Raw genomic sequence first — 115,343 nt, 5'->3', positions numbered from 1 at the left:
GGCAGGCGTTCAATAAGCTGCACTCGTCCCCAACCTTCAACTCGCTTAGCCATTTTTATCCACATTACTTCATATTCTTCAGGTGACTCAATGATGGTGTGAATGGGAAAGATAGCATAAAGGGTAAATTCATCGTGTGCTGCAAGGGTATACAGCGTGTTTAGCCGCTCGTGGCTAGGAAAAAATACACAAAAGGCAATCGCCAGTTTCACTGTATTTTTATCGGGGCTATTGTGTAACAGCCAGTCGGTAAATTCGGCTAATTTAGCGGCAGGCAAGTCTTGTTTCTTGACGATAAGCTCAATTAAATCATCAATATAAGAAATTGGCGTGTTTTGAGCCACATATTGATAAAATTGATTAACAGAAGGTTTATCCCCTTTTTCAACGGCTGCCTTTAATAGCGAATAGAGTTCATGTATATCGGTTTCACTGTTACCGAAGCCGCCATGATGCCCTAATACCCCATCTTCTGCTCCATTTGCCCAGCGAACTTGGTTATCATCCACACTTGGTGTATTAGGAAGCTCAGAGAGGGATTCAGGTAAGGGAGAAAGTTGCTCTTGCCACGGGAGTAATTGTTGGTAAATCGACGGCTTATTTGTATCCCATACACATGGGTAACCAGATTGTTTTTGGCCAAAAATTGAGGACAACCATTTTTTCATAATATCAACCATTTCATTGATTATATTCATAATATATTGTTGAAATAGTGCAAAACTTGCAAAAAAATAATTGGCTAAGTTTACGCTACTAAGAAAGATAGCTCGGAACAGTGTCTTGTAATATTTGAACCAATTCAGGGTCCATATATTGATAATTGTCAGGGATATCAAGAATATGAAGTGGCTTGTATTCAAGTAAGCGTGAAAAATCAGCTTGTAAGCGGTTTTTATGTTTTTGTTCCATGACAAAAATCACATCTGCCCAGCGGATCAAATCCGCATTTACAGGGCACCTTGCATTACGGCTTGTTCCCGCTGAACGGGTGACCCAACTCTCATGGTTGCGCCAGATCTGTTCAGCGGTTGGACTACGCCATTGATTTTTACTGCAAATGAATAGAATATTCACTGGTTATTTTGTATCTCTTCAAGGCTGTTACGTACAAGTTGGCTACGACTAACTTGCGGGTAAGCCATGCCTAGTTGAGCTGCACGGACCATTTTTTCACTTCGACCGTACATTTGTTTCCAGTTTTTTTCTGGGGTATAACAGTCAACTAAGCGTGCGTTAAGTTGATCACGTGATTTATTGATGCGAGCTTTGGCTCTGCGCCATGCTCTATCTCGGGTATTATCCATATCTTCCTCATTATTTATCGTGGTTCAGCAGCCGCGATAATACGGGTCAGAGTATGACTAACAGGGGGATAATACGTGGCATTCGGCACGCTATCAATAGCAAGGAAGGGACTTTCAGACTATTGCTTAATTTCCCCTAGCTATAAGGTAGGCTAGGGGAAAAGGGGTTAAGAAATTTCAGATTGCTCTTTCAAATATTGAAATATTTGGCGAAACGCTTTTGGTGGTTTATTGGTTTCGCGTTCTTTTTTAGCATTACGGACTAATGCACGCAGTTGTTGCCTATCAGTACTCGGGAAAAGCGCAACAACATCTTCAATCACTTCATCACCGCCTTCTAACAAGCGGGTGCGTAGATCTTCTATTTTATGTAAGATCACGATCTGCTGGTTATGACGATTTTTAAGTTTATCTAGCGCCTCGGTAATCGGCTCAACTTCTCGTGAACGCAGTAATTTGCCAATAAGTTGTAATTGACGGCGGCGTCCCTCACGCTTAATTTTTTGAGCAAGCTCAATTGCTTCAAGGAGTTGAGTATCTAATGGGATGCGCTCTAATTCGCTTTTACTTAAATCGACTAGCTCAGCACCCAGTTTTTTGAGGATCTCAGCATCGCGTTTGATTTCGCTTTTACTGACCCAAATGATCTCCTCTTCTTCTTCGTCTTGCGGCGCTGGGATATCATCCAGCCAGTCATCAGGCTGTTTGGCCATATCAATTTTCCTTTTTACCAAACACAGTAATGTAATTACGAGTAATTAGCATGATTTACTGCGTTGTGAGTGTTAACATTTGACTATTATCTATTGTAACTGGGAAAACCCCTTTATGACTACCTAGCATTTGCTTGTTAGGGTAGAAAATCACTTTTCCCCACATTATTGGATTAATTGCATGAGTATAACTGAACAAGTCACTGAACAACGTAAAAAACTCGAAGAAGCGGTCGCACGCGCATTAGAATTTGCACAAACACGTTGCGATGCTGCTGAAGTGGCAGTGAATAAAAGTACAGGGATCAGTGTAAGCACTCGTCAAGGTGAAGTTGAAAATGTTGAATTTAACAGTGATGGCGCATTAGGGATCACCGTTTATCATCAACAACGCAAAGGGAGCGCGTCTTCAACCGATTTAAGCCCTGAAGCGATTGAGCGTACCGTACAGGCAGCAATTGATATCGCAAGTTTTACCTCGGAAGATTTATGTGCGGGGCCTGCTGAAAAGTCATTATTGGCCTTTGATGCACCTGATCTCAAGCTATTTCAAGCTACTGAATTATCACCTGAAGAAGCTATTCGCTTAGCCTCTGTGGCAGAAATGTCAGCGCTAAATGCAGACTCACGCATTGTAAATACCGAAGGTGGAAGTTTTAATGGTCACTACGGTGTCCGTGTATTTGGTAATTCCCATGGTATGCTGCAAAGCTATTGTTCGAGCCGTTATTCGATGTCTAGCTGTGTAATTGCGGAACAAAATGGTCAGATGGAACGGGATTACGCTTATACGATTGGCCGTAGCATAGATGCACTGCAATCCCCTGAATGGGTAGGTCAAGAATGCGCCCGTCGCACATTGTCACGTTTATCACCAAGAAAATTACCAACAATGAAGGCTCCCGTGATTTTTGCTGCAGAAGTCGCCACAGGGTTATTTGGTCACCTCGTTGGGGCGATTAGTGGCAGTAGCATTTATCGTAAGTCGTCATTTTTGTTAGACAGCCTAGGAAAGCAGATTCTGCCTAGTTGGTTAACCATTAATGAGCAGCCGCATTTAATTGGTGGGTTAGCCTCTTCGCCATTTGATAGTGAAGGGGTACGCACCGTTGAGCGCAATATTGTGGAAGATGGCGTTCTGCAAACTTGGTTGCTGACTAGCTATTCAGCAAGAAAACTGGGCTTACAAAGTACCGGGCATGCGGGGGGAATTCATAACTGGCGCATAGCAGGGCAAGGTCTTTCTTTTGATGGGCTACTCAAGCAAATGGGGACAGGCTTAATCGTGACCGAGTTAATGGGGCAAGGTGTGAGCGGCATTACCGGTGATTATTCGCGCGGTGCTTCAGGTTTTTGGGTAGAAAATGGGGAAATCCAATATCCTGTAAGCGAGATCACTATCGCCGGTAATCTAAAAGATATGTGGGCAAATATGGTGACTATTGCGGATGATATCGAAACTCGTAGCAATATTCAGTGTGGTTCAGTCTTGATCCCCGAAATGAGCATTGCTGGGGAGTAACACGCCTCTTATTACTAACGGTTTGACAATAAAACGCCTAATATATTTTATTAGGCGTTTTATTTTAGTATAAAGAATTCTGTTAATTAGTTGATTTTAAATTTATTATTTGAATAGCATCAGCGTGTCATATTGCAGTCGCTATTCTCAGCGCCTATTTTTATCACTGTTTAGCTATATAGGTTTAGTGGTTAAAGTAGGAAAGGGGGGTTACAAGTGTAACTTGCTCTGCAAAGTAGTCAGTACAAAAAAAGCACTCAGATGAGTGCTTGAATAGGTCAGAGGCTTTAGCCAACAGTGTGTCCCGCTAAACTCCCCTTAATTCTATTGCCATAAACATTAACGATGAAATTCACCGGCTGCTTCTGGCTGATAAACGATTTCTAGTACTCGAACTCGGGTTTGCACGCCGTTAGGTAATTCCCAGCTGATTTCATCATTAACATGTAAACCTAACAGTGCAGCACCGATAGGCGCCATTACTGATAATTGTTCAGCGCTATCTTTTAAGGAAGCCGGGTAAACGAGTGTACGCGTATGCTCTTCATTACTGATTAAATCTAAAAAGCGAACGGTACTGTTCATTGTGACGACATCTGCTGGGATTTCTTGTGGGCTAAGAATATCCGCACGGTCAAGTTCATCATTGAGTGCTTCTGCAACAGGTGTGCCCGCATAAGCCGGCTGTTCCATCAGTGCATCCAAGCGTTCAGCATCTAAATCATTGATAATAATTGTTGGCTTTGTCATACCACACTCCAATAGAGACGTACAAAGCAAACACCCCCCACCCAAAAGGTAGGGGGTGTCGCTGTAAATAAATTTGTTTAAAATATTAGGCGCTATACGCTTTAAAGGGAAGAGATCGCGATCACGATCTCTAAGCCTGCCTTTGTAAAAATACGCAGATTGAAATTTTATTGTTACAGCTTAGCTTGACTATTGTTTCTCAAATTTCATCAAACCCGCTTTCGAACAGGTTAATAATTGCGGATAAAGCCTGATTTTCATCGGGGCCGCTAACCTCAATATCAATCTTACTACCTTGTTCCGAGTCTAACATCAACATCGCAATAACGCTATCGGCCTCAGCCTCAATTTGGCTATTATTACGCAAAATAACCTTTGAGTTAAATTGTTTAACTAAATCATAGAGTAACATAGCCGGCCTTGCATGCATACCGAGCCGATTTTTTAGTGTAATAGTGGCTTTTACTGCCATTTATTTACGTTTTTCCAGTGTTCTGTGGCGAGATTGTACATTTTTGCCACGGGAACGGAAATAATCGGCAAGTTGCTCTGCAACATAAACAGAACGGTGCTTACCGCCCGTACAGCCAATCGCCACGGTCAAATAACTGCGGTTATTGGTTTCGAGCATAGGTAACCATAACTCCAAGTAGCTACGAGTCTGATAAATAAAGTTATGCACTTCAGTATGCCTATCTAAAAATGCGGCAACAGGGCGGTCAAGACCTGTCATTGGGCGCAATTTGGGGTCCCAGTGTGGGTTTGGTAAAAAGCGCACGTCAAACACATAGTCAGCATCGATAGGAATACCGTGCTTGAAGCCAAAAGACTCAAACACCATGGTTAGCTCACGCTCACGTTTGCCCATTAAACGTGTTCTTAGCATCTCAGCTAACTCATGAACTGACATCTCAGAGGTATCAATAACTAAGTCTGCACGAGAGCGCAGTGGCTCTAGCAATTCATTTTCTTCATCTATCGCGCTTTCAAGAGAAAGGTTTTTACTCGAAAGAGGATGCAACCTGCGAGTATCACTGTAACGGCGAATAAGGGTGTTGCGATCGGCATCCAGAAACAATAGCTGAGGAGAGAAGCTTGATGGTAGTTTATCAATAGCCTCTTCGAAGATTTCTGGATTGTCGGGCATATTACGCACGTCAATGCTCACTGCTGCTGAAATATTACGATCAGCCAATGAATTAGCTAGCTCCGGTAGTAATACAACCGGTAGGTTATCCACACAATAGAAACCCATATCTTCCAGCGCACGTAAGGCAACGGATTTTCCCGAACCGGAACGGCCGCTGACAATCATCAGCACCATGAGCTTACTCCCTTTTGTTTCCTAATGATGTGTTTCTTGATAAGCGGTATCTTGCCATTTCTACATTAGAAATCATAATAATATCATTTAGCTATGACAAGAAACATAATTTATCATTTACTCTATAATTATACTGTATAGCTCATCATCGCTTTGTGCGCTGCGTAAGCGCTTGCACAATGTTTTATCTGCTAGTTTTTTAGCGATAAGTGACAATGTATGTAGGTGCGTTTTACATTGGTCAGATGGCACCAGTAACGCGAAAAGCAGGTCTACAGGCTGATTATCAATTGCATCAAAAGCAATTGGTTCCTCTAAGTGTAAAAATACACCGACAGCGCGTGCGCTATCACCTTCGCTTAGCTTTCCATGAGGAATGGCAATTCCACCGCCAATACCTGTCGTTCCTACTTTTTCTCTGGTTAATAATGCTTCAAATACCGTATTTTCAGGTAATTCCAATTCAACGGCAGCCAGCTCACTAATAATTTCTAAGGCTCTTTTTTTACTCGTGCACACAACATTATTACGTGTACAGGCTGATGATAAAACAACGCTTAACTGGATTTCTATATCACTATTCATTTTATTGTTCACTTAGGACTACAAAACCAGATGGTGTATGCCACCATCTGGTTCGAAACATTCATCGGCTCAGTTGCTAGCCGGATAAATGTATTAGTGTTGTCTCAGTTTTTCTTTGTGCTTAGTTAATTGGCGCGACAGTTTATCGACAAGTAAGTCGATAGCTGCGTACATGTCGTTTTCTTCCGCTGATGCATGGAGATCCGCTCCATTGACTTGCACGGTTGCTTCAGCAATTTGCTGAACCTTTTCAACTTTCAAGACAACTTGGATACTATTAATACGATCAAACAATTGCTCTAATTTTTTGAGTTTTTTCTCAACAGTTTCGCGCAATGCTGGAGTAACTTCAATATTGTGTCCAGTAATCTGAAATTCCATACAACCTTCCTTATTTTATCAATTAAACCAGTTGTTTACGCTGGTTTGAGGGCGGAATAGATAACGATTCACGATACTTAGCGACAGTTCTGCGAGCCACTTGAATGCCTTGTTCGGCCAGCATACTCGTCAATTTACTGTCACTCAATGGTTTTGCAGGGTTTTCTGCAGCAACCAATTTTTTCACCAACGCTCGAATTGCGGTTGAGGAGGCTTCGCCACCTGTATCCGTACTGACATGGCTGGAGAAAAAATATTTCAACTCAAAAATGCCTCGCGGGCTATGGAGAAACTTTTGAGTTGTCACTCGAGAGATGGTTGATTCGTGCATATCGACCTGATAGGCAATATCAGCCAATATCATTGGTTTCATATACTCTTCACCCAGCTCAAAGAATTCTTGTTGCTGTTCCACAATACAAGTCGCCACTTTTAATAGTGTTTCATGACGGCTTTCTAGGCTTTTTATTAACCATTTTGCTTCTTGAAGATGGCTACGAATATATTGTGTGTCACCCTCATTCGCTGAATTATTAGCCATAGAAGCATAATGATTATTAATACTCAGTTTAGGGATGCTATCTGTATTTAGCTCAACTTGCCAGTGTCCTGCTATTTTTTTCACTAAAACATCAGGAATTACGTATTCTGATTCCCCAGTATTAATGGATTGGCCTGGTTTAGGGTTAAGCGTTAAGATCAAATCGATGGCGGTTTTTAACGCATCTTCTTTTAGACGCGTTAATTTACTGAGTTGCCTAAAGTCACGATTTGCAAGCAAATCAATGTGGTTGCTAATAATTAGTTTGGCTTCTTGTAGCCCGTTGGTTTCTTTGGGGTATAACGAAAGCTGAATCAGTAAACATTCTTTTAAATCTTGAGCGGCGACGCCTAATGGGTCGAAATGTTGAATTCGTTTTAAAACAGCGACAACTTCTTCTAAGCTAATTTCAGGGTTAGCAATTCCTTCATGTATATCAGAAATTGTAGTGGTGAGATAACCTGAATCATCAATTGAATCAATAATTGAGGTGGCTATCGCACGGTCTGTATCAGTAAAGGGCGTCAGCTCAGACTGCCATATTAGGTAATCTTGTAAAGTCTGTGTGGTTTCACCTTGATAAACGGGTAATTCATCATAACTGTAATCATTAGTGGTGCCTGAAGGCGTACCCGCTGTGTAGATTTCATCCCAATCAGCATCCAAAGGAAGCTCATTAGGCATGTCTTGGTTTTCAAGTGCGTCTTTGGTATCAAGTTCACTGCTGTCAGTATTATCACTCAGAGATTCAATAGATTCGGTTTCAGAATTTAATTCTTCTTGTTCAAGAAGCGGGTTAGTTTCTAACGCTAGTTGGATTTCTTGTTGCAGCTCAAGTGTAGACAGTTGCAACAGGCGAATAGCCTGCTGCAATTGGGGTGTCATTGCAAGTTGTTGACTAACTCTAAGCTGCAAACTTTGCTTCATGAAAGTGTTTTATTCTCCTTGAAAAAGAAAGCTGACACGTAATTTATAACCGGAAACCTTCACCTAAGTATACCCGTTTCACTTGTTCATTTTCTAAGATCATGGTTGGCGTACCATGAGCAATCAGGTGCCCTTGGCTCACAATGTAAGCTCTTTCGCAGACATCTAATGTTTCGCGTACGTTATGGTCTGTAATTAGAACGCCAAGGCCATAATCCCTTAAGTGCTGAATAATCTTTTTGATATCGAGCACTGAAATTGGGTCAACCCCAGCGAAGGGCTCATCTAATAAAATAAATTTGGGGTTCGCTGCCAGTGCACGCGCTATTTCTACACGACGGCGCTCACCTCCTGATAGAGACTGCCCTAGGCTGTCACGAAGATGGGTGATACTGAATTCTTCCATCAGTTCTTCAGCACGCTGTTTGCGTTGCTGTGAATTCAAATCTTCGCGGATCTCTAATACAGCCATCAGGTTATCATAAACGCTTAGGCGACGGAAAATAGAGGCTTCCTGAGGAAGGTAGCCAATACCGCGACGCGCACGTTCATGTAGCGGTAGGAGGCTGATGTCTTCGCCATCAATCAAAATTTTGCCTGCATCCCGCTGAACAATGCCGACCACCATATAAAAGGTTGTTGTTTTACCAGCACCATTTGGCCCTAGTAAGCCAACAATTTCGCCTGATTTAACTTCAAGGCTTACATCTTCAACAACCTTGCGTTTTTTATAGGCTTTTGCCAGATTTTCCGCGGTTAGTGTCGCCATAACGATTATTTACTCTTACTCGTAGTTGCTGATGAATTTTTCGCCGCTGGGCCTTTTTCTTGCAATTGTGCTGGGAGTAACACAGTTGTTACGCGTTTGCCCTTATCACTAAATGCTTCCATTTGTTGCGTCGGCACCAAATAGGTGATTTTATCACCTTGGATATTGCTATCTAACTGCTCGAGGTATGCATTACCCGTTAGTGTAACGAGCTGCTTATCAACCTCATAGCGTGCCTTACTTGCATGCCCTTTAATTGGTTTACCATCATCTTGTAATTGATAAAACGTGACTGGGCTACCAAACGCTTCAACAATTATTTTATCAGAGTCACTGCTTGGACGAGTCACAACCACTTTATTGGCTCGAATATCAATTGAGCCTTGTTTAATGATCACGTCATCTGTAAAGGTGGTGACGTTTTTTTCTAAATCAAGAGATTGTTTGACCGAATTAATCGTCATTGGCTGCTGTGTATCGCTTTTCAGTGCTACCGCAGGTAGGCTAAGAGCTAACATTGCACTGGCAACAGCCCCTTGAATAAAACGCTTCTTAGTTACTTGATTCATTTTAATGCTCTTCTGGTTGTAACACATAATGAGTTTTTACATCTTCGATTAATTCAGCCGTTCTTGTACGGAGGTTCCCCTTCATTTTCAAGCCCGTTGAATTTAGACCATGTCCAATAATGGTCACTTTATCGTCAGATGAAACGTCTTGTGTTGTCAAATTGACAACTGCACTTTCAGTTGTAATTCGTTGGATCTGTGACTCTTTAGTTAAGCTATCGACCTGAACATCACTATATAGATAGAGAATTCTATCGTTTGTTAATCTGGCTTTGAAGGCTTTGACCGTCCATGTAGGCTGACCTGCCTCGTTATAAGTGGTTAAAACAGGTTTTGAAAACCAAGTGATTTTCCCTTCAGTGTAGTTATCTATTTTATCTGATACGAGCTTATAAGCTAAATTTCCCGCTGGATTATAGACAAAAGTCACCGAATCATCAGTTTGATAATTAGGTTGCCCATCATTAATTACTTTATCCTCTGGGTTAATAGCATCATTACCGGCTAAGTTCCAGCCAATAAGCCCTAATGCAATCAAGGATAAAATAATGATTAACCACTTCTTCGCATTGCTCATGAATTTAATCTATTCGTTATATTGATAAACCTTTCGCTTCTTCTAATTTACCTTGAGAAAGAAGAATAAGGTCACAAAGTTCGCGGACTGCACCTTTGCCACCACCAAGTCGGGTGATGTAATCAGCTTTTGGCAGTAACAACGGATGTGCATCCGCTACGGCGACAGATAAGCCTACTTTTGCCATAACTGGCCAGTCGATCAGATCGTCCCCAATATAAGCTATTTGTTCATCTGATAGTTGTAGTGTATCTAACAGTTGCTGATACGCCAAAAGCTTATCGCTTTGCCCTTGGTAAAGATATGTAATGCCTAGTGTTTGTGCTCTATCTTCAAGGAGTTTGGCTTTTCTACCTGTGATAATGGCAACTTCAATATTTGATGTTAATAGGCAGCGGATACCATAGCCATCACGAACATTAAAAGCTTTAAGCTCTTCGCCATTATTTCCCATATAAATCAAACCATCAGACATTACACCATCCACATCGCAGATCAGTAATTTCACTTTTGCTGCTTTTGTGAGTATGGCGCTGGCAACAGGGCCATAGCAGGTTTCTATATTTCCCGAATTCATTGTATTTCCTTATGTTATACAACACCCGCTTGAAGCAAATCATGCATATGTAGCACACCCACTAATTGATTACCATCGGCAACTAATAAAGATGTAACATGTTTAGATTGCATTAAATTAAGGGCTTCAACAGCCAACAGATTTGGAGAAACGCGGATACCTCCAGGGGTCATCAAGTCGGCAATTTTAGCATTATTTAAGTCAATACCCATATCAAATATACGGCGTAAATCCCCATCAGTGAAAATGCCTTCAATATTCATGTTGTCATCACAAATAACGGTCATTCCAAGTTTTTTGCGTGTAATTTCGACTAAAGCCTCACGCAAAGACGCGCTTTTAGGAATATGGGGGATATCATCACCCGTATTCATTAAATCACGAACTAAGAGTAAAAGTTTGCGCCCTAGTGCGCCGCCTGGGTGAGAAAGTGCAAAGTCATTAGCTGTAAAACCTCGAGCGGTTAACAAGGCTATCGCGAGTGCATCACCCATGACCAGTGTTGCAGTCGTACTCGTGGTTGGTGCAAGTCCTAGAGGGCACGCTTCTTGTGGCACTTTTATACACAAATGGACATCAGCATATTTCCCCATATTACTATCAGGGTTGTTGGTCATACAGATTAAGGGAACCTTAATTCTTTTTAAAACAGGAAGTAAAGCTAAAATCTCCCCTGATTCACCGGAGTTGGAAATAGCTAACACGACATCTTTATGGGTAATCATCCCGAGGTCACCATGGCTGGCCTCTCCGGGGTGAACAAAAAACGAAGGTGTCCCTGTACTTGCGAGTGTAGCGGCAATTTTACGGCCAATATGCCCCGATTTTCCCATCCCCATAACGACGACTTTCCCTTCACAGCCAAAAATAAGCTGGCAAGCGCGGTCAAAGTCTGTATTGATGTATTGCTCAAGGTTTTTTATACCTTCGTGTTCGATATGGAGAACTTCTTTACCTACTTTCTGAAAATCGAAGTTTGACATTTCTAGTTCCATGCGTAGCTTTTAAGTTAATCGGATAAGCGGAATTAAATTGTATAACGAATACTTAGTATCAGTAAGTATTTTGTCTGTTAAGCTATCTTTAAGGATAGTTTTGCGTCTAATTGTTATTTCATTGCGAGACGATGTTTAATTGGTATGTAAAGTGAGATCCCATAGCATCTTGGACCAAAAAAACATGGGTAAATTCGCGTATTCTTAAGTACAATAAATTACGGAATTCTAAGAGCTGTCTGCTGTTTTTACTGATAATTTTTACTGATTATAAGTAAATACTATTGTTTATAGCCTGTTTCATTTATATAAATATACAGTTGTAACACTAAAAGTCACATTTTCGACGCTATAATACTATAAATTCTATTTGGTTGTGATATTTGACGATTTTCAGTTTATCTTTCGGTAACATCTGAACGGATAAAAAATATTCAAGCACGATGTATAACGAGTTATTTAACAATGCAAGCACAGACAGACAACTTAATTGAAGTTCGGAACATGTCCTTTACTCGAGGAAGTCGGAAAATATTTGAAAATATTAACCTAACAGTTCCTCGTGGGAAAATTACGGCGATTATGGGGCCATCAGGGATCGGTAAAACCACACTGCTGCGCTTGATTGGTGGTCAATTAAGACCAAATGAAGGTGAAATTTGGTTTGATGGTGATAACATTCCTAGTTTGTCACGTTCAAAGCTGTACCAATCACGTAAAAAAATGAGCATGTTATTCCAGTCAGGTGCTTTATTTACGGATATGGACGTATTTAATAACGTCGCTTTTCCACTGCGTGAACATACTAATTTATCGGAATCTTTGATTCATACTACAGTAATGATGAAATTAGAAGCCGTCGGGTTACGTGGCGCAGCAAAGCTAATGCCGTCTGAGTTATCTGGTGGTATGGCGCGACGTGCGGCTTTAGCTCGGGCAATTGCTCTTGATCCTGATTTAATTATGTTTGATGAACCTTTTGTGGGGCAAGACCCGATAACAATGGGGGTTTTAGTCAAACTGATCGATGAGCTTAATCAAGCACTTGGGGTAACATGTGTCGTTGTATCCCATGATGTTCCAGAAGTGTTGAGCATCGCTGATAAAGCATATATTGTTGCGCAGCAGCATGTTATTGCACATGGCTCAGGGGATGAATTACGTGAAAATCGAGATCCCCGTGTGCGGCAATTCCTTGATGGTATTGCCGATGGTCCGGTACCATTCCGTTTTCCCGCCAATGATTATCTGGCTGATTTATTAGGGTAAAATAAGATGATAATAAAGGCGATCGCAGCCTTCGGACGCCGATGGATTGATATTTTTTCTGCGTTTGGTCGAGCTGGTTATATGCTGTTTCGCGCTTTACTTGGCAAACCAGAGTTTCGTAAACAGTGGCCATTATTGATGAAACAATTGTATGCCATTGGCGTACAGTCTTTACTGATAGTTGCTGTTTCAGGTTTGTTTATTGGAATGGTTCTTGGGTTACAAGGTTACCTTGTCCTGACAACATTTAGTGCAGAGGCAAGCTTAGGGATGATGGTGGCGCTTTCCCTATTACGTGAACTTGGTCCTGTTGTGACAGCTCTATTATTTGCTGGGCGGGCAGGGTCAGCATTAACAGCCGAAATTGGTCTAATGAAAGCAACTGAACAAATCTCTAGCCTTGAAATGATGGCAGTTGACCCTTTAAGGCGAGTCATTGCTCCGCGTTTTTGGGCTGGTTTTATTAGTATGCCATTGTTATCACTGATTTTTGTTGCTGTCGGTATCTTAGGCGGCGCATTGGTTGGTGTTGATTGGAAGGGTATCGATGAAGGTTTTTTCTGGGCGTCAATGCAATCCTCAATTGATTGGCGGCTAGATTTGGTTAACTGTGTGATTAAAAGCTTAGTTTTTGCTTTAACAGTAACTTGGATAGCGCTATTTAATGGCTATGATGCAATCCCCACTTCTGAAGGGATAAGTCAAGCAACAACACGAACCGTTGTGCATGCATCATTGTCTGTTTTAGGACTGGATTTCGTACTTACCGCACTGATGTTTGGGAACTAAGTCATGCAAAGTAAAAAAAGTGAAATATGGGTGGGTTGTTTTATGTTGCTGGCGATAGCCGCAATCATTTTTTTGTGTTTAAAAGTTGCTGATTTGAAGTCGATTGGGAGCCAATCTACCTACCAAATCTCTGCCTCTTTTGAAAACATTGGAGGTTTAAAAGAAGGCTCACCAATTAAAGTCGGTGGGGTGGTTATTGGTCGAGTTGCCAGTATCACTTTAGACAAAAAAAACTATATTCCCGAAGTTAAAATTGATTTATTGAGCGAGTACGACAATATTCCTGACTCTAGCTCACTTTCAATTCGTACTTCTGGGTTACTAGGGGAGCAATATATCGCAATGAATATTGGCCCAGACGATGAAGAGTTAGGTATTGCAATATTGAAAAATGGCGGGCGTCTAGAAGACACTAAGCCTGCCATGGTGCTAGAGGATCTCATCGGACAGTTCTTGTATAAGAGTGGTGATAGTCAAGGTACAGAGCCAGCGACAGAGTAATTTGAAGCTCTCTTTGAATAGTAAAGGAATTAATTATGTTTAAACGTTTAATGATGGTTGCCATGCTTGTTATTGCTCCATTTGCTATGGCGGTAGACCAAACCAACCCTTATAAATTAATGGATGAAGCGGCAGCGAAAACTTTTAATCGATTAAAAGCAGAACAGCCGAAAATTAAGCAAGATCCTGAGTATTTAAGAACGATTGTTCGTGAAGAGCTTTTGCCTTATGTTCAAATTAAATATGCGGGCGCTTTAGTGTTAGGCACCTACTATAAAGGTGCAACCCCAGCGCAGCGTGAAGCTTACTTCAAAGCATTCGAAGCTTATCTAGAACAGGTTTATGGCCAGGCATTAGCGATGTATCATGGGCAAACTTATCAGATTGCACCAGAGCAACCTATCGGGGATAAAAACATTGTTGCTATCCGTGTAACAATCGTTGACACCAATGGTCGCCCACCTGTACGTCTAGATTTCCAATGGCGTAAAAATAGTAAAACAGGTTACTGGCAAGCGTACGACATGATTGCAGAAGGTGTGAGCATGATCACCACCAAACAAAACGAATGGGGTGATATTTTACGTAAGCAAGGCGTTGATGGCCTAACAAAACAGTTAGAAGCTAGCGCAAAAGCCCCGATTACTTTAGAAGAGAAAAAGTAATATGAGCCACCCGTTAGCATGGGAACAAACAGAAATGACATTGCATCTAACGGGGACGTTAGACCGCGATTCTTTAATGGTGTTTTGGGATAAAAAGACGGTATTACTAGAAAGCATAGGTAATATCAATGTATCCGGTTTAACACATGTTGACTCTGCAGGTCTTGCGATGCTAGTTCGTTTAAAAGGCGAGTTCCAAGCTAAGAACCGCTCGCTGAGTATTACTGGTATTAGTGAGAACTTGAAAACATTGATTGAACTATATGGGGTTCAAACGGTGATTGCGAGTTAGGTTAAATGTCCTAAACTAAGTCAAGTTATGTAAAAATAAGCGCCTCTATGTGCTTTTCAGCTCGAGAGGCGTTTTCTTTGGTTTAAGTGTTAAGCTTAATCCTTTAGGATAGGGTCTTGCCTTGACTGCTCCGATTACGATGTTTTGATATAGGCAACGAAACATGGTGAGTTAGGGTAATATTATAAATCACAAATAATTAATAAAATTGAGTCATTATGGATACCAACGAAATTAAGCAAGTATTGATGGATAAGCTGTCTCTGGATGAGGCTATTGTTACTGGTGATGGCAGCCACTTTCAGGTTATTGCCGTCGGTGACATGTTTGACGGCATGAGTCGTGTTAAGCAACAGCAAGCAATTTATGCGCCTTTGATGGAGTATATTGCGGATAACCGCATTCATGCTTTATCAATTAAAGCGTACACCCCTGCGCAATGGGAGCGCGATCGTAAACTTAGTGGTCTTTGATTTCAAAGCCTAAGCGAACAGCCTGTAAAATTCGACATACGAGAACACTTGAATGGATAAGTTTTTAGTTAAAGGGCCAACCCGGTTAGAGGGTGAGGTGACTATATCTGGCGCAAAAAATGCGGCATTACCAATCTTGTTCGCTGCTTTATTGGCTGAAGAGCCAGTAGAAATTCAGAATGTCCCTCATTTAAGGGACATTGATACCACCATTAAATTACTGAATCAGCTTGGTACGAAAGTTAAGCGTAATGGTTCTGTGTATGTCGATGCCAGCACTGTGACAACTTATTGTGCACCTTATGATTTGGTTAAAACGATGCGTGCTTCTATTTGGGCATTGGCACCATTAGTCGCGCGTTTTGGTCATGGTGAAGTTTCTTTACCAGGTGGTTGTGCTATCGGTGCGCGCCCTGTTGATTTACATATCTCTGGTTTAGAACAATTAGGCGCAAATATTGTTCTAGAAGATGGTTATGTAAAAGCAACAGTAGACGGCCGTTTGAAAGGCGCATGCATTGTGATGGACAAAGTCAGTGTGGGTGCGACTGTTTCTATTATGACAGCAGCAACGTTGGCTGAAGGTACGACAACGATTGAAAATGCGGCTCGTGAGCCAGAAATTGAAGATACTGCTAATTTCCTTAATACCCTTGGTGCCAAAATTACAGGTGCAGGTACTGACCGTATTGTGATTGAGGGGGTTAAGCGCTTAGGTGGCGGTGTCTACCAAGTTCTACCTGATCGTATCGAAACAGGGACATTTTTAATCGCCGCCGCAGTTTCTCGTGGGAAAGTGATTTGTCGTAATGCACGCCCAGATACACTTGATGCTGTATTAGCTAAATTACGTGAAGCTGGTGCGAAAATCGAATTAGGGGATGACTGGATTAGCTTAGATATGGAAGGTAAACGCCCGAAAGCAGTTACTTTACGTACAGCACCACACCCAGGTTTCCCAACGGATATGCAGGCACAATTTAGTTTGCTCAACCTTGTTGCTGATGGTGCAGGGATGATCACCGAAACGATTTTTGAAAACCGTTTCATGCATATTCCAGAGTTGATCCGAATGGGCGCTCATGCTGAAATTGAAAGTAATACTGTGTTGTGTCATGGCGTTGAAAAACTGACCAGCGCCCAAGTGATGGCAACAGATTTACGCGCTTCAGCAAGTTTAGTTATTGCGGGTTGTATAGCCGAGGGGACTACGACGGTTGACCGTATCTACCATATTGACCGCGGCTATGAGCACATTGAAGATAAATTACGTGGTTTAGGTGCCGATATTCAGCGAGTACATTCTGACGATTAGTCATATTGTTAGCACAGGTCGGTAGTAAACCTATTGACTTAGTTAAACCCAAAAAAAGGTTGTTCTTCGAATGGAACAACCTTTTTTATTACAAAGAGAATGAATAAATTAACCCGCTTGGCCTTCAGGGATTTCCTCAATAATAACATCAATATTTTTGACTTCGCCATCCCGTAATATTTGTACTGCGGCTTTACTTCCGGGGCGAATTTCAGCCACTAAATCCATGGTTTCTGCCGCAGAAATGGCAGGCTTACCATCAACGGATAAAACAATATCACCTTGCAAAATCCCCGCTTTGGCGGCAGGCCCATTCGGAGCCACTTGGAAAACACGTAAACCTTGTATTTGATTGATATTATTATTGTTTGACCTAATTTGTGGTAGTTCGCGGGCGGTGATCCCAATGTAACCACGGATCACCCGACCATCACGGATTAGTTTATCCATGATTTTAGTCGCTAGTGCCGTTGGAATAGCAAAACTTAGCCCTTCAGAGCTAATACCTTGGCCTGCGGTAAATGAAAGCGTGTTAATACCAACTAATTCCCCTTCAGTATTGATTAATGCACCACCTGAGTTACCTGAATTAATTGAAGCATCAGTTTGTAGGAAGTTTTGTCGGCGTGTTGAGCTTAGCCCTACACGGCCAGTTGCGCTAATAATACCTTGGGTGACGGTTTGACCAATATTATAGGGGTTACCAATAGCAAGAACGACGTCACCAACATGGGTAACACGCTTGGTGTTAATGGGGATTACAGGCAGGTTGTCTGCGTCTATCTTAAGCACAGCGAGGTCAGTTAATGAATCCGAACCGACTAACAAGGCATCAAAGATAGCGCCATCTTGTAAGGCTACAAGGATTTGGTCTGGGTTATCAACAACATGTTTATTCGTAATGATATAGCCATTTGGGCTCATGATTACGCCAGAACCGAGAGATTTTAGTTCACGACCAGATTGGGAAAAACTGCCCTTGGAACTACTATACACATACACTACAGCTGGAGCCGCACGGCGCACAGCTTTATTATAACTGACGGGTTCGCTATTTGTTTTACCATACAGTAAGTCAGCTAAGCCTTGAGGACGCAACGAAGGAACCGCAACGATAATAATCAATGCAGTTAACAGGCCAAGCATGACGGATAAAGTTAGCTTCTTAACCATAAAATATCGAACATTCAGTTATTTTTTCAACGTACCCTTGAGCATAACATAAAAAAACAGGCACAGCAGAGTGATACTGTACCTGTTTTATTGATTTTAAGATGGAGTTTAATAAATTAATTTTTCATTAATAGATACAAGGTTTCCCCATCACGCAATACTTTCATTGCCAGCACTGGTGGCTTACCGTCAATAATTTTACGGAATTGGTCAATGGTCTCCACACGTGAGTCATTGACACCAAAGATTAAGTCACCTTTCATTAGGCCAATTGCAGCCGCAGGTGATTTTGGAGCCACGCTATCTACTTGGACACCTTTGGTATTACTGATAATTGCATTAGAAATAGTTGCACCTAATAAGGATTCACTTAGTTTTTCTGCTTTAGTTGCCGTACCTTCATCGTTCTCTAATACAACTTTGACATCAATTGGTTTACCAGAGCGGATTAAGCCAATGGTAATTTCTTTACCTATTTGGCTAGTACCAATTTTAGCTCTCAACTCAGCGAAACTGTTAATACGTTTACCATCAACTGAGACTAAGACGTCACCAGATTTAATACCCGCTTTAGCCGCAGATGATTTAGGAATAACTTCACTTACAAAGGCACCGCGTTGTGCATCAATGTTAAATGCTTTTGCGATATCGGAGTTCATCTCCGTACCTTTAATTCCTAAAATACCGCGTTTAACTTCCCCATGTTTAATCAGTTGTTCACTTAGGTTTTTAGCCATATTACTTGGGATAGCAAAACCGATACCGATATTACCGCCACCAGGGGCTAATATTGCAGTATTAATACCGATTAGCTCACCATTTAGGTTAACTAATGCACCACCTGAGTTACCACGGTTAATTGAGGCATCTGTTTGGATAAAGTTTTCCAAACCTTCAAGATTTAATCCACTACGACCTAATGCTGAGATAATCCCTGAAGTTGCCGTTTGGCCTAACCCAAATGGGTTACCAACTGCGACAGCAAAATCACCAACACGTAGTTTATCTGAATCTGCAATGCTAACAGCCGTTAAGTTTTTAATATCTTTGTTATTCGTGATTTTCAGTAATGCGATATCTGTTTGTGGGTCTTTACCAATCAATTTTACCGCGATTTCACGGCCATCATTTAATTGGATTTGAATTTTGTCCGCACCATCAATTACATGGTTATTAGTTAAAATATACCCTTGTTCTGCATCAATAATTACACCGGAACCAAGCCCTTCAAATGGGCGCACGCTTTGTTGTTGTGATGGAACATTTGGGCCAAAAAAGAATTTTAGCTCTTCAGGGATTTGTTGATTTTGTACACGAGTCCCTGATACATGAATATTAACCACTGCGGGTAATACTTTTTCAAGCATTGGGGCTAGGCTTGGTAAATTTTGACTTTGTGCTGTTACGGGTAATGAAGCGGGTAATGCTGCACTGCTAACGGCAGGAATAGCGGCTAATGATAACCCTAGGCTCATTGCTACAGCGGTAAGAAAAAAGTTTTTTCTTTTCATAATTTAGTCGATTCTCTCAAAAATAATTATCAATTCACTGTGGATACATTTTTGGGGGTAACACAATGAGTTGAGATATTGGTTGGTATCAGATTCAATTTTACTGAAGACTATGACTATAGATTATGCGCAAAAGTTCCCTTTACGGGTAGCGAATATCCATTCTTTTACATCTATTTACATGCAACTTAAGTGAAACTTTAACTTCTATACAGTTGCTAAATAAATCATTAAGTTACATTTAGATGGAAATTTTGTTCAGATTTATTAAATGAGTATTTAAAAGCAGAAGATACAGGTGGAATAATAAAATTCAGTGAATGTTATAAGGAATCACCAGTAAGTGGCACTTACTGGTGATAAACGAAGAAAATTACTTTTCTTTCTCTTCAAGAGGGCGGAACAAGCCTGATGCGCCATCAGAGTAATCTCTTGGTGGCATTTTAACTGGTGCTTGGTCGTTATCTGCCTCAGATTCCGTTAAGCGATAGTTAAATGGGTTATCTTGTGCAGGCATATCAGGCATCAATTCAGACGAACTTTGTGCCATGTGTTGATACAGTTGACGGTAGTCACGCGCCATTTTATCCAATAGTTCTGCGCTGCGAGCAAAATGGCTAACAAGCTCTTTACGGTACTCTTCAAGTTCAGTGCTTTTTTTGTCTAACTCAGCTTGCGCTGTTTTTTGTTGGCGAAGTTTTGGGTTACCATAACGGACAACTAGTGCGCCGATGATAAAACCAACAATTAATCCTATTAATGCATACTCCCAGGTCATGCTGACTCCTTCATTACTTCAATGTTCACAGATTCAATGTTCGCAGAAATTAAGTGTCGTTACCGTTACTATACCTTAAATAATTCAAGTTGCATGTAAGCGTCAAGTAAAGCATTTCAACATATTGTAATTTGACAATTAAGTGATGAGAAAACCCACAAAACTTGAACTAGCTAAACTAAAGTTATTCAGAACTTAAAGGTAGAATCTTAAGTTGAATTTCCTTACTCTATATCGATTCGTTAACCGAAAGTTAAATGATAACTGAATCTGGTTATAATAAAGGCAGTGTATATCAAATAACGGTAAAAAAACCGAAATTTTTAAGGATTATTCAGTTAATGTCACCAATGAGCCCTACAATGCGTTATCAACAAGCGTTAGCTGATGGGAATTATCAGCCTGATGACGTACAAAAGCTTGCTGTCGAACGCCTAGATAAAATTTATCAGAACCTCGTTAATGCACCTTCAATTGTTCCTAGTGAAAAACCTTCTGGTTTAAAGCAACGTTTTAGCCGCTTATTAGGCAAAACTCCGACTACATCGATAGTGCCTGTACAAGGGTTATATATGTGGGGGGGAGTGGGTCGTGGAAAAACATGGCTAATGGATATGTTTTACGAAAGTTTACCAGGAACACGTAAACTTCGTTTGCATTTTCATCGTTTTATGAAAAAAGTACAAGAAGATTTAATGGCGTTACAGGGGCAAGAAAACCCGTTAGATATTATTGCCGATGAATTTAAAAAACACACTGACGTGTTGTGCTTTGATGAGTTTTTTGTCTCTGATATTACTGATGCAATGATTTTAGGTACTTTACTTGAGGGGTTATTTGCTCGGGGTATAACGTTAGTGGCTACCTCGAATATTATTCCTGATGATTTGTATCGTAATGGTTTGCAGCGTGCTCGTTTTTTACCTGCGATCGAGCAAATTAAAAAGTATTGCGATGTAATGAACGTCGATGCAGGGATTGACTATCGCTTACGGACTCTAACTCAAGCTCACCTATTCTTGTCGCCAATTAATAGTGAAAATCGTCAACATTTGGATGACGTTTTTGTTAAATTGGCCGGGAAGCAAGGTGAACAATCACCGGTGTTAGAAGTTAATCACCGCAAAATGCAGGCGATCCGTACCGCGGAAGGGGTTTTAGCAATAGAGTTTAAGGTGCTTTGCGAAGAGCCTCGTAGCCAAAACGACTATATCTATTTATCGAACTGTTACCATACTATCTTGTTATATAATGTACCTGCCATGGGTACGAACGATGAAAACTCCGCTCGCAGGTTTTTGGCCTTAATTGATGAGTTTTATGAGCGTAAAGTTAAATTAATTATTAATGCAGCAGTACCGATGGAATCGCTTTATCAAGGGCAATTACTGGCGTTTGAATACCAACGTTGTTTGTCCCGTTTACAAGAAATGCAAAGTGAAGAATACCTTAAAATCCCACATTTGGCTTAAGTGGATAAACCCTTAAGTCGATAAACCATTGGTATTTTATCGAGCAAACGCCTTGGAATGCACAATTTAAGTACAAATTAGGGTGTTTATTCGAATAAACGTAAAAAAAATGCATTTGGGGTCGATTTTTGTTGCTGACTTCTCTATAATCTTGCGACCCCACGTTACAGCATTGTTTTTTATTTCCCAAAAAATAATGCATTAATGCCAGTTAGGCTGCTCGAAGGGGTAGGTTTACTGGACAAAGAGTCGTGTGAACCTCAGAAAGCTTATGAACATGAGTGTTCACCAACGTGTAACTTCAATATTGGGTAAGTTTTAATGAAAACTTTTACAGCTAAACCAGAGACCGTAAAACGCGACTGGTATGTTGTTGATGCAGATGGCAAAACTTTAGGCCGTCTTGCAACTGAAATTGCTAGCCGTTTACGCGGTAAGCATAAAGCGGAATACACTCCGCACGTGGATACTGGTGATTACATCATCGTTCTGAATGCAGAGAAAATTGCTGTTACCGGCAATAAACGCGAAGACAAAATCTACTATCGCCACACTGGCCATGTAGGTGGAATCAAGCAAGCAACTTTCGAAGAAATGATTGCTCGCAGTCCTGAGCGTGTGCTTGAAATCGCGGTTAAAGGCATGTTGCCAAAAGGACCTCTGGGTCGTGCAATGTACCGTAAACTGAAAGTTTACGCAGGTAATGAGCACAACCACGCGGCTCAACAACCGCAAGTTCTTGACATTTAATCGGGATTATAGCAATGGCTGAAAATCAATACTACGGCACTGGTCGCCGCAAAAGCTCATCTGCTCGTGTCTTTATTAAGCCGGGTAGCGGTAACATCACAATCAATCAACGTACACTGGAACAATACTTTGGTCGCGAAACTGCGCGCATGGTTGTTCGTCAGCCGTTAGAGCTGGTTGAAATGTTAGAAAAACTGGATCTGTACATCACTGTTAAAGGTGGTGGTATTTCAGGTCAAGCAGGCGCAATCCGTCACGGTATTACACGTGCACTGATGGCTTACGACGAGACTCTTCGTTCTGATCTGCGTAAAGCTGGTTTTGTTACCCGTGATGCGCGTTCTGTTGAACGTAAAAAAGTGGGTCTGCGCAAAGCACGTCGTCGTCCGCAGTTCTCCAAACGTTAATTTATTGCCCTTTGGGCATGAAATTAATGAAAAAACCCGCCTTTATGGCGGGTTTTTTATTGTCTGTTGTTTTTGATTAATTAATATTGGTAATACTTGATTAAATATAGCGATTAAAAAGAAATTGATATAATTTGTAGAAAAAAGAATTATTTAGTTTAGAATTTAAAATTATTATTAGTTGGGTGTTATTTAGTTCATTTATTTATTATTAAATAACCAAAGTATGGATTCAACTCCAAGGATTTAAATCCATATATAAGTATATTTTTAGTTAATAAAACTATTTTTTTTGTGATTTAACCTGTCATTGAAATATACTTATGATTTTTTCGATGCTTCCCCCCTAAGCTGTACAAAATCTGTTAGAATATGTGCCTGTTTTTTATTTCGGATTTCTCGCCTTTATTGTGCGGGAGGGTTGTGTTGGCTTTCAGTATGGATAAATGAAAGACGGACACTGGGGATTTTAAAATGGGTAATCGGTAATTAAATACTTAATTACATTTCGTCCATTTTGTATTTTGGAGGTTTTAATGGCTGTCGCTCCTAATAAACGTTCGGTAATGACATTGTTCTCTAGCCCAACTGACATTTTTAGCCATCAGGTACGTATTGTTCTGGCTGAAAAAGGAGTTAGTGTTCAAATTGAATATGTTGAACCTGGTCAGCAACATAAAGATTTGATTGACCTCAACCCATACCATAGCGTTCCAACGTTGGTTGATCGTGATCTAACGCTTTATGACCCACATATTATCATGGAATACCTTGATGAGCGTTTTCCTCATCCACCATTAATGCCTGTTTATCCAGTTGCACGTGGTACAAGCCGTCAATTAATGTATCGCATTAAAAATGACTGGTATTCATTGATGGACAAAATTGAGAAAGGCACGGCACAAGAAGCTGCAAATGCCCGCCGTCAATTATCTGAAGAGCTGATCGCAGTTTCTCCTGTTTTTGCTGAAATGGACTTCTTCATGAGCGAAGAATTTAGCATCGTCGATTGCTATTTGGCTCCATTGCTGTGGCGCTTACCTGTACTCGGTATTGAAATTAACCCATCAATCAGCAAATACTTACATTTTTATATGGATCGCGTTTTTGACCGTGACGGATTCAGCGCGTCATTGACGGATGCTGAAAAAGAAATGCGCGAGTCTAGACAGCCTATTAGAAGAGGCTAAAAATGATGGAAATGACACCAATGTCACCACGTCGTCCTTATTTGTTACGTGCCCACTACGAGTGGTTACTTGATAACGATATGACTCCGCATTTGGTGGTTGATGTCACCGTTCCCGATGTAAACGTTCCTATGGAGTTTGCTCGGGATGGGCAAATTGTTTTGAATGTAGCGCCTCGAGCCGTCGGTAATTTCGAAATCACCAACGAAGAAGTGCGTTTCAATGCCCGTTTTGGTGGTGTGCCGCGTCAAGTGTATGTTCCAATGTCAGCAATTATGGCGGTATATGCACGTGAAAATGGGGCTGGTATGATGTTTGAACCTGAGACTGCTTATGATGCAGAGTTATCCTCAGGGGTCGAAGATATTGAAGAACCAGAAGATAATATTACTTTAGTTCATGAAGCTGACCTTCCTGATGAAAGTTCGCAAGAACCATCAGGTGATGAGCCACCTAGGCCTCCGAAAGGTAGACCTGCACTAAGAGTTGTCAAATAACAGGCTTATCAGTTTTCATTACTTTAGAAATCAAGTAATAACGATCAACAGAGGGGATAATCCCTCTGTTTTTCTTTTTTTAAAGTATTATTCGGTAATTAAACACCGAGAAAAAGCAAAATTCCTTCAGCTGCTCCGCGGCCATCAGCAATCGCAGTGACTACAAGGTCAGAACCCCTAATGGCATCTCCCCCTGCAAATATCTTTTGATTGGATGTTTGGTATGGAAAACCCGTATGATGACTAGCTAAGATATGACCGTGCTGATTATGCTCAACATCTTGCTCTGCTAACCAAGATTGAGTGTATGGGTGAAAACCAAAAGCAACAATAACCACATCAGCTTCGATAAAAGTATTTGAATTTTCAATGAGTTCTACTTGATAACGCCCATCTTTGAGTTCACCTTTTTGGGTTCGAGAAGCATAAATGCCAGTAATCTGACCATTTTCATTGGTGGCTACTTTGGTCGCTTGGGTATTAAAATAAAATTGAACACCTTCGTCTAATGCATTCGTTATTTCTTTTTGCGACCCGGGCATGCTTGCTTTATCTCTACGATAGACACAATTAACCTGTGCAGCGCCTTGACGAATAGCACTCCGAGTGCAATCCATCGCGGTATCCCCCCCACCTAAAACAACCACGCGTTTTTTATGTAAATCAATGTAGGGTTGGTCTGTAGATGCAGGTAGTGCCATTAAATGACGGGTATTCGCGATTAAATAGGGCAGAGCCTCATACACGCCTTGAATTGATTCAGTTGAGAGGTTCCCTTTAATTGACTGATAGGCACCTGTAGCAATAAAAATAGCGTCATAGGTGCTAAGAAGCGCATCTAACGAGAGGTCAACACCTATTTCAGTATTAAGCTGAAACTGTACCCCCATTTCTGCCAAAATTTCATGTCGCTGCATCATAACGTGTTTTTCTAACTTAAATGCTGGGATACCAAATGTCAGTAGTCCCCCAATCTCGGGATGTTTATCAAAAACGATAGCCTCGACACCATTACGAACAAGAACATCGGCACAAGCTAGCCCAGCGGGGCCAGCCCCAATAATAGCAACACGCTTATTGACTGGAGAAACATGAGAAAGGTCGGGGCGCCAGCCTAATGCAAAGGCAGTATCATTAATATAGCGTTCAATGTGGCCAATAGTCACTGCACCATGGTCGTCATGTAGTACACAAGCGACTTCGCATAACTTATCTTGGGGGCAAACACGGCCACATATTTCGGGTAAACTATTGGTGTGATGGGATAATTCAGCGGCTTCAATGATACGCCCTTCAGCTGCAAGTTTAAGCCAACTAGAGATTGGGTTATGTAAAGGGCACTTCCATTCACAAAAAGGGCTACCACAAGACAGACAACGACTTGATTGTTGTTGAATATCAGAAACGTTATCAGGCTCATAAATTTCAACAAACTCTATTTTACGGGTTGCCAGTGCTTTTTTGTGTGGCTCGCGGCGTTGGAGGTTGAAACTGTTAGAATTCATGGTGTTCCTTAATGAACTTTGTCTGATTTCACTTGGTAAAACTTGGCGTTTTCTTTTAAGTTTATCGCCCATATTTAAAGATAAACAGCATTAATATTTTGTTTTTCAATTGATTGTGATTAAGATTTACTCAGAATGAGTTTTTACCCGAGTAGAAGCAAAGAAAATTCCTGATTGTTATTTATCATTAATAATAAAAAATGGCTATTGAATGAGCAGGATCGACATTTTGTATTAATAAACATCCGAAACTGTCCTGTTTGATATATGATTCAAAGAGAATTTAACTAAGGGGTGGTTATGAAAGTACTTCGCGGCCTTGCGCAATACTATGTCGATTTGATGATGAAACTAGGGCTGGTGCGGTTTTCACTATTACTAGCATCCGCGCTGGTTGTTCTTGCCATGATAATGCAGATGGCCGTGACAATCTTTTTGCGAGGGCATGTTGATAGCCTCGATATGGTCGGGTCGATTTTCTTTGGCTTAATCATTACCCCTTTAGCGGTTTATTTTCTTTCGGTTGTCGTTGAGCAGTTAGAAGAGTCGCGGCAACGTTTGTCGCGCATGGTCGATAAACTTGAAGTCATGCGTAAGCGCGATGCGGAATTAAACATTCAATTACATGGCAATATTGAGCAACTAAATCTTGAAATACAAGAGCGCGAAAAAGCTGAAAGAGCGCACTTGGAACTGCTTGAACAACTCAAACAAGAAATGAAATATCGAGAGCAAACACAGGTTGAACTTGAACAACAATCGGTGTTGCTGCGCTCATTCCTTGATGCATCACCGGATTTAGTTTATTACCGCAACGAAAATAACGAGTTTTCAGGTTGTAACAGAGCAATGGAACTGTTGACTGGTAAAAGTGAAAAACACTTAGTTGGGTTAACACCTCTAGATATTTATGATGTCGAAATTGCGTCTAAAGTAATGGAGACCGATGAAAAAGTTTTCCGCCATAATGTTTCCCTCACTTATGAACAGTGGCTGGTTTACCCTGATGGCAGAAAAGCCTGTTTTGAGTTACGAAAAGTCCCATTTTATGACCGAGTAGGTAAACGACATGGCCTTATGGGCTTTGGTCGCGATATAACAGAGCGTAAACGCTACCAGGAGGCGTTAGAGAACGCGAGCAGGGAAAAGACTACCTTTATCTCAACGATAAGCCACGAGCTTCGTACGCCGCTTAATGGCATCGTTGGTCTTAGTCGTATTTTACTCGATACGAATTTAACTTCAGAACAATCTAGCTATTTAAAAACGATTCATGTCAGTGCAGTGACATTAGGGAATATTTTTAATGATGTCATTGAGATGGATAAAATTGAGCGTCGTAAAGTCCAACTAGATAACCAACCCGTCGCATTACCTGAGTTTGTGAATGATTTAGAGAATCTAAGTGGGTTATTAGTTCAGCCTAAAGGGCTTAAATTTGTTATGGATGTGGCACCTACTTTGCCAAAAACGGTGTTAACTGATGGGACGCGTTTACGGCAGGTATTATGGAATTTAATTGGGAATGCGGTTAAGTTCACGCAACAAGGTGAGGTCAAAGTAAGTATTTGGCAAGAGCCTGAAAACAAAATCTTTTTTAGGGTAAAAGACAGTGGTATTGGCATACCTCAGGATGAGTTAGATAAAATCTTTGCGATGTACTATCAAGTAACAGATTCTGCTGGTGGTAAACCTGCAACAGGGACGGGGATTGGTCTTTCTGTATCACGTCGGTTAGCACAAAATATGGGGGGCGACATACAGGTTGAGAGTGAAATAGGCCAAGGTTCTACTTTTACTTTATCAATTACAGCGCCTGTGGTTGAAGAAGAAGTCGCTGAACATCAAGACAGTGATGATGATTACCCACTACCAGCCTTGCATATTTTATTAGTGGAAGACATTGAACTCAATGTTGTTGTTGCGTGTTCTGTATTAGAAAACCTTGGCAATACAGTTGATGTAGCGATGAATGGTAAAGATGCATTAGCAATGTTTGCTCCCGGTGAATATGATTTAGTGTTATTAGACATTCAATTACCAGATATGACAGGTTTAGATATTTCTAGGCAGCTTAAACAACAGTATGACAAAGAAGATTTACCACCATTAATAGCCTTAACGGCAAATGTCCTTAAGGATAAAAAAGAATATTTTGATGCGGGAATGGATGGCGTATTGAGTAAACCGTTGTCGGTTCCTGCTTTAACTCAAGTTATAGAACAATTTTGGGGGGAGCATACTTCCCAAAATGAGGAAGTTGAAAACCGCGATGTCACATCACAAGTTGATGAGTCTATATTAGATTGTGACATGTTAGAGCAGTACATTGAATTAGTCGGCCCCAAACTGATTTATGATGGGTTAGATGTTTTTGAAAAAATGTTGCCGGGTTATTTAGCTATTCTTGATTCGAATATGGTGGCTAAGGACCAAAAAGGTATTGTTGAAGAGGCCCATAAAATTAAAGGTGCCGCTGGCTCTGTTGGTTTAAAGAATTTACAGAAAATCGCACAGCAAATTCAATCTCCTGATTTACCAGCATGGTGGGATAATGTTCAGGAATGGGTTGATGAATTAAAACAAGACTGGAAAGCAGATATAGAAACTTTAAGAAACTGGGTTGATGAGCGTACAAAAAAATAACCCCAACCGAAGTTGGGGTGCGCGAATACTGCGCCAACACCAGGGAAATCGTTGATCTGCATGTATTTTTTGTTCTTGGCAAATCATTAAATTAGGTATATCACCGTAAAGGGCAACATCAAGATACCAAAATTTAGCGAATCTGTTACAAGATTCATTAAAATCTGTGATGAAGATTGATGTTTCTACCCTTTAGCGCTTGAGAGATAATTTACTACAAATGGAGGAAGATATGAAATCAATTGCGGTTATTTTAAGTGGCTGTGGTGTTTTTGATGGAAGCGAGATCCATGAGTCTGTATTAACTATGTTGGCTTTGAGTCAAAATAATGCTGAAGTTCATTTTTTCGCTCCTGATGATAATCAACCTACTGTTATTAATCATATAACTGGTGAAGAAAAATCAGAGAAACGTAACCAATTAGAAGAATCTTCTCGTATTACACGTGGGAAAATATCGCCTTTGTCGTCAGCTGATGCATCAAAGCTAGATGCCCTCATAATTCCTGGTGGTTTTGGTGCTGCAAAAAACTTATGTAATTTCGCAGTTAAAGGAAGTGAGTGTGAAATTAATAAAGAACTATTAAGTTTAGTACGAGAAATGCATCAGCAGAAAAAGCCACTAGGGCTGATGTGTATTGCTCCTGTCATGCTTCCTAAAATGTTAAATACATCAGTAGAACTAACTATTGGTGATGATAGTGAAACGATTGCTCAGATAGAGAGCATGGGAGGGAAGCACGTCAAATGTACTGTAGATGACATTGTAGTTGATGAGGTTAATCGAGTTGTTACAACACCTGCTTATATGCTGGCTCAATCAATTTCTGAAGCAAATATAGGTATTAACAAGCTCGTTAAGAAAGTATTAGAAATGGCGTGATTATTTAAATGCTAACTTTTGTTTCTAGATTGTGGCACTGGTTAAAGAAGATCACAATTTCATTACTTGTGGTGTGGCTTTTTTCCGTCATTCTTTTTAAATATGTACCAGTGCCATTTTCAGCAGTAATGGCAGAAAGACAAATTACCGCATGGTTAAACTTAAACTTTTCTTATGTATCTCATTCTAAATGGGTAGATGAAAATCGTATTTCTCCGTATGTTTATTTGGCTGTAATTGCCGCTGAAGATCAAAATTTCCCTCATCACTGGGGTTTTGATCTTGATGCAATTGAGAGGGCTTATCAACATAATATGATCAATAAACAGTCAGTCAGAGGGGCATCTACCATTTCTCAACAAACTGTAAAAAACGTATGGTTATGGGATGGAAGAAGCTGGATAAGAAAGGGGTTTGAAACAGCAATGACTCCAGTTATGGAGCTCTTCTGGTCTAAAAAAAGAATACTCACTGTTTATTTGAATGTTGCTGAGTTCGGAGAGGGGGTTTTTGGGGTAGAAGAGGCTGCAAATAAATTCTTTAATAAGCCTGCTAGCAAGCTTACAATGAATGAAGCTGCATTATTAGCAGCAGTTTTACCTAATCCTCATAGGTATAGCGTAAAATCACCCTCTTCTTATGTTTTAAAAAGGCAAGCGTGGATCTTGAATCAGATGCGCTTATTAGGCGGTAAGAATTTTCTGAAAATAAACCAATTGGCTTCGGAATAAGATAAAAGCCATGGTTTTTAACTCATGGCTTTTATTTTTATACCAATATATTATTGTTTATGATTAATTGAGATAAGTGAATGCTGTGGTTACTCGGCGAACACCGTCTGTTTCGCTCGCAATTTTTGCTGCTGCATCACCTTCTTGCCTTGTTAATACCCCCAATAAAAAGACTTCACCATTTTCTGTGATGACTTTTACACTGCCCGATTTAACACTGTCACTGGCAAGAATTTTGGATTTTACTTTGGTTGTTAACCAAGTGTCTTTTGAGGCTGTGCCTAAATCAACAGGTTCACCACTACGAACCTCATTATAAACAGCAGTAGTTCCTTCAACATTCGAGGCGATTTGTTTCGCACGCTCAGCCCAAGCCATGTCAGGGCTTTGCCCCGTTAATAACACATTTCCTTTATACGCAGTCGCGATAATGCGTGCTTTACCTGTTATTTCCTTATCTTTATTAAGTTGTCCACTAACACGTGCTTCTAAGGTGCCATCGTCAACTTGCTGACCAACTGTGCGAGGATCTGTAGCGCTTTTCGTTGCAACAGCAGCAGAGCCGACAACAGCAGCACCAATACAACCTTGTAAAAGAATAGTACTCATGATTATGGCAAAAACTGGTATTAATCGCATTTTGTCTCCTTAATCGTCCTGATGAGGGAAAAGGGTATTATCTATGAGGTCGCACAGACAATTTACAGTAAGTAAATGAACTTCTTGGATACGAACACTTCTTTGAGATGGGATCCTAATTTCAACATCTTGTGGGCCAAGTAACCCTGCGAGCTCTCCACCGTCATAGCCAGTGAGAGCGACAATGGTCATATCTCGCGTTACCGCCGCTTCAACAGCTTTAATTATATCACTGCTATTACCATGAGTAGATATTGCCATTAGAACATCACCATGCTGCCCCAATGCCCTAACTTGTTTAGCATAAATTTCGGACGGTTGTTTGCTGCCTGAGATAGCGGTTAATACAGCATTATCGGTATTAAGTGCCAATGCAGGCAGGCTAGGACGTTCAGTTTCGAAACGGTGGATCATACTCGCGGCGAAACGTTGTGCTGTGGCAGCAGAAGCACCATTACCACAACATAAAATTTTGTTACCATTTAGCAATGATTGAACCATCATCATTGCAGCTCTGGATATAGCATCCGGCAGCGCTTCAGCAGCTGCTATTTGAGTTTGAATACTTTCAGTGAAACAAACTTTTATACGGTCTAGCACTGGTTTTTTCCTATCAAAATTTACCCGTCATACTTCGTGCTGTAGCGGTGTTGGCTACGCTCGCTAACCCTAATCACATACTTATGTATGCTCATAGGGATTAGCTTACTTGCCGCCTTGCTACAACACGAATTATTTAGGGTAATCCCGTCATATCCCATGCTGTAGCGGCGTTGACTACGCTCGCTAACCCTAATCACATACTTATGTATGCTCATAGGGATTAGCTTACTTGCCGCCTTGCTACAACACGAATTATTTAGGGTAATCCCGTCATATCCCATGCTGTAGCGGCGTTGACTACGCTCGCTAACCCTAATCACATACTTATGTATGTTCATAGGGATTAGCTTACTTGCGGCCTTGCTACAACACGAATTATTTAGGGTAATTCCGTCATATCCCATGCTGTAGCGGCGTTGACTACGCTCGCTAACCCTAATCACATACTTATGTATGTTCATAGGGATTAGCTTACTTGCGGCCTTGCTACAACACGAATTATTTAGGGTAATTCCGTCATATCCCATGCTGTAGCGGCGTTGACTACGCTCGCTAACCCTAATCACATACTTATGTATGCTCATAGGGATTAGCTTACTTGCCGCCTTGCTACAACACGAATTATTTAGGGTAATCCCGTCATATCCCATGCTGTAGCGGCGTTGGCTACACTCTTGCAGCCTTGCTACAACGAAAAGTAATATTTGTAGCGTTGTTGATTATACTCGCTAATTTATTCAGGTAGCTTATTTGTCATTCAGATTACGAATACTAGCCATCTTCGTTAAATGCGTTTTGTATCCATTCAAATTGGTTACCCGTTATTGCGCAGATATCAAAACGGCACGAGCTGGTATCGAAACTTTCTTGCCTTTGCGCAAGCCATAATTTTGCAGCGGCTAATAATTTTCTACGTTTATGCCAGTTTACTGATAAAAGTGCATTACCGTAATCACCATTTTTACGAAAACGTACCTCGATAAATACCCAACCAGTATTATCGCGCATTATTAAATCGATCTCACCGGCTCGATTTCTTGCATTACGTTCGACAAACGTTAGCCCTTGTTGTTTCAGGAAAGTGAGTACTTGGTGTTCATAGTACCGACCTGTTAACCATTTTAAGGGTTTCTGGATTGTTTTCATGACGTCCTTGTCTGAAAAGTCACCTTCTCGATGACTTGTTTATACCCTATTGAGCAGGAAGGATCTTCCCTTGCTTGAACTGTAACCAAGGTAATTCGCGGAAAACAACACAATTAGGTGTTGTTGTGAGTACTCCGGATGCACCATTAATACGTAATTGTTCTGGTTGCTGTAATTTATCGAAATTATTAGCTAATGACCATGCATCAATACCCATTGCATATAAGCGAAATAGTGAGTAGTCATTATTTAACTTTTGTTGAGCCTGTTTGCGTAAACTATTGTTTGCACCAGCTAATAAAGGGACCTCGCTGAACTTAACACCGTCCATTTCGAAGCGGTAATCAGCCCCTGAACCTGCTTGGTTACTACGTGAGCTCGTATAAAGTGCTGGACGTGAACGGGTGCTAATTGCCATTTCTATCATCGGTTTGATAAGCGTCAGCTCGTCACGTGTCGCCACAATATAAACACCATCAATAGCACCTGTTGAATCTTCAATTTGAGGGCTTAATTGTGGGCTAACTGTTTCCCCTGTATTAACAGGTGTTCCAGTCATGCGGATACCAGCACCGCGGTTAATGGATTCTTTTAGCGAAGGTACTGAACCAAAGGTTTGCATTAACACGGTCGAGCCGCCTTTCTCTTGCCAACCTTTAGCGAAGGCTTTGGCAATTCTATCGCCAAAGGCATTTGCTGGCACTAATACGAGAGGCATTTGTTTGCCTTCAGACCTCATATAAGCGGCTGCATTTTGCGCTTCATCTTCTGGAGATAACGAAAAATAACAGAGGTTTGGACGAGGTTGTAATTGGTTGCTATCGAGTTCGTTAAGCGCAAGAACGCTAACAGGAGCACCCATTTGTGCTATCACATTTACATCTGTTTTCAGCAGCGGCCCGACAACAAGGTTAAAGCCTTCATTTTTAGCTTGTTCAAGCAGTTGAGGCATTTGTTGATTGGTGGTATCAAAGACTTTGATCGTTTGTGTATTTGTCGGAGTAGCATCAATACGTAAAGCGGAGGTTACCAAGTCATTATCGGTGGTGGCAGGCGCTTCACCCGTGGTCGCTGCGACTTCTGCATAAATTTGGTCGAGTATATCATTACCGCTACTTTGAGCGTTCGCTGTGTTAGCCGGAAGAGATGTGGTTTGCGGGAGCCCTTTTTGAGCATCCATAAACCCTTGCATGATGGCTTGACCGAAAACCTGACCTTGCCCACTCATCGGTAAAAATAGGGCTATTTTCGGGGTTGTGCCAACACGCGGTAACATTGCTTGGAGCAACTGGGTCGGGGGAATTGTGGCCCCTGGGTTATTTGAATAACGCATTTTCCAGTCGTTGAAACCGGTGCGTAGCGCATCAGGGTCATCTTGGTTGTTTTGATAAATATCTAAAAGATCGACCCAACCTTGGAGAATATATTCATCAGCCTCAATTCCGTGGACTTGTTCTGGCGTTAACTGTGTTAACATCTTCCAGAGGCCATCAATATTGGCTTGGCGCTCAGCAGCTGTTTTTAATAAAGGCTCTTGGCTAATATAAGCTCGCAGGGCTTCCATTGAGGGCTTGCCTTGAGCAGCATCAATGATGGCTTGGTAGCTGCTGACATCAGACGTACTTTGCTCAGGTGTTTTTTGGGTGGGCGGGAAGTAATCCGATACCATTTGGCACCCTGACAATGCAAATATAGATAGCATTGCTGTGCAGATTAACCCTTTTTTCAAATGCAAAAAAATTGAAGGACGCATACTGTATCCAATGGTGTATTTTTCAATTGCTTAATTTTAAACCGGCTATTCGGATGAAACAATGAACCAACCTAATCAAGCTGTGGTTATGGCATCCACGCTGTATATCGTCCCAACCCCAATTGGTAATATGGGTGATATCACGCAACGTGCGTTGGATGTTCTTAAACATGTTGACCTTATTGCGGCAGAGGACACTCGGCATTCAGGCATTCTTTTACAGAATTTTGCGATTAATGCACGACTGTTCGCTCTACATGATCATAATGAACAGCAAAAGGCAGATCAATTAATTAGCAAACTTCAACAAGGCGATAGTATCGCATTAGTCTCTGATGCAGGTACACCTTTAATTAATGATCCAGGTTATCATTTAGTCAATCGTTGTCGTGAGGCTGGTATCCGTGTTGTGCCTTTACCCGGCGCCTGTGCAGCGATTACTGCGCTGTCTGCTGCCGGTTTGCCTTCAGACCGTTTTTGTTATGAAGGTTTTTTACCTGCTAAAACAAAAGGCCGTAAAGACGTTTTACAATCACTTGAACAAGAAACTCGGACACTGATTTTCTATGAGTCAACCCACCGTTTGTTAGATAGTTTAGCAGATATGGTAGAAGTCTGGGGACCAGAACGTCATGTTGTTTTAGCTCGGGAATTGACTAAAACGTGGGAGTCAATTGAAGGCCGTCCAGTAGGTGAATTGTTGGCGTGGGTAAAAGAGGATGAAAACCGCCATCGCGGCGAAATGGTGTTAATTGTTGAAGGCTATAAGAAGCCAGAGGATGATTCGGCTATTTCCCCTGATGTGGTTCGCACGTTAAATTTATTACAAAAAGAGCTTCCCCCTAAAAAAGCGGCAGCGATTACAGCCGAAATTTATGGGTTAAAGAAAAATATGTTGTATAAATTGATGCTTGATAATCAAAGCAATGAATGATTTTTAGGCAAATAAAACGGTTACATTAATATAAGTGGTAAATTGCAGGTGCTAGAGTCTGTACAAGCTACAACAAAGTGCCTATAATTCGCCGCGGAGTTGGCCAGACAACCGCTGCTTTATCGTTGTCCCTTCGGGAGACGGGTAAAGGGGAGGAAAGTCCGGGCTCCATAGGGCAGGGTGCCAGATAACGTCTGGGAGGCGCAAGCCTACGACTAGTGCAACAGAGAGCAAACCGCCGATGGCCTGTTTACAGGATCAGGTAAGGGTGAAAGGGTGCGGTAAGAGCGCACCGCGCGACTGGCAACAGTTCGTGGCACGGTAAACTCCACCCGGAGCAAGACCAAATAGGGGTTCATATGGTGCGGCCCGCATTGAACTCGGGTAGGTTGCTGGAGCCAGTGCGCAAGTGCTGGCCTAGATGAATGGTTGTCCACGACAGAACCCGGCTTATCGGCCAACTCCCATTTTTTCGTCATACTTAGCGCTGTCACGGCGTTAGCTTCATTCAGCCACACGGGTCACATACTTTTGTATGCTCCCCGTGCTGTCTTCACATCGCTGCCTTGTTACAGCACTAACTATTTAGAAAAAATCTCAGTTTGTAGTGCTTTAAGCTGTCCTATGTTGGCGTTGCTCGTCAACTCGAGTCACATACTTTTGTATGCTCCTTTTTTTCGTCATACTTCAAGTTGTGCCTGTGTTGGCGTCACTCGTCAACCCTAGTCACATACTTTTGTATGCTCCTAGGGATTTCCTCATTTTGCCGCCTTGGCACAACTCGAATTATTTAGCAAAAACCAACGATAATATTTTTCTATTTCTATTTTTCTGGTCAACCTTCACCATTTTGTTGTATCAAACCATCAACGTCACAACCCCCTGATGCAAATCAATATGTTTTCTGAATATGTAAATACAATAATGGTATTTAAAATGCATGTTAAAGAGATGGGCGTATATGACCAAAAAACCACGTATAAGGTATCAACGCCGCCCCGGTACGACAGGGGGAAAGCTTCCTTGGAATGATTGGCGGAACGCATCAACTTGGCGGAAAGTTGTACAATTCACACTCTTGGCGATAAACCTTTATATCGGTATTACTTTCTATTACTGGGTTCGTTACTACGAAACTGGTGGGGCAACGCTTTATCTTCCTCGTCCGGGTGGGATTGAGGGTTGGCTACCTATTGCTGGGTTAATGAATTTAAAATACACATTAGAAACAGGCAGTTTTCCGGTAATCCATGCGGCCTCAATGTTTCTTTTGGTTTCTTTCATAATTATTAGCTTATTATTGAAAAAAGCCTTTTGTTCGTGGATGTGCCCAATAGGGACAATTTCTGAATACACGGGGAAAATAGGGCAAAAACTGTTTCGTTATCAAAACCAAATCGATTTACCTAAATGGTTAGATATTCCTCTAAAAGGCTTAAAATATTTACTATTAGCTTTTTTTCTCTATATAGCATTATCCATGCCTGCACAGATGATCCAGTATTTTATGATGTCGCCTTATGGGATCATCATTGATGTTAAAATGCTCGATTTCTTTCGCTACATTAGCGGTGTTACCTTGGTGAGTGTTATTGTTCTTGTGGTGATTAGTTTGTTTATTCGCAATGCTTGGTGCCGTTATTTGTGCCCTTATGGTGCATTGTTGGGGCTATTTTCGTTATTTTCCCCCGTAAAAATTCGTCGAGATGTGGAAAGCTGCATTGATTGCGGAAAATGTGCCAAGAACTGCCCGTCGCGTATTCCAGTCGACAAGCTCATTAAGGTAAGAACGGTGGAATGTACAGGGTGTATGACGTGCGTGGAGTCCTGCCCTGTTTCTTCAACCCTAAATTTTTCATTACAAGTGCCAAGAAAAAAACGCCAAGTCCCATTGTCTGGGGTAATTATGTTAGTTTTAACTCTGGGAATGTTATTTAGTGCCATCGGGGTTGCTGCTTACTTTGGTGTGTGGGATAGCCCTGTCCCCGATAATTATTGGTTTCATATTATACCAAATGCATGAATGATAGGTCATTAATATATAATGAAAAAAGCCCCACTACATACTAGATGAGTGGGGCATTTGTTGTTTTGTCATTTGTCACAATGACTGTTTTTTATAACATCTCGCTTATATTTATTTTCCGACTTCTTTTTACTGCTTTAACGCATCAATTAACCGCTTGCTTAACCATCTGCAATAATTGACGAACTTCTTCTGGGCGAGTATTGCCCGTATTTTTATCAATGATTGAGCTATAAATATGAGGAATGATTTTCTTCACGCCTGCATCAAGGGCTATTTGCAAAATTTCCGCAAAGTTATCTAAATCAATACCGCCAGTAGGCTCTAAAGAAAAATCAAATTCAGCACAAGCTTTAGCAATGGCTTTATATTCTTCAATATATTTTAACCCTTTCATATTAAAGAACTTAACAGAGTCAGCGCCCATATCTTTAAGCATCATGATTGCGGTTTCAATGGGGACAATGCCATCTGGGGCTTGTGAGCTTAATGGGCCTGTAGAGATTTTTACCATGCCAACCGTACCTGTCGGTGAGATTAATGCGTTAACGAAGGTCTCGGTTTGGCCTAATAAGGCTCGGCTGATGGGAGCACCTGTAAATACTTGATTTACATGCTGTGGTTGAATTTCCTGTGAAATTAAAGACACCATGGTTGATTGGTTTGGATCGCCAGCCCCAAGACCAACCGATAACGCATTATCCGTCTCTTGCGCGTAGATGCGCATATCAGCTATGGCACTTTCTAAGTCAGGGTAATTTTTGGATAATACACCGACAACGACAAAGGTTTCCGCTGCGACATAAATGTCTTTAGCATTTTGGTGGCTACCAGCCAACACATTTAAACAGACACGGTCACGGTAAAAATTCGGTGACAATTTCATTTTAAAATCCTTCTACTAGCAAACGAATATTCTTTGAAATGACATCAAGTTGTTCATTGCTTACACTACGGATATCCGCTTCAACTTTTCCTTCATTAGCTTTGTATTCACGGAAATAAATGGCGGTATTCCCCTGTTTCAACTCAGCCATAATCTGATAGGTCGTTTTGCCAATAACATTTTCATCGAAGCTAATTTCAGTACGTGCAATATCGCGTCCTGCGCCATCCCATACCACTTGTGCAGAGATGCCGTTGATATCATTTAGGTCACTGATAAATTTACTCATTCGATTAACCATTTCAGCGCCAGTTTCTTTTGTGGCACTCAGATATTGTTCGATAGCAAGTGTGAGCCCTAAAATACCTTCTTTACCGACTTTCATTGCTCGGCCGATACCTTGGCTTTGGCGTTTAACCCACTCGATATATTGTTTTTTACCAATAACGAGACCGCTGGTTGGGCCTTCAATAGCTTTGGCACCACTGTAAATAACAATATCGCCACCAGTGTGATAATAAGCCGTTAATTCCTCTTCTGCCGCAGCATCAACAATCAGCGGTAGCTGGTGGTCATGAGCGACTTTGGCCGCTTGCTCCACAGTTAACATGCTTTTTTGTACGGTATGATGTGATTTGATATATAAGATGGCTGCGGTTTGAGGGGTGATTTTTGCCGCGAGTTGTGCAGCACTGCATTCATTAGCAAAACCAGCTTCAATGACTTTACCTCCGCCGAGTGTCACCATGGTGTCGACGGGGGCGCCAAAGTTAACATTATGGCCTTTAGGTAAAATAATTTCGCGAGGAACCACTTTGTCGGATGAATGCAGGTTGAGTAGTAAATCATCGTCGTCTTGCACGATCACCGCGGCAACAGCTTGGGCAATACCGGCAGATGCACAAGACACCACAACAGCAGCTTCAACATCTAATAAACTTGCAATGTATTCGCCTGTTTTATTGACTAAATCTTTAATTTCAAAATAGTGATTTAACCCATAAGCCACTCGCTCAACCACTTCAGGTGTTGGGGTCGATACACCAAGGGCGGTCATACGGCCAGAAGCATTAATAACGTGTTTTAACTGATATTTATCATAGATTGATTGCATGTTCAGATTCGCCTTCTGCATGAATAATATGTTTTCCACCGACAATTGCGGCAATAGGAACAAAGCGGTGAGTCCCTATGCGATGTTCACCTTCTGCATCAGTGAGTTCAGTCGGTTCTTCTTTTAAATCAAATAGCGTAATATCTGCATCGAAGCCCGGTTTTAGATAGCCTTTCGCTGGAAGTGACAGCAAGTCAGCAGCTTTTTCTGTGACACAACGTAAAACTTGCTCAGCACTAAAGCCCATGCAGAGGAATTTCGTCATTACAAAAGCAAGGCTATACACTGGCCCATTTACGCGGTTTCGGTGATAGATATCTGAACTGATGATGTCTGGATAAGTCCCAATACGCATGGCTTGCTCTGCAACTTTAAAGCTAAAGCTTTCGCCGCCATGACCAACGTCTAAAATAACACCACGCGCCAGTGCTCTGGCAATTGAGGGTTTTAGGTAGCCATCATCACCTAAAATTTTATTTGGCTTGCCATTAAAGCAGTGAGTAATGATATCCCCACGGGTGAGTAAATCGGCAACTTCATCAATATTTGGGGGGTTATTACCAATATGCACCATTAGCGGGAGATGATGTTTTTTCTGCATTTCTTTTGCTTTGATTAAAGGGGTAATTCCGTTTTCACCCACCACGCTTTTGCTCATACGCGCTTTCATACCAACAATGAAGCCATTATGGCGCTCAATGGCCTCTTGGAAGCAAGTTTCATTGATATTGTTCATATCTGACAGTTCATTTTGTGCAATGATGCCAATACGAGAGATATTCAATAAAGAAAAGACATTGGTTTTCGATTTTTGGGTGAGTTGATAAAATTTATCAACATCATCAGCGCCTACACTACCTGCATCAACCAGTGAGGTGACTCCACCCGCAGCACCTGCTAAGTCGGGGTCATCGAAGTAGATAGGCGATTCAACAAAACAATGTGCGTGAGAGTCGATCCACCCCGCACTTACATAGCATTTTCCTTTCAGGTCAATAACTTTGTCTGCTTGTTGATTGTTGGCCAGCTCTGGGCCTGCGGCGTCGATTTTTCCATCTTTGATAAGAATATCGATAATTGCACCATCGATACGTTTAGCTTGTTTGATGATTAGAGTGTACATAAGTTGCCTTCTTCATACTCGATGCTTGTCATACTCGTCATACTTCAAACCGCAGCGTTGTTGCCTGTTGTTTCACTACCCTAGTCACATACTGGTGTATGCTCCTAGGGATATCGTCGTTTGCTGCAATTTGAATTATTTAGAGTATGTCTAACTGTTTGTTCTAAATGATATAAACCGTAGCGTTTTCGTTAACCTATATTCCGAGAGAATGCGGATTAAGCGGCGATTGGGAAGAAATAACCGAATAACATCGCACCTAAAATTGCACCGCCTGCAACAGGTTTTTGCCATACATAGAAAACCAATGCGCCGATTAAAGAACCAATACCAATTGGGATGGATGCAGCCATTGCAGCAAGGATAATCAATGGCCCAAGGAATCGACCTGATGTGTTACCTGCACCCATCATGACATCAGCCCCGAAGGTTGAGTTGGCTTGGGCAATTGTGAATTTACGTGCAAATACGATTAACAGACCGATTAACACGCCAAGGAGTAAACCCGTAAGCAGTGACATCCAGAAGTTGGTCACTAAAATATCCCAGCCCGCGGCTAAGAATAGAGCAGGAACACCTAGACCAATCCCCGTTTGTAATGCGCCACCGATATCTAAGATACCGACTAATGAGCCTTCAATGATCCGAGCGAATAGGAAGCTAGCACCGAAAGCCGCTACTGCACCGTAAACACCAGTATCTAACCCTGCACGCAGCATGGCTACGAAGGCCACTTCGTTAAACGCTCCGAAGCCATAGACGACATACATGTGAGTACCTGCAAAGATCCCTGCGGATAACAGCCCAACAAAGATTGGGAAGGACCATTCAGCGTACCAAAAATCTTGTTTGTTAATTTCAGTTGTCATGATTATTTCCCGCTTAGCAGTCCGTGGACGTATTCAAGCCATAATGGTTTATCTAGGTTGAAGGAGGTGATCATCTTCAGGTCAAACTCACGGAAGAAACCACTTAATACAAACAACAACACGACAGTGATCATCATAGTACGAGTGATACGGTTCCAACCGTTGTCATCAACACCTTTACCAATCAAGATACCTAAAACTAAACCAGGGATAGCGTTACCCATAATTAACTGTGCGCAGCCTCCAAATAGGGTGGCCCAGAAACCGGAACGACGGCCCGCATCCATCGCAGCTAACCAGAAAATGACTGGCATTACGGTGTTGACGAGTAAGTTAGCGGCGGGGACTAATACATTGACCGCCGTGGTTTGTAATGCCGCTGGAACAGCAGAGGCGGTGGTATTTAAGAACGCAACCACGACCGCACCGATAATGGCACAAGCAATCGCCATTTTTTTCGGGTTATGCAGTGTGTCTGCTACGCTGCGGTTTTTGGTTAACAATGCGGCCGCGCCCCAGTTTGGGATGATGCGGTGGTCGACATCTTGGGTAAATGCACCAGCTGCAACAGATGAAGCCCATGCGTTAAAGAAGAACCCTAAGCCGAAAGAAAAGTGTGAAGCTGGGTCGCCTTCACAGGCGTTAAGTTCACCCAAAGTACGAAATGCCCCCATACCTTGTACGGTTGGTGCGTGGAACATCCGCGCTGCCCCGGCTCCTAAACCGAAGCCGCAGAGCCCACCGATAATTAGGGACATGCCCAATATTTCTAAAAAAGATGCAGTTTCACTCATGGAATTAACTCCAGACCTGATTGCTATTATTGTTCTGTAAATGGTATTTCGTTGACAGAAAGTAAGGTGACATCCAGCGAAACGTCGAGTACAACACGAAAATGTTCACGCTTGCGTGGCAAAAAGATAAAAAGAAACTTTTCTGTTCGCGATTGTGAGTGAGCACTAACAACCTCAACATCCTTTGGTTCTATCCGCAGGATGATATCTGTATTGTTTTTCAGTACGGTTTTTTGAATTGAATTTAAGGCGTCAGCAATGGCTTTTTGTTTGGTATCGCCTTGCCCTGTTACCCGTACAACCGTTTCGATAGATTTTTTCATTAAGCGTTGCCGTATTTTTTATTAAAAGCTTTAACTAAGCGCTCACCTAACTCTTCCTTGTCCATAAAACCAAAACCTAGCACGTTGCAACCATCCGCAATGGCGGTCTCTCCCTCTTCGATAGAACGCATCCCATAACGAGCTTTGTAACCATATTTAGTTTGAGCGGTAATAGCGCCTGCGCCGCCGCTACCACAAAAAGAGATACCTAAATCGGCTTGCTCTGCATTCATAACATCACCGAGTTTCATATCCGCAGCAACACCAGGAACGACAATGGCTTTACCACCCGCAGCTTCCACACCTGCAGCCACTTTTTGGCCTTTACCTAAGCGATCTCCGATAACAACAACCATCTGTTTCATAAAATATTCTCCAAATTCTACAATGTTAAAAATTAATCATTCGCGCGAGCGACTTCAAAGTGAACAGAGAGTAAATAGGTCTCTTCTTGTGCCAAGCCGGGTAACGTGTCGACAACGCGTTGTGCTAGTGCAATTGAATGTGCTGATATTTCGTCAAACAGGCTGATATCGATTTCTGGTAAGGCTTCACCCGTTTTTGCTCTTGCCACCATGGCTCGTAAGTGAGATTGCAACATTTGTTGTTGTACATCTGTAGTGTAGCAGTCCTCCTGCTTGAGCCAGTCAGTAATCACTGCCAGCAGTTTTTGTGTCACCTCATCGATATCGAGGTTATGTTCTAACATCTTAAAAACTACAACTGATTCACTCATAACTATTTAAAATCCAAAGTAATATTGCAAGTTAGACCACTCTGTTCCTTCATGCTTAATACCTTAATACGTCCATACTCATTTTTGCAGGCAATGAATTTCCACTTATAAGTGGAAATTATTTGGAAGTTAGAACTTACAAGAATGGTTCGTTTTTTAGACCATTTGGAAAATAAGTGGAAAAAAACGGATGTTTATCAACTATTGTTGAATAATTAAATTATGGGGTTTTCTTTAAAATTTTATATCTATCAAATAGATATGATTTTTTATAAACAAGTGGAAATGGAAAATAGAATCGGAGGGTAAAGTGGAAACTCTAAATGGAAGCCATCTAATGTATCTGATAATGACTTCCACTTAGCCATTTAGCGTGTAAAATCACCAGTTTTGGATAGGAAAACATTTGGTGGAGTTGTGGTTAGGATCACGTAAAAACCATCAATCATCATTTTTCCATTACTAAGTGGAAGTTGCTCTTAACCTAAAGAATTCGCGCTAGGCTATCTTTAGCGATCACTTGGAATTCATTAAAGTTTTTGACGCCTATTAGGCGGCGAGTGGTTTTTTCCTTCACAAAGGTGACGAATAAATCATAGATTGCCATGGCTTCTTCATAATCCGCTTTGCTGATAGCCAATAGAAAAATGACATAAGCGTTTTCTTTCGTTTCTTTATTCCATTCAATACCTTGTGGAGCAACGACAGTGGCAACGACGGTTTTATTCGCCAATAACCCTAATGAATGCGGCAGTGCAATCCCTTCCCCAAGTAACGTGGAAACAATGGATTCGCGTTCTTGCAAAGAAGGATAGAAATCTGAAGTGACATAACCTTCCCGTTGTAATTTATGGCACACGGTTTGAAATAACTCTGCTTGGCTAATTTTTTCGTTAACGACCATAAAAAAGCGTTCATCAAAGAAGCGTTCAATGATGTAGGGGCGTGTTTGGTCTACCATGGCAAGGCGGCCCACTTGCTCTAGCTGGTAAGGTGTAGGAAAAGGCGCGATTTTGATGACGGGTTTATTTTTTTCCGAAACACGAACTGTAGTAATGACAAAATCTTCCGTAACTTCATTTAGCGATTCATATTCTTGCAGTGTTAAGCCCCGACTAAATTTAAGTTGTGGAAATTCACGCATAATTTTTGATTCAACGACTCGGAAGGTTGAGTTCCCTGCATCAGTGACTACGAGTACCTCGGTCTGGCGAATTGAACCTGCACCGTAATTTCGCTCAAGGCTAACCCCAATATGTACGGCTAAATAACCTAATTCGTCTTCGTTAATAGGGTGGGGAAGTAATTGCTTACTTGCACTCGTTAAAGCACTTAAGGTGACATCGTAAGCAAAAGGATAATATTGTTTAATATCAGAGAGTAATGGATTTGGCGTAGAAATATGGTATTGCAGGCGGGTGATTAGCGCAGCAAGATGAGTGTTGAGGTCTTTTTTAAGTTTTTCATCATTACGCAAATCGTAGTTATATAACTCGTTGATATAGCTTAAAATATATTCGGATAATTCATTGTGGCTCCCTACTTTTTGGCTGCTCGGGTCTTGATTGCTAATGCGTTGAGCTATGATTTGATCGTGTAGGTAACTGAGCTCAGCCCCTGAAAGGTCATTGCCAAGAAAGTAAATTAGGCCTTTCGATATTTCATCACATGCCTTGCGGATCACTTCTTCGCTATCATCATTTTTTACCGTTGTCGTTAGTTCATGGCCGCGAGTAATACGCAAAATAGTTACAGCACAATTAAAAACAAGGTACAAATGGCCTTCATTGCTAATACGAATATCGAACCGATTCATACTGTTATGTAGGACTTTGTCAATATATGTTAGGTCTAAATTATCAAGGCAATCAGGGCGGAAAGACGTTAAGTCTGGGGTTAACTGTGCGGAATATCGGCGCCATAACGTTTCGGTCATGCAAGCACGAACGGCCCATTCACTACCATTTAACCGAATACCTTGATGGGGAATACTTTCTAATGAAATTTGATATTTATGTAATTGTTCCCTGACCGCTCCCATGTCTTGCTGTAAAGTACCTCGACTGATAAACCATTCTTCAGCGATATCATCAAGCTTTACTGGCAGGGATTGCATTAGTAATTTGAGAAGCAAGGCGTCAATGCGTTCTTTGCTCGTACGAGGAATGCTATTTTCCTCTTCAGTTTGCTTGGTGAAAGTGGCAAACAGGGCTTCATCCTCAATTTTTAACCGATAACCATGACCACGTTCATACACAATGTGTGCGCTATATTCCTGAATCAATTCATTGATTTCATTGATATCTGAACGAATGGTTCGTGTTGAAACTGAGCAAAGTTTTGCTAGCTCATCTTGAGGAACGACCTCATTGAGTATTTGTGCAAAAATTTGGTTGTGTCGCTGTTGCGTAAATAGGGCCACTAAAACACCTTTAAAATCAAAATCAAAAAGTATTTGAGTTAGAAAAGAACGTATTTTCTTTCTCTCTAATGGCAGGACTCTATCATAAGGGTGTCAATATGTAGGACATGTAAATGATTAAATTTGCGAATCCGTTCGCAAATTTAATCATGATATTGAAAAAAATTGAGTCTTAAAGGAAAGAATATGATGTTGAGATAGCTATAAAAAACGGTTTAGCTTTGGTCGCCGAGGTCAATCAATAACCCTCGAAAATATTTATCTGCTGTAATAACGATTTCATTATCATTTTGGATAAAAACGCCATCATTACAGCCCATAATTAAACTCTCACCTTGCTGACTGCGTATAGTTGCGCCGCCATGTATGGATTGCAGGAATGCATTGTTACCTTTTAATGTCATGGAAGCTGATTCTTGGGGCTCCAGATGGATATGGTTTATCCAAATTTGTTGACGTAATTGAATGCTTTGATTTTGACCATCAGGTGACGCAATGAGCTTGTTTTCATCCTGTTGAATCGCTATTTTTTGTAACGGAAGCGATTCTTGTTGCGGGCAAGCATTTAACCAAAGCTGTAAGCGAGTTAATGGTGTTTGTGGGCAAATGTTTTGCTCGCTATAGCTGAGGTCTGAACGGGGTGAGAAACGCACACATTCCCCTTCACTGGCTTGTATTGTATTACCTTGACTATCACGGTATTGCGCATGCCCTTTAAGAATAATGTTTAATATATCAACATGAGGGTACATTCTAGGTTGTAAGGCGTTTTGTGGCGCAATAACTTCTTGATTTAACACTCGTAGGGTTTTAAAACCCATAAAGTCAGGGTCAAAGTAGTGGCCAAATGAGAAGGCGTAACGCGCTTGTAGCCAACCATAGTCTGCTTTTCCACAATGGTTAGCGGGTCTAAGTGTCATCATAATGGTTACCCCTCAGCTAAAATTAATAAATTAATACTATATTGTTATAATAAATAGCTGGACGTTGAATTGTTAGCCAGTTAATCTGTTTCCTTTATTCAAATTTCCTGAAAGAGATACGTCATGAGTAAAGAGAGAGCATTAACGCTTGAATCATTAAGGGTGATGGATGCAATCGACCGGCGTGGTAGCTTTGCAGCAGCGGCAGAAGAGTTAGGTCGAGTACCTTCCGCGCTTAGTTATACCATGCAAAAATTAGAAGAAGAGCTCGATGTCATTTTATTCGACCGTTCAGGACATAGAACCAAATTTACCAATGTCGGTAGAATGTTGCTGGATAGAGGACGGATTCTACTTGAGGCGGCCGATAAATTGACTTCGGATGCTGAGGCCTTAGCAAAAGGGTGGGAAACACACCTGACAATAGTGTGTGAAGCATTAATTCCAGCTCAGTCATTATTTCCTCTGGTTGAACGTTTGGCTGAGAAATCAGAAACACAATTATCATTAATTACTGAGGTGTTAGCAGGGGCATGGGAACGCCTTGAAAGTGGTAAAGCGGATATTGTGATTGCCCCTGATATGCATTTTCGTTCTTCATCTGAAATTAACTCGAAATCGTTATATACCATTAACCATATTTATGTTGCGAGCCCTGACCATCCTATTCATCAAGAACCCGAGCCGCTTTCAGATGCGGTACGAGTGAAATATCGAGGGATCGCGGTTGCAGATACTGCGCGAGAACGCCCAGTGATCACCGTACAATTATTGGATAAACAGCAGCGATTAACAGTATCGACAATTGAAGATAAACGAAATGCATTGTTGGCAGGGTTAGGGGTGGCAACTATGCCATATCCAATGGTTGAACAAGATATTCGAGAAGGGCGCTTAAAAGTTGTCGGGGCTGAATTTAGTCATGAGACGAATATTATTATGGCGTGGCGCAGAGATAGTATGGGGGAGGCTAAGTCGTGGTGTCTCCGAGAAATCCCCAAATTATTTAGGGTGTAAACTCGTTATATTTTGAGCCGTAGGGGTGTTGGTTTCATTGAGTCACCCGAGTCACATACTTATGTATGCTCACGGGATGACTCAATTTGCTGCCTACCGAGGACACCTCACTAAGTGATTTTCTCTTCACTGATTCAATACCTTTATTTTAGATAAAAAAATACCTCCCGAAGGAGGTATAAATTGGACAAAAAAATCAAATAAATTCACAAGGGTGATAATGAAATCGGAGTTACCATTTTTTATTTAATAAATGGTCGATACTAAATTTACCCGGACCAGTGACTGCTAACAGTAAGAAGCCGCCCGCAATCGTGAAGTTCTTCATAAACATTAGGCTGTTTGGTGCAACACTAAAGTCAATGTGGAACAGCAATGCTGTTAGTACAGTAAAGCCTGCTGTAAACAAGGCAACAGTTCTGGTTAAGAAACCAAATAGGATTGCTAAGCCGCCGCCAAATTCTAATAAAATGGTTAAAGGTAATAAAAACCCAGGGACGCCCATTGCTTGCATATATTGTTGTGTTCCTGCATAAGCATCACCTAGTTTCCCGTACCCAGCGACAATAAATAGGATTGGCATCATGATACGAGCCAATAATATCGCACCATTTTCTAAATTTTTCATCGAGACTCTCCAGACTAATAAGCTATTAAATTTTATTAAATTGCGATATATGTCGCTTTGTAGTGTTGTTTTCAGCACTAATAGGTAAGAAAACATTTGATGCACTTATAGTAGTGATTTATTTATTCAATAAAAAGCAAAGCTTATTAACAAACAAGTACAAAAAAATTGAATGATAAATAAATTGTTGGAGTTGATTTCAGGAAAGGGGGTTTTTATTAACCTATAGCGATTAATTGATTTCAAAATAGAGGATTATTTTTTACTTGCGTTGAGGGTGCTTTGTACTGTTCGAGCCAAACTCCAAATTGTGAGTGCTTTTTTACCTAACCGTAAAAGTTTTTGAGGCTTTTTCAATGAGTAGATTGACAGTATTCCTGTTGCGGCAATAAACAGAGGGCGGAAGGTAATAAAAAATTTCCATGTGCGGTCGTAGCGTTCAGTGGTTTGTAGCCAATCTTTAGAAGAAGCAGCAAGGTCACTCCGTTGCTGCTCAATCCTTTTGATTAACATTTGTTTTTTGGTGGCTAATAATTGGCGCTTATTTCTGCTCATTATCCTTTCCCGCTAAAGCATTAGCATCTTGGCTTAACTGCTCTCGAGTAGAACCCAATAACGTTGATTGCTTCGCTTTTTTTAATGCCCAAAGGGCAAAAATAATAGCGAGTATGATCAGACTCCCTGTTGTCATTGCCAGTGCTTGATAGCGATAGACGGGGTCGACTGACCAAAAGATTAAACCGATTAAACACATCAAACCAAAAGCAGTAAATAGGAGAGCTAGCCCAACTAACAGTAATAGTTGAATAAAGTTGATTTTCTCCTCTTCAAGCTCAACGGCAATAAGCTGAAGACGAGTTTCAACAACATTCACAGTGATACTTGCGATACGTTGCAATATTTCAAGGACCCCTTTCCCGGGGCCCTGACGTTGTTGGTTTTGTTCCATATACGATTAACGTTTAGCGAGTAATACGCCAAGAACAACCCCGACGGCTGCACCAATACCGATGCCTGTCCACGGGTTTTCCTTCACATAGTTATCCGCTCGTCCCGCGATTTCCTTGGTTTGTTCTGTGATCCGCTCAGTGGTTTGGCTGAGTTTAGCGCGTGATGAACACAATGCATCTTTTGCCTTGGATTTTAGGCTTTCAATCTCTTCTTTCGATTTTTCACCGGTATCATTGAGTACCGCTTCCAGAGAATCTGCTAAAGCCCGTAATTCCGCACGTAAGTCTTCTGATGAATGGTTAGCTGACATGTACAACCTCCTGTTAATAGAAAAATCGTAATTGCTGTATTAACAATAGCTTTTTTTGTACTAAGTGCAATGGATTATTTAGGCCAAGTGTATGTAACAAAGGAAAATTTACATAATGAAATGATTAAGAATAGTTTTTTATCAAGGAGTTAAGGAGGTAACTCTTTGATAAATTAACAGAGGGTAAATAAAAGTAAAACTAAAAATATGGGGGCTAATAGACCCCCATCGTAGATTTAGTTTGCTTTTTTGCTTGAGAGTTTTTTCTTTACAACAACAGCAATACTACCGATTAAACCTATAATCAGCAGACCCACAGGGATTAACATCAACACATTCATAATATGATGTTCATACTGCAGGAAAATAGGGCTTTTACCAAACCCATAGCCAATAGCGGTTAAAATCAGAACCCATAGTAGACCACTTAGCCAGTTAAAGACTTGGAAACGGCCATTCTGCAAACCTGCAAGGCCCGCGATGGTGGGTAATAATGTTCTGACGAAGGCTAAAAAACGGCCAACTAATAATGCAGCGAGGCCATGGCGATGGAAAAGCCCATATGCGCGCTGGTGGTAGTGTTCTGGTAAATGTGCAAGCCACCCTTTAACTAAGCGTGTATTCCCTAACCATCGCCCTTGTATATAACCAACCCAGCAGCCTAAGCTTGCCCCGGCAGTTAAAATTGCGATCGTCAGTGGATAACTTAGCGTACCTTTAGCGATGAGCACACCGACTAGAATCAATAAGCTATCGCCAGGTAAAAAAGCCGCAGGCAAAACCCCGTTTTCAAGAAACAAGATAGCGAACAGCATGAAGTAAATCGACCAGACTAACGCGGGGTTAGACAGGGTGACATAATCTTGGTGCCAAAGGGCAAAAAAAAGTTCTTTAACTAATTCCATTAATGTTTCCTAAACGGCAATAACAGCAACAAACTTGTTGTTGGGCAGGGAGAAATGGATTAAGTGAATGCCAAAGTGAAAGTGTTGTTTCCTCAGGCTGTTAGTGTAAAGCACGCTCACTTTAACAAAACAGAAAATAACTAAACAGTAAATTTTAAGCTTATTTTTAGAATTCATTTAAGTTTTGGCTTATTTTTACAATTTATCGCTCATTGTATACAGGTTTAAAGTGCTTAAAACCCGCTTTTAACCTATTATTTAGATGATAAATGTGAAATATGATTGTTCTTTCATTTTTTAATGTGAAAAAAGAGTGATAAAACCCTCGTTGCTAATTATTGCATTTTAAGATTATTTACCGTATCTTATCGCCATAGCAAAGGGGAGTAACTTCTTCTTGTCGGTTTATCGTCATTACGGTGTACAAATTACACCCGGTAGCCGAGCACCACAGTTTCCTAATCTCAGGTAATTTGTGTTGTAAGTGAGACCTTGCCAGAAGGCGAGGTTTGCTCATAATTTACAACCAATAGATAACTCCTTGAGGTTAAACAATTTTAAGCGGCTGATGTCTTCTGGATATCAGCCGTTTTTTGTTTTTTAAGGGATAGGAAAATGCATTCAGTCGGTAACCCTGTTTTATGGGGTAGTTTTGCAGTTATTATTTTACTCATGTTACTTATCGATTTGTTTTGGCAGGGAAAACATAAAGGCCAAGCCATGTCGATGAAGCAAGCGGCTGCTTGGAGTATTGTATGGGTGACACTTTCATTACTCTTTGCCGCAGGGTTTTGGTGGTATCTTAATGATAACGTGGGGCGTGAGTTTGCTGATAACCAAACTATCGCATTTTTAACCGGTTATTTATTAGAAAAAGCATTAGCGATAGATAATGTATTTGTCTGGTTAATGCTCTTTAGTTATTTTGCTATTCCAGCAAATTTACAACGTCGTGTCCTTGTGTACGGTGTACTGGGTGCCATCGTATTGCGTACGATTATGATTTTTGCTGGTAGTTGGTTAGTTACGCAATTTAGCTGGATTTTATATGTATTTGGCCTGTTTTTATTATTTACCGGGCTTAAAATGGCATTTGCTAAAGAGGACGATTCCCCTATTACGGATAAACCTCTGGTCAAATGGGTGCGCTCACATTTACGTATGACCGATGAATTACATGGGGAAAAATTCTTTATTAAAAAGAATGGGATATTGTTCGCAACCCCATTAATTTTAGTGCTAATTTTAGTTGAAATTAGTGATGTGATATTTGCGGTTGATAGCATACCCGCTATTTTTGCGGTAACAACTGACCCGTTCATTGTCTTAACATCGAACCTATTTGCTATTTTAGGGCTACGTGCGATGTACTTTTTATTAGCTGGTGTGGCAGAAAAGTTCTCAATGCTCAAATACGGTTTAGCGGTCATTTTAAGCTTTATCGGTATAAAAATGCTGTTAATTGATATTTTTCATATTCCAACGGCTATTTCTCTTGGGGTTATTGCGTCCATACTAGTTATAACGTTAATTATTAATACAATTGTTAATAAACGAAACGAAGCCAAAAGTTAATTTAGTGGTTTTAGTTGAAGCCTCCGCTGGAAAGTCGGGGGCTTTTTTTGTTTTAACCTTCTGAAAGTATTCACTCATTTTAAAATTCTCTATTCTACTTTAAGAAACAAAACTCTATTGAGATCACAGATGTGTAAAATGTTTGTTAAATAAAGTCAATCATTGTGTATATTTTGAATAATTGCCTTTTCAGGCGACTATTATTCCTTATACTTGCTGTGCAAACACATTTAATTCCTAATAAAGATAACTAATATAGGTCTACTATGGATACAAATAAAACAGGGTTATGGCGAGTAATTAGCCAAGGTAGTCTAGTCAAGCAGATACTGGTTGGTTTGATCGCAGGTATCTTACTGGCATGGTTATGGCCTTCAGCGGCGAAAAATGTTGCCCTACTAGGCGACCTATTTGTTAGCGCGTTGAAAGCAGTCGCTCCCGTGTTGGTCTGGGTATTAGTCATGTCGTCAATTGCGAATCATCGTCAAGGGCAAAAAACCAATATAAAACCGATACTGGTTCTGTATATCTTGGGGACTTTTTTTGCCGCGGTTGTCGCAGTCATTGGTTCTTTCATTTTCCCATCTAACTTAGTTTTAGTGGTGGGAGACTCTCAATTAAACCCCCCAAGTAATATTGCTGAAGTTTTAAAAGGCTTACTGATCAATATCTTTGCTAACCCTATCGATGCATTAATTAAAGGTAACTATGTTGGTATTTTGGCATGGGCGATTGGGCTTGGTATTGCATTGCGTCATGCCAACGATACAACAAAGAATTTAGTGCATGATTTCTCTAATGCGGTGACTCAGTTAGTACGCGTTGTGATCCGTTTAGCACCAGTGGGGATTTTTGGTTTGGTCGCTTCTACCATCGCAACAACTGGTTTTGAAACCTTAAAAGGTTATATCCATGTCCTAGCGGTATTAGTTGGTTGTATGTTAGTTGTGGCACTTGTTGTTAACCCATTGATTGTTTATTGGAAAATTAGGCGTAATCCATTCCCCTTGGTATTTGCCTGCCTGCGTGAAAGTGGTGTAACTGCCTTCTTTACGCGTAGTTCTGCGGCCAATATACCTGTTAATATGGCAATGTGTCGCCGTATGAACCTTCACGAAGATACCTATTCTGTTTCGATCCCATTAGGTGCAACCATTAATATGGCGGGTGCTGCAGTGACAATCACTGTATTGACTTTAGCCGCTGTACATACACTCGGTATCCCTGTTGATATTCCAACAGCTCTGTTGCTAAGTGTTGTTGCTGCTGTCTGTGCTTGCGGTGCTTCTGGGGTTGCTGGCGGGTCGTTATTGCTTATCCCATTAGCATGTAACATGTTTGGGATTTCGAATGAAGTTGCCATGCAAGTCGTTGCTGTTGGTGTGATGATTGGGGTATTGCAAGACTCAGTGGAAACGGGGCTTAACTCTTCAACTGATGTCCTTTTCACAGCTGCAGTCTGCTTAGCCGAAGATGATAGACTGGCAAATTCAGAAGCGCAGTTATCTCATCGTGATTAAGTGTTCCTGAATTTAGATAAATAGGGTAGAGGCTGCGAAAGCAAACTCTACCCTTATTGTTTTAACAGCTTATAGATTTAAAACTCATTACGTAGACGACGGTAGCCTTCAACAAGTTGAATGTTCGTAGTTGCGACCTCTTCAGAGAATTGCAATGAAGCGTGATCAACTTGGTTGAATGCCGATAAATCACTGTATGCGTTCACATGTATGCATGACGGAATATATAAACCATCCGGCAGTGTTAAGCCATCGACGACTGCGTTATAGCGGATCACACTGTTTTTACCAATTTTGCAGTTAAATAAAACGCTATTAAAGCCAATAAACACGCGCTCAGCAATTTCACAAGGGCCATGGACAATTGCTCGGTGCGCAATCGATGTGTGTGAGCCAATTTGTACACCCGCGCCACTTTTTGAGTGAATTACCACCCCATCTTGAATATTTGAGTGTGAGCCGATCACGATGGGGGACATATCTGCATTTTCATTGAGTTCATCAGCACGGATCACGGCATATGGACCAACGTAAACATAATCTTCAATAATCACTTTACCGCAGATAATGGCGGTAGGGTCAATATATGCTTTTTCCGATACAACAGGCGAGTGCCCCGATGGGTTTTTACGCAACATACAGACTCCGTTTCCATTGTGTGTGGGCAATCGCATTATGGGCATGTAAGCTTTCTTGGTGATCAATGTGGATCGTCGCTTCGTCAAATTGGCATTGATGGCGAAAGGCATTCACTAGTTTACGAGCGGCATCTTCACAAAACATCAAGTTCTGCCCATTAACAATAGCAAAAGCTTGTTCATCTTTACGTTTCACCACCGTTTGTACTGGGGTGGAAAGAATATTTTCGATTTGGTTGATTAACTCAATAATAGGAAGCTCTTTATAAGTTGTTTTTAGCTTGATGGTTACCCATGCCCAACTGCGTTGACTGTGTGGTATTGCTGGGACCCCTTGTTTAATCAACCAATCAAGGACTTGAGATTGAGTTAATGTTTGTTCTGTATCATCAAAATCAATCGCAAACTGTTGTTGCATAACTTGGCTGCTGAGTGCGGCAGAGCTTGGGCAAGTTGATGAATAGGGGACTCCGACTTTCAAATAAAGGGATAGTGACTTATCAAATGATGCTGAAATTTCAAACGGATAGGCTTTCCAACCAAATTGAGCTGATACTAACGAACGGCGCGATAATAAAATATCACCATAAAATCGGATATGAGCCTTCGATGAAATAGTTTGATGCGACAATAATACTTGTTCTAATGTTTGCTTTATTAAATCTGGCGTCAGTTCATTTTGTGTTAGGCCATCCAATATTTGATAGAGACGAGACATGTGGACCCCTTTTTGCCCTTGTAGATCAACGCCAATATCGATAGTCGCATTAACTGGGCGGCTTTCAATTTCAATGGGCAAAGCAATCCCTGTCATTCCAACCCAGTCAAGCTTGATATTACTGTGAGTGTCATTTTGTGCTTGTGCGTCAGGCAAAACAGAAGAGAGTAATTCAGTTGAAAGTGTCATAAAGCCTCAAATTATCCATGAAATAATGAGATGTTATAACATAACAGTTTGAATTATTAAAGTCAGATAAGAGTAGATAGTCAGGTTGAGCTTAAAGTTGGGGCACAGAAAAGCCCCTTAAGCTAATGGCTTAGCACAAGGGGGAAGAAGTTAAAGTTGGTAAGCTATTTTCATGCCTTGCTCGATGGCTCGGCGTGCATCGAGTTCTGCTGCTATATCTGCACCACCAATAACATGCGCATTAATGCCGAGTTTTGCTAACTGTATTTTCAACGGGCGATAAGGTTCTTGCCCTGCGCAAAGAATGACATTATCAACGGGAAGGCACTGTATTTTATCTTGATAACGAATATGTAGCCCGTTGTCATCAACTCGCATGTATTCAACGCCATTCAACATTTTTACACCGCGCTTCATAAGAGACAAACGATGTACCCAACCAGTTGTTTTCCCTAAATTAGCGCCAACTTTACTATTTTTACGTTGCAATAAATAGAGGTGACGAGCAGGCTCTATTGGCCGTTTTTGTGGAGGGTATATACCACCTTTAGAGTGAATTGAAGTATCAATATTCCATTCTTCGTTAAATAACGAAGTATCTAAACTGCTACTTTTTCCTGTTTGGGTTAATAGCTCTGCGACATCAAAACCAATCCCCCCAGCACCAATGATAGCGACATTTTTCCCTACAGGGCGTTGTTGGGTAATAACATCTATATAGGAAATGACCTTATGATGGTCTATCCCCTCAAGCTGAATTTGGCGTGGTACAACACCCGTTGCAATAATCACATCATCAAAGCCTGACAAGTTGTCTACATCGGCTTGCTGTTCAAGGCGTACATCCACATTCAATAATTGTAGCTGTCGGCAAAAATAACGGATCGTTTCATGGAATTCTTCTTTACCGGGAATTTGCTTTGCGAGGTTAAATTGCCCACCAATATGATTAGATTTTTCAAATAGGGTGACTCGATGCCCACGTTTAGCGGCATAAATAGCACAAGAAAGCCCTGCGGGGCCTGCACCGACTATTGCCACTGATTTGCTAATCGTGGCTTTTTCGTTAGGATAATCAAACTCCCTGACGGCTTGAGGGTTAACTAGGCAACTGGCTAATTTTCCGCTAAAAATGAGGTCTAGACAGGCTTGATTACAGCCAATGCAGGTGTTTATTTCATCTGCTCGGTTTTCCGCAGCTTTGCGAACAAATGACTCGTCAGCAAGAAAAGGGCGAGCCATGGAAACCATATCCGCTTGTTGATTAGCGATAATTTGCTCAGCTACATATGGGTCATTGATACGGTTAGTTGTGATCAATGGAATATTAACTTTACCCATTAACTTTTGAGTAACCCAGCTAAATGCACTGCGAGGGACTTGAGTTGCAATTGTGGGAACTCTGGCCTCATGCCAACCAATCCCTGTATTAATTAAGCTCGCGCCGGCAAGCTCAATTTGTTTTGCTAGTAACTCTATTTCTTCCCAAGTGGAGCCATCCTCGACGAGATCAAGCATGGAAAGCCGGTAAATAATAATAAAATTATCCCCAACGGCTTCTCGTACTTGACGAACAATTTCAATGGGAAAACGAATGCGGTTTGCATAGCTTCCTCCCCACTCATCGTCCCTATGGTTAGTGCGCTTGGTAATAAACTGGTTGATTAAGTAACCTTCAGAACCCATGATTTCAACACCATCATATCCCGCTCGTTGGGCTAATTTTGCAGTAGTGACAAAATCTTGTATGGTTTTTTTTACTTCATCAGATGTCAGTGCTTTAGGGGGAAATGGAATAATTTCAGCTTGAATAGCACTGGGGGCAACTAATGCGGGGTGCAAGCCATAACGGCCTGCATGTAGGATTTGTAAAGCAATTTTTCCGCCTGCTTGATGAACTTCGTTTGTAATATGCTGATGGAAGGGGAGCTGCTCTTGGTTATTGAGTACAGCCCCATGAGCAGTTAGTGCCCCTTCTGGGCTTGGCGCTATTCCCCCAGTAATAATAAGACTGACCCCATTTTCTGCACGTAAACGATAAAAATGTGCGAGTCTTTCACTTCCTTCAGGATGCTCTTCGAGCCCAGTATGCATTGAGCCCATTAATATTCTATTTTTTAGAACGGTATGGCCTAAATCTAGAGGGGTAAAAAGGTGTGGAAAATTGCTCATTATTATACTCCCATTTCGGGCTCTATTAACAGGTCAGATGAGTTAACTGTAGCCTAATGGGATGATGAATTGGTAATAATGTTAATTTTTTGTGATTTTTATCATGACTTTTAATTAAAAGTGCGGAGTTAATCTAAATATAGCGGAGAAATTTATTATTTTGTCATAAAAATAAATTATCAATAACATTCAAATTAATATTCACGCACAATCAACATTTACTTGTCAGGAACTCACAGCCTATGAAAGAAATTTGCCAAACTATCACTTTAGAAGGTTCACACGTTCGCTTGGAGTTTTTATCTCATCAATACGATCAAGCGTTGTCTGCTATGATCCAAAAGGATGGGCTACATAAGTTATGGTATACCTCTGTCCCTGAACCTGAAAATGTCGCTAAAGATGTGGATAACCGTCTTAAGCGGTTTCAACAAAAAGAAATGTTGCCTTTTGTTGTTATTGATAAAAAAACAGGTAATGCAGTTGGTATGACTTCCTATCTGCGTATTGATAGTGTGGTTAGGCGAGTTGAAATTGGCGCGACATGGTACGGTAAAGAAGTGCAGCGTACAGCGATTAATACTGAGGCTAAATACCTGTTATTACAGTATGCTTTTGAACAATTAAATTGTGTTGCTGTGGAGTTAAGAACGCACTTTTTAAATCAACAAAGTCGCAGAGCGATTGAACGTCTGGGAGCAAAACTTGATGGGGTCCTCAGAAACCATATGCTCACTCGTACAGGGGAACTGCGTGATAGCTGTATTTACAGCATTATTGAGTCAGAATGGCCCGCGATAAAACGGCATTTAGAGTGGCAAATGGTCAAGCCCCGTTAACGATTGCCATTAAATCGGCCAAAAAGCCCACCACTGTGTTTTGGGGTGGGCTAAATAGGCTTATAAATATTCGTGCATTGGTTTGGTCATATAGACGTTATTTGGCATTTTTTCCGTCGTAGTATATCCCGCAGGGCTATTAATCAGTGCAGGGATGCGGTTGACTAAATTGGCACAAGTTAACTCAACTGTCGCTGGGTTATTTACTTCAATAGACGTATCTGGCTCACCAATTAATTGCCAGCTATTTTTATCACATTCATCAGCGGTCAAAATTTTACCAATACATTCTGTTTCGAGGGTAACGCCTTCTGCTGTTTCGGTGATCACAACAGCTGATAAACCGAGTACATCCCCTTTTTTGACAGTCATTTTTAAGGTGTCTGAATAGGTATCTTGTTTGGCGATTTGTGGAACACAGCGCTGAATTTGGCTTGTAATGGTTAACCCTAGGCGGCTACATAACCAACCATTTTGCGTCCACATGTACGGAGGTGCATATTCACCGCTTTCAATTTTTTGTGAGATAACGTCGTATGGTAAATCATTGTAGTTACCGATTTGTTGATTAAATTCATTAACAGTTAACCCTGCGCCATGACCAACAGCTAAGGCAATACCGTAATCTTCAACGTTATAGCAACTAGAGCCTTTAACTTTTACTAATTTATGCATTGAACCTGCTAAGGTGTCGATCAACACTCCCCAATACATATCTGGGTAGCCACTCCCTGCTAAGGTACAATTATTTTCTTTGGCCAATGTATCAAGCTTTTGGGTTATTTCTGGTGATGAATTCCAAGGGTAAAGCGCTTCCTCTCCAGTTGAAATTGCATTAACACCGTGGCGGGCAAATAAGGAAAATGCATCTTCTAAATCAGCCATCGTGCTCAGTGTGGCAATGATCCCAACATCAGGTTTTAAGGTTTCGAGTGTTTTATCTGCTTCATGGAGTGCTTGGACTTTGACTCCAGTTAGTGTGGTTCCTGCAATTTCGCCTATATCTTTGCCGATTACAGCTTCATTGATATCAAAAGCTGCCACAACTTCAGCGCCATGTTCTTGTAAGTAACGGATTAGGTATTTACCCATTTTTCCGCAACCATATTGAACTGCACGTACTTTTTTCATCATTTTTGTCCTATCAGCGAATTATCTATAAATCATATTGTGAGATCTTGATGAGAAAATTGTTGTTCTATATCAAATGATTGGGGGAAGAATGTTTAATAAGCCTGATTGTGTTTATGCTGTGGTTTATATTTTTAATTTGATATAGATTGATTTTTAATGTCATGGATACTATGAGCATTGGTTGAATTAAAAATGACAAAAATAAACGAGGCTTTATGGCAAGTATGAAAGAATGATAGTTTTTGGTGATGCTATCACTTTGAATTATAAGTGATGCGATTGATTTGAACACAATTTCGCCATACAGTTTTGAAACACTAGACCTAAGAGAAAACTGCACGTATAATCCTTTCCACTTTGGCCCCTTAGCTCAGTTGGTTAGAGCAGTCGACTCATAATCGATTGGTCACTGGTTCAAGTCCAGTAGGGGCCACCAAATTTATTAAGGAGTTAGGTGTTAATCATCTAACTCCTTTTTGTTTTTACTTGATTTTGGGTCAGAATGACTCAAGTTATCTAATTCAATACATCCACGCTGACTTCTTCAGTAGACATAATCCGATCCGTTTCGTCTTCCCTAGAAATTACCAGAACGCCAGTCTTATTTTTGGATAGGTTGACTATACCTGTATTATGATCCAAATAAATGTATTGGCTTTTATTTGTTTTTGTATTGGCATCCAATAGGGTGGGAACTAAACCATGTAGGGTGGTTAGCCTAGCACTCAATGGCATGAATAATTTTATCACTCATAACAGGCACCTCTTATTCATTTATTAACATATTACTTGTTGTAACAATAAGTTATCGTTTTCTTGGCATACAATTAGTTGGTTTTCGTGATTATCGCTGACCAATGACAAGATTGTGCTATGCCGAGCAATCCCACTCGTACCGAAAAAGGCATCGGCATCATAAAATTGGTTTAAGAGACAATGAATATCTTGTTGTACATAGCTTTCAATACATTGGCTTTTGTTTTTATCTGTGACCCCGCTATGCCACACTGAATTTAATTGGTGACCCGGTAATTGAAATTCACATTGTGCTTTCAATGCATCATCGAAGGATTTTACCTCGGTGGATATCGGGCGTAATAGCTTCGCTTTGATAGGTGCTCTTAGACTCTCGTAGAATCCTTGAGGGGCGAGTAATAGACTCGCGGCTTCTTCACTCGCCGTTGAGTCTAATTGAAATGCTAAAATAGCGTATAACTTAGGTTCAAAGGAGTTTTCATACATTGCCAATAGCCATTCACTGAGAGACATGTATGGTAATATTTCAACAGATTCAAGTGGCAATGATAGGCGAGCAGCTTCCTGCTCAATCAGTTCCTGCCAATTAGGCTCATTATCTTCAGCTTGCCAATATAGGGTAATAGGTTGGGAGAGAGAATGTTGATGGTAATATTCAGCAATGGGTGCAAGCAATTTTTGTATTATTATTTCTTGCTTTTTCCATGAAGAAAGCGATTTCAAGGCGTTTAGTGTCAATATATTATCTTTATTGATTGGTAATGAAGATAAAGGAACACTTTCTTTTTTCTCTTCATCGATTTGAGTTAATCGTGAATGCGTTAATAATCCAATGTGCTGACCCGCCCAATAACGCCACTCATTGTGGGCGTCATCTAACATATTCGTAAAAAGTTGATGACGATAAGCCGTGATTGAATAAACAAGTAATCGGACGAACAGGATAATGATCACCGGAAGAACAACAAATAAAGCAATTATTTGGTTGTTACTGACTTCACTAGACAATACCCCAATTGAAGATAAATAAGCACCTATGCCAAATCCGATAACACCAATAATCACGACTAAAAACAACCAAAGCATCAAGCGAGGTAATTTAGGCTTAGGTGGGTGCTCTAAAGAGGGAATTTTCCAGCTTATCATGACTGTTCACCTGACGAGGAAAGGCTCGCAATGAGGGTACAGCCACATTCGGTTTGAAAGCCGTTCAATGCCGCTTGGCGACCGGATATTAAAATGCGCGTTGAGCCGGGTAAAATGGCATTGACACCATGTCCTTTTTTAGGACAACTGACTTTATCTCCCACTAAGGCAATGGGCTTACCGTACATCATCGAGCCAGAAGCGGAAATCACTTCGCCGCAATGAGTAGTTTTGTCACCTAATCGAACAAGTGCGCGCATGTTAAGATCCTTTTATTGGTTATCCTGTTGTTTTTTATATTCAAACGTACCATCCCATTCAGGGAGTTCGGCAGGGGGAAGTGGAACGATTTTATCGATATCGGGGAACTTGGCGGTTTCGTCAGAAGCATCCATTTCTTTGACAATTGCTTCATAACGGGCTGAGCGTTCTGGGTCTGGTTTAACCGCTAGGTAATAATAGTCTTTTGGTGTTGTGTCTATTTTAAATGTATCAATGAGTATTGAAGCTGAGATTCTATGTCCATTTTCCGATGCTAATTGAAAAAACTCTAATGCTATGTCAAAGTTTTTTTCCACACTCTTATAAAACATCGCTGCTGTAAATGCAGCTTCTTTATTACCTTGTTGAGCAGCACAAGCAAGCATTTTTTTTCCAATTTCAGGTTGATAAGCAGGATTGTCTTTATCTGATAAACGTTGAGCGAGAAAAATATCACCAATAACATATTGCCCTTCTGGGCTGCCTAAATCGGCAGCCTGCCTAAAATAAGCTAACGCTTTCGTTCTATCAGCAGGTACACCATAACCCGTATCGAGATAATGTCCCATTTGGTAATAACCATAGCTGATATTCAGTTTAGCCATTTTTTGGATAATATCCCACACTTCTTGCGCTGGGCCTTTCCCGCCAATCGGGGGCACTTTGCCATAACTGATTAAATTACTGAGATTCAACATGGCCTTGGGGTGATTACGCTCCGCGGCTTTACGGTATAGAACACCAATTTGCTTATAATCTCGTTGATGTTTATTGACTTTTTCAAGTTCACGGGCTTGTTTAAACCAAACATCCGCTTCAGGGTCAACGGGAGGAAGAGTGTCTTTTTCATACACGCAGGTGAAGGTTAAATCAGGTTCTGTTTTTTGAGTCACAGTGACGTCCTTTTTATCGATGGGTTTACACCCCATCAATAGCAAGCCTAATACGACAACAGCATATTGACTGGCTAGATGGTTAGAGGATAAAAAGGAAAAGGTCATGATTACTGCCCCTCTGCCTGTTTTTTATATTCAAAGGTGCCATCCCACTCAGGGAGTTCAGCTGGTGGAAGAGGAACAATTTTATCGATATCAGGAAAGCGTGCCTCGGGGTTATTTCTAATTTCATCAGCAATAGCTTCATAACGAGCAGAACGTTCAGGATCTGGTTTTACACCTAGGTAGTAATAATTTTTGGGAGTTGTATTTGGGGCAAAAACTTGATTTAACCTAGATGCAGCACTACGCAAACCATTTTTAACTGCTAGTTGATAGTATATTAAGGTAGTATCAACATTATTTTCCACATTAAAAGAGTATGTAGCAAATCGACGCGCAGCTTCCCCATTGCCTTGTTTAGCTGCGCAATCCAACATACTTTTTCCTATTTCGGGTTGATAGGCAGGGTTATCTCTGTCCGATAAGCGTTGAGAAACAAGTATATCTCCAATCACATATTGAGCCTCAGGATTACCTAAATCTGCCGCTTGACGAAAATAGGCTAACGCTTTTGTACGATCAGCAGCTACGCCATAACCCGTATCGAGATAATGCCCCATTTGGTAATAACCATAACTGATGTTTAATTTAGCCATTTTTCGGATAATATCCCACACTTCTTGTGCTGGGCCTTTACCTTCAACCGGGGGGACTTTTCCATAACTGATTAAGTTACTGAGATTCAACATGGCCTTGGGGTGATTACGTTCTGCGGCTTTACGGTATAGCTCACCAATCTTGACATAATCGCGTTGAGATTTATTGACCTTTTCAAGTTCTCGCGCCTGTTTGAACCAAACATCGGCTTCAGGATCAACGGGGGGCAAAGTGTCTTTTTCATACACACAGGTGAAGGTTAAATCGGGTTCAGTTTTTTGAATCGGCAACTTTTCCTTTTTATCCATCGGGTTGCAAGCGCTCAGCACCAACATGCTACAAATCAATGCACTGCATTTAAATATGCGACGAGCAACAGATTGATGATGAAATAAAAAAGAGAGATTCATCTTGGTTATTGCCCCTCTGCCTGTTTTTTATATTCAAACGTGCCATCCCATTCAGGGAGTTCAGCAGGTGGAAGAGGAACGATTTTATCAATATCGGGGAATTTGGCTCTAGGATTAAGTGAAAGCTCTTTTTCTATCAATTTATAACGACGAACCCTTTCAGGATCAACATGTTGTTCCATATAGTATATTTCATTCTTAGGGTCTGATGTGTTAAAACTTTCAGATAACTTATAAGCTGATTGATCGCTACCATATCGGATAGCTAATTGATAGTATTTCAGTGCCTGACTATAATTTTTATCACGAACTTCATAATTCATCGCAAGAGAATAAGCTGCGTCTGTATTACCTTGTTTAGCCGCACAATCGAGTAGTTTTCTGCCTAAGTCCAAACGATACAACGGAGTTCTTGCATTAAGGAATTGCTCCGAAATGGCAAGTTGTCCTTCTGGATTCCCCATTATTGCGGCTTTTAAAAAATAACGCATCGCTGCATCTGAGTCTTGTTTTACTCCGAAACCTCTTTGGAGATAAGTCCCCATAATGTAATAACCAAAGGGAATATCCATTTGTATCAGTTGCTCAACTAAATCAATCACCTCTTCAGAGCGTTTTTTACCTATCATAGGTTCAGCTTGACCTGTTGCTATCATATTCTGTAAGTTACCTATAGCTTTGTAATGTTTTTTTTCAGCCGCTTGACGATACAATGTAGCAATATGACCAAAATCTTTAGGACCTTTTTTAATTTCTAAGCGACGTGCTTCTTTAAACCAAGCATCAGCTTCGGGATCTAATGGTGGAAAACTGTCTTTTTCTTGTACACAGGTAAATTGAAAATTTTTTAAGGTATCATTCATTTTATTTACTTCCTTTTGTTCACATCCTGCCAACAATGGAAAAAAAATCACCATTAAACTTAAAAGTATTTTTTTAAATTCCATAACTAGTCCTTGTTATCCCATTTTTTATTTCCATCAAAAAACTCAATTAACGATGCAGAAGGTGTGGTTGGTATTTCACTATTTCTAAGCTCTTTATTTCTTTTAATGATTTCTTTCCAATGTTTAAATTCTTTTTTAAAATCATCACTAGCCCGTTTTGTATGCATTTTCCATAAATGCTGCCGGATAGGCGGTATAATATTTGTCACATCAGTATCTTGAATGGCGATATTAAATTCGCTGTCAAATAACATACTGCGTAAATTCACATTACTAGAGCCTAATGTCATAAAAGTGTCATCAATCATTAGCACTTTGCTATGAACATAAACAGATTTCCAATGCGGTGTTGTTGAATCAGGTGAAACTAATGTGCAAATATGCGATTTTATTCCGGGAATCGAACCTGCGGCTATTGGTTCCTCATCACCCAATTTATGCTCTTTACGATGATAATTAGGCACCATGTCTGGTCGTTGTAACGCTTCAATCATTTTATACGTTTGATAACTTCCGGAATGTATCGCTGCATCATTAGAGCTATTAGTGACAACAAAGAGATAGAGTGGGTTTTGTTCTATATCATAGCCTTTTTTAACTCGCTCATTGACCGCTTCTTGTAATAGCTTTACAAAAGGAGGATAACGAAAATATTGGTTTTCAATGTAAATATATTTCCTTGCCCTTACTAACGTATGCTTATATAAGCGTAAAACATCAAATTCATTATACTGAGGTTGAGTACGACAAATTTGAGCCATCACTTTTTTTAGTGGGATCATTCCACCTACAGTAACTGAATGAATCAATCTGTTATTAATTTTATCCATTCGCTGTTGGGTGAATTGATGGTCTTCCTCGGTAAAAGATGACCGTCGACTCAGTTCAGCATCTTCCCCAACATTTTTTTCCCATGCTTCGACAAAATTGTGATTGATATGCGCCAAAACGGCACCACAAACACATGATGAGTTATCTTGCCATGCGGTATCAGCATCTCGACCAATAGCTGCTGAAAACTGGTGTTCAGAATGAGAATCCTTATCCCAATAGGTGGAGAGGGAATTGTGCCCCATGACAAATCCGACAGCATCATCTGGCACTTCATAATCAACCAGAATCACTTTTTGATGGTGAGTTGGGTATAAAGCAAGTAGCCGCCCTTGAATATAACCAATATCGCCATATTCTTTTACGTGATGGCTTGTTTGTCGTTCAGTCGCTTCTTGAATATCATTGGTCCAATTTAATTCTCGATGTCTGACAAGGATATTCCCTTTTCCTCTTTTCTTGATTGAAATCTCCCAATGCCACTGACAGTCATATTCATAATCTTCAGGTGTTTGGTATGGTAACTGGTTACCGGAAGCACTGTAAACAGCAGGCGTAGCTGGTGTATAAACAGCAAAATTACCATAACCAAAGTTTTTAGGAGTAGCTTTCCATCCCGGAAAGTTAGGATCTTGACTATCCCCCCTAATGTATACCAGACTAATATACGCACCTTAACACCGCGATCTGCCGCTTCAACAAGTAGATCTCCCACTCTTTTGGCTTCGTCTTTACTCCCCCGAGTAAAATACATGGATGATTGAAATCCCCATGTAATAATATCAATACTTTTTTGTGCCTGTTCAATCGCTTTAGCTATTGTGGCAAAAGCACGTTCACCATTAATTAAAGGGGCAAAACCTGCAGCAACAGGTGCATATTTACCACTGATAAACCATTGAGGTGTCAGTATTGCACTATCATTTTCCCCTAACACGAGATTGATGGTTTGTTCCGTTGCATCGCTCATGACTATTTTTCCTCTTGGTTATCTTTCAGTGATTCACTCATCAATAATTTTTTGAAAATATCTCTATGTGTCATACCTGAAAGTTTTTTGCCTTCCATGCCCGGCATTGGTTTGAGAGCACGAAATCCTTCCCTTGAAGCCTCATCTTCTTGAGTGTTTTCTGAGTCTGCTTTTAAAAGATTGATGGTGAATTTTTCACCGTCCAATAACTCTACTCGATATTTTTCTATGGACGTATCATGTTCAATCTGAATATTTCCATTTTCATCGGTGAATCCTTTCGCTAATAGCGCTCCATTACCATATAAAGTATACGGCTCAAACGCACGCGCCTTCATCGGACTCTGCGGAGAGGAGCTCAGTTGAAAGCGCAAGGTTTGTTTTGGCATTGATTGCGGAAACTGTGGATGAGTGACATCCATTGAAGCCGCTCCTTCAACCACCCAGTTAGTTGCTTTGACGGTTTGGTTGCTGGGGCTGCCGTACTCAATCTGCCCGCCTTTCAAGCGAATATAAGCACCACCGCAGGTCAGCAATAACTCATCTTTAGCGGCGACGACAGTTTTACCGCCCGTGCTGGTGATGGTCATGTCTTTGAGTGAGGTGAGGTGCATTTCATCGCTTTGCGCTTGGATTTCCACCTTGCCTTTAGCCGCGAAGGCTTTTATACCCAAAGTATGGGCAAACAAACTAATCGCTTGACCTGCCGCTAAGGTGATTTTTTTACCTACCGAGATATCAGTCTGTTTATTGGCCGTCAGGGTAATGTTTTCACCGCTGTGAGCCTGCACCGTTTTCGGGGAGGTGAGAGCAATACCTGCAGGGGCGCTGAGTAATAACGCCGCTTGCTGCAATTTATCAATAGATTGAGTCAGTAACGTTTGTTGCGCTTTTAAATCTGCTAGTTCGGCTTTTGCCACCTCTGCCGCTTCGCGTAGCGAACTGACTAAATTCAGCGCATCATCAAGCTGTTGCTTGGCTTCGCGCATATCCAGTTGTTCAGACGAGGCTTTCGTGCGTAAATCTGTGCTGATAAACAGCCCTTTTCCTGCTCGAATAGCGCCCCAGCTGTCGGTTCGCAGCTCAAAGCCATCACCGCGCTTTTCACGCCCTTGATTAACCAGATGCCCTAAATTGAGTTGCGATTTCCCCCCGTATTCGGTGCTGAATTTGATGTGTTCTTCCCCGCGTTTGTCTTCCATACGTAGCTTATTATTTGCCGGAGTACGAATGACATTGCGGGTATTATTTTTGTCGGTGATGTGGTCGGGACGATGCGAGTCATGCAACGCATGGGCGATATACGGCCTATCCGGGTCGCCCTGATGGAACCCAATGGCAACTTCTGTCCCTTGGATTAAGGGGAAGTGCATGCCGTAGGTATCGCCTGCGTAGGGTTTCGCCAGCCGCACAGGCATGCTTTCATACCCAGTGGGCTTTTCATCACGGTCGGCATCGAATTTAACCCAATAAAATCCATGTTCATTTTGATGGGCATAGATATCATGTGGCTTGGCGCTAGTAATCCGCGCCATTAACGTACCTGCAATCACGGGGTGAGGTTTAAGAGCTGGTCGCCAGCACAAAGCTTCGGTGTACGACGTTGCTTCAAACTGCACGACTAAGGCACTGCTGCGGCTACCTGAAAATCGCAGGCGGCTCAGGAGGATTTCAGATTGAAAGTCAGACGGTAATGTTGAAGGCAGTTGGTTATCGGTAATTTTGAGCACCAATAGCGGCGTTAGCATCGGTGAATTACTTTTACCGTGCAGTTGAGTTTGACGAACCAGAAAACGCTCATGGTCAAGGCGTGACCAAAAGTGAGCGGTTTCCGTTTCAGGTTGGTACTTCTCACCGCGCTCAAGGTGACGAGGTTTATAATGGTAGACATCGCCGTAGTGGATGTCCTCTCCCTCACCTCGAGTCATATCCGTTTCAATCGATTGCAGAGTTTGCATCGCTTGGTGGTGATTGTAATCTTTGGTGGTGACACTGCGCTCAACCACTTGATGACGTAGTGATAACCCCCAGACACTTTCTACACCCTCGTCATTCATCCCTGATGGGCTATTGAGAGGTAGCTTGAGGTCATACACATAGGCTCGTTGGCTATCCCCAAAATGAATAACTTCGGTTTTGGTATCCGGTTGCAAACTGAACGAATAGAAAATCCCCACTTCACTTAGCAGGCGTTCAATAAACTGCCAATCACTCTCATTGATTTGGTTAATTTGCTCCCGCTTTGGGTATTGACGCTGCAAATGAAACTCAAATTCCCAGCCTTTCATGTCATGCTCACGTAAGATGAGGTCAATGACGTCTGGCACGGATTTATTTAAGAAGAAGCGGTGAGTGCGCATTTGGTGGCGTAATAAGGAGACAAACGGTTCTATCACAATTTGGTATTGTGTTTCATCAGCGGAGCCAGACAGCCGCTTGAAGTGGGTGATCACGCCATGAACACGTTTTTGCGGCTCATTCAATGTGTTCAGCATAGCCAATGGCAGGGTAGGCGATGAAAAGGTAAAATCAGCACTGCGGCGTAGAAATTGTTGCGCTTGCAGGTTTTTGTTTGGGGAGGTAAAGGTAATCTGATAACGATAAGTTTCGCTAATGGCTTCACGTCCAGTGAAGTGTTCAACATCTAAGTGGGTCTGGCAACCTTGTACAGCAAGCTGGTAGCGATTATGGGATTGAAACGGCTTAATGACAATGTCGAACAAGCTCATGACGTATTCCTTTCAGATGCTTTGTGGCAACCGAAAATGAAATGCTAGAGTAAGGTTATCCACGCTAATGCCAATTTATTTACCTTAAGCTAACCGATTGTTATAAATAAAAACAAATTTATTATTTAAAAATTTTGACGCATTTAGCATAAAATAGATTTATCTGAATGGTTTTACACGCATAATAAGTTTTTTTGGCAGTTAAATTATATGCATGTGGCAGGTTTAACTAACCGTTTGCTTTAATGCTTTACTTTTGGCTGTGGCTTATACTTGGGGTATTAGCGCTAGGTGTTCAGAGTCGTTTAGAAAAGACATATTGTTCCGATAACCGAGTCCAGAAGAAACTCTAAGGTAAGCTGGTGTCCTTTTAACCGTGAGAGCCCTGTCGGAAAAATTTTATAGATATTGCGTGGAAACATTTAATAATGATCTTAATACGTTTCATCATTACTCTTTGATTAATCGTGGGGCCTTCTCATGGCAGGGCGATCCATCATCATGGCTATTAAGTATAACATTTACTATGGTTGAGCGAGTATTTGTGAAACGTAGTGATTATCAAATCAACCAACATGGTGCTGATGATTGAAAGCCTTGCTTGTATGATGGAAGCATTCTGAGTTGGATTTTTATTATTTAAGGCTTGTTATGCTGTAGAAGCACCAAGGCAGGCAACGTGAGACCCATATTGCTTTATTTTGCCTTTTTAGTTTTAGCCAGTTAATTTTTACAACTAATAAAACGCCTCATTACCTATTTTCAGCTTTGAATTGGCATACTCCATTTTTTAGAGGTAGATTCAATTGCTAAATAAATCACTTTCGGCACAGAGTCATCGCTGGGGAAGACCTTACGTTTCTTTATAGCATGACGGATAACGCTGTTTAATGACTCGATGGTATTAATATAACTATCTAATTCGACTATATGAATTAAACTTTTAGGGGGGAATATATACCGATGATATATAAATTGATGTGGTCGACTTTCGTTTTAATAAAGTTTTAAAGTTAATTTTTGGAGCGGTTATTTTTGATTGTCATAATAAGACAGTCTAATTGTTACCTGAAATAGGCCAAGAGTAAAATTGTTTTAAATTTCTAGTGTTAAATCATATCGAGATAGTTAAATTAGTTCATATTTCCGTTTAATAGGCTTAGTTAATCAGTTTAAGCGGTTAATTTGATATTGAACTTTGCATAATATTGTACTTGTTCAACATTATAACCAGTATGGTCTTATACTGATTTGATTAATGTATATGCTTATTAATCAATGTATTGGGTTGTTATTGAGCTTTTTTTTGACGGGTGGGGAGTCGGTGAAACTCAGTTAATAAAAAATAAAACCAATGTTTATCTAGTTGAAATTTATTTATTTTATAATCATAAAAAAAACGCTATAGTAATAAGTAATCAATTAATAATCATATAATGATAGGTAATATTGATGTGAACTTGCTTAAAAAATATTGTCATCATTTTAGCATTAGCTTGCTAGCTTTTTTATTAGTAGGCTGTACACAGGGAAACTCTCCACTATTTCCCATGCTAGGTGCTTATTTTCCTTATTGGATGTTGTGTGTCTTAATTGGACTAATAGGCGCAGTGTTATTACGTGTTCTTCTGGTCCGCTTAGAAATCGATGATAAGTTACCGTTGCCCTTGCTGTTTTACTTTGGTGTCTTGCTATCGATTGCCATTACAATATCTTTACTTTATTTCTCTCATTAAATTATGAATACAGAAAATAAAAAAAAGCTCGCAATCATTATCACAATCGGTGTGTTTGTGGCTCTATTGCTTTTGCTATGGAAAAGCCTGCAATCATCAGTTTTGAACCCATTAAGTGAAGATGCGGTGATTGAGGCAAATAAAATCAATATATCTTCTGTGGTACCTGGGCGGATCAGCCAATTTCATGTTAAAGAAAACATGGAGGTCAAGGAAGGTGACCTATTATTTACGATCGACCCTACCATGTACCAGTTGCGAGTGGATCAAGCTCGAGCTGAATTACTTGTTGCAGAAGCAGCCCTCAGTAATAAAAAGAGGATCATCGTTGCTGAAACTTCAAATTCTGAAGTAGCAGAAGAACAAATCAAACGTGCACAAGTTAATCTTGCTCTTGCCACACAGTCATTAAAACGTTTAGAGCCTTTATTAGCTAAAGGTTTCGTGACTGCTCAACAGGTTGATGATGCACGTACTTTAAAACGTGATGCAGAAGTCAGCTTAAAACAAGCCCAAAAACAAAATGTAGCTTCTGAAGCATTAATTAATAATACCAAATCCGAAGAGGCTCTCGTTCAGTCATTAAAAATGTCATTGGCTATGGCGGAGTGGGAATTAAGTAATACGGAAATCAAAGCACCGAGTAATGGTTATATCGTCGGGTTAACCATGTCTGCTGGTGAGTTTGTGTTATCAGGCCAGTCTATATTTACATTAATAGATACTGATACATGGTTTGCATCTGCTTACTTTAAAGAAACGGAGTTAGGCAATATTCAGATGGGGAGCTGTGCAGTAGTTTACTCTATGATCAATAATAAGCAGCCAATTAAAGGTAAAGTGCAAGGTACAGGTTGGGGGGTTATGTCTACTGATTTACTCAATATTCCTAGGGATTTGCCTTATGTGCCTAAATCACTAAATTGGGTACGAGTCGAACAACGTTTTCCTGTCAGGGTGATTTTAAATAATCCACCTAAGGAATTAATGCGAATAGGTGCCACAGCTACTGTTAATATAGTATCTAAAGATGATGACTGCTAAAACTTCACTAGTTTTTCAACAAATAAAGCAGGATTTGTTGCCATTCGAGTTTCGGTTTTCGACGGCGTGGCGTATTTCTCTACTCTGCGCATTAATGGCAGGTATTGCCATGTTATACGAAATACCAGAGTCGGCGATCAGTTGTTACCTGATCATTTACCTTGTTAAGTCTGACGCAGTTGAAAACATACTATTGTGTATCGGTGTCATAGTCTTATGCAGTATTGCTGTTTGTGTGATTTTTATATTATTTAACTTAACCATTCAAAATGTGATGTTACGCTTTTTCTTTATGGCGTTATTTTCTGGCTTATTTATGTATTTATCTTCTGCCAGTAGTTTGGGCGATATTGGTAATTTAATCGCGCTTGTGATCGCATTTTTAATGACATTAATTGATGATATTCCTTTTGGCGATGCTGCAACTAGGGGGCTGCTGTATGCTCTCTTAATGGCAGTATCACCTATGTTACTGGTTATTATCTTTAATTATTTTTTTGGTATTAGCCCAAGAAAATTATTACTCAATAAATTGTCAGAGCGCTTTTTAAGTGCGCATCAATTTTTTTTAGGGGATAAGCTCCAGCCAATTAAAATAACCGAAGCTTTAGCTACTCAGTCTGAATGCAAACGTTATTTAATGTTTATTAAGCTTTTTTTCCTAAAAGGGAAAAAAGAAATACAATGGCTAGATAGCATGATTGATAATTCCTATGAAATACTGATCATGTCTTTGAATTTACCGGATGATACATCATCAGCAGTGCGTATTGAGCTATCAGAAAAATGCCAATTTATTGCACAGTGTTTATCTACAAATCAACTTGAACAGTTAGAAAACCTTAAAGATAGCAAACCAACTAATAAGAGCAATCAACAGTTATTGGATGATTTCCTAAATATTTTATTTAAGAATAAAACATTCAGTGACCCAAAAACGAAAATGCCGTTTTTTGTTGAGGATGCTTTTACTAATCCTAATCATAAATATTTTGCAATAAAAACCACTTGCGCAGCACTGATATGTTACGTTCTTTATGACTTTTTTGAATGGCAAGGCATCCATACGGCGATGATCACTTGCTATGTTGTCGCATTAACATCAGTTGGTGAAACTGTGCATAAACTGACACTGCGTATCACGGGGTGTTTAATTGGTGCACTGATTGGGATTATTTCGTTACTTTATATTATTCCTCATTTATCCGATATTTTTAGCTTAATGGTATTGATTTTCTTCTGTATTTTACCCGCAGCATGGGTGGCTGCCGGTAATGAGCGTATTTCCTATGCAGGAGTCCAAGTTGGACTTGCATTTTTGCTAACGGTATTACATGGGTTTAAACCTAGTTTTGATATGGATGTCGCTTCCGATAGGATTTTAGGCATCTTATTAGGCAATATAGTGATGTATATTATGTTCACTAAAGTGTGGCCCGTATCCATCATGACCACGATTAATAAGCAAATTAAGAATATCTTAGATAGTTATGCGGCACTTAAATTAGGCAATTATGAGAATAATGTGCAAGCGCTCAGTTTAGTCTCAACAATTAATGAAGGCGTAATAAAAGCAAAAGATGATATAGACTTGTTAATCTTTGAAACTCACTCTAAAGATAAAGGTGATGCTTTAACTCGCTTCTTTAAACAGCTGTTAGCTGAAGCCTCAGTGGACAGTTATCAAAATTATGCTTCTAAATTTATCTATTTTAATCATAAAGATAATTTAGCTCCCCATGCATGCGCTAAATCAATTAGTGACTTTAAACGTGATGTATTAAATTCGCTACCGATAATATTATCAGCTCAAGAAAAAGAGCAAGTCATGCAAGAACTCATTAGTGAGAAGTAATAATGACGGCACAATTAACAAAAAGTAAAAACAAACAGTATTTGCTCACTACTTTTCTGAGCGTATTTCTTGTCGGATGTGTCGATACCAGCCGCTCATTTATGGAAAAAGCCCAGCAGCCGCTACGATATGAATCCGAAAAATACCTTTCTTCTCCTGAAGAGAATTTGTATGCCGAACATAATGAAACACTTAAAGAGCAGTATGACTTGGCTGATCTTATCGATGTTGCGCAAAAAAATAACCCTGAAACACGTATTGCTTGGGAATTAGCCAAAAAGGCGGCGGTTGATGTTGGAATGGTTGAAAGCACCTATTTGCCTGTTATTACAGCAACAGCATTAAGTGGTTATCAACGAGGGACTGTAAAGCTTCCGCATAATGATCTTGTTGATAAAATCGATGTTTCTAACCATGTTTTTATCCCAGCGGTGACGTTTCAGTGGTTGTTGTTTGATTTCGGTAAGCGTGAATCTCTCGCGAATGCAGCAAAACATGCGGCTCTAGCTTCCGATTTGAACTTTAATTTACTTCATCAAAAGGTCATTCATGATGTTACTACGGCTTACTATACTTACGGAGCCGCACAGAAAAAAAACAAAATTACTGCTGAATCCTTAGCACGCAGTAAAAATGCCCTTTATGCGGTGGAACAGAAAAAGGCGCGAGGTCTTGCGACCGTGCTTGATGTTGCATTAGCTAAGCAACAGGTTGCTCAATTAGAATTCCAAAGCGTATTAGCCGCAGGGAAAGAAAAAGACCAGTACCAATTATTGCTATCATCCATTGGTATGTCTCCACTTCAGTCTATCAACATCCAATATAGCGACAAAGATGTTCTCCCTGATGATATCGCGCCATTGACCCATGAAAGGATCAGGAATGCATTAGCTCAACGCCCTGATGTACTTTCTAATTATGAGCTTATGCAAGCAGCGATGAAAACGACTCAATCCGTTGAGTCTGATTATTTTCCTAAAGTCTATTTGGCCGGTGCTGTTGCTGGGGGAAATAGTAGCTTAGATGTACAGGGGTTACCCGGTATCAATCAAAGTACTTCCTCTTCAAATATTTTACTTGGGGTGAGTATTCCGCTTTATGAAGGGGGGATCAGGCAAGCCCGTATGAAGAATGCACAATCAGATATTCTGATTGCTCAAGAAAATTTACGAAAAAGCCAAGAGTTAGCGATCCGAGAAATGAGCTTAACTGAGAACGCGTTAAAATCAGCATTGGAAGCGCATAAAGCGGCAAAAAATTTAGTTGAAACAACTCAGTTAAGTTATACCGCAAGCGTTGATTTTTATCATAATGGGCTAGGCACGGTGACTGAAATTAATGCGGCAGAAATAGCATTATTTACAGCAGAACTTGCCCGTATTGATGCTTATACTGGCTCAGTTATTGCTGCTGTTGATTTAGCTTTTTCATTAGGGGAAATAGAAAAAGCATTACCTCGTTATGAACAGGCTAAAGCTAAATAAATAGTTTTAAACTGTAGAAGATAGGGATTACTATCTTCTACAATTGGTGATTAAATTAATAAATATCGAGTTGTTTAAAAATAGCTTTACCTTCATGGCTAAATTGGTCAATCGAATATTGAGTATAATTCATTTCACCATACCCTCTAATATAGATAGTTCCATTAGATAAATCAGATAAGCAAGTCCAGACAGTATATTCAGACAGTAAAATATCACCTTTCCCTTCACCTTCTCCGATATTATCAACAGTGATATTTTTAGTGCGATCAAAGTTATTCATTATATGGGCAAGGGTATTTATTGCCTCTTTTGCATTATCAGCTTGCGGTGCGTAAGTACTATAAAAAACGGCACGAACAAAACGCCCAACCGAGGTATCTGAAGAAGGGAGGTTTGCAGTTGCAATTCCGCTATCTGGCTGAGTCACTCGGATATTACCTAATAGATTGGTTGACTTATCAAGGTTAGATAATTGGCTATAATTATTGAGGTTTTTTAAATGCCATTGAAAATCAGGCCCATTAGTCATTACACGAGTTGGGTTATCAAAGACTTGTAATTTGCCGTTAACAGCTTCAACGACGATACTGCCACCTTGTTTATCATAAAAAGCATAATGGAATGGTGATTTTAAATTCCTAAAGTTGACGAGGATTGGGGACCAAAAGAAGCCACTTTCAATAGCTTTTTTCACTTCGTTAACATTGCTAAAACTAGATAAAGCCCATTCACCTATCGAGGTGACAGGTAATGACTTGGAATAATTTTCAGGTTCAATCGGTGAGAGTTCTGCTTCTGTGATCATATTGGCACTAAAAGTTAACCCCTCACTATTTAAACCTTGAAACATATTATGGTTATCACCATCAAAATAAATTTCAGTTGTTATAGCAAGAATGTCGAATTTAGATGTATAACTAATACCATTTTGACCATCAGGTGATTTTTTCTGAAAGAAGGTATTTACTGGGTAATATGTTATCCAAGAAGGTAAGTTTTCAGTTAATTCTAGTGTTCGTCCTTGGTAAATATGATTTTGACTATCTACTATTGATAAGCTTGTGCACATTTTATTAGTCTCTTATTGATAACATGTCAGTAAATTAGTAAATAATAATGACGTATACTATAAACTTATATTAGCTTCACTGAATAAACAATAATAATCATTAAAATATCTGACTTAGGCTTAATCTAATAAAATAGGTGAGTTTATAGGTAGGGGAATTATTAAATAATTGAACTGGACTTATTTCTAGATTAATGTCAGTAAAAAATGATTGAGAACACTCAGAATATTAAATAATAAAGTCATTGTATGGCATGAAGATCTAGTACAGAGAATAGGGGAGAATGTCAGTATTTTTGTAACCCCCTACATACTTTTCAATAACTTATATTACTATGAAGGGGGATGGTTTTGGCTAAATTGTCTATTTTGACTAATTAATAATATATTAAAGCGTTAGTGTTATTAGCTTCGTTTACCATAATTAGCGAAGTCTTCAGGCTTAGGAAATCCATAACTAGGGTCACTATTACGAGTCGGAAGGCGCTTTTTCATACTCGCTACTATTTCTGGTTGCTGGCTTGCTATATTATTACTTTCATTCGGATCTTCTTGAAGATCAAATAGGACAATGGGGCGCTTGGTACCTTTAGGCACGCTACCATAGCTTTTCATTAAGGATGGGTCAAAGCCCTCAATGAGTTTATAACGTTTATCTCGTACCATACGCCAATTAAGTAGGCCAGAAGTTACATATTCTCGGTGATCATTGGTTCTGCCTTCCAATAAAGGCCTAAAAGAGAGGGCTGTCATGCCGTCAGGGATCTCTGCCTTAGCATAATCTAAAAATGTTGCGGCAATATCAATAAGGCTAACTAATGCATCACTAGTGCGGTGTTGAATATTAGGCCCTGCAACGACTAATGGAACACCAACAGATGCATCATAAGGGACGTTTTTACCCCATCGGTTATGATCACCGAGCATTTCTCCATGATCACTTGAAAATACAATGATTGTATTTTCAAGTTCCCCCCTTTGTTTTAACTCATCAAGGTAGATCCCTAACCAGCGATCAATATTTTCTACCATTGCAGTGTAATTTTGTCGAATAGCTTCATGTTGTTCTGGATCGAGTTGGGTTGAATTAAAGGGTTGAGGAAATTTACGTCCGCGAACAGTTTTTTCCATTCTTTGAGTGATATCCTCAGGGTCATGAGGGCCTGCAAAATTTACTACCATATGCCATGGCCGATCTTTAGGAAAACGGCGTATCATTTCAATTCCAGTACGTCCAATCCAGTTATCAGCATAGTCTTCATCGTCAATAGGTGTCGGGTAAGTTTTTGCGTACGCTTCTGGACCTTTTGCTCGTCCACCTCCTCGAGAGGTGATATCTGCAGCATGAATATCTGCAACACCACGCTTAAGCATGTAAGCCATGTAAGGTTCAAATGGTGTTTTAAATTTATCCCATTCTAATACGGCATCACCTTTACCTGCACAGTTCACCATGTCTGAAAAGCCCCACTCGGACATATGGTTGCGGCCATCAATACCGTTATCAAATGTCGGTTTCGCGAGATCTAATTTCCCACAAGCCCCTACGTAATAGCCGGCATCGCGTAGTTTTTCATAATAGGTCGCTTGTGTTGTTGGATAAACAGTAAAGTTATCACCTACGCCACACCGGTCGTACTCACGACCAGAGGCAAGGCAAGCACGAGAAGGGCCACACACAGGGGAAGGAACAAACGCTTGCTGAAAGCGTGTTCCCCGAGCAATTAATGAATCTAAATTGGGGGTTTTAACTTCGAGGTTAGGGTTTGCGCCTATCCAGTCAAAGCGGTGTTGGTCTGGTAGAATAAATAAAAAATTAGGACGTTTATTGTTCGACGTGGTCCCTTGCGCTTGAGCTGAAGTAATTGACCCCATTACTGCAGGAGCTATCATGGGCGTTAAGACAGTCGCTAATAGGAAATCTCGGCGTGTCAATTCATTAATTTTACTCATAGACATGCTTCCTCATTGATCGAAAATAGTTCACTTATAATAAGAATGTAAAATCGATCTCACCTTGTGGAGACAGAGAAACTGATCAATTGGCAACATTCTTGATTCGCTTTCTTAATAGGCAACTACCTGAAAAATAAATGCGTATAACTTGAATTCTTATGATTTTTAAAACTCATGGCTTATAAAAGTAAGAGTGCACCTTAATTGTTATCACTAATGATTTAAGGTGCATTTATATTTCAATTTATTGATTAATCAAGATTTTCTCCATTTGAAGCGATCACGCGTTGATACCAATAGAATGATTCTTTCGGAATACGTTTTAGCGAACCATGACCTTCATCGTCTTGTTCTACATAGATGAAACCGTAACGCTTGGTCATTTGTGATGTTCCACAACTAATCAGGTCAATACAGCCCCATGTGGTGTATCCGATTAAATCAACGCCATCACGAATTGCTTCTTTCATCGCTATAACGTGCTCTTTAATATAGTCAATACGGTATGGGTCAGAAATCGTACCGTCTGGATTGAGCGTATCACGAGCTCCTAAACCATTTTCTACAACAAACAGGGGGATACCATAGCGATCCCACAGCTTATTCAGTGTGATGCGTAATCCCGTTGGGTCAATTGGCCAGCCCCACTCAGATTGTTTTAAGTATGGGTTTTTGATTTTACTCACTAAGTGACCTGATAATTCTTTTGCATCAGGTCCGCCTTTGGTGACATAAGTCATGTAATAGCTTAGCGAGATAAAATCTGCTACACCTTCTTTAAGCACTTTGAAATCTTCCGGTTCTACCTGAATATGAATATTATTTTCTTCAAAATAACGCAGCATATAAGTCGGATATACACCTCGGACGCTGACATCTGGATAGAACAGATTGATTTGGTCTTCTTTCAATGCTTGTAATTGGTCTTCTGGATTACAACTTTCTGCATAAGTTTCTAGTCGGCAAATCATGCAACCAATTTTTGCGTTAGGCATCATTTGTTTGCCTAGCTTAATAGAAATTGCACTGGCGACGAACTGGTTATGAGAGGCTTGGTATGCCGCTTGTTCGACATTTTTGACTGTGTCTGGTAGCGTACCTGCACCGGTATATAAACTATTGAGGTTCATGTTCATTTCGTTGAACGTGATCCAATATTTAACCTTCGATTTGTAGCGTTTATAGCAAGTTGTGGCAAATTTAACGAATAAGTCGATTAATCTGCGATCTTGCCAACCGTTGAATTTTTGCGTTAGCGTTAATGGCATTTCATAGTGAGATAGCGTAACAAGTGGTTCGATACCATATTTTGCTAACTCATCAAAAACGCGATCATAAAATGCTAAGCCTTCTTCATTGGCTTGCTCATCAATACCATTTGGAAATATACGCGCCCAAGAGATAGATAAGCGAAATACTTTAAAGCCCATTTCAGCAAATAATGCGATATCTTCTTCATAACGATGATAAAAATCGATACCCCAACGTTTAGGGAATAACGCTTTACATTCAGGTTTTAAATACTCTTCAAGTTCTTTTGATGTGACGTTAAAAGTAAAGTTATTGACTCCGCCATCTGCATAAGGGTCTTTATAAGCGGCAACATCTGAAGTAGAAAGCCCTTTTCCACCAAGGTCAAAAGCCCCTTCAATTTGGTTTGCAGCAGTAGCACCGCCCCATAAAAATCCTTCAGGAAAGCCAATTGTACTTGTGTTTTTAGTATTTAATTTCATAATTTCCTCTTTCTAAATCAATTAACGGTGAGCAGTGTGGTTTTATTACTCGTGACATATGGTTGATTTATCACTTGTAATTCACTGAATTCGTCAAAGTTGGTTATCAAAACCGGGGTGATTGTTGATAATGAATGTTTAGTTATATTTTCAATATCGAACTCGATGAGTAGGTCACCGGATTTAACGCTATCCTTTTCATTAACATGGAGGGTGAATCCTTCACCATTTAATGAAACAGTATCAATGCCTACATGAATAAGGATGTCTAACCCATCTGGGGTTGTAATTCCGATGGCGTGTTTACTTGGCGTGACCATTGAAATGGTGCCATCGATAGGTGCATAAACTTTGTTATCTGAAGGGATGATGGCAACGCCATCACCAATGATTTTATTGGCAAAAACGGTATCGGGAACTTGTTCAAGCGGTAAAGTTTCCCCGGAAATTGGCGCGAATAAACATAAATGTGGTGGTTGTTTATTATGGTTTGTTTCTTTTGATTGTGTTTTTTCTGGTATTTCTTGATGAGGTGGCGTGTTGTCGCGGCAAGTTGGCAAACTATCTTTACTCGGCTCAAGTCCTGACTCATCTAGTTTTAGAAATAGGGTGATAATAAAGGCCAAAGTAAAGCTAGATATCACCGCAAGGCAGATAAACATGAAGTTATTCGTGCCTGCTTCAACATAGGTTGGCAAGGCAGTGATCCCCGGAATACTAAACGCAAAGGCTTTTACGGCGAATGAGCCTATGATTCCGCCCCCTACTGCGCCACCAATTAATGCCGCGTAAAAAGGTTTCTTCAAGCACATGGTGACACCATAAATTGCAGGTTCAGTGATACCAAAAATGGCTGAAAGGGAAGAGGAATACGCAATAGATTTCAATTTTGTGTTTTTACTTTTGATAGCGACAGCCAGTGTTGCCCCTGCTTGGGCTAGGTTACTGGATAGGCTAATAGGTAATAAAACAAAGTCGTAACCTAATGTTTTAAAATTGGAAAATGTGGCCGGGAAAAAGGCATAGTGCATACCAGTTATCACTAATAATGATAAACAGCCCCCCATAATAAAGCCTGCGACAGGGCCTGCGATATTAAATAAAGCTGAGAATGTTTGCTGTAAATATTCACCAACGTAATAGCCTAACGGTGCGAGTAGTGAAAGGGTGATAATTGAAGAGATTATCAGCACCAATAGCGGCACAAAAATAATTTTAATACTCGCGGGGATGATTTTTTCAACCCATCGATTGATATAGCTTAATAACCAAACCCCAAGAATAATTGGAATAACAGTAAAGTTATAAGTAATGTTAGGAATAGTAATACCAAAGAAAGACAGCGTAGGTTCACCTTGGAATATAGGGTAAACCAGAATGAAGGCTAGGGTTACGGCAATATATTCATTGGTTTTAAATTTCCGAGCAACGGAAAAAGCCAGCAAAATAGGTAAAAAATAGAAGGCCGAGTCTGAAATGGTGTAAAGGATTCGGTACTCTGAGCTCCCATTTGGAATAAGGCCGGACATATCAAATAGAGCTAGCAACCCTTTGAGTAACCCCGTTCCAATGATAGCCGGTAATATTGGGGTAAAAATACCCGACAGAAAATCAAAAAATGTATTAACAATATTTTGTTTAGTCTCTGATATTTCTGGTGGTGACGCCTCATTGGTTATTGCTGAGCCATGAGGTTCAACTATTTTATGTAGCTCAGTGAAAACATGTGTAACGTGGCTGCCTAAGATAACTTGTAACTGATTACCTAGGAAATTAACACCTAGTACCCATGGGATGTCACGGAGTTTATCTACATTAACTAATTCATTGTTATGAAGATTGAAACGCAAGCGTGTAATACAATGCCAATGTTGACTGATATTATTTTTCCCACCGATAAGAGTGATAATTTGTTCTGCGACTTGTCTACTTTCCATAAGTATACCTATAAAAAAACCTGAACAACGGCCTCCAATTTAATTTTGGAAGTGTTGTTCAGGTTAATGCCTAGTCTTGCCAGTTACACACCTGTTATATTTCAAGCCGAAGTTTATGCCTGACTTATTTTGTTTTATTTTATAAATAATCCAATGAGTAATGCTAAAATCATTGATGAATAATAATACGTTTTTACATATAAAAGCATTATTATTCACGATTCCAGAGTCTGTAACTCAAAATGTAGACATAAAAAAACCTGAAACTATTGAATAATAAAATTCAATACATTTCAGGTTATTGCCTAGTCGAACTAGTTACAGACCTACCATTACTTTATAGAATTTTTATACCTGAAAGACAATGTGAGAATAATGGATTTGTGATCTGTACGACAGAGATATACATTTGCCTTAAGTTTGTGTTATCATTTTGATTCAAGAAATAAAAAATTATTTAGTTTTTATTTTATTCAAAAATGAAGTGCTATTAAAATAATCGCCGTTCTTGAGAGCAAGAAGAACCGATTGCTTACTTCGGTATTGATCACAAAATATAGGCATAAATCTTGCCTTTTTTGTAGAAAAGATATATCTATATCAATTGGTGTGTTACTAGCTAGACTAGGCAAAAACCTGAAAATGCTGAAGTATTACTTCATGTCATTTCAGGTTTTTTTTCGTTTATAACGTATAATAATGGAAGTCGCCTATATGTACCTAATAAAAAAAGTTATAAATAATAATGTGATACTTGTAGACAACGAAGCCCAACAAGAGGTTGTTATTATTGGTAAAGGCATAGGCTTTAACTCTAAAGCAGGTCAAAACTACCATTGTAATGAAAGCGATGAGCTTTTTATCAAGCCTCAAGACCATGATATCCATAATTTTCTTGATAATATTCCTATTGATATTATCAAATTGACTATTGAAGTTATCAATAAATGTAAGCCCATTTTAAATGCGGATTTAAGTGATAGCTTAGTTATTACACTCTCTGAACATATAACTTTTGCCATTGAGAGAAGCAAAAGTCGGGAAATGAATGTTTCTCTGTATGAAGTGCCTTATTTATATCATCTTGAATTTATTGCAGGAAAGGTTGCAGTTGATTATATTAATGAAAAATTTGATGTAAGTTTACCAGCAAGTGAAGCATCTCTTATTGCACTTCATTTTGTTAATGCAAAATTAAATAACAAAAGTGTTGGAGATACACTCAGGTTTACACAGATAGTTTATAAAATTGTTAATATTGTAAATTACTCATTTCATATCCAAGTCAATACTGAGTCGGATATTTTCTCTAGATTTATTAATCATTTAAAATATTTATTGATCCGCTGTCAGGCAAATCATGACAAAAGTAGTCAATTTAATTCTATTCTTGAAGAGTTGGTAGAGAAAGAATTAATGAAAAATTTTGTATGTGCAAAAAAAATAGCGGAATTGATACAATCTGAATATAACCTTCCAGTTTCTCGTGAGGAAATTATTTATTTAGCATTACATATAGAAAGACTTTTAAATGCAGTTTAGGGCTGAATTTTAACTATTATTTAGCATGGGTGTGTCACTAGCAAAACTAGGCATTAACCTAATTGGAATTATCCCTTGGCAAAACTTTTATTGCCATTAAAAATGGGAATAAAAAAGGAAAATTGTATGGCGATAAAGCTCATTGCTATCGATCTTGATGGCACGTTATTAAATACTCATCATCAAATTAGTGATAATGTTCAAAATGTTCTTCAACAAGCTCAAAGAAATAATATACATATTATCCTTGCATCAGGCAGGCCTTACTCAGGAATACAACCTTATTTACAACAGTTAGCTTTAGATAAGCCTGGTAACTACTGTATTAGTAACAATGGTAGTGTTATTCACGATGCTTCTAACGGTAACCACCTTATCGATTTTTTATTAGATATTGATGATTATAAAAAAATTTATGCTCAAACTGAAGAGTTAGATCTTTCATTACATGCTCTTGGAGATAATAAAATCTTCACTGCAAATAAGATTATTGGTTTTTATACGACACATGAAGCTTATCTTTCGAATACGTTAATCCATTATGTCCCAATGAATGAAATGCCTACTAATATCTTATTTACTAAATTGATGATTTCTTCTGAAGAGAACTATTTATCGAGTATTATCAAAAAAATACCATCTTCTTATTTTCAACAGTACACTTTAGTCAGAAGTACCCCGTATTTTTTAGAAGTGTTAAATAAAAATGCGAATAAGGGCTTGGCAATACAAGCACTGGCACAACAATTGGATTTACATAAGTATGAAATTATGTGCATTGGTGATCAAAATAATGATCTGCCTATGTTTGATGTGGCTGGAACTTGTATTGCGATGGAAAATGCAACCGATGAATTAAAGTCACGGGCTACTGGTGTGACAAGCTGTAATGATACTGATGGGGTTGCAAGGGCGATAGAAAAATATGCCCTATAAGGTTTCTTTTTCATTAAAAACCGAGTTTAGCGTTGCCACTCGGTTTTTAATTTTACTCTAATTTATTATTTCTTAATTTCCATGAATTTCTTTTAGTATCCCTTTCATTTTCCCTAACGAATGCGATAGGTGAATTTTATAGGCATCACAAAAATAGTTTTTTCGAGGAAGCCCTTTCGAGTCAATTAAAAAACGATGCTTTGGGCAACCGCCATGGCATAGTGGCTTAAACTTACAGGTTAAACAGTCTTGGCTGATCTTCTCTTTTTTTAGCGATGAAAAACGTTGATGATTTTCTGATCCCAACATATGAGAAATGCTATCGACCATCAAGTTGCCAATTTTATTTTCAGGATAAACAAAGTGATCACAAGAATAAATATCGCCATTGGCCTCGACAATTAAATTTGCTCCGCAAGTTTCACTCGTGACACAGCTGCTTGGGAATCCAAGGCTTTGGCTCATAGTCTGTTCAAAATTCATGACAAAGACTTTACCAATGTCATTTTTTTGCCAGTGGTCAAACAGGGTATTTAAAAAATGGCCATATTCTGCGGCGTTGACTGACCAGTCTGTCACTTCCGCATTTCCTGTAAATTCAGGGGAAATGAGTGATAGCCCTTCCGTCGTTGTTTGTTGTGCCTGCCGTTCAACTACTGGGATAAACTGCATGTAATAGCTGCCAATACTCTTTAAAAACTCATAAATTTCAATCGGCTTTTTTACGTTATAGTTATTTACAACGGTTAGCGTATTAAAGTCCACCCGGTATTTATTGAGTCTCTCGATACTGGCAATTAAGCGATCAAACGTGCTTTTTGCTGATCGTGTTAGTCGGTATTGATCGTTACAAGATTGATCGCCATCGATGGAAACCCCTAATAAGAAATTATGCTGTTTAAAGAATTGGCACCAGTCATCATCAAGGTTTAAAGCATTTGTTTGAAATGAATTATTGATCCTTTTCTTACCTGCATATTTTTGCTGAAGTGCAACAGCTTTTTTGTAGAACCCTAGTCCAAGTAAAGTCGGCTCGCCACCTTGCCAAATAAAATCAATTACATCAGTAGGTTGCTGCTCAATATTAGTGCGAATGTATTGATCTAGAACCTCATCATTCATTCGCCATTGGTTTTTTCTATTAGGATAAAGTTTTGATTTTTCTAAATAGAAGCAATAAGTACAATCAATATTGCACACTGAACCAGAAGGTTTAGCCATTAATTGGAAATTTGGGTTTGCATTACTCATGCCTTACGCCTCTACTTATTAAAATGATAAGATTATTTTTTGTTGAGAATATTTTTATATTCTTTCACTTTTTCTTCAGGTGCATTCCAATCACCATCGAATACAGTATAGGTAATATAGCCTTTATCAAGGTATCCAGTATCAGAATTATCATTTCTCATTTTTAATGCTTCAGGGTTAATAACTTGTTTAGCTTTTCCTTCAGCAGTTATTTCATATAAAATTTGTGGTGAAACCGCATACTCGTTTTCAACAAATTTTACGCCTTTAATTTTATCTTTAGGTAATGCGGGGTAATTAATACTCAACCCAGATCTAATGGGTAGCACTGTCTCACCAGGTATCCATTTTTTATTTAAATCATCAACTAGCTCAACAACATAAGTGACTGAATCAGGCCAATACTTCTGAGTGCTAGGCCAACCTGATTTCATTTCTTCTTCAGTCATGATGTAGCCAATACTAGCCGCAATGGCTGGGTAGCCTAAGCGTACGGCACGCGATGCAGCTGATACCGTTCCTGAATTTAATTGTGATGTTCCCGTGTTTGGCCCATCATTAACCCCTGAAATAACTAAGTCAGGCGGTGTTTCTCGTAATAACGCCTGTAAACCAAAATCCAGTGAATCAGCAGGTGTACCAGGGAAACAATAAGTGCGCTCATTTATTTTTTTTATATCGAACTCTTTGCCTGCTTTAAATGTAATTGCAGTACCAATTCCGCTTTGGTTGGTCGAAGGGCCAACTAGCCAAACATCATAACCTTTTGCATCTAATTGCGATTTTAATTCAGTGAGACCAAATGCTTCACATCCGTCGTCATTAACTAATAGAATACGCATTTTATCGTTACTAGCTTGGGCTTGAAGTCCAAATAAAGATAATAGGCTAATAGCTAAAATTGTTTTTTTCATTTTTTACCTCTATGTGTGTTCAGCAGTACTAAAATATATTAAATTTATAGTCAAAAATAATATCTACGGCGATAGCATTTCTACGAATATAGTGCCCGTTATCATCAAAAACAGGTTGAACTCTATTTCCTTCAGCTTGGTATAGCCAAGCTTTAGTTAATTTAGTAAATACCGTAAAGTTTTTTAAACTCGGATCATTCGGTTGCCATGCATTAATAAGATTAAGCTCACCAGTTTTAATTTTGTTATTTTTAAAATCAAACTGGCCGTAATTTAATTGTATTGCAGAATAAAAATCTTCAGCATATTTATAGTCAATGAGGCCAGTGAGGGCGAGTTCACCATCTCGCTGGTAATGATAAGCGGCTGAAGACATAGGGTCTAAACGCCAACGAGCGTTTTTAACTGGATGCCTGTCAAAATAACCAAGCGAACCATTATTTTTAGCCGCATCGGTGTATCCAACACCAACTTTCATGCCTAGGCTGTCATATTGCCATTTGACGGTTCCTTCATATACCCACGAGCTGCCATTTGCAGCTTGTCGTGATGCCGGCATATTTTTATACATTTCCTGAGGGACATTACCAACGGCTCGAAAACCAAGAGTAATGTCGGAATATGGCATATAGTTAAAATCAATAAAATGGCGATCGATATAGTCTTTAGCATATCCGTAATTATAGGTCGCTTTCAGTGCTTTAGTTTTATAGTTGAGGCCACCTGCTGCAATATACTCAACAGATTCATTATTTCTGCTACGAAGATTTTCTTTGTTAGGAGAAAAACGTTCCATAACACTATCAACGTACAATGTATCGATTGAGAAATCATGGTAAGTAAGCGTGCCCGTATAACCTAAATAGCTATTTTGTGCCGATTCATAAGGGCTTTTTAATACCGTATACATATGTGCGGGTTGCCAGCCATATCTTGCTTTATAATTTATCCCTTGTTCATCACCTAAATGCAACTTGATATTGCGCTTATTAAATTTTGTGAAACCTTTGGCATTTGATGATTTAAATCCAGGGCCATCATTCCATAATAGGTCGCGGCTAGCAAAATAATCACTGGCTCCTAATTTAGTCACAGTAGTGTAAGAAATATCGAAACCCAGAGTTTCCTTCCATAAGCCTGATTCATAATTTAGCCCGATGGTTTGAGCCCAAGCTGTATGAATATACGTTGGACCAACTTCGTTTTCATTCAGATATTTTAGTCTATTCCGAAGGAATAACTCTAGTTTGCTATCTTTTATTAATGGTTCATTTAGGGTATCAGCCAGCTTATATTCCTGGGCTTTTAATACTGAGGAAAATAATATAGGGATGAGTAGTGAGCCTTTTAGTAGTCGACTTATTTTCATATACCAACCTTTATTTATTAGTATTTAATTTTTATTGTTAATTTTATTTTTATAGATTAATTGACATTGAGTTACTGAGCAGAAATTTTAGGTAAAAAAAAACCTGAATTTTTATACGTTTTAAAGACGCATAAAAATTCAGGTTCTTGCCTAGTCAAGCTAGTAACACACCATTCGCTATATATTTAAAACGGGTTGATTTTTTTTACAATATTAATTTATGAGAACTGTGATCTGATACCTGTTTTTATAAATATATCTGCTATGTTAAATCTGCAGTAATTTAATTGTAACTACATGAATTTATTTTTTATATTTAATTATTTTCATTTTTTTATATTCGTTTCTAGGTAAATAGTAGGTTTTATTTGACACTAATCACAACTATTCTTATTTAAATAATTTGGTTATATGAGACCTTGATGTTGTTCACAAAAACCTAAATTATAGATTGTGAATTTAATTTATTTTGATTAGATAGATATACTTTGGGTGTGTTACTAGCTTGACTAGGCAAAAACCTGAGACTTATAGCGTTGCAGTTATAGGTCTCAGGTTTTTTTGTTTTTATACCTTTCATTAAAAATATAAGTTAGCACTTTTCGTTAGCGAATGTCTTATAAGCGAGGCTTTATGTTTAACAAAGAAAAAAGAAAAATTAAGAAACAGTTTCTTTCGCGGCTACCACATAAGCACAAAATACTTAGTCAGTGTGTGAGTGCTGCATTTGGTGGTGCATTGCTACTGTCAACATCAGTTACTGCCAGCGCTGCTACGGATAACGTTGTGGCGGCTAAAAAGCAGCCGAACGTGATTCTAATTGTGCTTGATGATGTTGGGTTTGCTGATTTTGGGGCATTTGGTTCAGAGATTAAAACGCCAAATATTGATGCATTAGCTGAATCTGGGGTTCGTTACAACCGTTTTGATACCAGTGCTATCAGTGCTCCAACACGAGCAGCTATTGTGACTGGGCGTAATAACCAAACCGTTAATATGGAAGATTTACCGCCTGATAACGTCAATGCACCATCGAAAGAAACACCTAAAGGTTCAGGACCTGCCACCAGTGGGGAAATTCCTGAAAATGCACAAAACATTGCACAAGCGCTGAAGTCTGCGGGTTACGATACCTATGCGCTAGGCAAGTGGCATTTAGCACCAAACTATAAAGATGATTTAGCGCGTAGTCAAAGTTTTTGGCCAAGGCAGCGGGGATTTGATTATTTTTATGGTTTTTTAAGTGGCCATACAAATCAGTATAAACCAGCACTAGTTGAAAATAATCAAAAGATTACACCACCTAATAACCCTGAATATCATTTGTCGGTTGATTTAGTTGATCATGCGATTCAACGTATTGACCAAAAATCAGAGCAGCCGAAGTTTATTTATTTGGCTTTAGGAGCCGCTCACTCACCTTATCATGTACCAAAATCATATATCCAAGACTACAATGGCAAGTATGATCAAGGGTGGGATAAGCTACGTTTAGACCGTTTTGAGAAACAGAAAAAACTCGGTGTTATCCCGGCAAATACAATTTTGCCGTCAAGGGAAAAAGGGGATGCCGCATGGGATTCATTAAATGCTGAGCAGAAAAAAGTCTATGCGAGGTTTATGGAAACCTATGCAGGTTTCATGACGCATACGGATGAACAAATTGGCCGTTTAGTGGATCACTTAAAAGAAACAGGTCAATACGATGATACGCTAATTATTCTATTATCTGACAATGGAGCCGCACCAGAAGGCGGAGTTAATGGCGGTTTTAGAACAGCATATATGGATAAAACCACGGTTAAGGAAATGTATGATAACCTTAACGATGCGGGTGGACCAAAAACGGATATGTTGTATCAACGCCCATGGGCATATGCGGGTGCCACGCCATTTAAGCGTTATAAATTGTGGCCTTATTTAGGAGGGATTCGCACACCTCTGATTGTTTCATGGCCAAGTCAGATCCAAGAACCAAATAGTATTCGTTCCCAATATGTCAGTGTGATTGACATTGCGCCTACTATTTTAGACGCTGCTGGAACCTCGTTTGCCACTGAAATTGATGGCGTTAAACAAGTTCCTGTTGCTGGAAAATCATTCTTAGCTACATTGAATTCTGCTGATGCAAAAACACGTGATGTTCAGTATTTCCAATTACGTAGTCAAAGAGCGATCACCCAAGGTGACTGGCGTGCAGTTGCATTACACCGCTATAACACTAGCTACGATGATGACCAATGGCAGTTGTTCAATACAGCTGAAGATTTTTCTGAATCAACCGACTTAGCGAAAAAGTACCCAGAAAAATTGAAAGAGTTACAGCAATTATGGTGGGATGAAGCGAGAAAATACAGTGATCCTGCTGTTGTCGACCCATCCGAGTTTTTCTATAACTTCAACCGTATGGAAGATGGTTTTATCAGCGATTAAATAAGTAAACTCATTTTTTAGCTAAAATAGCCACAAAAGTTGTTTTGTGGCTATTTCTATTGAGCGTGTATTGTTAATATTTTTCTATACTTTTTTGATCTTAAGTGAAGTTTTCTTTAACTATTAGCGTGAAAATATACCCTTAGTAATAAAGAGGGTGTGTAAGTGGAAAACGGAATACAGCTTCGTATAAAAGGTAAGGTTCAGGGGGTAGGGTTTCGGCCATATATTTGGCAACTTGCTCATCAATGCCATCTTTATGGTGACGTTTGTAATGATGGTGAAGGGGTGCTAGTTCGTTTATGTGCAGGCACTAATTTAAGCGAGTTCATACAATTACTACATCAACACTGCCCGCCTTTAGCACACATTGAAAGCGTACAATCAAGTTCATTTCAATGGCAGATATTACCTGAGAGCTTTACTATTCGCCGTAGTGGCGAAGGCCGAATGGATACACAAGTGATCCCCGATGCGGCAACTTGTGATGCGTGCTTGCAAGAACTTTTTACTCCCTCAAATAGGCGTTTTCATTACCCATTTACTAACTGCACCCATTGTGGTCCAAGGTTTACCATTATCCGCCATATGCCGTACGACCGACCAAACACGGCAATGGCTAACTTCCCATTATGCGCACATTGTTTATCTGAATATCAATCACCAGCCGATAGGCGCTTTCATGCTCAACCCAATGCTTGTGCGCAGTGTGGTCCAGAAATTAAGCTTTGCGATGGTTTAGGGCAAACTTTAGCGCAAAAAGAGGATGCTCTGTTATTGGCAACGGAGCAAATATTGCTTGGCAAAATTATTGCAATAAAGGGGTTAGGCGGTTTTCATCTAGCTTGTGATGCGACGAACGATGACGCGGTGAAACAATTACGCCGACGTAAACGGCGGCCTACAAAACCGTTTGCAGTGATGGTCCCGTCCATAGGTTGGCTAGAGGATAAAAATATAAAGGTTAACAATGGGTTAAAGGCATTATTAAAAAGTCCTGCGGCACCTATTGTCTTAATTCATAAATGGGCGAATAACTCACTGAGTGCAGCGGTTGCTCCTAAACTGACAGAGTTAGGTGTGATGTTACCTTCCAACCCTTTACAGCACCTATTGATGGCAAAAGTGAAACGGCCATTAATTATGACTTCTGGTAATGCCTCTGGAAAACCCCCCGTATTAACTGAGGCTGACGCATTTACTGATTTAGCGAATGTCGCTGACTTTTGGTTGACACATAACCGAGACATTGTGCAGCGAGCTGATGACTCCTTAGTCCGTTACCACGATGGGCAGGCTGAAATGTTAAGGCGTGCAAGGGGTTATGTCCCTGATGCATTGGCCTTACCTAAAGGGTTTGAAAATGCGCCCTCAATACTCGGTTTAGGTGCGGATCTAAAAAATACTTTTTGCTTGTTGCGGGGCAATAGTGCAGTGATGAGCCAGCATTTTGGCGATCTTGATGACATGGATATTTGCCAACAATATCAAGATACGATTACTTTATTTGAGTCAATTTATCGCTTTATACCGAGTGTCATTGTGGGGGATATGCACCCAAACTATGTGAGTTACCGTTACGGAGAAACATTGGCGCAACAACGACAAATTCCCTTCATTAAGGTACAGCATCACCATGCTCATATCGCTGCTGTAATGGTAGAACATGGCTTGCCGTTAGATGGTAGTAAAGTGATTGGCTTAGCCCTAGATGGCTTAGGTTATGGCGATGATAATCGACTATGGGGAGGGGAATGTTTATTAGTCGATTACAACACTAGCCAGCATTTAGGGGGGCTACCGCCAGTAGCGCTACCCGGAGGTGAATTAGCATCGCGGCAGCCTTGGCGCAATTTATTGGCCCATTGGTTACAGTTTGTTCCACAGTGGCAGCAACAGGAAATGGCATTGCAGTTAAAGGAATTTCCTTGGCAGGGTTTGCAAAAAGCGATTCAACGAGGAGTTAACAGCCCCGTAGCTTCATCGGTAGGTCGGTTGTTTGATGCAGTTGCCGCTGCGTTAGGGATTTGTACGGCGGCGACCAGTTGGGAAGGGGAAGCTGCATGTCAGCTCGAAGCATTAGCTTCGCAATGTGATGTTATGACGCACCCAGTCAGTATGCCTTTAATTGGCCAGCAATTGGATTTAAAAACGTTTTGGCAACAATGGGTTGCTTATCAAGCCCCTAAAGTGCAGCGTGCCCATGCATTTCATGTTGCTCTAGCACAAGGTTTTGCCGAACTTGCTAGAAAGTCAGCTCACCAATATGGTATTCACCGGATAGTGCTGTCTGGAGGGGTTATTCATAATCAGTTATTAAGGCAGTTGCTGGTCAGTAATTTGAACGAATTTGATGTACTGTATGCTAAACAATTACCCATGGGGGATGGGGGGTTATCATTAGGGCAAGTAGCTATTGCAGCAGCAAGATTAAAAGTTTAATTGAATATAGATACGATGATAATGAAATTATATAAGTGGATGGTAATATCTTCTTATACACCCATATTCTATTATTATCTTTATTATTTTTTGATATTGATTCTTATTTACTTTATTTCTCTGTATTAAAAATAGGCTTTTTATTAATACGCAAATTTCGGTTAATTAATTTAATTTAAAATAATGGTTTTCATTATCCTTATGAAAATAAATAAATTTTATATTTAAATTAATGTGATATGTAGCGCAATATTGAATTAAACAGACTATTTGTTTCTATGGTTATATTTTTTAATCCTCACGAACTGAATCGATTTTTCTAACAAATATATAAAAAAGATAAATTTTCTTATTACCTATTGATAAAGATCAAGCGATAAAAAGCAAGTAGGAATAGGATCTTGTTTTATATTTATGCATCAGGTTACTTAAATAAGAACTTATTTCATTAGGCATGGTTTTATTTTCAATCTTACGGTAACAATACTAGCCAAAGGCGTATGCACATTAGGGCATAGGCGTGGTGGTATTTATAACCTCAAGATAATAAACAAAATTTGCCTAATGAATAGGTTCTAAGCCACCCATAATAATAGGAAAAAAGAATGATAGGAGATAACTCTATTATTTCTTCTCATGGTATAAACCGCCGTGATTTTATGAAGTTATGTACAGCATTGGCAGCAACAATGGGGCTAAGCGCGAATGCGGCCGCTCAAATTGCTGAATCTATTAGTGACCCATCACGTCCCCCCGTTATTTGGATTGGGGCTCAAGAGTGTACGGGCTGCACAGAGTCTTTGCTGTGTTCTACTCACCCCACCTTGGAAAACTTAATTCTTGATACGATTTCACTGGAATACCATGAGGTATTGTCCGCCGCTTTTGGAGAACAGGTCGAACAGAACAAGCATGCTGCGATAGAGAAGTATAAAGGCAAGTATGTATTAGTCGTTGATGGTTCTATCCCATTGAAAGATGGTGGTATTTACTGCATGGTTGCAGGAAAACCGATTGTTGAGCATATCCGTGAAGTGGCTGAACATGCGGCGGCGGTAATTGCTATTGGTTCTTGTGCATCATGGGGCGGTGTTGCGGCTGCTGGGGATAACCCAACAGGTGCAGTTGGCCTCAATCAAGTAATTAAAGATAAAACGGTTATTAATATCCCTGGTTGCCCACCAAACCCACATAACTTCCTTGCGACAGTTGCTCATTTAATTACCTTTAACAGACCTCCAAAACTAGACAGTAAAAATCGCCCAATGTTCGCGTACGGTCGATTAATTCATGAACACTGTGAACGTCGTCCTCACTTTGATGCGGGACGCTTCGCAAAAGAGTTCGGGGATGATGGTCACCGTGAAGGTTGGTGTTTATACCATTTAGGTTGTAAAGGGCCCGAAACTTACGGTAATTGCTCCACATTACAATTTTGTGATGTCGGTGGCGTGTGGCCAGTGGCAATTGGTCATCCTTGCTATGGTTGTAATGAGGAAAATGTGGGTTTTCATAAAGCTATCCACCAACTTGCGAGTGTTGAAAACCCAACACCGCGTGCGGACAAGCCTGATGTGAATAACCGTGAAGGTGGGCAAATATCATCAACCGCAGTGGGGTTAATTGGTGGCGTTGTAGGGCTAGTGGCTGGTGTGAGTGTGATGGCTGTGCGTGAATTAGGTCGTCAAAAACGCCAACAAGATACTGACTCACGGGGAGAATAACCGTGAATAGACGAAATTTTCTTAAACTCTCCGCTGGGGGAGCACTATTAGCTGGTAGCTCGCCTAGTTTAGCTGGGGCAGAGAACCGGCCGCCAATTCCGAATTCTCTTGGGATGCTGTATGACTCGACGCTATGCATTGGTTGTCAGGCTTGTGTCACTAAGTGCCAAGATATTAACCACCCTGAGCGCAACCCTGTTGGGGAGCAAACGTGGTCAAATAACGACAAACTGACCCCTTATACCAATAATATTATTCAGGTCTGGAGTAGCGGGACTGGGGTTAATAAAGATCAGGAAAAAGACGGCTACGCTTACATCAAAAAACAATGCATGCATTGCGTTGACCCTAACTGTGTGTCGGTTTGTCCTGTTCAAGCATTAAAGAAAGATCCGAAAACAGGCATTGTCCATTACGACGCTAGTGTGTGTACCGGTTGCCGTTATTGCATGGTGGCATGTCCATTCAATATTCCTAAATATGCCTACGATGACAAATTTGGTGCAATTCATAAATGTGAGCTATGTAACCAAAAAGGTGTAGAGCGTTTAGATAAAGGGGGGTTACCGGGGTGTGTAGAGGTTTGCCCTACAGGAGCAGTGATTTTCGGTACGCGTGAAGAACTGCTGGCAGAAGCAAAAAAACGTTTAACACTCAAAGCAGGGGATGAATACGGTTACCCTCGCCAAACTTTGCATAGTAATGACCCGAATGTCATTAAAGTACCTAAATATGAGTCGCACATATATGGCGAGCTTGAAGGTGGCGGTACGCAGGTGATAGTGCTTTCAGGGGTGCCTTATCAGAATCTTGGGTTACCTGAACTAGACCAGCTTTCTACCGGCGCTCGCTCTGAATATGTGCAGCATACCCTTTATAAAGGCATGGTGTTGCCATTAGCCGCACTAGCAGGGCTGAGCTTCTTGGTATACCGCAATACCAAGAATGACAAACACGAAGGAGATGACTCAAATGACGACGCATCATAAAGAACAGCCGCTCGGTGGGCGTTTAGTCAGTTGGCCAATAATGGTCTTTGGGCCGTTGGTTCTAATTTGTGTCATTCTGATTATAAAACGTCTGGTTTTTGGACTCGGTTCCGTTTCTGACTTAAATGGCGGCTATCCATGGGGAATTTGGATTGCTTTTGATCTGCTGATTGGTACAGGGTTTGCTTGTGGCGGTTGGGCACTGGCTTGGGCAGTGTACGTATTTAATCGCGGAGAATATCATCCGTTGGTACGTCCTGCATTACTCGCTAGTTTGTTCGGTTATTCGCTTGGTGGTTTATCGATAACTATCGATGTGGGGCGTTACTGGAACTTACCTTATTTCTATATTCCCGGCTTCTTCAATACCAATTCGGTGCTGTTTGAAACGGCAGTATGCATGACGATTTATATCGGGGTCATGGCCTTAGAGTTTGCCCCAGCATTGTGTGAGCGTTTTGGTTGGAAGGTCTCGTTAAAACGCTTGAATAAAGTCATGTTTTTCATTATTGCATTAGGAGCCTTGTTACCCATGATGCACCAATCCTCAATGGGGTCATTGATGATTTCTGCGGGATATAAAGTTCATCCTATTTGGCAAAGTTATGAAATGCTGCCGCTGCTCTCGCTGTTGACCGCGTTCATTATGGGTTTTTCGATTGTTATTTTTGAAGGTTCATTGCTGCAAGCTGCCTTAAAGGGGCAGGGGGCTGACGAGCGACCATTATTTGTGCGATTAACGCAAATTCTGCAAGTGCTCTTGATATTGTTCTTAGCCTGCCGATTTGGTGAGTTGATTTACCGCGAAAAATTACATCACATTTTTAATGGTGATTTTTACGCCATGATGTTCTGGATAGAAACCGTGTTAATGGTGATCCCTCTGGTTATTTTCCGTATTCCATCGCTGAGAAATGACTCGCGTTGGTTATATATCAGTGGGTTGAGCATGTTAATCGGGGCGGCAATGTGGCGGATGAGCTACTCCCTTGTCGCGTTCAATCCGGGGGGCGGTTACGACTACTTCCCAACAACAGAAGAACTTTTAATTTCAATAGGTTTTGTGGCAATTGAGGTATGCGCTTATATCTTATTGGTCCGCTTACTACCTGTTATCCCAGCATTGAAAAAAACAACGATGAGCCATTCACAGGCCCGAGGTAAAGCATGAGCCAACGTATAACAATAGATCCAGTCACTCGTATCGAAGGTCACTTACGCATTGATTGTGAAATTGAAGATGGAAAGGTCACTAAGGCTTGGGCTTCAGGCACTATGTGGCGCGGTATGGAGGAAATCGTCAAAGGGAAAGACCCTCGTGATGCATGGATGATCATGCAGCGTATTTGCGGGGTTTGTACGACTGTCCACGGTATTGTATCTGTCCGCACGATTGAAAGCGCTTTGAATATTGATGTACCTGTTAATGCGCAGTACATCCGTAATATGATTTTAGCCGCGCATACTATTCAAGACCATATTGTCCATTTTTATCAGTTATCTGCATTAGATTGGGTGGATATCACCTCCGCATTAAATGCCGACCCAAATAAAGCCGCTGAAATCTTAAGCGGTATTTCAACTTGGCCGCTCAATAGCGCCGCAGAATTTACACGCGTGCAAGATAAAATTAAAAAATTAGTCGCAAGTGGTCAATTAGGCATTTTTGCTAATGGTTATTGGGGGCACCCAGCGATGAAATTGTCGCCAGAGGTAAACTTAATTGCGGTGGCTCACTATTTACAAGCCCTTGAGTGCCAAAGGGATGCAAACCGTATTGTGGCATTGTTAGGGGGGAAAACACCGCATATTCAAAACCTTGCTGTTGGTGGTGTGGCAAACCCAATCAACCTTGATGGGGTTGGTGTACTTAACCTTGAACGCTTGATGTATGTGAAATCTTTTATCGATCGTTTGGGGGATTTTATTGAGCAAGTGTACAAAATCGATGCGGCTGTTATTGCTGCGGGTTATCCTGAGTGGTTAGAAGTTGGTCAAGGTGCTCAAAATTATATGTGCATGCCTGAAATGCCAATGGATGGTAAAAATGGTAGCTTCTTATTGCCCGGTGGTTACTTAGAAAATAGTGACTTTAGTACTTATCGCCCAATTACCAGCCATACAGATGAGTATTTGATCAATGGTATTAAAGAAAGTAGCAAACATGCATGGTACAAAGAAAACGAACCACAAGCGCCATGGGAAGGAACCACTAACCCTGACTACACTGGTTGGGATGATGACGGTAAATATTCATGGGTAAAAGCACCGACTTTCTACGATAAAACTGTTGAAGTGGGACCGTTGGCAGACTTATTGTGCAAACTGGCAGCAAAACATGAGCCAACGGAAAAACATTTTAACGATGTAGTGAACCTGTACCAAACTCTGTCAGGTAACAGTATTAGCATCGACCAACTGCATTCCACATTAGGTCGTATTATTGGTCGTAGCGTGCGTTGCTGTGTATTGAATGAAACGTTGTCGATTCAGTGGCAAGCGCTGGTGGATAACATCGGCAAAGGGGACTTTACCACCTTTGTTAAACCGAACTTCCCAGAAAATGCCACCATCAAAGGGGTTGGCTTTGGGGAAGTACCTCGTGGGCTACTTTCCCACTGGGTGGTTATCAAAGACGGTAAAATTGAAAATTACCAAGCCGTTGTGCCATCGACATGGAACTCAGGCCCACGTAACTTTAACGATGAACCGGGTCCGTACGAACAAGCCCTTGTGGGAACACCCGTTGCTGACCCAACAAAACCTTTAGAAGTAGTCAGGACCATTCACTCCTTTGACCCTTGTATGTCTTGTGCTGTACATATTGTGGACACTGAAGGTGGTGAAGTCACTAAGGTTAAGGTGCTGTAATGCGTATTTTAGTCTTGGGTGTTGGCAATATCTTATTGAGTGACGAAGGGATAGGTGTGCGTATAGTGGAAGCGTTAGAAGAACGTTATCACTTGCCCGAATGTGTAGAAGTGCTAGATGGTGGTACTGCTGGTATGGAATTGATCGGCCCAATGGCCGACCGTGACCATTTGATTATTGCGGATGTGGTGTTATCGAGCCAGCAGGCTGGCTCAATTTTAGTACTACGCGATGACGAAGTGCCCGCATTATTTACCCGAAAAATTTCCCCTCATCAACTTGGTCTATCAGATGTGCTATCGGCTTTGCATTTAACGGATGAATTCCCCCAACGTCTAACCTTAGTCGGTGTGGTACCTGAATCCCTTGAACCGCATATTGGCTTAACGTTAACGGGGCAAGCTGCCCTTGAGCCCGCGTTGAGAAAAGTGGTTGAAGTGCTGCGCAGCGAAGGCCTAGAGGTGATTGCCAAAGAAGAGAGTTTACATGTCTGATGATATTAAAGGCTATGAAGCCAATCCCCGGCCTCTTGTTGAGGCCGCATTTCAGCGTGTTGTAGAGCAATCGATGCATGATTTATCTTTTTTACATCCGACTATGCCTGTTTACGCCAGTGATTTTGTCTTGTTTGAACATCAATGGGTAGGCGTTGTTATCACTCCATGGATGTTAAGCGCTGTTATTTTGCCCGGCCCTGAACAATATTGGCAGCGGCGTAGTGTGGGGGACAAATTAGGGTTAATTCTGCCTTACGGTGAAATGACTTACACCGTAGGGGAACTTGAGGGGTTAACGCAATATTTGGCTTGCTCTTTAATGTCACCATTAGATAAAGGCTTGAGCATTGAGCAAGGTATTCACCTTGTGGATGATTGCCGCCGGATTTTGCTGTCATTGCCTGTTAGCGACCCAAATATTCCGCAATCACCTGCACGTCGCGCTTTATTTGCTCGTCATTTGAAGGGGGCATAATGCATGAGGTTGCTCTGTGCCAAAGCACAGTAGACATTATTGAGCAGCAAGCCAAGCTAAATGCGGTAACACGAGTTTCAGGGGTTTGGTTAGAAATTGGAGCGCTCTCTTGTATTGAAGAGGGGGCTTTTCGCTTTTGTTTTGATATTGCTTGCCGCGGTACGGTGGCGGAGGGGTGTCAACTTCATGTTATCCATACTCCTGCGCAGGCTTGGTGTTGGGATTGCAGTAAAATGGTGGAAGTCGAAAGCCACCAATCAGGCTGCCCGCAATGTCAGAGTTTTAATTTAAAGGTTGAGAATGGCGACAGTTTACGCATCAAAGAGCTCGAAGTTGAATAGTTTTTCAGGTTGGGTTTGAGGTGCATCAACCAGTCTCAATGGATTATGTATTAACCTAATTTAACAATCTCATTGTTGGGAGTGAAACTTATGTGTAGTACTTGTGGGTGTGCTTCAGGGGAGCGCAAGATCGAGGGCGATGACCCTCATCACGACCATAATCATCACCATGACCACCCTCATGATCATCATCACGACAATGATCACCATCATGGACACGATCATCATGATCATGGGCTTTCGCACCAAGACGATAACCAAGGGCAAACGGTTATTATCCATCATCATTATTACCATCAAGGTGATGTGCATAATCACTATCACCAATATGAACCGGCTCCCGTCGAGGCGAAATCAAAAAAACATAAACATAAGCATAAGCACAAACATGTTTATCAAACTCTAGAATCAAGCTTTAAACCTGCGGGGGAGCATCACGATCTGGATTATGGCCACGGGGAGGCAGGGACTCATGCACCGGGGATTAGTCAAAAACGCATGCTGCAAATCGAAATGGATGTATTAGATAAAAACAATCATCTTGCAGAGCATAACCGTGATGGGTTTAACCAAAAAAATATTTTAGCGTTAAATTTAGTTTCCAGCCCCGGTTCGGGTAAAACAACGTTATTAACTGAAACCCTATTAAAAATGCGGGGCAAAGTAAATTGCGCAGTCATCGAGGGGGATCAGCAAACCACCAATGATGCGCAGCGTATCCGTGAAACGGGAGTACCTGCTATTCAAGTGAATACAGGTAAAGGTTGCCATTTAGATGCACAAATGGTGCATGATGCGGCCGCACGTTTAGGTCTAGAAGATAATAGTTTGTTATTTATTGAAAATGTGGGGAATTTAGTATGCCCTGCAAGTTTTGATTTAGGGGAACGTCATAAAGTCGCAGTGCTTTCGGTAACGGAAGGGGAAGATAAACCCTTAAAATACCCACATATGTTTGCGGCTGCAGACATTATGTTACTGAATAAAATCGACTTACTGCCTTATTTACATTTTGATGTGGACGCTTGTATTGCCAATGCCAAACAAGTGAATCCAAACATCCAAGTGATCCAAGTCTCTGCGACGCAAGGAGATGGTATGGACGCATGGCTAGCGTGGCTGGAGACTCAGTTATGTGCTTAGGCATTCCGGGAAAAATTGTCGCAGTGGGTGAAGATATTCACCAATTGGCGCAAGTGGATGTGTGTGGTGTAAAGCGGGACGTTAATATTGGTTTAATTTGTGAAGGGGAAACTTCAGATTTATTAGGCCAATGGGTATTAGTACACGTCGGCTTTGCCATGAGTATCATTAATGAAGAAGAAGCACAATCGACGTTAGATGCCTTAACGGCAATGAGCCAATTAGATCATGAAGTGAGCGATTTTAGTGGGTTAACAGTAGGAGACTCTGATGCAGTACGTCGATGAGTTTCGAGACCCAACGTTAGCGCAGGCATTATTAAGCCATATCCGTAAACGAGTGAGTGACATTCCACAAGCGAAGTTCCGCCCATTACAACTCATGGAAGTGTGCGGCGGCCATACCCATGCTATTTTCAAATTTGGTATTGACCAACTTTTACCTGATGAAATTGAATTTGTGCATGGGCCGGGCTGCCCTGTCTGCGTATTACCGATGGGGCGTATCGATGGCTGCATTGAAATTGCGGAGCGCCCAGAAGTGATTTTTTGTACTTATGGGGATGCCATGCGAGTGCCTGGTCAAAAAGGCTCATTATTAGATGCCAAAAGACGTGGGGCTGATGTACGTATTGTTTATTCTCCTCTTGATGCGCTAGCGTTAGCTGAACAGCAGCCTGAACGCCAAGTGGTTTTCTTTGGCTTAGGCTTTGAAACCACCATGCCGAGTACGGCGATCACCTTGCAGCAGGCAAAACGCCGTCAGCTCAATAATTTTACGGTATTTTGTCAACATATTACTATTATCCCAACGCTTAAAAGCCTGTTAGAACAACCTGATGTACGTATTGATGGCTTTTTAGCACCGGGGCATGTCAGCATGGTGATTGGCTCTCAGCCTTATCAATTTATTACGGATGACTTTCATAAACCGCTGGTGGTAACGGGGTTTGAACCACTTGATATTCTGCAATCCATAGCGATGCTTGTTGACCAACTTGCAGATGGCCGCTGTGAAGTAGAAAACCAATATAAGCGTATTGTATCTGATCATGGCAATATGTTGGCATTAAAAGCATTGGGTGATGTTTTTGAATTAAAAACAACGAGCGAATGGCGTGGACTTGGGGAGATTGCGGGTTCAGGTGTTCAGCTCTCGAAAGCTTATCAAAGTTTTGATGCAGAATTACGTTTCCAAATACAGCCTCATCAAGTGGCTGATGATCCGCAAGCTCGTTGTGGTGATGTCTTAACGGGGCGTTGTAAACCGAATGAATGTGCTCTATTTGGCAAACGTTGCACGCCTCAAACAGCATTTGGTGCATTAATGGTTTCTTCAGAAGGCGCTTGTGCGGCTTATTATCAATATCGTCGGGAGGCATAAATGAGTCGTGATGTTAACAATGTGGTGACGATGGCACATGGGAGCGGCGGGCAGGCTATGCAGCAACTGATAGAACAGTTGTTTTTGCAGGCATTTGCCAATCAAGCACTTAATGAAAGGGAGGACCAAGCGCGGTTATCATTGGCGGAGTTAACGGCTTTAGGTGACCGTTTAGCTTTTAGTACTGACAGCTATGTGATTGATCCTATATTTTTCCCTGGTGGCAATATTGGTAAGCTTGCCGTGTGTGGTACGGTTAATGACGTAGCGGTGAGTGGCGCTATTCCTAAATATCTTTCTTGCGGTTTTATATTGGAAGAAGGTTTCCTTCTATCTGAATTACAAACTATTGTTGAATCCATGGCAGCAACAGCTGCCGCCGCAGGCGTAGAGATTGTGACCGGAGATACTAAAGTGGTGCAGCGTGGAGCTGCCGATAAAGTCTTTATTAACACTGCTGGTATTGGGGTGATCCCAAGTGAGATCCGTTGGGGGGCCCAGCAAATTCAAGCGGGTGACAAGGTAATAGTGAGTGGCACTTTGGGCGATCACGGCGCAACCATCTTAAACTTACGAGAACAGCTTGGTTTGGAAGCTGAGCTAAATAGTGATTGCGCGGTATTAACGCCATTGATTGAACCACTGCGCAATATTGAGGGGGTCCGTGCATTACGGGATGCCACCCGTGGCGGGGTTACTGCTATTTTGCATGAATTTTCACAGGCCAGTGGGTGCGGAATCGCGGTGAATGAAGGGGATTTACCCGTTTCTTCTGCTGTTAGAGGGGTTTGTGAGCTATTAGGTTTAGAGCCACTTAACTTCGCTAATGAAGGTAAATTGGTGATTGTGGTTAAACCTGACGCAGAAAGCGCAGTACTCGGTGCGTTGCGCAGCCATCCATTAGGCGAAAATGCTGCTACCATTGGTTGTGTCACAGAGCAAAAACAAGTGAAATTAGTCGGGGTTTTTGGTGCCTCAAGGCTATTAGATTTACCACACAGTGAGCCATTACCACGTATTTGTTAATCAGATGCCCTATAGGCAAAAAACTATAGGGCAAACTAACAGACTAACGCCTTAGCATACCTTTATCGATAATAAACTCGATAATGGTCTCTAAGCCTACTTTTTTCTTCAAGTTGGTGAAAACATAAGGTTTGATTGGGCGCATTCTTGCGGTATCTGCTTCCATAACCTCTAATGATGCCCCAACATACGGAGCGAGGTCTATTTTATTGATCACCAATAAATCAGAATGGGTAATACCCGGGCCGCCCTTACGTGGGATTTTTTCCCCTTCAGCGACATCAATAACATAGATCGTTAAATCGACGAGCTCTGGGCTAAAAGTTGCACTTAGATTGTCGCCACCGCTTTCCACAAAGACGACATCGAGGTTTTTGTGGCGCATTGCCAGTTCCTCAACTGCCGCAAGGTTCATGGAGGCATCTTCACGAATGGCAGTGTGAGGGCAACCGCCTGTTTCTACGCCGATAATGCGGTCAGCGTCTAAGGCTTCTGCACGCGTGAGTATTTTTGCATCTTCTTGGGTATAAATATCATTGGTGACGACCGCAATTTGGTAGGTATCGCGCATCGCTTTACATAAAACTTCGAGTAATGCCGTTTTTCCTGAGCCTACTGGCCCACCGACACCAATTCGTAGGGGTTGGTTATATTCTTGCATTGTATATTTCTCATGAACGAAAAAGTCGTGTGTATTGGGTTTCATGCCGACTACTGGCAATAATTTGGGCAGGAGTAAAACTGCCGATATCTTCTAAAGGCCAAGTGGCTGATTGCGCGACAATGGTTGGGATGCGTTCTGTCAGGGTAAATAGGATGTTCTGTCCAGCACTTTGCCCAAGAGGGATTAGCTTAACACCAGACATGACGGTGTTTTCCAGCCAACCCCATGCATAGGCACTGCACAGCTTTTCAATATCAATATTCCAACTGACTGCCGCAAGAGCAAACGCCATTAACTGTGTTTGCTTAACGCAGGTCTGTGTGGTTGTATCAAGCTCAATCCCTAGCTGAGGTAGCAAGCGGGCGAAAGCAATACCTCGCTGGCGCTCCTCTAAGCGTAGCTCCTTCGTTTCACGGCTGGCGATCATAAAATCACACCAATAGGTAACTTTTTCTATATCGGAACATAGCAAATGTGTATGAATTTGCCGCAAAACAGGAAGTTCTAATGTCGCAATTGCGTGGGTCATTTGTGCTGTTAACCAGCTTGCAAGAGTATCCGGCGTGGTGACCCAGCCGTTTTCAATCGCCCATTCCAAGCCTTGGGAATAAGTGAATGACCCAACAGGTAAAGAGGGACTGACAAGTTGATATAAGCGCAAATCTGCTAACATGGATAAACTTCTCCAGTGTTATTAATGGTGGTGATGTTCATCGTGGTCATGTTGATGGTGATGATGATGCCCACCGGATGACCCACCATAAGCCCCCGGCTCAGGTTGGTATTTTTCCAGCCCCACACTGACCGTTGCACCTAATCCACGGGCCATATCATCTAACACATGGTCGTGAAAATAACGGCACCAACCCGCTTCAATTTGCAGAGGAACGTGGCGGTTGCCTAAGTGATAGCAAACACGCGCCAACAGCAGTGGGTCATCACTGTAAACCGTCGAAACTTGCTCTTTTGCGGCTTCGATAGTGACGAATTCCCCAGTTTCCGTGGCTAATACATCACCTTCCTTAAGTATTGTTCCACGGGGAAGGAACAACCCCGCTTCTTGTCCATCACTTAAGGTGACTTTTAAACGGCTCTTAGTGCGCTCATCCATGGTTAAACACAATGATAATAAATGCATATCAGGTGCCTCATGGTTATCTATAACTTTAATAAATTTCTTCATGCACTGGCTCTTCAATTAGGGGTCAGAATAAAAAGTAACGTTGTGCCATGGGGAGTTCAGTGGCTGGCTCACAAACCAATGGAATACCATCAGCTTTGACAATGTAAGTTTGTGGGTCGAGCTCAATATGAGGCACATAGTTATTGTGGATCATGGATGCTTTGGTGATGTTACGGCAGCCCTCAACTCGGCCAATTTGACTTTGTAAGCCTAGTTTCTCAGGCACGCCTGCATCGATACCGGCTTTCGACATAAAAATCATCGAAGTGTGGTATTTGGCTTTACCTAATGCGCCAAACATTGGGCGGTAATGGACAGGTTGAGGCGTTGGAATAGCCGCATTAATATCCCCCATAGGGGCATAAGCCACCATGCCACCCTTCATAATCAAGGCCGGTTTAATGGCAAAAAAGGCAGGGTCCCACAACACGATATCCGCGAGTTTACCTTTTTCAATCGACCCGACTTCATGGGCAATGCCATGGGCGATAGCGGGGTTAATTGTGTATTTAGCGACATAGCGTTTAATTCGGTTATTGTCACTTTCCGGTGTATCCCCTTCTAGGGTGCCACGCTGCAATTTCATTTTATGAGCGCATTGCCAAGTGCGAATGATAACCTCGCCAACACGCCCCATTGCTTGCGAATCAGAGGACATGACAGAAATTGCTCCCATGTCATGCAAAATATCTTCTGCTGCAATGGTTTCACGCCGAATTCGCGACTCGGCAAAAGCGACATCTTCAGGAATAGAAGGGTCGAGATGATGGCAAACCATCAACATATCCAAATGTTCGTCCACCGTGTTGATGGTATACGGCATAGTTGGGTTGGTTGAAGCGGGTAGAATATTGGGCTCACCCACAGATTTGATCACATCAGGGGCATGACCACCCCCAGCACCTTCAGTATGGAATACGTGGATCACTCGTCCAGCAATGGCTTTGACGGTTTCCTCATAAAACCCACCTTCATTTAAGGTATCTGAGTGGATAGCGACTTGCACATCCATTTCATCTGCGACATTTAGGCAGTTATCAATTGCCATTGGGGTTGCGCCCCAGTCCTCATGGATTTTAAGGCCAATTGCACCTGCTTCGATTTGTTCGCGGATAGCTTCAGGTTTGCTTACGCAGCCTTTACCAAACAGGCCCACATTGATGGGTAACTCGTCTACTGCTTCTAACATGCGGTACATGTTCCAGATACCGGGCGTTACTGTCGTCGCATTGGTACCAGCTACAGGGCCCGTTCCACCGCCTATAAATGTAGTAACTCCAGATACCAAACCTTCTTCTGCTTGCTGTGGGCAAATGAAGTGAATATGGGTATCGACACCGCCTGCGGTAATAATTTTACCTTCACCGGCAACCACTTCTGTTCCCGGGCCAATAACAATATCTACGTTGGGTTGAACGTCAGGGTTACCTGCTTTACCAATACCGGCAATACGGCCATTTTTAATACCGATATCTGCTTTGACTATCCCCCAATGGTCTAAAATAATGGCGTTGGTGATTAGGACATCAACACATTGGTCACTCGTGACTTGGCTTTGCCCCATGCCGTCACGGATGACTTTACCACCGCCAAATTTAACTTCCTCACCGTAAGTGGTGAAATCTTTTTCGATCTCTAAAAATAACTCGGTATCTGCTAAGCGTAAGCGGTCACCTGTTGTTGGACCAAACATATCAGCGTAAGCTTGCCGTGAGATAGTTTTCATTATTAATTCTCACTCTTTAACTTGCCCATGACTTTGCCATGGAAGCCATAAATTTCTCTTTTGCCACTAAATGCGACTAACTCAACCGTACGGCTTTGGCCTGGTTCAAAACGAACGGCCATACCCGCAGGGATATTTAAACGAAAGCCTAACGTCGCTTCCCGCTCAAATTTAAGGGCGTCGTTCACTTCATAAAAATGGTAATGAGAGCCAATCTGAATAGGGCGATCACCATGGTTAGCGACTTGGACGGTTTGGGTTTCTCGACCTGCATTGAGTACGATGTCACCTAAAGCTGAGTTAACTTTAATTTCACCGGGGATCATATTGCTACCTATACAATTGGGTCATGAATGGAAACAAGTTTAGTGCCGTCAGGGAATGTGCATTCCACTTGGACGTCTTTGATCATTTCGGGGACACCTTCCATGACTTGATCGGCGGTTAAGATGGTACGGCCTTCACTCATTAATTGTGCGACGGTTTTACCATCGCGAGCGCCTTCCATAATCTCACAACTGATCAACGCAACCGCTTCTGGATAGTTGAGTTTTAATCCACGATCTAAGCGCTTTTGCGCAACAAGCCCGGCGGTAAAAAGCAATAATTTATCTTTCTCTCTTGGTGTTAGTTCCATTTTTGCTCCTAAAAATAACGTTTAAGTTGCCCAAATTCGTGGTGGTTCAGGGCAATAACCTAGCCAGTGCTGCCTTGTTGCTTGCCAAATTTGCACAAAGCAAGCCATCATAGGTTCAGTTTGAGAACCTAATAACCGCAATACTAAAATGCCATCAACATCCGTTAAGCCATATTCGATAGGTTTATTCTTTGAAACGAAAAGCGGGTTTAAACTTTGATGAATAACTTCTTTCAATTCATCCGTTGCGGGGTATATATATAATGAACCGAGCATTGGATATTCATGCATTATCGCTAATTGGTTTTGTAGACCATTGATCCATAAGGATTCAGTTAGCGTTAGTTTGTTATCAATATAGAAATTTAGTCGCCCTCTGATATCGCCATCTTCAAACCACTCATTTAATACTGGTCGCCCTAGGCATTGCATTTCCCAACCAATAAACCTTGCCTGTAAACCAAGGTGAATATGGGTTTCTAGCCGAGCTTGGGCTTTCGGGAAAAAAATATTTTCCTGCGGTAACCATTCAAGAAAACCATCGTTGGCGACAGTTAGCGTCTGTACTTGACGCGCAACGCCACCAGCACTACGGTAAAATTTTGTCGCTCCAGGTGTTGTAAGTAGTGCATGAGCATTGGGTTGAACATCAATATTGATAAGTAGTTTATCCCCCCCGACGACACCTCCTGGGGGATGAAGTAAATACGTGTGTGCAATCCCTTGCTCGGGATAGAATGGCCGCTGTACCATTAAAGGGCCGATATGTTGTTTATCCGTTAAACGGGTTATTCCACGTTTTAATTCATATCGTAAAAAAATTTCAGCTAACCAGCCTGATCCTGAAAAATCAGACATACTTTCTCCTGCAAATCAGCCAACTAAAAATACGCGAACATGTTTAGCTATACCCCTAATCTCAAGGATTGGTGTATATGAAGTATATACTCGTGATACTGCAAGCCTGAGCGTCGTTAACGAGGTACTTTTGCCCTTGTCACACACTTAAGTATGCGACGAAAAGCCTGTTCGCTTGTCATCTAGCTACAACTTGGATCATTAAGAATATAAGCTAATGCAAGTAGGGTAGGGTGTGAATAAACGCCAGAAAAGTGATTCTTTAAACCGGAGTAGATTCATCTGCCGCGCGATTTTACACCTTATAGTGAAAATTACCTTTCAATTAAATAGCAATTTATTTAGAAAAAGTAACAAGCATAAAAATAACAGTAAAAAATGAACGTATATCTATATTGCGATTTTTCAGCAACAGGACTATATTCTGAGCCGCAAGCAGGTAGGGTATGTGTACAATCAATTTATGGCGTTTTACTGTTCATCAAAAATGTTATGTTCTGACTTATTCAATCGCTCCTTTTTCTAGGGATATTTTTCACATGTTGACTGCAGTGTATTGAGATTATGGAATACAAGTATTTTCTTTCAGAGAGCCAAATGGTGCTAAAAGCGTTTTATATTGAAAGCGCGATGATTGCCATGCTGTGTGGCGCGAAAGGGAATGTGGTGATCAATGGGCAATCTATTGATATTTCATCGGATATCACATTAATTATGCCTAAATACAGCCAAGTTTCTTGTAATATTGTTTGTAACACTGTGAATCAACCGATTGAAATTCATACTCTATCGATGACAGAGTTTGAGTTACAAGCCGTTTTTTTATTACTGATCACCTTGATGAAGTCTAGTGCACCGTTGACGAGCCATCAGCCAATTTACCATGTTTCACCCCCTGAAACTGTCAGAGATAACTTTAGTTTATTAAAACAATGCTTACCATTGAAAAAACAAAGTGAATCTCAAGAAGCGCTGTTGATGAAGCAAAGCCTATATTTTATTTTAATGGCGATATATCAAGAGGGTGTTGATATCCTTACTATTTTTCGTTTCAATTATGATGAACCGAAAAACCAAGCAATTACCCATTTGATCACCCAAGAACCCCAGAAGAAATGGAGTTTGGATGATGTTGCAAAGGCGTTATTTACAACCCCTTCAACTTTACGCCGTCATTTAAACCGTGAAGGTGTGTCATTTCGCCAATTATTATTAGATGTTCGAATGGGGATGGCTCTTAATTATTTAACGTTTTCGAATTACTCTGTATATCAAATTAGCCATCGTTGCGGGTTTGGTAGTAATGCCTATTTTTGTGATGTATTTAAGAGAAAATATAATATGACGCCTTCTCAATTTCGTTTGCAATCAAGGCAATCTAATGACCCAGCTTTTATTACTACCTTATTGTCGAGTTCAAATCCTATTGAATTTGATAAAGAAATTGAAGAATAGCCATTACCGAATTTATTCGGCATAGCCAAGGTGTGTTACCGTTTTAATAAGTTTTTCATTAAATTCGAAGTTCTCTTGATATAGAACGTAGAAAATAATGGCTTTAAATTTAATATGACTCACTACACACAGTGAATATCTCACCAATAGCAATAATTAATGAAATAAAGCTCATTAATTGTATGAAATAAAAAATAAAACCAGTCTATAGAGGGATGTATGATTAAAAATATCATTGCAGCAATGTGCCTTATGGGGCTAAGCCTGCAAGTCCAAGCCGCAGAACCTATTCACTCGCAAACCTTACGTTTAGCAATCGGTGCTGAACCCACAGAAGGTTTTGACCCAATGTTGGGGTGGAGTCACGGTAGCTACCTCTTACTGCATAGCCCGTTATTAAAACAAAAAGCAGACCTTTCATGGCATAGCTATATGCTTGAAAGCTATCAACATAATGCTGATGGTAAACAATGGACGCTAAAACTAAAAAAAGATTTAAAATTTTCTGATGGCTCACCGTTAACAGCTAAAGATGTGGTATTTACCTATAATAATGCGGCGGCAAGTGGGGGTAAGGTGGATATGGGGAATTTTGCTCAAGCAGAAGAAATTGACCCATTAACCGTCAAAATTACCTTATCTTCTCCCCAAAGCACTTTTGTTAACGTCCTCGGTTCATTAGGGATTGTTTGTGCCGATAAATATGATGCGAAAACCTATGCTCATAACCCAATTGGGGCAGGTCCTTATCGCTTGGTTGCGTTCCAACCGGGTCAGCAGTTGATTGTTGAACGAAACCCATACTATGCGGGGCCAAAAAATGATTTTGGCAAAATGGTATTTGTGTTCCTTGATGAAGATGCTGCGTTTGCTGCTGCACAAAGTAATCAATTAGACATTGTCCGTATTCCTGCTGCGGTTGCTACGAATGCGAATAACGTAAAAAACATGAAACTGATTGAGCGCTATAGTGTGGAAAATAGGGGGATTTCCTTCCCAATTCCACCAGGAGGTGAAAAAGATGCCCAAGGTAACCCTATAGGTAACGATATTACGTCAGATATCGCAATTCGTAGGGCTATAAACTATGCCCTTGATCGTAAATTATTAGCAGAGTCTGTACTTGAAGGGTTTGCTGTGCCGGCTTATACCGGTGTTGCGGGTTTACCTTGGAATAACCCAGACTCAGCATTTAAAGACGGTGATTTAGCAAAGGCTAAGTCGATTCTAGAAGCCGCAGGTTGGTCACTAAATAAAGATGGCTTAAGAGAAAAAGACGGTAAGGTTGCTAAATTGACTTTATGGTATGCCAGTGGCGATACCACACGCCGTGATTTAGCGCAGGCTATTCGTTCAAGTTTGAAACCACTCGGTATTGAAATGGATTTAAAATCAGGTAGCTGGGAAACTGTTGAACGTTATATGCACGCTAACCCGACTTTATTTGGGTGGGGGAGTTTAGACCCTATGGAATTGGTGCATAATTACAGCAGTAAAGCGGCGGGTGTTGGGTTTTATAACCCAGGTTATTATAAAAACAGCGCAGTTGATGAGCTGATTGAAGACGCGCTTCGTCAACCTGACCAAACAGCCGCTATCCCTCTTTGGCAAAAAGTTGACTGGAATGGCACGACAGGAGTGGGGGTTAAAGGGGACGCAGCTTGGGCTTGGTTAATGAATCTACAACATATTTACTTGCTGAATAATTGTGTGGATTTAGGCGCGAGTGCACCCGAAATTCACGGTTCTTGGTCAGTATTAAATAACGTTGATGAATGGGCATGGACTTGCCAGTAATGCGAACCACACTTGGGCTTTTATTGCGGTTTATTTGTTTGTTAACCGTCACTGCAGCGGGGATTTTTATCCTACTGAGTTACTCGCCTATTGACCCAATAAAAGCCTATATTGGCAATGATTTGATGCATGTCCCCCCTGAACAATATGCGTTAATTGCAGCTCGTTGGGGGCTAGATCAACCATTATGGCTGCAATTTTGGCGCTGGTTTTCGCAAATGTTACAAGGGGATATGGGGTATTCCATGCTTTATAATACCCCTGTTGTCCAAGTGATATCAGACCGCCTTGTGCCTTCCCTTGCCCTTCTAATTTGTGCTTGGCTTTTTTCTGGGGTTGTGGGTTTTGCTTTAGGGGTTATTGCAGGGCGTTATTTAAACCGTTGGCCTGATAAGCTGATTTCAACCTTATGTTACTTGCTTGCGTCACTACCTGTTTTTTGGGTTGGTCTTTTATTACTTTCTTTATTTGCGGTTTCACTACAATGGGCGCCAATTTGTTGTGCATGGCCGATAGGGTTGGATGAACAAACTGCCACTTTTACACAGAAGCTTCATCACCTAGTTTTACCTGTTATTGCTTTGGGTATGCTAGGCATTGGTAACATAGCTCTACATACGCGTGCGAAAGTTGTTGAAGTATTGAATAGTGAGTTTATTCATTATGCACAGGCACAGGGTGATAAAGGTTGGTCAATGATCTGCTTTCATGTGTTAAAACATGCGATTACCCCAGCAATTTGTTTACAGTTCGCTTCCGTAGGGGAGTTACTTAGCGGAGCACTATTAGCAGAAAAAGTCTTTGCTTATCCAGGGCTTGGTCAGGCAACCATCGACGCTGGGTTACGGGGGGATATCCCCTTGCTGATGGGGATAGTTATGTTATGTGCAGCACTGATTTTCTTTAGTAACACGATTGCTGATGTACTGCTAAAAAAGGTGAATAAGGGAGTGATGAGAACCTCATGACATATAACCCAAATCGTGCTTTGTTTAAGTTGGTCATTTCTTTGCTTTTATTGTCTATTTTGGCTATTTACGCTTTTGGGTTTTCCATCAATGATGTTGAAATGAGCTTACTCGATAGGCGGCAAGCACCTTCTTGGCAACATGTCTTTGGAACGGATAATTTAGGGCGTGATTTATTCGAGAGAACTTTTCAAGGTGTTGCTACAAGCTTGCAAATTGGTTTGATTGCCGCTTTTTCAAGTGGGTTAATTGCTGTGGTGATGGCAGGTTTATCCTCTTTAAATAAAACAATGGATTACGCTGTCCGAGGCATAATTGATGCCTTACTTGCTTTGCCTCATTTACTCCTATTGGTATTAATTTGTTTTACATTAGGTGGCGGTAAAATGGGGGTGATTTGGGCGGTGGCTCTGACACATTGGCCAAAACTGACGCTAATTTTACGTGCTGAATTGCAGCGTGTAAGCCAATCAGACTACATTATGCTCTCTCAACGTATTGGTAACAGCGCTATTTACCGCTGGCGTTATCACTATTTACCTATGATTTTACCTCAGTGGATAGTTGGGACTCTACTGATGTTTCCTCATGCGGTGTTGCACAGTGCGGCATTGAGCTTTTTAGGGTTTGGTTTATCCCCCCACGAGCCTTCTCTTGGCATTTTACTTTCTGATGCACTGCGTTATTTGAGCACTGGAGCATGGTGGTTGGTGGTATTCCCTGGTGTTGCTTTAATGGGGTTGGTACTGTTATTTGACCAGTTCGCTAAAGCCGTGCAGCAGTTATGGTTAAAGGGGGTTGCATGTTGAGTTTAGACAATTTAACGATTGATGTGGCTCAATTCCGTTGGTTAGGGCGTAAGCGCTGGTCACCTTTATTAAAAGGCATTTCATTAGATATTCAACCGGGTGAAATGGTAGCACTGGTTGGTGGGAGTGGGGAAGGGAAAAGCCTGTTATTGCAAAGTGTTTTAGGGTTACTCCCTGAAAATATGCGTTGTCGTGGCGATATTAATCTTAATGGCAAACGGCTAACAGAAAAAAATAAGCCACAACATCGTGGGAGTTCCTTATGTTATATACCTCAGGGGGTGAGTGCCCTTAACCCGTTGATCAGAATTGGCCCTCAGTTAGAGCGTGCAGCTATACTCAGTGGGCAGCATATTAAAATGCATGATGTGGCTCGCCATCTACAGAAATATAACTTACAAAGCTCGTTAGTCGGCCATTATCCAAGCCAATTATCAGGCGGAATGGCAAAGCGAGTGTTAGCGAGCAGCGCCACGCTATCTTGTGCGGAATATATTTTAGCTGATGAAATTTCATCGTGGCTGGATGATGAACATGCTGTTCAACTTCTTGAAAATATACAAACGCTTTGTCACGATGGGCGAGGTGTTTTATGGGTCACTCATGATCTCTCCATGGCAGTACGTTTTGCAGACCGCATTGCACTATTGCGCAATGGGGAGATGGAAGAAGTATTGAGTAGCCAAAAATTAAAGCAAGGTGGTGGTGGCAAGTGGTTGCAATCACTATGGAATGCACTACCTGAACACCAATTTATGGCAATGAAATGAGTGTAATTGAAAGCGTTTTAGATGTTAAAAACTTATGTATTGAGCAAGGTAACCAAGTATTATGGGATAACTTTAGCTTTTCACTTGGCCATCATGAACGCCTTGGGATTTCAGCGCCAAGTGGTTTTGGAAAAACGACATTAGGGCGGGTATTAGCGAAGTGGCAAAAGCCAACCCAAGGGCATATTCTATTTGAAGGCAAGCCATTAAATAACCAGGGGTATTGCCCAATCCAGCTAGTTCCTCAACACCCTGAAAAAAGTTTTAATCCTTACCGTACTGTCGGTGCCAGTTTATATGATGCATGGCGACCAGAAGCTGATTGGTTAGCACAATTTTCAATAAAGCCCGAATGGCTAGACAGGCGGCCAAACGAGCTTTCTGGTGGGGAGCTTGCTCGGATTGCACTATTACGTGCTTTAGACCCTCGAACTAAAATTTTAATCGCAGATGAAATAACGGCTCAATTAGATGCCAATTTACAAAAACAGATTTGGCAGCGTTTAATCACATTATCGCAAGAGCGCCCATTAGCTATGATTATTTTTAGCCATAACAGAGCGCTATTAGAGAAAGTTTGCTGCCGTGTCATCACATTAGGTCAATTATCAAAATGATGGGTTAATTGGCCCCAGTGATTTGGCTAAGCTTATCAATTTCTGCTAATAAATCATCTACATTAGGGCGATAACCGATCCCATAATCAACCCCCTCGGTATATGTCGACTTTTTGATAATTTCTCGCATTCCCCACGCAGATAAAACGATTTCATTTTGTTTGGCGTAGTCTTGGATTAATGCAAGGGCGCCAGAACACAAAGGTGTTGCACTTGAGGTCCCTGAGTAATCTTTTGAATAATTACGATTATTACCGGGTAATTTCTGCAATGAGCTATACCCCGTGGTGGTGACACTCCAGTCTCCCCATGAATTTATCAATGAGGTTTTTTGGTTGTAGTTTGAGAAATAAGCGCGTGTCCCCGAAAGATGATTACAAGCGCCCACTAACATGCTGCCGCTATCCCCATAGTCAGCCATCACGCCCGGTAAATTTAAGTCTAAACCACCGTTACCAGCAGCAAGGATTACAACTGCTCCTTTATCAACCATGATTTTAATGCGTTCCCACCAACTTCGAATGGCTGTTGCCGGAAGCAATTTCTCATTAATTTTAAATTGTATATCTAGGCTAACAATGTCTCCGGGGGCGACGTGTTTAGTTAATATATCGAGGTCTCCAGTATCGTAAAAGTAGTATTGGCAATCATAGGCGATCCCCGTCACACCGAATGCATTATTGGTGGCGACAATACAACCTGTTGATGCAGTTCCATGGTTGCAGTCTTCAGTTTCAGGGCGGCTATAGACTACTGTTATTTTTGAATCTTTTAGATCTTCATGGTTTTT

General features: G+C 40.8%; 113 protein-coding genes, 1 tRNA gene, 1 other RNA gene and 1 pseudogene (2 of these 116 only partly in view). 50 read left to right on the top strand and 66 right to left on the bottom strand.

The window, feature by feature from the left end:
* The 4 genes from RB151_RS18695 to yjgA form a co-directional block, all read right to left on the bottom strand.
* Nucleotides 1–698, bottom strand: the 5' portion of a protein-coding gene (locus RB151_RS18695; protein ID WP_225833055.1) for a hypothetical protein. 922 nt of this gene lie to the left of the window's left edge; 698 of the gene's 1,620 nt are visible here — the first part of the coding sequence; the start codon lies at nt 696–698; its stop codon lies beyond the left edge, outside the window.
* A 58-nt stretch (nt 699–756) separates the two neighbouring features.
* The gene (locus RB151_RS18690; RefSeq protein ID WP_042846239.1) at nt 757–1,077 is read right to left on the bottom strand and encodes a low molecular weight protein tyrosine phosphatase family protein; all 321 of its coding nucleotides are present in this window, start codon (nt 1,075–1,077) and stop codon (nt 757–759) included.
* Entirely contained in the window at nt 1,074–1,307 is a 234-nt protein-coding gene (locus RB151_RS24470; RefSeq protein WP_042846238.1) for a hypothetical protein, read from the bottom strand. Before RB151_RS24470 ends, RB151_RS18690 begins: the two co-directional genes overlap by 4 nt.
* A gap of 167 nt (nt 1,308–1,474) precedes the next feature.
* A complete protein-coding gene (gene yjgA, locus RB151_RS18680; protein ID WP_042846237.1) occupies nt 1,475–2,020 on the bottom strand; it encodes a ribosome biogenesis factor YjgA in 546 nt (181 codons plus the stop codon).
* Nucleotides 2,021–2,201: 181 nt separating this feature from the next.
* Here yjgA and pmbA point away from each other — a divergent pair, with 181 nt between their 5' ends.
* On the top strand, nt 2,202–3,542 hold the full coding sequence (gene pmbA, locus RB151_RS18675; RefSeq protein WP_071548616.1) for a metalloprotease PmbA: 1,341 nt from the start codon (nt 2,202–2,204) through the stop codon (nt 3,540–3,542).
* 339 nt (nt 3,543–3,881) lie between these two features.
* Here pmbA and rnk read toward each other — a convergent pair whose 3' ends face one another.
* From rnk to kdsD, 11 genes are all read right to left on the bottom strand, one after another.
* Nucleotides 3,882–4,292 carry a nucleoside diphosphate kinase regulator gene (gene rnk / locus RB151_RS18670; protein WP_042846235.1) on the bottom strand — a complete coding sequence of 137 codons (411 nt, stop codon included), beginning with the start codon at nt 4,290–4,292 and terminating at the stop codon, nt 3,882–3,884.
* A gap of 199 nt (nt 4,293–4,491) precedes the next feature.
* Nucleotides 4,492–4,764, bottom strand: a complete 273-nt coding sequence (gene npr / locus RB151_RS18665) for a PTS phosphocarrier protein NPr (protein WP_042846234.1) — start codon at nt 4,762–4,764, stop codon at nt 4,492–4,494.
* A complete protein-coding gene (rapZ, locus tag RB151_RS18660; protein ID WP_042846233.1) occupies nt 4,765–5,616 on the bottom strand; it encodes an RNase adapter RapZ in 852 nt (283 codons plus the stop codon). It lies immediately after the preceding gene.
* Between the two features lie 117 nt (nt 5,617–5,733).
* Nucleotides 5,734–6,201 carry a PTS IIA-like nitrogen regulatory protein PtsN gene (ptsN, locus tag RB151_RS18655; protein ID WP_042846232.1) on the bottom strand — a complete coding sequence of 156 codons (468 nt, stop codon included), beginning with the start codon at nt 6,199–6,201 and terminating at the stop codon, nt 5,734–5,736.
* Between the two features lie 93 nt (nt 6,202–6,294).
* On the bottom strand, nt 6,295–6,582 hold the full coding sequence (gene hpf, locus RB151_RS18650; protein ID WP_042846231.1) for a ribosome hibernation promoting factor: 288 nt from the start codon (nt 6,580–6,582) through the stop codon (nt 6,295–6,297).
* A 22-nt stretch (nt 6,583–6,604) separates the two neighbouring features.
* On the bottom strand, nt 6,605–8,050 hold the full coding sequence (gene rpoN, locus RB151_RS18645; protein WP_042846229.1) for an RNA polymerase factor sigma-54: 1,446 nt from the start codon (nt 8,048–8,050) through the stop codon (nt 6,605–6,607).
* A 43-nt stretch (nt 8,051–8,093) separates the two neighbouring features.
* Nucleotides 8,094–8,819: an LPS export ABC transporter ATP-binding protein gene (gene lptB / locus RB151_RS18640; RefSeq protein ID WP_042846227.1), complete on the bottom strand. Its 726-nt coding sequence runs from the start codon at nt 8,817–8,819 to the stop codon at nt 8,094–8,096.
* Between the two features lie 5 nt (nt 8,820–8,824).
* Entirely contained in the window at nt 8,825–9,388 is a 564-nt protein-coding gene (gene lptA / locus RB151_RS18635) for a lipopolysaccharide ABC transporter substrate-binding protein LptA (RefSeq protein WP_042846225.1), read from the bottom strand.
* A gap of 1 nt (nt 9,389) precedes the next feature.
* The gene (gene lptC / locus RB151_RS18630; RefSeq protein WP_042846223.1) at nt 9,390–9,965 is read right to left on the bottom strand and encodes an LPS export ABC transporter periplasmic protein LptC; all 576 of its coding nucleotides are present in this window, start codon (nt 9,963–9,965) and stop codon (nt 9,390–9,392) included.
* A gap of 16 nt (nt 9,966–9,981) precedes the next feature.
* Nucleotides 9,982–10,542: a 3-deoxy-manno-octulosonate-8-phosphatase KdsC gene (kdsC, locus tag RB151_RS18625; RefSeq protein WP_071548615.1), complete on the bottom strand. Its 561-nt coding sequence runs from the start codon at nt 10,540–10,542 to the stop codon at nt 9,982–9,984.
* A gap of 14 nt (nt 10,543–10,556) precedes the next feature.
* Nucleotides 10,557–11,525: an arabinose-5-phosphate isomerase KdsD gene (kdsD, locus tag RB151_RS18620; RefSeq protein ID WP_042846220.1), complete on the bottom strand. Its 969-nt coding sequence runs from the start codon at nt 11,523–11,525 to the stop codon at nt 10,557–10,559.
* Between the two features lie 477 nt (nt 11,526–12,002).
* On the opposite strand from kdsD, the gene mlaF reads away from it, so the two are divergent.
* From mlaF to murA, 7 genes are all read left to right on the top strand, one after another.
* Entirely contained in the window at nt 12,003–12,806 is an 804-nt protein-coding gene (mlaF, locus tag RB151_RS18615) for a phospholipid ABC transporter ATP-binding protein MlaF (RefSeq protein ID WP_042846218.1), read from the top strand.
* A gap of 6 nt (nt 12,807–12,812) precedes the next feature.
* Nucleotides 12,813–13,595, top strand: coding sequence for a lipid asymmetry maintenance ABC transporter permease subunit MlaE (gene mlaE / locus RB151_RS18610; RefSeq protein WP_042846216.1), 783 nt, complete (start codon nt 12,813–12,815; stop codon nt 13,593–13,595).
* Nucleotides 13,596–13,598: 3 nt separating this feature from the next.
* Nucleotides 13,599–14,096 carry an outer membrane lipid asymmetry maintenance protein MlaD gene (gene mlaD / locus RB151_RS18605; RefSeq protein ID WP_042846214.1) on the top strand — a complete coding sequence of 166 codons (498 nt, stop codon included), beginning with the start codon at nt 13,599–13,601 and terminating at the stop codon, nt 14,094–14,096.
* Between the two features lie 35 nt (nt 14,097–14,131).
* Nucleotides 14,132–14,761 carry a phospholipid-binding protein MlaC gene (gene mlaC / locus RB151_RS18600; RefSeq protein ID WP_042846213.1) on the top strand — a complete coding sequence of 210 codons (630 nt, stop codon included), beginning with the start codon at nt 14,132–14,134 and terminating at the stop codon, nt 14,759–14,761.
* A 1-nt stretch (nt 14,762) separates the two neighbouring features.
* Complete coding sequence (mlaB, locus tag RB151_RS18595; protein WP_042846211.1) at nt 14,763–15,053, top strand: lipid asymmetry maintenance protein MlaB; 291 nt, start codon at nt 14,763–14,765, stop codon at nt 15,051–15,053.
* A gap of 218 nt (nt 15,054–15,271) precedes the next feature.
* Nucleotides 15,272–15,526 carry a BolA family iron metabolism protein IbaG gene (ibaG, locus tag RB151_RS18590; RefSeq protein WP_042846210.1) on the top strand — a complete coding sequence of 85 codons (255 nt, stop codon included), beginning with the start codon at nt 15,272–15,274 and terminating at the stop codon, nt 15,524–15,526.
* Between the two features lie 52 nt (nt 15,527–15,578).
* Nucleotides 15,579–16,841, top strand: coding sequence for a UDP-N-acetylglucosamine 1-carboxyvinyltransferase (gene murA, locus RB151_RS18585; RefSeq protein ID WP_042846209.1), 1,263 nt, complete (start codon nt 15,579–15,581; stop codon nt 16,839–16,841).
* A 108-nt stretch (nt 16,842–16,949) separates the two neighbouring features.
* Here murA and degS read toward each other — a convergent pair whose 3' ends face one another.
* The 3 genes from degS to zapG form a co-directional block, all read right to left on the bottom strand.
* Nucleotides 16,950–18,014 (bottom strand): outer membrane-stress sensor serine endopeptidase DegS, encoded by a 1,065-nt coding sequence (gene degS, locus RB151_RS18580; protein WP_042846208.1) that lies wholly within the window; start codon nt 18,012–18,014, stop codon nt 16,950–16,952.
* A gap of 116 nt (nt 18,015–18,130) precedes the next feature.
* A complete protein-coding gene (locus RB151_RS18575; RefSeq protein ID WP_042846207.1) occupies nt 18,131–19,525 on the bottom strand; it encodes a Do family serine endopeptidase in 1,395 nt (464 codons plus the stop codon).
* A gap of 373 nt (nt 19,526–19,898) precedes the next feature.
* The gene (gene zapG / locus RB151_RS18570) at nt 19,899–20,303 is read right to left on the bottom strand and encodes a Z-ring associated protein ZapG (RefSeq protein WP_042846206.1); all 405 of its coding nucleotides are present in this window, start codon (nt 20,301–20,303) and stop codon (nt 19,899–19,901) included.
* A 341-nt stretch (nt 20,304–20,644) separates the two neighbouring features.
* On the opposite strand from zapG, the gene zapE reads away from it, so the two are divergent.
* The 5 genes from zapE (at nt 20,645) to sspB (ending at nt 24,619) form a co-directional block, all read left to right on the top strand.
* A complete protein-coding gene (gene zapE, locus RB151_RS18565; protein WP_071548614.1) occupies nt 20,645–21,775 on the top strand; it encodes a cell division protein ZapE in 1,131 nt (376 codons plus the stop codon).
* A 321-nt stretch (nt 21,776–22,096) separates the two neighbouring features.
* Complete coding sequence (gene rplM / locus RB151_RS18560) at nt 22,097–22,525, top strand: 50S ribosomal protein L13 (protein ID WP_004258237.1); 429 nt, start codon at nt 22,097–22,099, stop codon at nt 22,523–22,525.
* A 14-nt stretch (nt 22,526–22,539) separates the two neighbouring features.
* The gene (rpsI, locus tag RB151_RS18555) at nt 22,540–22,932 is read left to right on the top strand and encodes a 30S ribosomal protein S9 (RefSeq protein ID WP_004258235.1); all 393 of its coding nucleotides are present in this window, start codon (nt 22,540–22,542) and stop codon (nt 22,930–22,932) included.
* A gap of 536 nt (nt 22,933–23,468) precedes the next feature.
* Complete coding sequence (gene sspA / locus RB151_RS18550; RefSeq protein WP_042846204.1) at nt 23,469–24,122, top strand: stringent starvation protein SspA; 654 nt, start codon at nt 23,469–23,471, stop codon at nt 24,120–24,122.
* Nucleotides 24,123–24,127: 5 nt separating this feature from the next.
* Entirely contained in the window at nt 24,128–24,619 is a 492-nt protein-coding gene (sspB, locus tag RB151_RS18545; RefSeq protein WP_042846406.1) for a ClpXP protease specificity-enhancing factor, read from the top strand.
* A 98-nt stretch (nt 24,620–24,717) separates the two neighbouring features.
* Here sspB and RB151_RS18540 read toward each other — a convergent pair whose 3' ends face one another.
* Nucleotides 24,718–26,124: an FAD-dependent oxidoreductase gene (locus RB151_RS18540; RefSeq protein WP_071548613.1), complete on the bottom strand. Its 1,407-nt coding sequence runs from the start codon at nt 26,122–26,124 to the stop codon at nt 24,718–24,720.
* Between the two features lie 300 nt (nt 26,125–26,424).
* Here RB151_RS18540 and arcB point away from each other — a divergent pair, with 300 nt between their 5' ends.
* The 3 genes from arcB to mtgA all read left to right on the top strand — a co-directional run bounded on the left by arcB (nt 26,425) and on the right by mtgA (nt 30,384).
* Complete coding sequence (gene arcB / locus RB151_RS18535) at nt 26,425–28,770, top strand: aerobic respiration two-component sensor histidine kinase ArcB (RefSeq protein WP_042846202.1); 2,346 nt, start codon at nt 26,425–26,427, stop codon at nt 28,768–28,770.
* A 232-nt stretch (nt 28,771–29,002) separates the two neighbouring features.
* Entirely contained in the window at nt 29,003–29,653 is a 651-nt protein-coding gene (gene elbB, locus RB151_RS18530) for an isoprenoid biosynthesis glyoxalase ElbB (protein WP_048606189.1), read from the top strand.
* 8 nt (nt 29,654–29,661) lie between these two features.
* Nucleotides 29,662–30,384 carry a monofunctional biosynthetic peptidoglycan transglycosylase gene (gene mtgA / locus RB151_RS18525; RefSeq protein ID WP_071548612.1) on the top strand — a complete coding sequence of 241 codons (723 nt, stop codon included), beginning with the start codon at nt 29,662–29,664 and terminating at the stop codon, nt 30,382–30,384.
* Nucleotides 30,385–30,447: 63 nt separating this feature from the next.
* On the opposite strand, the gene dolP is transcribed toward mtgA, so the two are convergent.
* From dolP to RB151_RS18505, 4 genes are all read right to left on the bottom strand, one after another.
* Nucleotides 30,448–31,023, bottom strand: a complete 576-nt coding sequence (gene dolP, locus RB151_RS18520; RefSeq protein WP_042846198.1) for a division/outer membrane stress-associated lipid-binding lipoprotein — start codon at nt 31,021–31,023, stop codon at nt 30,448–30,450.
* 9 nt (nt 31,024–31,032) lie between these two features.
* A complete protein-coding gene (diaA, locus tag RB151_RS18515; RefSeq protein WP_004908326.1) occupies nt 31,033–31,623 on the bottom strand; it encodes a DnaA initiator-associating protein DiaA in 591 nt (196 codons plus the stop codon).
* 774 nt (nt 31,624–32,397) lie between these two features.
* Nucleotides 32,398–32,772 carry a YraN family protein gene (locus RB151_RS18510; RefSeq protein ID WP_042846196.1) on the bottom strand — a complete coding sequence of 125 codons (375 nt, stop codon included), beginning with the start codon at nt 32,770–32,772 and terminating at the stop codon, nt 32,398–32,400.
* A 46-nt stretch (nt 32,773–32,818) separates the two neighbouring features.
* Nucleotides 32,819–34,525: a penicillin-binding protein activator gene (locus tag RB151_RS18505; protein ID WP_042846194.1), complete on the bottom strand. Its 1,707-nt coding sequence runs from the start codon at nt 34,523–34,525 to the stop codon at nt 32,819–32,821.
* Between the two features lie 61 nt (nt 34,526–34,586).
* On the opposite strand from RB151_RS18505, the gene rsmI reads away from it, so the two are divergent.
* From rsmI to RB151_RS18490, 3 genes are all read left to right on the top strand, one after another.
* Nucleotides 34,587–35,459, top strand: a complete 873-nt coding sequence (rsmI, locus tag RB151_RS18500; RefSeq protein WP_042846193.1) for a 16S rRNA (cytidine(1402)-2'-O)-methyltransferase — start codon at nt 34,587–34,589, stop codon at nt 35,457–35,459.
* 95 nt (nt 35,460–35,554) lie between these two features.
* Nucleotides 35,555–35,928: RNase P RNA component class A (rnpB, locus tag RB151_RS18495), an RNA gene on the top strand.
* A gap of 492 nt (nt 35,929–36,420) precedes the next feature.
* Nucleotides 36,421–37,482, top strand: a complete 1,062-nt coding sequence (locus RB151_RS18490; RefSeq protein ID WP_071548611.1) for a 4Fe-4S binding protein — start codon at nt 36,421–36,423, stop codon at nt 37,480–37,482.
* 148 nt (nt 37,483–37,630) lie between these two features.
* Here the strand turns inward: RB151_RS18490 and dagF are convergent, their stop codons facing one another.
* The 10 genes from dagF to RB151_RS18440 all read right to left on the bottom strand — a co-directional run bounded on the left by dagF (nt 37,631) and on the right by RB151_RS18440 (nt 46,675).
* Nucleotides 37,631–38,371: a 2-dehydro-3-deoxy-phosphogluconate aldolase gene (dagF, locus tag RB151_RS18485; protein WP_042846191.1), complete on the bottom strand. Its 741-nt coding sequence runs from the start codon at nt 38,369–38,371 to the stop codon at nt 37,631–37,633.
* Nucleotide 38,372: 1 nt separating this feature from the next.
* Nucleotides 38,373–39,485 (bottom strand): DgaE family pyridoxal phosphate-dependent ammonia lyase, encoded by a 1,113-nt coding sequence (locus tag RB151_RS18480; RefSeq protein ID WP_042846190.1) that lies wholly within the window; start codon nt 39,483–39,485, stop codon nt 38,373–38,375.
* Nucleotides 39,469–40,608 carry an amidohydrolase/deacetylase family metallohydrolase gene (locus RB151_RS18475; protein WP_042846189.1) on the bottom strand — a complete coding sequence of 380 codons (1,140 nt, stop codon included), beginning with the start codon at nt 40,606–40,608 and terminating at the stop codon, nt 39,469–39,471. Before RB151_RS18475 ends, RB151_RS18480 begins: the two co-directional genes overlap by 17 nt.
* Nucleotides 40,609–40,826: 218 nt before the next feature.
* Nucleotides 40,827–41,477 (bottom strand): DUF4310 family protein, encoded by a 651-nt coding sequence (locus RB151_RS18470; protein WP_042846188.1) that lies wholly within the window; start codon nt 41,475–41,477, stop codon nt 40,827–40,829.
* A 2-nt stretch (nt 41,478–41,479) separates the two neighbouring features.
* Nucleotides 41,480–42,271, bottom strand: coding sequence for a DUF4311 domain-containing protein (locus RB151_RS18465; protein WP_042846187.1), 792 nt, complete (start codon nt 42,269–42,271; stop codon nt 41,480–41,482).
* 26 nt (nt 42,272–42,297) lie between these two features.
* Nucleotides 42,298–42,594 (bottom strand): DUF4312 family protein, encoded by a 297-nt coding sequence (locus RB151_RS18460; protein ID WP_042846186.1) that lies wholly within the window; start codon nt 42,592–42,594, stop codon nt 42,298–42,300.
* Nucleotides 42,594–42,959: an SFCGS family glycine-rich protein gene (locus tag RB151_RS18455; RefSeq protein ID WP_042846184.1), complete on the bottom strand. Its 366-nt coding sequence runs from the start codon at nt 42,957–42,959 to the stop codon at nt 42,594–42,596. The genes RB151_RS18460 and RB151_RS18455 overlap by 1 nt, the downstream gene beginning before the upstream one ends.
* A 32-nt stretch (nt 42,960–42,991) precedes the next feature.
* A complete protein-coding gene (locus tag RB151_RS18450) occupies nt 42,992–43,330 on the bottom strand; it encodes a transcriptional antiterminator (RefSeq protein WP_042846182.1) in 339 nt (112 codons plus the stop codon).
* Between the two features lie 484 nt (nt 43,331–43,814).
* Nucleotides 43,815–45,752, bottom strand: coding sequence for a BglG family transcription antiterminator (locus RB151_RS18445; RefSeq protein ID WP_042846181.1), 1,938 nt, complete (start codon nt 45,750–45,752; stop codon nt 43,815–43,817).
* Between the two features lie 215 nt (nt 45,753–45,967).
* Nucleotides 45,968–46,675 (bottom strand): pirin family protein, encoded by a 708-nt coding sequence (locus RB151_RS18440; protein WP_071548610.1) that lies wholly within the window; start codon nt 46,673–46,675, stop codon nt 45,968–45,970.
* Between the two features lie 123 nt (nt 46,676–46,798).
* On the opposite strand from RB151_RS18440, the gene RB151_RS18435 reads away from it, so the two are divergent.
* Nucleotides 46,799–47,692, top strand: coding sequence for a LysR family transcriptional regulator (locus RB151_RS18435; protein ID WP_042846177.1), 894 nt, complete (start codon nt 46,799–46,801; stop codon nt 47,690–47,692).
* A gap of 232 nt (nt 47,693–47,924) precedes the next feature.
* Here the strand turns inward: RB151_RS18435 and RB151_RS18430 are convergent, their stop codons facing one another.
* From RB151_RS18430 to RB151_RS18410, 5 genes are all read right to left on the bottom strand, one after another.
* The gene (locus tag RB151_RS18430; protein ID WP_042846175.1) at nt 47,925–48,320 is read right to left on the bottom strand and encodes a DoxX family protein; all 396 of its coding nucleotides are present in this window, start codon (nt 48,318–48,320) and stop codon (nt 47,925–47,927) included.
* Between the two features lie 255 nt (nt 48,321–48,575).
* Complete coding sequence (locus tag RB151_RS18425) at nt 48,576–48,875, bottom strand: YqjK-like family protein (RefSeq protein ID WP_042846174.1); 300 nt, start codon at nt 48,873–48,875, stop codon at nt 48,576–48,578.
* A complete protein-coding gene (locus RB151_RS18420; protein ID WP_042846173.1) occupies nt 48,862–49,269 on the bottom strand; it encodes a phage holin family protein in 408 nt (135 codons plus the stop codon). Before RB151_RS18420 ends, RB151_RS18425 begins: the two co-directional genes overlap by 14 nt.
* 6 nt (nt 49,270–49,275) lie before the next feature.
* Nucleotides 49,276–49,581 carry a DUF883 family protein gene (locus tag RB151_RS18415; RefSeq protein ID WP_042846171.1) on the bottom strand — a complete coding sequence of 102 codons (306 nt, stop codon included), beginning with the start codon at nt 49,579–49,581 and terminating at the stop codon, nt 49,276–49,278.
* A gap of 236 nt (nt 49,582–49,817) precedes the next feature.
* Nucleotides 49,818–50,486 carry a DedA family protein gene (locus RB151_RS18410; RefSeq protein ID WP_042846170.1) on the bottom strand — a complete coding sequence of 223 codons (669 nt, stop codon included), beginning with the start codon at nt 50,484–50,486 and terminating at the stop codon, nt 49,818–49,820.
* Nucleotides 50,487–51,101: 615 nt separating this feature from the next.
* Here RB151_RS18410 and RB151_RS18400 point away from each other — a divergent pair.
* Both RB151_RS18400 and sstT read left to right on the top strand, forming a co-directional pair.
* Nucleotides 51,102–52,061, top strand: a complete 960-nt coding sequence (locus tag RB151_RS18400; protein WP_042846168.1) for a TerC family protein — start codon at nt 51,102–51,104, stop codon at nt 52,059–52,061.
* 266 nt (nt 52,062–52,327) lie between these two features.
* Nucleotides 52,328–53,581: a serine/threonine transporter SstT gene (sstT, locus tag RB151_RS18395; protein ID WP_048606197.1), complete on the top strand. Its 1,254-nt coding sequence runs from the start codon at nt 52,328–52,330 to the stop codon at nt 53,579–53,581.
* A gap of 77 nt (nt 53,582–53,658) precedes the next feature.
* Here sstT and RB151_RS18390 read toward each other — a convergent pair whose 3' ends face one another.
* The 3 genes from RB151_RS18390 to RB151_RS18380 all read right to left on the bottom strand — a co-directional run bounded on the left by RB151_RS18390 (nt 53,659) and on the right by RB151_RS18380 (nt 57,298).
* Nucleotides 53,659–54,219 (bottom strand): carbonate dehydratase, encoded by a 561-nt coding sequence (locus tag RB151_RS18390; RefSeq protein WP_042846165.1) that lies wholly within the window; start codon nt 54,217–54,219, stop codon nt 53,659–53,661.
* Nucleotides 54,209–55,126: a GTP cyclohydrolase FolE2 gene (folE2, locus tag RB151_RS18385; protein WP_071548608.1), complete on the bottom strand. Its 918-nt coding sequence runs from the start codon at nt 55,124–55,126 to the stop codon at nt 54,209–54,211. Before folE2 ends, RB151_RS18390 begins: the two co-directional genes overlap by 11 nt.
* A 150-nt stretch (nt 55,127–55,276) precedes the next feature.
* A complete protein-coding gene (locus RB151_RS18380) occupies nt 55,277–57,298 on the bottom strand; it encodes an NADPH-dependent 2,4-dienoyl-CoA reductase (protein WP_042846162.1) in 2,022 nt (673 codons plus the stop codon).
* 242 nt (nt 57,299–57,540) lie between these two features.
* Between RB151_RS18380 and RB151_RS18375 the strand changes: the two genes are divergently transcribed.
* The gene (locus tag RB151_RS18375) at nt 57,541–58,137 is read left to right on the top strand and encodes a GNAT family N-acetyltransferase (protein ID WP_042846161.1); all 597 of its coding nucleotides are present in this window, start codon (nt 57,541–57,543) and stop codon (nt 58,135–58,137) included.
* 60 nt (nt 58,138–58,197) lie between these two features.
* Here the strand turns inward: RB151_RS18375 and RB151_RS18370 are convergent, their stop codons facing one another.
* Nucleotides 58,198–59,271 (bottom strand): dihydrodipicolinate reductase, encoded by a 1,074-nt coding sequence (locus tag RB151_RS18370; protein ID WP_071548607.1) that lies wholly within the window; start codon nt 59,269–59,271, stop codon nt 58,198–58,200.
* Between the two features lie 359 nt (nt 59,272–59,630).
* Between RB151_RS18370 and RB151_RS18365 the strand changes: the two genes are divergently transcribed.
* Nucleotides 59,631–59,707: transfer RNA gene (locus RB151_RS18365), tRNA-Ile, on the top strand.
* Between the two features lie 341 nt (nt 59,708–60,048).
* Here the strand turns inward: RB151_RS18365 and RB151_RS18355 are convergent.
* The 8 genes from RB151_RS18355 to RB151_RS18320 all read right to left on the bottom strand — a co-directional run bounded on the left by RB151_RS18355 (nt 60,049) and on the right by RB151_RS18320 (nt 68,916).
* Entirely contained in the window at nt 60,049–61,173 is a 1,125-nt protein-coding gene (locus RB151_RS18355) for a hypothetical protein (protein ID WP_042846157.1), read from the bottom strand.
* Nucleotides 61,170–61,433, bottom strand: coding sequence for a PAAR domain-containing protein (locus tag RB151_RS18350; RefSeq protein WP_006662121.1), 264 nt, complete (start codon nt 61,431–61,433; stop codon nt 61,170–61,172). Before RB151_RS18350 ends, RB151_RS18355 begins: the two co-directional genes overlap by 4 nt.
* A gap of 12 nt (nt 61,434–61,445) precedes the next feature.
* A complete protein-coding gene (locus RB151_RS18345) occupies nt 61,446–62,363 on the bottom strand; it encodes an SEL1-like repeat protein (RefSeq protein WP_094301240.1) in 918 nt (305 codons plus the stop codon).
* A 74-nt stretch (nt 62,364–62,437) separates the two neighbouring features.
* A complete protein-coding gene (locus RB151_RS18340; RefSeq protein WP_222708741.1) occupies nt 62,438–63,439 on the bottom strand; it encodes an SEL1-like repeat protein in 1,002 nt (333 codons plus the stop codon).
* A 5-nt stretch (nt 63,440–63,444) separates the two neighbouring features.
* Nucleotides 63,445–64,386 carry an SEL1-like repeat protein gene (locus tag RB151_RS18335; RefSeq protein ID WP_042846153.1) on the bottom strand — a complete coding sequence of 314 codons (942 nt, stop codon included), beginning with the start codon at nt 64,384–64,386 and terminating at the stop codon, nt 63,445–63,447.
* Nucleotides 64,387–64,388: 2 nt separating this feature from the next.
* Complete coding sequence (locus RB151_RS18330) at nt 64,389–65,510, bottom strand: phospholipase D-like domain-containing protein (RefSeq protein ID WP_071548605.1); 1,122 nt, start codon at nt 65,508–65,510, stop codon at nt 64,389–64,391.
* 122 nt (nt 65,511–65,632) lie between these two features.
* Complete coding sequence (locus RB151_RS18325) at nt 65,633–66,187, bottom strand: phospholipase D-like domain-containing protein (protein WP_071548604.1); 555 nt, start codon at nt 66,185–66,187, stop codon at nt 65,633–65,635.
* Nucleotides 66,188–66,189: 2 nt separating this feature from the next.
* Nucleotides 66,190–68,916 carry a DUF2345 domain-containing protein gene (locus RB151_RS18320; RefSeq protein ID WP_071548603.1) on the bottom strand — a complete coding sequence of 909 codons (2,727 nt, stop codon included), beginning with the start codon at nt 68,914–68,916 and terminating at the stop codon, nt 66,190–66,192.
* A 412-nt stretch (nt 68,917–69,328) separates the two neighbouring features.
* Between RB151_RS18320 and RB151_RS24465 the strand changes: the two genes are divergently transcribed.
* On the top strand, nt 69,329–69,508 hold the full coding sequence (locus RB151_RS24465) for a hypothetical protein (protein WP_042846147.1): 180 nt from the start codon (nt 69,329–69,331) through the stop codon (nt 69,506–69,508).
* A 170-nt stretch (nt 69,509–69,678) separates the two neighbouring features.
* Here the strand turns inward: RB151_RS24465 and RB151_RS23240 are convergent.
* Nucleotides 69,679–69,822 (bottom strand): annotated as a pseudogene (locus RB151_RS23240) (transposase); the annotation flags it as partial.
* Nucleotides 69,823–70,352: 530 nt separating this feature from the next.
* On the opposite strand from RB151_RS23240, the gene RB151_RS24460 reads away from it, so the two are divergent.
* Genes RB151_RS24460 through RB151_RS18290 form a run of 4 tightly spaced genes read left to right on the top strand, consistent with a single transcriptional unit; the run spans nt 70,353 to nt 75,035 of the window.
* Nucleotides 70,353–70,652, top strand: coding sequence for a YtcA family lipoprotein (locus tag RB151_RS24460; protein ID WP_208291984.1), 300 nt, complete (start codon nt 70,353–70,355; stop codon nt 70,650–70,652).
* A gap of 3 nt (nt 70,653–70,655) precedes the next feature.
* A complete protein-coding gene (gene mdtN / locus RB151_RS18300; RefSeq protein WP_042846146.1) occupies nt 70,656–71,696 on the top strand; it encodes a multidrug transporter subunit MdtN in 1,041 nt (346 codons plus the stop codon).
* On the top strand, nt 71,683–73,551 hold the full coding sequence (locus RB151_RS18295) for an FUSC family protein (RefSeq protein ID WP_042846144.1): 1,869 nt from the start codon (nt 71,683–71,685) through the stop codon (nt 73,549–73,551). Before mdtN ends, RB151_RS18295 begins: the two co-directional genes overlap by 14 nt.
* A 2-nt stretch (nt 73,552–73,553) precedes the next feature.
* On the top strand, nt 73,554–75,035 hold the full coding sequence (locus RB151_RS18290; protein ID WP_071548602.1) for a TolC family protein: 1,482 nt from the start codon (nt 73,554–73,556) through the stop codon (nt 75,033–75,035).
* 55 nt (nt 75,036–75,090) lie between these two features.
* Here the strand turns inward: RB151_RS18290 and RB151_RS18285 are convergent, their stop codons facing one another.
* The 4 genes from RB151_RS18285 to RB151_RS18270 form a co-directional block, all read right to left on the bottom strand.
* The gene (locus RB151_RS18285) at nt 75,091–76,107 is read right to left on the bottom strand and encodes a linear amide C-N hydrolase (protein WP_042846142.1); all 1,017 of its coding nucleotides are present in this window, start codon (nt 76,105–76,107) and stop codon (nt 75,091–75,093) included.
* A 405-nt stretch (nt 76,108–76,512) separates the two neighbouring features.
* Complete coding sequence (locus RB151_RS18280) at nt 76,513–78,060, bottom strand: sulfatase family protein (protein ID WP_052219337.1); 1,548 nt, start codon at nt 78,058–78,060, stop codon at nt 76,513–76,515.
* A 254-nt stretch (nt 78,061–78,314) separates the two neighbouring features.
* Complete coding sequence (locus RB151_RS18275) at nt 78,315–79,796, bottom strand: glycoside hydrolase family 1 protein (RefSeq protein ID WP_042846141.1); 1,482 nt, start codon at nt 79,794–79,796, stop codon at nt 78,315–78,317.
* Nucleotides 79,797–79,813: 17 nt separating this feature from the next.
* Nucleotides 79,814–81,733 carry a beta-glucoside-specific PTS transporter subunit IIABC gene (locus RB151_RS18270; RefSeq protein WP_071548601.1) on the bottom strand — a complete coding sequence of 640 codons (1,920 nt, stop codon included), beginning with the start codon at nt 81,731–81,733 and terminating at the stop codon, nt 79,814–79,816.
* Between the two features lie 699 nt (nt 81,734–82,432).
* Between RB151_RS18270 and RB151_RS18265 the strand changes: the two genes are divergently transcribed.
* Both RB151_RS18265 and yidA read left to right on the top strand, forming a co-directional pair.
* Nucleotides 82,433–83,275, top strand: a complete 843-nt coding sequence (locus RB151_RS18265; RefSeq protein ID WP_080750893.1) for a PRD domain-containing protein — start codon at nt 82,433–82,435, stop codon at nt 83,273–83,275.
* Between the two features lie 75 nt (nt 83,276–83,350).
* Nucleotides 83,351–84,211, top strand: coding sequence for a sugar-phosphatase (gene yidA / locus RB151_RS18260; RefSeq protein ID WP_225833052.1), 861 nt, complete (start codon nt 83,351–83,353; stop codon nt 84,209–84,211).
* A 72-nt stretch (nt 84,212–84,283) separates the two neighbouring features.
* Here the strand turns inward: yidA and RB151_RS18255 are convergent, their stop codons facing one another.
* The 3 genes from RB151_RS18255 to RB151_RS18245 are packed head-to-tail and all read right to left on the bottom strand — an operon-like array spanning nt 84,284 to nt 87,745.
* On the bottom strand, nt 84,284–85,462 hold the full coding sequence (locus RB151_RS18255) for an anaerobic sulfatase maturase (RefSeq protein WP_071548600.1): 1,179 nt from the start codon (nt 85,460–85,462) through the stop codon (nt 84,284–84,286).
* Nucleotides 85,463–85,494: 32 nt separating this feature from the next.
* A complete protein-coding gene (gene surE, locus RB151_RS18250; RefSeq protein WP_042846133.1) occupies nt 85,495–86,376 on the bottom strand; it encodes a 5'/3'-nucleotidase SurE in 882 nt (293 codons plus the stop codon).
* A 28-nt stretch (nt 86,377–86,404) separates the two neighbouring features.
* Nucleotides 86,405–87,745 carry a hypothetical protein gene (locus RB151_RS18245; RefSeq protein ID WP_042846131.1) on the bottom strand — a complete coding sequence of 447 codons (1,341 nt, stop codon included), beginning with the start codon at nt 87,743–87,745 and terminating at the stop codon, nt 86,405–86,407.
* Between the two features lie 612 nt (nt 87,746–88,357).
* Between RB151_RS18245 and RB151_RS18240 the strand changes: the two genes are divergently transcribed.
* The 13 genes from RB151_RS18240 to hypE all read left to right on the top strand — a co-directional run bounded on the left by RB151_RS18240 (nt 88,358) and on the right by hypE (nt 103,069).
* Nucleotides 88,358–90,178 (top strand): sulfatase-like hydrolase/transferase, encoded by a 1,821-nt coding sequence (locus RB151_RS18240; RefSeq protein WP_071548599.1) that lies wholly within the window; start codon nt 88,358–88,360, stop codon nt 90,176–90,178.
* 165 nt (nt 90,179–90,343) lie between these two features.
* Nucleotides 90,344–92,620 carry a carbamoyltransferase HypF gene (hypF, locus tag RB151_RS18235; protein ID WP_071548598.1) on the top strand — a complete coding sequence of 759 codons (2,277 nt, stop codon included), beginning with the start codon at nt 90,344–90,346 and terminating at the stop codon, nt 92,618–92,620.
* Between the two features lie 605 nt (nt 92,621–93,225).
* Nucleotides 93,226–94,344 (top strand): hydrogenase 2 small subunit, encoded by a 1,119-nt coding sequence (gene hybO, locus RB151_RS18230; RefSeq protein WP_042846126.1) that lies wholly within the window; start codon nt 93,226–93,228, stop codon nt 94,342–94,344.
* A gap of 2 nt (nt 94,345–94,346) precedes the next feature.
* A complete protein-coding gene (gene hybA / locus RB151_RS18225) occupies nt 94,347–95,333 on the top strand; it encodes a hydrogenase 2 operon protein HybA (RefSeq protein WP_048606208.1) in 987 nt (328 codons plus the stop codon).
* Nucleotides 95,317–96,504: a Ni/Fe-hydrogenase cytochrome b subunit gene (hybB, locus tag RB151_RS18220; RefSeq protein ID WP_042846124.1), complete on the top strand. Its 1,188-nt coding sequence runs from the start codon at nt 95,317–95,319 to the stop codon at nt 96,502–96,504. The genes hybA and hybB overlap by 17 nt, the downstream gene beginning before the upstream one ends.
* Nucleotides 96,501–98,204: a hydrogenase 2 large subunit gene (gene hybC, locus RB151_RS18215; protein WP_042846122.1), complete on the top strand. Its 1,704-nt coding sequence runs from the start codon at nt 96,501–96,503 to the stop codon at nt 98,202–98,204. Before hybB ends, hybC begins: the two co-directional genes overlap by 4 nt.
* The gene (locus RB151_RS18210; protein WP_042846121.1) at nt 98,204–98,698 is read left to right on the top strand and encodes a HyaD/HybD family hydrogenase maturation endopeptidase; all 495 of its coding nucleotides are present in this window, start codon (nt 98,204–98,206) and stop codon (nt 98,696–98,698) included. Before hybC ends, RB151_RS18210 begins: the two co-directional genes overlap by 1 nt.
* Nucleotides 98,691–99,176, top strand: coding sequence for a hydrogenase-2 assembly chaperone (gene hybE, locus RB151_RS18205; RefSeq protein WP_048606210.1), 486 nt, complete (start codon nt 98,691–98,693; stop codon nt 99,174–99,176). Before RB151_RS18210 ends, hybE begins: the two co-directional genes overlap by 8 nt.
* Nucleotides 99,176–99,517, top strand: coding sequence for a hydrogenase maturation nickel metallochaperone HypA (gene hypA / locus RB151_RS18200; RefSeq protein ID WP_042846119.1), 342 nt, complete (start codon nt 99,176–99,178; stop codon nt 99,515–99,517). The genes hybE and hypA overlap by 1 nt, the downstream gene beginning before the upstream one ends.
* 90 nt (nt 99,518–99,607) lie before the next feature.
* Nucleotides 99,608–100,660: a hydrogenase nickel incorporation protein HypB gene (hypB, locus tag RB151_RS18190; protein ID WP_042846118.1), complete on the top strand. Its 1,053-nt coding sequence runs from the start codon at nt 99,608–99,610 to the stop codon at nt 100,658–100,660.
* Entirely contained in the window at nt 100,651–100,947 is a 297-nt protein-coding gene (gene hybG, locus RB151_RS18185; protein WP_042846117.1) for a hydrogenase maturation factor HybG, read from the top strand. The genes hypB and hybG overlap by 10 nt, the downstream gene beginning before the upstream one ends.
* On the top strand, nt 100,931–102,043 hold the full coding sequence (gene hypD / locus RB151_RS18180; RefSeq protein ID WP_071548597.1) for a hydrogenase formation protein HypD: 1,113 nt from the start codon (nt 100,931–100,933) through the stop codon (nt 102,041–102,043). Before hybG ends, hypD begins: the two co-directional genes overlap by 17 nt.
* A complete protein-coding gene (gene hypE, locus RB151_RS18175; protein WP_071548596.1) occupies nt 102,044–103,069 on the top strand; it encodes a hydrogenase expression/formation protein HypE in 1,026 nt (341 codons plus the stop codon). It begins immediately after the preceding gene.
* 43 nt (nt 103,070–103,112) lie between these two features.
* On the opposite strand, the gene ureG is transcribed toward hypE, so the two are convergent.
* The 7 genes from ureG to RB151_RS18140 are packed head-to-tail and all read right to left on the bottom strand — an operon-like array spanning nt 103,113 to nt 108,137.
* Nucleotides 103,113–103,730, bottom strand: coding sequence for an urease accessory protein UreG (ureG, locus tag RB151_RS18170; RefSeq protein WP_071548595.1), 618 nt, complete (start codon nt 103,728–103,730; stop codon nt 103,113–103,115).
* Between the two features lie 10 nt (nt 103,731–103,740).
* Nucleotides 103,741–104,406, bottom strand: a complete 666-nt coding sequence (locus RB151_RS18165) for an urease accessory protein UreF (protein ID WP_042846114.1) — start codon at nt 104,404–104,406, stop codon at nt 103,741–103,743.
* A gap of 21 nt (nt 104,407–104,427) precedes the next feature.
* Nucleotides 104,428–104,916, bottom strand: a complete 489-nt coding sequence (gene ureE / locus RB151_RS18160) for an urease accessory protein UreE (RefSeq protein ID WP_071548594.1) — start codon at nt 104,914–104,916, stop codon at nt 104,428–104,430.
* Between the two features lie 22 nt (nt 104,917–104,938).
* Nucleotides 104,939–106,642 carry an urease subunit alpha gene (ureC, locus tag RB151_RS18155; RefSeq protein ID WP_048606220.1) on the bottom strand — a complete coding sequence of 568 codons (1,704 nt, stop codon included), beginning with the start codon at nt 106,640–106,642 and terminating at the stop codon, nt 104,939–104,941.
* 2 nt (nt 106,643–106,644) lie between these two features.
* On the bottom strand, nt 106,645–106,968 hold the full coding sequence (locus RB151_RS18150) for an urease subunit beta (protein ID WP_042846109.1): 324 nt from the start codon (nt 106,966–106,968) through the stop codon (nt 106,645–106,647).
* Between the two features lie 8 nt (nt 106,969–106,976).
* Entirely contained in the window at nt 106,977–107,279 is a 303-nt protein-coding gene (locus RB151_RS18145; RefSeq protein WP_042846107.1) for an urease subunit gamma, read from the bottom strand.
* 21 nt (nt 107,280–107,300) lie between these two features.
* A complete protein-coding gene (locus tag RB151_RS18140; protein WP_042846104.1) occupies nt 107,301–108,137 on the bottom strand; it encodes an urease accessory protein UreD in 837 nt (278 codons plus the stop codon).
* A 564-nt stretch (nt 108,138–108,701) separates the two neighbouring features.
* Between RB151_RS18140 and RB151_RS18135 the strand changes: the two genes are divergently transcribed.
* The 6 genes from RB151_RS18135 (at nt 108,702) to RB151_RS18110 (ending at nt 114,553) form a co-directional block, all read left to right on the top strand.
* Nucleotides 108,702–109,592: a helix-turn-helix transcriptional regulator gene (locus RB151_RS18135; protein ID WP_042846103.1), complete on the top strand. Its 891-nt coding sequence runs from the start codon at nt 108,702–108,704 to the stop codon at nt 109,590–109,592.
* Nucleotides 109,593–109,811: 219 nt separating this feature from the next.
* Nucleotides 109,812–111,389 (top strand): ABC transporter substrate-binding protein, encoded by a 1,578-nt coding sequence (locus tag RB151_RS18130; RefSeq protein WP_071548593.1) that lies wholly within the window; start codon nt 109,812–109,814, stop codon nt 111,387–111,389.
* Nucleotides 111,374–112,357 (top strand): ABC transporter permease, encoded by a 984-nt coding sequence (locus RB151_RS18125; protein ID WP_410054833.1) that lies wholly within the window; start codon nt 111,374–111,376, stop codon nt 112,355–112,357. The genes RB151_RS18130 and RB151_RS18125 overlap by 16 nt, the downstream gene beginning before the upstream one ends.
* Entirely contained in the window at nt 112,354–113,166 is an 813-nt protein-coding gene (locus RB151_RS18120; RefSeq protein ID WP_042846098.1) for an ABC transporter permease, read from the top strand. The genes RB151_RS18125 and RB151_RS18120 overlap by 4 nt, the downstream gene beginning before the upstream one ends.
* Nucleotides 113,160–113,936 carry an ATP-binding cassette domain-containing protein gene (locus RB151_RS18115; RefSeq protein WP_042846095.1) on the top strand — a complete coding sequence of 259 codons (777 nt, stop codon included), beginning with the start codon at nt 113,160–113,162 and terminating at the stop codon, nt 113,934–113,936. Before RB151_RS18120 ends, RB151_RS18115 begins: the two co-directional genes overlap by 7 nt.
* Nucleotides 113,933–114,553, top strand: a complete 621-nt coding sequence (locus RB151_RS18110) for an ATP-binding cassette domain-containing protein (RefSeq protein WP_048606227.1) — start codon at nt 113,933–113,935, stop codon at nt 114,551–114,553. Before RB151_RS18115 ends, RB151_RS18110 begins: the two co-directional genes overlap by 4 nt.
* A 4-nt stretch (nt 114,554–114,557) precedes the next feature.
* On the opposite strand, the gene RB151_RS18105 is transcribed toward RB151_RS18110, so the two are convergent.
* Nucleotides 114,558–115,343, bottom strand: the 3' portion of a protein-coding gene (locus RB151_RS18105; protein ID WP_071548592.1) for a S8 family serine peptidase. Its footprint extends 777 nt past the window's final position; 786 of the gene's 1,563 nt are visible here — the last part of the coding sequence; its start codon lies off the right edge, out of view — the gene reads right to left on this strand; its stop codon occupies nt 114,558–114,560.

Origin of the sequence: Providencia rettgeri (genome assembly GCF_001874625.1) — a bacterium.
GTDB lineage: Bacteria > Pseudomonadota > Gammaproteobacteria > Enterobacterales > Enterobacteriaceae > Providencia > Providencia huashanensis.
Note: the sequence above shows the minus strand (reverse complement) of the source record. Positions and strands in the feature narration are given on the sequence as shown.

Coding starts and splice junctions, on each gene's coding strand:
- RB151_RS24470 (WP_042846238.1), bottom strand. CDS start 1,307: ATGGATAATACCCGAGATAGAGCATGGCGCAGAGCCAAAGCTCGCATC.
- yjgA (WP_042846237.1), bottom strand. CDS start 2,020: ATGGCCAAACAGCCTGATGACTGGCTGGATGATATCCCAGCGCCGCAA.
- pmbA (WP_071548616.1), top strand. CDS start 2,202: ATGAGTATAACTGAACAAGTCACTGAACAACGTAAAAAACTCGAAGAA.
- rnk (WP_042846235.1), bottom strand. CDS start 4,292: ATGACAAAGCCAACAATTATTATCAATGATTTAGATGCTGAACGCTTG.
- npr (WP_042846234.1), bottom strand. CDS start 4,764: ATGGCAGTAAAAGCCACTATTACACTAAAAAATCGGCTCGGTATGCAT.
- rapZ (WP_042846233.1), bottom strand. CDS start 5,616: ATGGTGCTGATGATTGTCAGCGGCCGTTCCGGTTCGGGAAAATCCGTT.
- ptsN (WP_042846232.1), bottom strand. CDS start 6,201: ATGAATAGTGATATAGAAATCCAGTTAAGCGTTGTTTTATCATCAGCC.
- hpf (WP_042846231.1), bottom strand. CDS start 6,582: ATGGAATTTCAGATTACTGGACACAATATTGAAGTTACTCCAGCATTG.
- rpoN (WP_042846229.1), bottom strand. CDS start 8,050: ATGAAGCAAAGTTTGCAGCTTAGAGTTAGTCAACAACTTGCAATGACA.
- lptB (WP_042846227.1), bottom strand. CDS start 8,819: ATGGCGACACTAACCGCGGAAAATCTGGCAAAAGCCTATAAAAAACGC.
- lptA (WP_042846225.1), bottom strand. CDS start 9,388: ATGAATCAAGTAACTAAGAAGCGTTTTATTCAAGGGGCTGTTGCCAGT.
- lptC (WP_042846223.1), bottom strand. CDS start 9,965: ATGAGCAATGCGAAGAAGTGGTTAATCATTATTTTATCCTTGATTGCA.
- kdsC (WP_071548615.1), bottom strand. CDS start 10,542: ATGAATTCGGGAAATATAGAAACCTGCTATGGCCCTGTTGCCAGCGCC.
- kdsD (WP_042846220.1), bottom strand. CDS start 11,525: ATGTCAAACTTCGATTTTCAGAAAGTAGGTAAAGAAGTTCTCCATATC.
- mlaF (WP_042846218.1), top strand. CDS start 12,003: ATGCAAGCACAGACAGACAACTTAATTGAAGTTCGGAACATGTCCTTT.
- mlaE (WP_042846216.1), top strand. CDS start 12,813: ATGATAATAAAGGCGATCGCAGCCTTCGGACGCCGATGGATTGATATT.
- mlaD (WP_042846214.1), top strand. CDS start 13,599: ATGCAAAGTAAAAAAAGTGAAATATGGGTGGGTTGTTTTATGTTGCTG.
- mlaC (WP_042846213.1), top strand. CDS start 14,132: ATGTTTAAACGTTTAATGATGGTTGCCATGCTTGTTATTGCTCCATTT.
- mlaB (WP_042846211.1), top strand. CDS start 14,763: ATGAGCCACCCGTTAGCATGGGAACAAACAGAAATGACATTGCATCTA.
- ibaG (WP_042846210.1), top strand. CDS start 15,272: ATGGATACCAACGAAATTAAGCAAGTATTGATGGATAAGCTGTCTCTG.
- murA (WP_042846209.1), top strand. CDS start 15,579: ATGGATAAGTTTTTAGTTAAAGGGCCAACCCGGTTAGAGGGTGAGGTG.
- degS (WP_042846208.1), bottom strand. CDS start 18,014: ATGGTTAAGAAGCTAACTTTATCCGTCATGCTTGGCCTGTTAACTGCA.
- RB151_RS18575 (WP_042846207.1), bottom strand. CDS start 19,525: ATGAAAAGAAAAAACTTTTTTCTTACCGCTGTAGCAATGAGCCTAGGG.
- zapG (WP_042846206.1), bottom strand. CDS start 20,303: ATGACCTGGGAGTATGCATTAATAGGATTAATTGTTGGTTTTATCATC.
- zapE (WP_071548614.1), top strand. CDS start 20,645: ATGTCACCAATGAGCCCTACAATGCGTTATCAACAAGCGTTAGCTGAT.
- rplM (WP_004258237.1), top strand. CDS start 22,097: ATGAAAACTTTTACAGCTAAACCAGAGACCGTAAAACGCGACTGGTAT.
- rpsI (WP_004258235.1), top strand. CDS start 22,540: ATGGCTGAAAATCAATACTACGGCACTGGTCGCCGCAAAAGCTCATCT.
- sspA (WP_042846204.1), top strand. CDS start 23,469: ATGGCTGTCGCTCCTAATAAACGTTCGGTAATGACATTGTTCTCTAGC.
- sspB (WP_042846406.1), top strand. CDS start 24,128: ATGGAAATGACACCAATGTCACCACGTCGTCCTTATTTGTTACGTGCC.
- RB151_RS18540 (WP_071548613.1), bottom strand. CDS start 26,124: ATGAATTCTAACAGTTTCAACCTCCAACGCCGCGAGCCACACAAAAAA.
- arcB (WP_042846202.1), top strand. CDS start 26,425: ATGAAAGTACTTCGCGGCCTTGCGCAATACTATGTCGATTTGATGATG.
- elbB (WP_048606189.1), top strand. CDS start 29,003: ATGAAATCAATTGCGGTTATTTTAAGTGGCTGTGGTGTTTTTGATGGA.
- mtgA (WP_071548612.1), top strand. CDS start 29,662: ATGCTAACTTTTGTTTCTAGATTGTGGCACTGGTTAAAGAAGATCACA.
- dolP (WP_042846198.1), bottom strand. CDS start 31,023: ATGCGATTAATACCAGTTTTTGCCATAATCATGAGTACTATTCTTTTA.
- RB151_RS18510 (WP_042846196.1), bottom strand. CDS start 32,772: ATGAAAACAATCCAGAAACCCTTAAAATGGTTAACAGGTCGGTACTAT.
- RB151_RS18505 (WP_042846194.1), bottom strand. CDS start 34,525: ATGCGTCCTTCAATTTTTTTGCATTTGAAAAAAGGGTTAATCTGCACA.
- rsmI (WP_042846193.1), top strand. CDS start 34,587: ATGAACCAACCTAATCAAGCTGTGGTTATGGCATCCACGCTGTATATC.
- RB151_RS18490 (WP_071548611.1), top strand. CDS start 36,421: ATGACCAAAAAACCACGTATAAGGTATCAACGCCGCCCCGGTACGACA.
- dagF (WP_042846191.1), bottom strand. CDS start 38,371: ATGAAATTGTCACCGAATTTTTACCGTGACCGTGTCTGTTTAAATGTG.
- RB151_RS18480 (WP_042846190.1), bottom strand. CDS start 39,485: ATGCAATCAATCTATGATAAATATCAGTTAAAACACGTTATTAATGCT.
- RB151_RS18475 (WP_042846189.1), bottom strand. CDS start 40,608: ATGTACACTCTAATCATCAAACAAGCTAAACGTATCGATGGTGCAATT.
- RB151_RS18470 (WP_042846188.1), bottom strand. CDS start 41,477: ATGACAACTGAAATTAACAAACAAGATTTTTGGTACGCTGAATGGTCC.
- RB151_RS18465 (WP_042846187.1), bottom strand. CDS start 42,271: ATGAGTGAAACTGCATCTTTTTTAGAAATATTGGGCATGTCCCTAATT.
- RB151_RS18460 (WP_042846186.1), bottom strand. CDS start 42,594: ATGAAAAAATCTATCGAAACGGTTGTACGGGTAACAGGGCAAGGCGAT.
- RB151_RS18455 (WP_042846184.1), bottom strand. CDS start 42,959: ATGAAACAGATGGTTGTTGTTATCGGAGATCGCTTAGGTAAAGGCCAA.
- RB151_RS18450 (WP_042846182.1), bottom strand. CDS start 43,330: ATGAGTGAATCAGTTGTAGTTTTTAAGATGTTAGAACATAACCTCGAT.
- RB151_RS18440 (WP_071548610.1), bottom strand. CDS start 46,675: ATGATGACACTTAGACCCGCTAACCATTGTGGAAAAGCAGACTATGGT.
- RB151_RS18435 (WP_042846177.1), top strand. CDS start 46,799: ATGAGTAAAGAGAGAGCATTAACGCTTGAATCATTAAGGGTGATGGAT.
- RB151_RS18430 (WP_042846175.1), bottom strand. CDS start 48,320: ATGAAAAATTTAGAAAATGGTGCGATATTATTGGCTCGTATCATGATG.
- RB151_RS18425 (WP_042846174.1), bottom strand. CDS start 48,875: ATGAGCAGAAATAAGCGCCAATTATTAGCCACCAAAAAACAAATGTTA.
- RB151_RS18420 (WP_042846173.1), bottom strand. CDS start 49,269: ATGGAACAAAACCAACAACGTCAGGGCCCCGGGAAAGGGGTCCTTGAA.
- RB151_RS18415 (WP_042846171.1), bottom strand. CDS start 49,581: ATGTCAGCTAACCATTCATCAGAAGACTTACGTGCGGAATTACGGGCT.
- RB151_RS18410 (WP_042846170.1), bottom strand. CDS start 50,486: ATGGAATTAGTTAAAGAACTTTTTTTTGCCCTTTGGCACCAAGATTAT.
- RB151_RS18400 (WP_042846168.1), top strand. CDS start 51,102: ATGCATTCAGTCGGTAACCCTGTTTTATGGGGTAGTTTTGCAGTTATT.
- sstT (WP_048606197.1), top strand. CDS start 52,328: ATGGATACAAATAAAACAGGGTTATGGCGAGTAATTAGCCAAGGTAGT.
- RB151_RS18390 (WP_042846165.1), bottom strand. CDS start 54,219: ATGTTGCGTAAAAACCCATCGGGGCACTCGCCTGTTGTATCGGAAAAA.
- folE2 (WP_071548608.1), bottom strand. CDS start 55,126: ATGACACTTTCAACTGAATTACTCTCTTCTGTTTTGCCTGACGCACAA.
- RB151_RS18380 (WP_042846162.1), bottom strand. CDS start 57,298: ATGAGCAATTTTCCACACCTTTTTACCCCTCTAGATTTAGGCCATACC.
- RB151_RS18375 (WP_042846161.1), top strand. CDS start 57,541: ATGAAAGAAATTTGCCAAACTATCACTTTAGAAGGTTCACACGTTCGC.
- RB151_RS18370 (WP_071548607.1), bottom strand. CDS start 59,271: ATGATGAAAAAAGTACGTGCAGTTCAATATGGTTGCGGAAAAATGGGT.
- RB151_RS18355 (WP_042846157.1), bottom strand. CDS start 61,173: ATGATAAGCTGGAAAATTCCCTCTTTAGAGCACCCACCTAAGCCTAAA.
- RB151_RS18350 (WP_006662121.1), bottom strand. CDS start 61,433: ATGCGCGCACTTGTTCGATTAGGTGACAAAACTACTCATTGCGGCGAA.
- RB151_RS18345 (WP_094301240.1), bottom strand. CDS start 62,363: ATGGGGTGTAAACCCATCGATAAAAAGGACGTCACTGTGACTCAAAAA.
- RB151_RS18340 (WP_222708741.1), bottom strand. CDS start 63,439: ATGAATCTCTCTTTTTTATTTCATCATCAATCTGTTGCTCGTCGCATA.
- RB151_RS18335 (WP_042846153.1), bottom strand. CDS start 64,386: ATGGAATTTAAAAAAATACTTTTAAGTTTAATGGTGATTTTTTTTCCA.
- RB151_RS18325 (WP_071548604.1), bottom strand. CDS start 66,187: ATGAGCGATGCAACGGAACAAACCATCAATCTCGTGTTAGGGGAAAAT.
- RB151_RS18320 (WP_071548603.1), bottom strand. CDS start 68,916: ATGAGCTTGTTCGACATTGTCATTAAGCCGTTTCAATCCCATAATCGC.
- RB151_RS24460 (WP_208291984.1), top strand. CDS start 70,353: ATGATAGGTAATATTGATGTGAACTTGCTTAAAAAATATTGTCATCAT.
- mdtN (WP_042846146.1), top strand. CDS start 70,656: ATGAATACAGAAAATAAAAAAAAGCTCGCAATCATTATCACAATCGGT.
- RB151_RS18295 (WP_042846144.1), top strand. CDS start 71,683: ATGATGACTGCTAAAACTTCACTAGTTTTTCAACAAATAAAGCAGGAT.
- RB151_RS18290 (WP_071548602.1), top strand. CDS start 73,554: ATGACGGCACAATTAACAAAAAGTAAAAACAAACAGTATTTGCTCACT.
- RB151_RS18285 (WP_042846142.1), bottom strand. CDS start 76,107: ATGTGCACAAGCTTATCAATAGTAGATAGTCAAAATCATATTTACCAA.
- RB151_RS18280 (WP_052219337.1), bottom strand. CDS start 78,060: ATGAGTAAAATTAATGAATTGACACGCCGAGATTTCCTATTAGCGACT.
- RB151_RS18275 (WP_042846141.1), bottom strand. CDS start 79,796: ATGAAATTAAATACTAAAAACACAAGTACAATTGGCTTTCCTGAAGGA.
- RB151_RS18270 (WP_071548601.1), bottom strand. CDS start 81,733: ATGGAAAGTAGACAAGTCGCAGAACAAATTATCACTCTTATCGGTGGG.
- RB151_RS18265 (WP_080750893.1), top strand. CDS start 82,433: ATGGAAGTCGCCTATATGTACCTAATAAAAAAAGTTATAAATAATAAT.
- RB151_RS18255 (WP_071548600.1), bottom strand. CDS start 85,462: ATGAGTAATGCAAACCCAAATTTCCAATTAATGGCTAAACCTTCTGGT.
- surE (WP_042846133.1), bottom strand. CDS start 86,376: ATGAAAAAAACAATTTTAGCTATTAGCCTATTATCTTTATTTGGACTT.
- RB151_RS18245 (WP_042846131.1), bottom strand. CDS start 87,745: ATGAAAATAAGTCGACTACTAAAAGGCTCACTACTCATCCCTATATTA.
- RB151_RS18240 (WP_071548599.1), top strand. CDS start 88,358: ATGTCTTATAAGCGAGGCTTTATGTTTAACAAAGAAAAAAGAAAAATT.
- hybO (WP_042846126.1), top strand. CDS start 93,226: ATGATAGGAGATAACTCTATTATTTCTTCTCATGGTATAAACCGCCGT.
- hybB (WP_042846124.1), top strand. CDS start 95,317: ATGACGACGCATCATAAAGAACAGCCGCTCGGTGGGCGTTTAGTCAGT.
- hybC (WP_042846122.1), top strand. CDS start 96,501: ATGAGCCAACGTATAACAATAGATCCAGTCACTCGTATCGAAGGTCAC.
- RB151_RS18210 (WP_042846121.1), top strand. CDS start 98,204: ATGCGTATTTTAGTCTTGGGTGTTGGCAATATCTTATTGAGTGACGAA.
- hybE (WP_048606210.1), top strand. CDS start 98,691: ATGTCTGATGATATTAAAGGCTATGAAGCCAATCCCCGGCCTCTTGTT.
- hypA (WP_042846119.1), top strand. CDS start 99,176: ATGCATGAGGTTGCTCTGTGCCAAAGCACAGTAGACATTATTGAGCAG.
- hypB (WP_042846118.1), top strand. CDS start 99,608: ATGTGTAGTACTTGTGGGTGTGCTTCAGGGGAGCGCAAGATCGAGGGC.
- hybG (WP_042846117.1), top strand. CDS start 100,651: ATGTGCTTAGGCATTCCGGGAAAAATTGTCGCAGTGGGTGAAGATATT.
- hypD (WP_071548597.1), top strand. CDS start 100,931: ATGCAGTACGTCGATGAGTTTCGAGACCCAACGTTAGCGCAGGCATTA.
- hypE (WP_071548596.1), top strand. CDS start 102,044: ATGAGTCGTGATGTTAACAATGTGGTGACGATGGCACATGGGAGCGGC.
- ureG (WP_071548595.1), bottom strand. CDS start 103,730: ATGCAAGAATATAACCAACCCCTACGAATTGGTGTCGGTGGGCCAGTA.
- RB151_RS18165 (WP_042846114.1), bottom strand. CDS start 104,406: ATGTTAGCAGATTTGCGCTTATATCAACTTGTCAGTCCCTCTTTACCT.
- ureE (WP_071548594.1), bottom strand. CDS start 104,916: ATGAAGAAATTTATTAAAGTTATAGATAACCATGAGGCACCTGATATG.
- ureC (WP_048606220.1), bottom strand. CDS start 106,642: ATGAAAACTATCTCACGGCAAGCTTACGCTGATATGTTTGGTCCAACA.
- RB151_RS18150 (WP_042846109.1), bottom strand. CDS start 106,968: ATGATCCCCGGTGAAATTAAAGTTAACTCAGCTTTAGGTGACATCGTA.
- RB151_RS18145 (WP_042846107.1), bottom strand. CDS start 107,279: ATGGAACTAACACCAAGAGAGAAAGATAAATTATTGCTTTTTACCGCC.
- RB151_RS18140 (WP_042846104.1), bottom strand. CDS start 108,137: ATGTCTGATTTTTCAGGATCAGGCTGGTTAGCTGAAATTTTTTTACGA.
- RB151_RS18135 (WP_042846103.1), top strand. CDS start 108,702: ATGGAATACAAGTATTTTCTTTCAGAGAGCCAAATGGTGCTAAAAGCG.
- RB151_RS18130 (WP_071548593.1), top strand. CDS start 109,812: ATGATTAAAAATATCATTGCAGCAATGTGCCTTATGGGGCTAAGCCTG.
- RB151_RS18125 (WP_410054833.1), top strand. CDS start 111,374: ATGGACTTGCCAGTAATGCGAACCACACTTGGGCTTTTATTGCGGTTT.
- RB151_RS18120 (WP_042846098.1), top strand. CDS start 112,354: ATGACATATAACCCAAATCGTGCTTTGTTTAAGTTGGTCATTTCTTTG.
- RB151_RS18115 (WP_042846095.1), top strand. CDS start 113,160: ATGTTGAGTTTAGACAATTTAACGATTGATGTGGCTCAATTCCGTTGG.
- RB151_RS18110 (WP_048606227.1), top strand. CDS start 113,933: ATGAGTGTAATTGAAAGCGTTTTAGATGTTAAAAACTTATGTATTGAG.